This is a genomic window from Motiliproteus sp. MSK22-1 (genome assembly GCF_001968815.1).
Lineage (GTDB): Bacteria > Pseudomonadota > Gammaproteobacteria > Pseudomonadales > Balneatricaceae > Motiliproteus.
Window position 1 is genome coordinate 230,687 of record NZ_MIEQ01000096.1, and the last position, 115,343, is coordinate 346,029.

The following is a 115,343-nucleotide window of genomic DNA, read 5'->3' on the forward strand; positions in this document are numbered from 1 at the left end:
ACGCGTTCGGTTTCCCGCAGGTCAGGATGCTTGTCAGTGTACTTAAGCTTCAACTGATCAAGGTTCTCTTCAAGTTGTTCGATCCGAGAGTCATAGCTGGACGATAGTTTGCCTTCCGCCTGAGAGCCGGTTAAAGACTTGGCCGTGGCCGTCTCGCTATCCAGTTGGTTCTTAAGCGATTTGTATCGAATCTCTGCTTCTCGCAGTTCCAGTTCTACATTTCTGAGTTCCACTTTGGTGCGTTCCAGGCGAGTGTAATAACTGCCTTGTTCCCCTGGCATGAGGCCGATATTTCTTCTCTTAAACTCTTTGAGTTTACCTTCACTGTCAATAAGGCGTCGCTCATATTCTGCCAACTGCTGATCAAGAAACTCCTGAGCAGTGTCTGAATCTTCCCGCTTATCACCCAAAGTGTTTTCGACCAGGGTGCTGAGAGTGGCCTGTACGACATTTTTAGCCAGAATGGGATCACTGTTGCTGTATGAGATGGTGAACAGGTTTTGCGCGCCTCTTCTTCTTGTGCCTGCGCTTTTTATTGTTATGCTGGCTTTCAGGTTGTCAAGAAGTTCGTCAAACTCCTCTGGAGTCCGTGCTTTAAGGTCCAGATCAGTTAAACGCGCAATTTGCTCTACATTGGGTCGAGTTAAAAGAGTCTTGACCATCAGCGCAATTTGTTGACTGGGATCTTTTTGTAATGCAATACCTTTCAGCAGAGGTTTTAACAGCGAATCAGTATCTACATAGACTTGAGAGGTGGATTCATAGGTATCGGGCATCTTTAACACAATTGGCCAGCCGATGATGCAGACCAGCCAAGCGATTATCAGTACCAACCATTTTCTGACCCAAATCCCTCTGGCATAAGTCAGAATTTGTTCGATTATGTCTTGCATGAACTAAGGAACTCCTAAATATATAGCCCTGATGTATTAGAACCATGCTTCAGGAATTATGACGATATCGCCGGGCAGGATATCAGCATTGGCGCTAATGTCTCCCTTTTTGATCAAGTCTTCGATACGGACGCTGTACTGTTGTTGCTGGCCGTCGACAACGCGAATAACACTCGCTTGATTACCGTCGGCAAATTCAGTTAAGCCGCCAACGGCGATCATAATATCCAGCAAGCTCATGTCTTCACGGTAGGGAACCGCCTGTGGTTCACTTGCTTCTCCAATTACTCTGACTTGTTCAGAGTAAGGACCCTGAAACTCTGATACCAGAACGGTAACAATAGGTTCCTTGATAAAGACGCTGAGAGCTTCTTCAACTTTACGTGCTACTTCAGTCGGTGTCAGTCCGCTGACTTCCAGATCTTCAACCAGTGGGGTGGTGACCTTTCCATCAGGTCTGACAGTCACTGTCTCAGATACTTCCGGATTGCGCCAGACGAATATTTCAAGTTCATCGCCGGGGCCAACAAGATAATTGTATGCTGCTGCATCAGTGGTAACCGGCTGCTTCTGGTCTTTCTGTGGTAACGGCTGGTACTGGTTGTTTGAGCAGCCAACGGTACTGAGGACAAAAACGACACCCATTACGCTGCCGATCAGCCCCTTAATTTTGCTGTTCATCTTCATTGCTCTCCTGAATCAATGTGATGGCTTGTTAATAGTCATATTAAGCATAATTGAAAGCAAAAACTCAATTGATTATTAAGGATTCTTTTTGATATTTCTCTGTATTTAAACATGCTGTGTGAATTTAAATAGTTTTGGTCTGCTCAGTGCTTTGAGCTACTATCAATTTATTGGAGTTTAGAATGTTCTGCATTCGGGCGCTAAACCTTCAGAGTTGAGTGAAACTGGAAGTACCCTGATAAAGGTGACTATGCAGAAAAATGACTATGCAGAGACATGACTACGTTGAAGGCAGTGCTAAAGTTCAGATTGCAATGATATTGCTTCTGATGCTGGCTGTCGGGCTTTTTTTTCATCTGCAGTCGGTAATCGCCCAGGTGCTTGCTGACATACAGCTTCTGTCTGGCTCCAGGCCCGAGCTGGCGATTAAAATGGCGGGTCGTTTGCTGTTATGGCTGGTTATGCTTAGTGGAAGTATCGCGATTGCTATCAGCAGTTATCTGATCGTGCTTTCAAGTAGGGTTAAAAAATTCGGCCTGTATCCACCGCCGGGTATGCCTGTGGCATTTAAAACTCCAATTAAGAGTGAAGCTGCTGCCGCTAGAATGAGGCAAGCCTGTTTGTTTCTGGCTGTCTTGTTGTTTACACAGCCGGTGATTGGATTTTTTTTGTGGTATCGAATTACTGGCGGAGCCTGGTAGAAGTAATAAGAGCTAACCATAAGCCTGCCAATTGCTTACGGCCCTCACCACCAGGAAGGAGTTGGCGGTGAGGGATTGATTCATAGTCCCTTAGCTTGAGAAGGCGAGGTGAAACAGCTCTAGCGCACTCTCATCCCGGGCTTTGCTCCTTCATGAGGTTCCAGTATCCAGAGTTCGTCTCCTCCTGGGCCTGCTGCCAATACCATTCCTTCGGAAACGCCAAACTTCATTTTCCGCGGAGCCAGGTTGGCAACCATAACCGTGTGTTTGCCCTGCAATTGTTCAGGTTGGTAAGCTGATTTGATACCTGCAAATACTTGGCGCACTTCGCCTCCAAGATCTAACTCCAAACGAAGTAGTTTATCCGCCCCTTTGACAGCTTCCGCTTTGCTGATTAAGGCGATACGCAGATCCAGTTTGGCAAAATCGGCATAATCAATCTGCGCTTCGATTGGTTCGTCCTTGAGAGGGGAGTTGGAATCATGTGTCGCAGCCTGTTCTTGTGACTGTTCTTCCATGGAAGCTGTGACCATGGATTCAATGCTGGTTGCTTCAATTCGGGTCATCAAAGGTTTGAATTTTTTGATTTCATGATTTGTCAGAATGCTGTCAAGGGATGTCCAATCCAAACTATCATTAAGGAAGGTTTCCGCTTGTCTTGTTGTTTCCGGCAGAATAGGTTTCAGGTAAATCATAAGAATTCTAAACAGATTAATACCGACGGAGCATACATCCTGAACTTGCTGCTCCTGACCTTCCTGCTTAGCTAAGACCCAGGGCTCCATGTCGGCGATATACTGGTTGGCACGATCAGCGAGAACCATTATTTCTTTGACGGCCTTACCAAATTCACGCCCTTCGTAATATTCAGCGATTAAATTACTGGCAGCTACAAAGTCGGCAACTAACTGTGGTTCTGTGCAGTTACCGGAAAGAACACCATTGAATTTCTTTGTGATAAAGCCTGCGCTACGGCTGGCGATATTGACAACCTTGCCCACCAGGTCCGAGTTTACCCGCTGCGCAAAGTCCTCCAGATTCAGATCCAGATCCTCTACTCTATTGTTGAGTTTGGCTGCAAAATAGTAGCGAAGGTACTCCGGGTCCAAATGGTCCAGATAGGTTCTGGCTTTAATAAAGGTGCCGCGAGACTTCGACATTTTCTTGCCGTTTACGGTCAGGAATCCGTGAGCATGAACAGCGGTAGGGGTTCTGAAGTCAGAGCAGCTCAGCATGGCTGGCCAGAACAGGGCGTGGAAATTGATAATATCTTTGCCGATGAAATGGTACAGCTCGGTATCTGAGCCCTTGGCCCAGTAATCATCAAATTCCAGCCCGTCCGTGTTGTCACAGAGTTTCTTAAAGCTGGCCATGTAGCCAATAGGAGCATCCAGCCATACATAGAAATATTTTCCGGGTTCTTCTGGTATCTCAAAACCAAAATAAGGAGCATCGCGGCTGATATCCCACTCCTGCAAACCGGAGTCCAGCCATTCAGACAGCTTGTTTGCTATCTCATCTTGTAGAGTTCCGCTGCGTGTCCACTGCTTTAGCATCTCAGTAAAATCCGGAAGCTTAAAAAAGAAGTGGGTGGATTCTTTGTTAACGGGTATGGCGCCGGATATTGCAGAACGAGGGTTTATCAGTTCGGAGGCGCTGTAGGTGGCCCCGCAGGCTTCGCAGTTATCGCCGTATTGATCATCGGTTTTGCACTTTGGACAGGTCCCTTTGATAAATCGATCGGCCAGAAAGAGTTCTTTTTCCGGGTCAAAAGCCTGGGTGATTGTTCGTGTGGCAATATGCCCGGCTTTTTTGCAACGCCTGTAGATCAGTGCAGATAACTCGCGGTTTTCCTCTGAATGAGTGGAGTGGTAGTTATCGAAACCTACCCGAAAGTCTGCAAAGTCTGCTTGATGTTCCGCGCTGACCTGGGCAATAAGTTCTTCAGATGTTATGCCCATTTGCTCTGCCTTGAGCATGATAGCGGTCCCATGTGCATCATCGGCACATACGTAGTGACAGGTTTCCCCTCGCATCTTCTGAAAGCGAACCCATATGTCAGTTTGGATGTACTCAAGCATATGGCCGAGATGGATTGAGCCATTTGCATAGGGTAGGGCGCTGGTGACAAGAATTTTACGGGGTGCTTTCGACATGGGGTTTAAGATTCCAAAAATGCAGATCAAGTAAAATCAGTGCCTGCCTGGAGGCACTTGTATGTAGTTTTGTTTAGTGATGCTTTGGCTGTTGATCCTGGGCCAAAACATATCATTAAGTCTGGTTTTTTCGCAATGAGCTTGCAGCATGCACGACAGATCTTCAGTCGATTGTATACGTAACATGGCTAGTTACAAGGCGAAGTTGAGTGTTGCCTGGGGTTGGGGTGGGTTAGCGGGCGAAAAAAGGGGGCGAGAATCAAGAATTGGGCAGCGTTATCCGGGGTATCTGTTAGAATGCCTCGTTTTTGCAGGTCAGTAATCGGCGAATACGATGAATATGGGATCGGTTTATCCAGAACGTTATCAGCAATTGCTGAACGAGAAAGCAGACGAATTGAAGCAGTTGTTCCGCGAGTTTGATCCTCCTGAGCTCGAAGTGTTTTCCTCTCCTGAAGATCATTATCGGTTGAGAGCTGAGTTCAGGGTTTGGCATCAGGATCATGATATCTATTACGTGATGTTTGAGCGTGGAAGTAATCGTGTGCCGATTCGTATTGATCAATGCCCAATGGTGGCTGAACCAATCCATGACATTATGTTTGATTTGCTTGAGGAAATAAAAAAGATCCCAGAGCTTGGGCGGAAGCTATTTCAGATTGATTTTCTCAGCACGCTCAGTGGGGAGGTTCTGGTTACATTGCTTTATCACCGTGCGATCGATGAAAACTGGTATCAGCTGGCACGTCCTTTAAAAGACAAGTTCGGCATTGATCTTGTTGGCCGTAGTCGCAAAACCAAATTGCTGCTTGATCGTGATTTTGTGATTGAGAAAATGTCAGTAGGCAATGACACGCTGATTTACAAACAGGTGGAAAATAGTTTTACTCAGCCTAATGGTCGCGTCGCAGAGAAAATGCTGGACTGGGCAGTAGATGTCACTGCTGACCATACCGGTGATCTGCTGGAACTTTACTGCGGTAACGGAAACTTCACTATTGCGGTGGCGAAGAATTTTGATCGGGTGTTGGCGACAGAAATATCAAAGACCTCCGTTAATGCGGCGCAATTTAATATCCATGAAAACGGATTGGATAATATCAACATCATCCGTCTTTCCAGTGAAGAGTTTACCCAGGCAATGAATAAGGAGCGGGAGTTCCGTCGTTTGAAAGATATTGATCTGGATAGCTATGATTTCTCCACCGTGTTGGTTGACCCGCCTCGCTCCGGGTTGGATAAAGACACAGAAAATCTGGTGCAGAGCTATTCTAGAATTCTTTATATATCCTGTAATCCTAATACGCTCAAAGACAATCTTCTGGGACTTAGTGAAACCCATGCTATTGAACGTTTTGCTCTTTTCGATCAGTTCCCTTATACCGATCACAAAGAGTGTGGGGTCTGGTTGGTGAAGAAAGACAGCAAAGGATAGGTGTCTGGATAAATACTTGACATAAATAGTTGGTTTTATGCATTGTTGTCCCAATATAGTCATTAAATAGCTAACAATGGGTCAATAGAGGTCGTTTATTGTTAGGTGGCCTTGGTGGTCTAACTGCTTTATCAGGCTGGTAGACAGAATTCAATGTGATCCAATTCACTGGTTCAGGAGAGCCCTATGACAGGCAGTATTGAAAGCGCCGTTGAGCAGTTGCTGGGCGAATACGTTCCGCCCTATCTTGATCAGAATTTAAAACAATCACGAGCCGTGAAAAAGTTACTCGTTCGAGATGGTAACGTTGATGTCGACATTGAACTGGGATTTCCGGTAGCAACGGTTGCTGCAAGAGTAAAAACCGAACTGGCTGAGCGATTGTCGGCCTGTGAGGGTGTTAACAATATCAGTATCCAGGTTCGTTCAAAGATAGTTGCCCACCAGGCTCAAAAGAACATGAAGAGTATCGGCAACGTAAAAAATATCATTGCGGTGGCTTCAGCAAAGGGCGGGGTCGGCAAGTCCACAACTACCGTCAATTTGGCCTTGGCGCTGGCTGCTGAGGGAGCTAGCGTCGGGATTCTGGACGCAGATATTTATGGTCCCAGTCAAGGTGCGTTGCTTGGTATTAAGCCGGGCGAGCGGCCGGAGGCTGCAGAAAATGCGATGTATCCTATACGGGCTCATGGTATTCAGGCCATGTCTATGAGTTTTCTCGTGGATGAAGATCAGCCTATGGTCTGGAGAGGGCCTATGGTTAGCGGTGCGCTTCAGCAACTGCTGACGCAGACTCTTTGGGAAGATCTTGATTATCTTTTCATCGATATGCCGCCAGGCACGGGTGATATCCAGCTGACTCTTTCTCAGAAGGTTCCTGTTACGGGGGCAGTGATTGTGACCACGCCACAAGATATCGCTTTACTGGACGCCAAAAAGGGAATTGAGATGTTCCGTAAGGTTGAGATCCCGGTATTGGGTGTCGTAGAAAACATGAGCTTACATACCTGCAGCCAATGTGGACATAGTGAGCCTATTTTCGGAGAAGGGGGAGGCGCGCAAATAGCACAGCAGTATCAAACGGAATTGATTGGCCGTTTACCTCTGGTTATGGGGATTCGTCAGCAGGCTGACAAGGGTATCCCGATCGTTATTTCGGCTCCTGATTCCACAGAGGCGAAAGAATATAGAGATATCTCCCTTAAGATGGCTGCTTGCCTGGCTGCTAAAGCGAAAAACTATGCAAATGTTTTCCCGGAAATTGTTGTTCAGAACAATTGATCCTGTCTGGGGTGGTGCTTCGATCATGAGCCACATAAGGCCGCTCCAGTCACTTTTGCGAGCACTGTAAAAATAGAGTTTTTTTTTGTCTGTTCGGGTATGATTGCTGGTTTGCTTTTGGTGTCGTCTGAGAAGACGCATTTTCTAGGAATTGGTAAGGTTTATGGGCATCAAGTCTGATAGGTGGATTCGCCGCATGGCGGAAGGACACGAAATGATTTCGCCGTTTGAGGCTAATCAGGTTCGTACGGCGGGCGGGGAGCGGATAGTGTCGTATGGTACTTCGAGCTACGGCTACGATGTGCGATGTGCGAACGAGTTTAAGATATTCACTAATATTAATTCCTCGATGGTGGACCCCAAAGATTTTGATGAACAAAGCTTTGTTGACGTGGTTTCTGACGTTTGCATCATTCCGCCAAACTCTTTTGCGTTGGCGCGAACGGTTGAATATTTCAAGATACCAAGGGATGTGCTAACCATTTGTTTGGGGAAAAGCACTTACGCCCGCTGTGGAATTATCGTCAATGTCACGCCGCTGGAGCCTGAGTGGGAAGGTCATGTTACGCTCGAGTTTTCCAATACAACTCCGCTACCGGCGAAGATTCATGCTCATGAAGGTGTGGCTCAGATGTTGTTCCTTGGTGCTGATGAAGTTTGTGAAACTTCGTACAAGGACCGAAGCGGTAAGTATATGGGGCAAACGGGCGTCGTAGTCCCTAGAACATAACTTTTGAACAGGCAGAACTGTCCAGGCATAAATACTGACCATTCAGTGATTTCCTGTTGATTGCCCTGAGCGTAGCCGGATGTCGTAGTGATAACTCCGGCTAGTGCCTGCTGACCATGGCTGGACCCGTGTGGTTGACGTATGAAGCTGGTAATTGCATCAATCGTTAAACCTGAACGAGATAAGATATATAGGCTGCAAAGATAACGTGACCATTCCTGATTTTGAGAAGATAACGGCGTTTTGGTGCGAAGTGGTTAATACCATTGAGCATCTGTTAGATGAAACTGACGAGTTCAATGCTCGTGAAGTTATGACCCATTATGAAGATAGTCTTAGGATGATAGACCAAAACCTTACTTTTCATTTCGAGCGGGATGAGAAGGATGAGCGTATCGAGATGGTGTTTGGTTGTGATGGTTACGCTCAGTCGATTGCCTCAGTATTAAGTCTGGTGGACGCGGCGCCAACGATTGATGGTGTGCAGGTGATAGCATTCAACCACCGGCATGATCCGTTGCCAACGTCTATCAGGATCGGTGAGGATGAGTTTGAATTAGACGACTTCTGGTACTCCTTCCGTATTGAAAGTGGCGAATTCCATCTATCTGTTTTTGTGAAAAATTTAGACGATCAGGATCAGAATCCAGCCGTTGAAGCCGTTATGGTTTTTTTGGACGCGCTACTGGGTGAGTTTGATTTGATGACCAGAGTAGCCACACTCAATTGGTATCCGCAGCCCTCGGTGCCTGAAGATCACGGCTTGCGGCCGTTAGTCGAGCTGCGTGATCAATTTGATCAGTCCCGGGCAGATATTAGTTTGATTGGTGTTACCTTACATTGATGCGGCTGATCGGTTGCCTTGTGCTGCCGGGGCCATTCCCTTCAGAAAGTACAGATCCTACTGAGCCGCATATACCCTTATCGTTTTAGTTATTAGTCTGTATTTCGATTATTTGAACGAACGTACTCTTTCTCCTCGTCCTGATCTTCATAGTAATGCTGTTGTAGCATTTATACTCCCCCTTCGTTCTGGTTTTTGGCAGCCCTTGCCGAAATCCAAACCTCTATGGACAATTGCTTGCCTCAGATCAGTTGTCGGGCGCAGCTCATAATACTTTAGTTGTGGCTTTCGGGTAATTAAAGTATGTTACTCGGTGAGCCTGAAATATCCCTATATTTCAGGCTAGTAGGTGTCAGATGTGATATTCGGGTGGGCAACTATACTATATGCTGTAATAGCATGTAGTCAGGATCAGGATGTCGCTTCTAGATATGGACAGGCTCAACAGACTGGGGCGGTGCTATTGATTGCAGGCTCTGGTAGCCATTCGGTTTGATCATTTACTTTGATTAATGATGGTTTGTTCTGACAAAAGGCTATCGGTTTTAATAAGAATTCTCACGTGTTGTTTGGATTATTCAGGACAATAATTAGATGAGAGTCGATAATAAATTTTTGGAGAGCGGATAATGGTCCAGCGACTTGGTCAACTAAAAATAGGTCAGAAGTTGGTTCTTTGTTTTCTGGCGTTAGGTGTCCTTCCCGCATTGATCATCGGAATATCGAGCTTGAGGGAGGCCTCTCATGGCCTTGAATCTCTGGCATTTAATTCCCTTGAGGCAGTCAGGGAGATCAAGAAAGCGCAGTTGGAAAAGTATTTTGATGATCGCCAGAATGATATGGATGTGCTGGTAAAGGTGGGGGGAACCCTCCGTCAGCAGGCGCTGGAGAAGCTCACTGCCGTAAGGGAGGTTAAGAAAAAGGCAGTAGAGAACTATTTTCGAGTAATGAAGCGGCAGATACAGACGTTCTCTGAAAACCAGATGATTAAAGAATCTATGGTGAACTTTAATGATCGTCTCGAGACTTTTAGAGATTTTAATGACATTGATGACGAAGGGGTCAGGACTTTTAGGGAAAAACTTAAAACTTATTATCTTGAAGAGTTTGCCAACGAATATAAGTCAGCTAACAGTGGCAAAAGTCCGGCGGATATCGAGGCCAATATTGATAACCTGGATGATGACGCGGTTGCCCTGCAATATTACTACATAGCAGATAATCCTAACCCTCTCGGATCTAAAGAAGATTTGGATCGCGCAGCGGATCTATCCAGTTATACTCGTGCCCATAATTACGCCCATCCGACAATACGAAGCTTTCAACAGAAATTCGGTTTTTCAGATATCTATTTAATTGATGGCAATAGCGGTCGCATCAGCTACTCGGTGACTAAAGAGATTGACTTTGGAACCTCTCTTGTTGACGGACCCTATGCCAAGTCAGCGTTAGCAGGGGTTTACAATAAGGCTAAAAGTTCCTTCTTTAAGGATGCCGTGTTTATTTCCGATTTTGATACCTATTTCCCTTCTTATGAATCTCCATCCATGTTTGTCGCCTCTCCGATTGTTGATGGAGACGATGTGGTTGGTGTTGCTGTATTTCAGTTAAACATAGATCGAATCAATTTGATGATGGCTGAGCGCACCGGGTTGGGGAATACCGGGGAAACCTATCTCGTTGGTGGTGATTATCTGATGCGTTCCGACTCCAACTCGGATTTTGACCGGTCTGTGGAAGAGTCTCTAAAGAAGCCCGATGTTGGTCGTGCCGAGTCCAAGGCAATTAACCTGGCGCTGGCGGGGCAGTCCGGGTCCGGGGTGATTGTCAATTACCTGAATAAACCTGTTTTATCGGCCTGGGTTCCAGTGCGGGTGGGTAACTTCAGCTGGGCTTTGTTGGCTGAGATCGATGTTACCGAGGCTTTGAGTCCTGTTGATGAGAATGGTGTTCCTTTTTATGAAAAATATGCCAAGCAATATGGTTATGAAGATCTGTTGCTGATGAATCCGGATGGATATGTTTTTTATACCGTAAAAGGTGGAAAAGATTCTCGGATTAATATGCTGACAGGGGAGTTTAAGGATACTAACCTGGGGCAGTTGGTGAAGGAGGTGATAGCGGGAGGAAAGTTCGGCTTTGCTGACTTTAGCCCCTATGCTCCCAGCGATAATCAACCAGCAGCTTTTATTGCGCAGCCGTTGATCCACGAGGAAAAGGCGGAGTTGGTTATCGCATTACGGCTTCCGTTAGAGGGTATTAATGCGATTATGGCCATACGCGATGGTATGGGAAAGAGTGGAGAATCCTATCTGGTTGGGCCTGATCACCGCATGCGATCAGATTCTTTCCGAGATCTGGAGAATCGTTCGGTGGCTGCATCCTTTGCGGGTAGCGTTGAGGCAAATGGTGTTAATTCATTGGCGGTTAATGAAGCGCTCAATGGTAGTAGTGGTACACAGGTTTCTACCAATTATAACGGTGAACTGGTGCTGTCAGCTTATGCGCCGCTTACCGTGGGTGGGAAAACCTGGGCAATGCTTGCAGAAATTGACGAATCTGAGGCGTTTGAGTCTCGTGAGTCGTTGCAGTGGATGACCATTGCAGTGTTGATTGTCAGCGTTGTTGTAATCATTTTCGTCGGGATATTCCTGGCTCGGCGTATTAGCGCTCCGCTGGCAAGGGCAGCTCAGGTTGCTGATTTGGTTTCTTCTGGCGATCTGACAACGGAAATTGAGGTTAAGAGTCAGGATGAAATCGGTAAGCTCCAGGGGGCTTTGAAGGAGATGACCGATGGTCTGAGGTCGATGGTTTCGCAGATCGGTTCATCGGCTGATCAGCAAGCTTCAGCCGCTGAAGAGCTGGCTTCAATTACGGATCAGACCCGGGACCATGTTCAGGAGCAGAATATGAGTACCGAGTTGGTTGCTACGGCCATAACGCAAATGAGCGCCACCGTTCAGGAGGTCTCCCGTAATACTACTGAGGCAGCCGAGGCGGCTACGGAGGCTAATAAGGAGGTCGCCCATGGTAATGCCGAGGTGACCAGCGCGATCGCAGCCATACATAGCTTTGCTGCTGAGGTGGATAGTATGGCCGGCACGTTGAAGAGCGTTGAGGAAGGGGCCGAAAATATCGGAGGTATTGTTGATGTGATCAACGGAATTGCCGATCAGACTAACCTGTTGGCGTTAAATGCAGCGATCGAGGCGGCCAGGGCGGGAGATCAAGGTCGTGGTTTTGCTGTGGTTGCCGATGAAGTTCGCTCGCTGGCACAGAGTACCCAGGACTCTACTAAGCAAATTGAACAGATGGTCAGCAAGCTACAGGAAGGTGCGAAGGCTTCTGCAGAGGCTATGGACCGGGGTAAGGAGCAAATGACTCAGGTCGTTCGTCAGGCAGAAAGTACCGGGGAGGCTCTGACTCGCATTAACGAGTCTGTAGATCGTATCAGTAGTATGAATATCCAGATTGCCAGTGCAGCGGAGCAGCAGAATGCGGTGGCGGAGGATATCAATAAAAACGTCAATCATATCAGCGAACTGTCACAGCAGACAGGCTCTGACGCAGAGCAGATATCAACCGCTAGTGAAGAGCTTGCTCGTTTGGCTGCCGATCTGCAAGCTCAGACGCGACGATTTAAAATGTAGTGGCAATGGTCAAAGGTTGCTGAGAGCAGTCTTTGATCCTGTCTTTGTACCAACCGGCTAGCTACGGTTTGCGATTGGTCGGTAGGCACACCGGATATGGAGAAGGTTGCTTGGGTTTCTTCATATCTGTAATCGCGGTGCGTATCGACCTGATGTTTTCGCTGAAATAGATCCTGGCTGAACTCTGGGGTGATTTATGCTTATAACAAGCATCGCAAAATACTTGTTTCTTTTGGCTCTTCTGTACCCGCATACGGTATTGGCAATCACCTCCGAACCAGATCCGGCCGAGTCTGCATCGCTTTATGAACAAGCGTTAATGAAGTTTCATAGCGGTGAGATTGATATTAGTGTTATCCACCTGAAAAACGCCCTGCAGGCTGATCCTTCTTTTCTTGCTGGTCATGTATTGCTGGGCCGTTCTTATCTCGAGCAGGGATATGCGTCCTTGGCGATCAAAGAGTTTAAATCGGCTTTAACGTTAGGGGCTGACAAGTCACTCCTTGTTGAGCACTTAGCTCGAGCCTATCAGTTGCAAAGAAATTTTAAGCAATTGCTGGCAGAGATCTATCCCGGTAATTATGGCAAGCGTTTAAATGCTTTCATTCTGGTAGCGCGTGGAGAAGCATATTTTCAGTTGGGGAGATTGGGTAAAGCCAGGTTGGAATTTGCTGATGCTGAAAAAGTTGATCCTGGAAATGTAGATGCTTTACTGGGAATCGCTACAGTATTGCTTCGACAGGCGCGCTTCAAGGAAAGTGATGAGTTAATAAACAGGGTGATTGCCCTTTCACCGGAAAACCCCGCAGTCTGGTATACAAAGGGTGCGTTGTATCACGCACTTTCAAAATTTGAAGAGAGCAGGAAGTTTTACTCGAAAGCGTTAGAGTTCTCGCCCGGGCATTATCAGGCAAAACTCGCTCGTGCTGGTGTTCTGATGGATGATGGTAACTATCAGCAAGCTGAGAAAGATCTCTATCTTCTGTATAAAAAATCTCCAGAAGACCCGCAAGTCGCCTATTTGCTTGCAACGACATTGAGACAGAATGGCTCCCGGAAGAAAGCTTCAGAGATAATGAAGGAAGCAAAACAGCATCTTGAAATACTCCCCCCGGAAATCATTAATGACCACGGCCCTACACTCTTTTTAGCAGGTCTGATCAGCTACGATCTGCAGGAGTATCAAAAGGCAAAGTCTTATCTGACGAGTTATGTGACTCGTTTTCCTCAAGAGGTACGACCTCGCATAGTTCTGGCAACGATCTATCTGCAAGAGCAGGCACTGACTAAGGCCTCCAAATTGTTAGAACCGGCTTTGGATGTGGCATCAAATGATATTCAGGTTCTCCTGCTGTTGGGAGACATCTATATGCGAAAACGGGAGTACTTCAAAGCTTCCGAGATGCTGGAAAGGGCCGCTCGAGTGTTGCCTGAAAATGTTGGCTTGATGACCAGCAGAGGTCTAAATGACATTATTCGTGGTTTGCATGATAAGGGATACCCTAAGTTAAAAGAGGCGTTGAAGCGTGACCCTCAGGCAGGGGCTGCAGGATTTATTTTGGTCACATCTCTGCTGAAAGAAGAACGATTTCAGGAGGCATTGGAAGTTGCCCGATTACTAAGGGGTAAATCTCCAGATAATCCTTTGGTGCTAAACCTGGTTGCAACAACTCAAGTGGAGGCAGGAATGCTTTCTGCTGCAAGGAATACCTACTTAAGAACGCTGCAGCTTGTTCCTGATTTTTATCCTGGACAGGTTAATCTGGCTAAGCTGGAGCTTGTTGAACGAAACCTGGATAAGGCCGAGGAGCAGTTTTTAACATTACTGGAACAGTGGCCAGATCGTCTGCATCTGATGGTTGAGTTGGCCAGAGTGAATGTGCTTCGAGGAAGCCTGGACAAGGCCATTAGGTGGCTGGAGAAAGCGTATCGGACTGACAGGCAGTTTTTTGGTGCGGGAGTGCGTCTTGTGGATCTGTATCTTCGTACTGGAAAAAATCTTGAGGCATTAAGGATTGCTCAAGAAATGAAATCCAACGGTGGTCGTGATACTCAGGGTAGTGATATTCAGGTTCTCACTGCTTTAGGGCGCGCTCAGCTGAGTACCGGTGATGCTCTCTCAGCCAGTATTACTTTTAAAAAAGCCTCTGAGCAAGCGAGCTTTCAATCCTTGTCCTCTCTGTCAGAGATTGCGGAACTCCAAAGCATAGCCGGCGATTTGGATGGTGCGATTTATTCCGTTGAGAAGTTTATTGCAGCCTATCCCGGAAAGGATGCTGCGTTGATTCAGTTAATCGGTCTTCAGCTGAAGAGAGGTCGGCTTGATCGTGCTGCCGTTGGTATCTCTCAGCTCGAGAAAGGCGGATCTACAGGTGTTACAGAACGGCTTAAGGGAGATCTGAAAGTTGCTGAGGGTGACCTGCAAGCCGCGCTTCAACACTACTTGCTTGTTCTAGAAGCGTCTCCCGTCAGTTCTGTTGCTGCACGTGTTTCTCAGGTTTATTTGATGCTGGGGAAAAAAGATGAGGCACTGGTGTTTGTTGAGGGTTGGGTGGAGCGGTTTCCGGATGATGATATGCTGAGGGAAATTCTGGCTCAGGGCTACCTGTCTCTGGGAAGACTGGATGACGCCAGGGTCCAGTTTGAGTCGTTGGTGGAAAGAGGGCGTGCTGGCGCTCTTGTGTATAATAATCTGGCAATTATTTATAACACTCAAAAAGATCTGCGGGCTGAAGATTTTGCTCGTAAAGCCTATGGGCTGGATCCTGATCGAGCCTCCATTTTAGATACCCTGGGGTGGGTGCTGGTTAAAAAAGGAGATTCGGAAGCAGGGTTAAGATTGCTGCGTAATGCGTTTGCGCGCGCTTCGACCAATCCCGAGATACGCTACCACATCGCTGTGGCTCTCAAGCAGCTGGGGCGCTATGAGGAGGCGAGGCTGGAGCTTGAAGCAGCTGTCAAGGAAGGGGTTGGCTTCTCTGAATTGGAAAATGCCAGATTTCTTCTGAAGGAGCTGGAGCAGCTTGGGGTTCAGAAACAATAATTTTATGTCAGAATATTTTACACTGTTGTTTTATTTGTTTTGATCATCATTTTTAACAATTTGTTTTTAAAGTCTAAATCTGTTTTGGTCTAATTCTTGAAGCATTTTTCGATAAACAGGTGTTTATTTGGAAGAGGGCTTTTGTGCACTCTTTCATAATCCCAGATTCTGGATTGTATAATTTATGAATTGTTAATTTGCCCTCTCAAGACTGCCAGTGTCTTTGCTACCAACAGGGTAGTTCAAGATGGGTCATTGAAGGGCAAGAGCAGGAGACAGACAAATGTCGATTCGACAGTTGATATGGATTCCAAGCGTTTTTTTATTCACAACTCTATTCATGGTCAATCAGATCCAGGCTGCAGCTGAAACCAAGATGTGGTCCTGGACGTTTAATAACTCAGGTGACTACGGTAGCAATAGTTGGAAGTACGACAACGAGGAGGGGGATGCTGCGGGACCCACTGTCACCAATAGTGCTTATGCCAACACCAATGATGTGAATGGAGAAGATCGATTGCAATCAGCCACGCCAACGCTCTGGAGTGGGGGGCTGGGAATAGATAATAATGATGATTCTTCAAGCTCTCCCTGGCATGCATTTAGTGGCCGTTACCAGTCAGGAGCCAGCGAATGGGATGATATGGATGCCATGCTGCTCTCCTTTGATCGGGATGTCACTTTAACCTCAGTTACGATGGGGTGGCACTATAAGGACTATGATTTTTCGTTGCTCGCATATACAGGGGCTGGTGCGCCTTCAATTCCGAATAACACAACCACGTACAGCGGTTTGCTAGGGGGTGGTAGTTGGGAGTTGGTTGGTAACTTTTATAACGATGGAACTGACGATGGTTCAGGTAGTGAGGGAGGGACTTCTACCGGAGCTGATAAAACGGTGGATATTAGTTCAGTTTCAACAACTCCCAGGAGCTATTATTTACTGTCTGTTCTAAATCCCTATCTTGGGGGGGATGCTAATAAGGCTGGGGATGATTTTTTCAAGCTGCTTGCTGTAGCAGGTAAGACTTCAGAGGGCGGTACAACAGTTCCTGTTCCTGCAACTGCCTTGCTTCTCCTTCTTGGTCTGCCTTGGTTACGCCGGTTCAGGGTGTAAGATTGTTTTAGCGCTGATAAGTTAAGTTTTATCAGCGCTACTGATGGGTTGCTTTGTCAGCAACAGTTAATTCTGCCAGGATTTTAGTAAAGTTTCTGCTTCTGATCGTTCTTCAAAGAATTTCTCGCTGTCCATTGCCTCCGCCAGGAACTTTTGTGCTTCTTTCCTTCGATCTATCTGATCCAGTGTCAGAGCAAGGTGATATTTGATTGCCGGTTGATCAAACTGTTGGAGCAGTGCTTCCCTGAACAGAGCTAATGCTTCATTATGCTGTCCCAAGCGGCTGTAGATCCAGGCGAGAGTATCCATGAGCTCCACGTTGGCTGGGGCGATTTTATGTGCTAGTTGGGCCCGTTCCAATGCTTTGTTTTTCTCTCCCATATCAAATAACAGGTTTGCTGAGTTATTCAGCAAAACAGCCATATTGCCATGTTCAGCTATAAGCTTTTCATAGATGTCTAAAGCTTTTTTGAGCTGATTCTGGTTATGGTGGGTATCAGCCAAAGCGATCTGACCTAACAGATCATCTGGGTGGACAGAAAGCCACTCTGTCATTAACTTTTCAGACTTCTTCAACTTATTTGTAGTTTTGTAGAGCCTGTATAAATTGAATACCGGTCTTGGGTTACCAGAAAGTTTTTTGGCTTCAAGAAAAGATTTCTCAGCTAAATCGAATTTGCCTAACTTGAAATAGAGTTCGCCACTTAAGTTCTCCGAAGTACCTGATTTTGGTGTCAGTTCCTTTATTTGGGCGATAAGTATATTTGCATATTCCTGATCCCGGTCCTTTATAGCAAGATCGGCTAAACTCAGATAAGCGGGCAGGAATCTGTTGTCCCAGATAATGGCCTTTTTATAGGTGGACATGGCGTCCTTTATCAGGCCTGCTTTTTGCTGCATTCGCGCAAGGTTGAGTAGTTCAATGCTTTGGTTGGGAGAAAACTTTGTCGAAAGTCGGTAGGATTTGATTGCCATTTCGTTGTCATGAGTGGCTTCATAGAGTTCGCCGATAAGTCGGTAAGGCTCAGGTTTACCGCCGTTTTTGTTTATAAAATCTCTCAGTAGTCCAATAGCCTTCTGGTAGTCGTTCAGCTGTACATAGGAATTGACGATTTTTCTGAGTGTCGGGAAGTTGTTCTGGTCTTGTGCATATGCTTTTTGATACCAGGTTAACGCCGTTTCATATTCGCGGTTATTTGATCGAATGTTACCCATTTCCAGTAACAGGGTGCGGTTGTCCTTTAGTTCTTTCAGTTTAGATTCTATCCGTGAAATGGCCTTGGCTCGATCACCACTAACCTCATCCATACGGGAAAGGTGAATTATAGATGGGATATGATTTTCATTAACAGACAGGGCTTTTTCAAAGCTTAATCTGGCTTCGTCAATCTGGTTATTCATACCCTGTGCTATCCCCTGTTTTTGCCAGAAGTCAGGGTTTTCTGGAAACTGTCGAACCAGCTCTGATGTAATATTCAGCGCTAACGCTGTCTGATTGGACTTGAAGTAGACGTCCAGTAGCAGCAGTTTGGTTTCCAACGGATCCAGGCCTGCCAGTTGGGCCTGCTTAAATAAATCGATACTTTGTTGATACTCTCCGGCCCTGAGTTTTGTTCTTGCCTTGTTGACAAGTCCTACAGGCGAGTCTGGTGCTATTCGGATGACTTCATCAAAATAAAAATATGCGCTTTCGAAATCGTTAAGTTGTGAGTTCATCAGGCCTAATAGATTGAGCAAATTCGGTGTGCCAGGGTATGCCAGGTTTGCTTTAGTCAGTATCGGTTTAGCTGCCAGAGGATCGTTATTCTTAAGATGAATGGTCGCCAGCATTTCAACCGCGTGACGATTGTTTGGGTCTATTCTCAGGTACTTCGTCAGGGATTTTTCTGCATCACCGTAGTTACCAATCTTAAAATTCGTTAAACCGGAAAGGTAGTAATAGATCGGATTGTTATTTTTGTCTTCATCCGGAACCGCCTTAAAGAGGGATATGATTTCCTTGGTATCTTCCAATGCATCGTTTAATCGACCAAGAGCCGCATTGACAACTGATTTCAGATACTTGGCTTTAGGCTCATTTGGGATTTCTTCCAGGATAAAGTCCAGATCAGGCTCTGCTTCTACAAACCTGCCCTGCTCAACAAAGTACAGCGCCCGTGTAAGCCTTGCCTGAACATTGCCGTCATCGCTGGCAATGGCAGAGTTAATAAACCTGAAGGCTTCGTCAAAATCCCCGGCTAGTCGGGACAGTGTGGATTTGATAATTAATGCATTGCTTGATGGTTGATGGCGATCCAGGGCCTTGTCGACAAACTCTGTTGCTTTGTCATAGTCCCGATTCTGCATTGCTATCTGGGCTCTGCCAAGCCAGGCTTTCTCATGCTTGGGGTTGTAATTAAGTGCTTCGATGTATGAAATATCTGATTCTCTTAATCTTCGAAGTTTTAGCTGGGCCTGTCCCCTCAAAAAATGTATCTGCCCTTCAATGGACTTGCTGCGTATTCCCGGCGTTACTACCTCTAATAGCTCCTTGTATTTGTCCTGCAGAAGATAAGCCTCGCCATATAGGGTAATAAGCTGATTGAGGTCGACACCCTGAGCTTTGGCGAAATCAATGTGAAGTTCTGCGTCGCTGCCATTACCCATGGCGATAAGGGTTTTAGCCATTAGTACTCTGGAGGGCAGATGGCCCTCGTTTTGTCCCAGCGCATTTTTCAGATGAATTATTGCGGTCTGGTAATCGTCATTTCCATAACTTCTCAGCGCGTCTTCATAATATTGATCATCAGTGTCTGAATAAGCATTTCCTGGCCCTAATATTAATGACACTGATATTAAAAGAACGGTGGTGAGCTTGATGATAGATGGCAGAAAAGGTGTACGAATCGACAGGTGTAGGGTTTGCATAATATCCATTTTTTGATTCGTTGCTACCGACCAGGATCGGTCGCGTAGGATAGGGACAAAGGAGGTTGGTATTCTATCTGAACTCTGTTGCATTTCAAACAAAGGGCTGGTTTATTGAGAGGTTACCATGATCGGTCGCTATATTGCGTTAAGTCAATGTATAGTAGTTGGGTGCTGCTTGTTTGTTCTCGTTAATAGGTACAACGCTGTCTTGATGATATACTTCGTCGTTGTTGAGCAGGATCGTTGGATTAACAGTTAACCACAGAAAGACCTGTGTTTTGTCAGATAATTTTACACCAGCTGAATTAATCTGTTGACGGTTGTTTTTAAAGTGTTGATTTTTAATAATATTTTATTATTGGCATAGGTTTTGTATAAGAGATCTTCAATGATCAAAACGCCCGTTTGGGTTTGGCTACACTAGCTACGTACCAATATGGATTTGGATGGATATGAAAAACGCTAAACAACTTATCGCACTAACGGCAATGTTACTTTGTGGTACTTCTGCTACCTATGCTGGAAGTGTTTCACCTACTGCGACCATTGCGGACAACTATATCGGTGCCAGGTACTACGACTATAGCGGTAATGGGGTCAAAGACAGTACTCGGGATGTTGCTGGCGGGTCTGACTATCAGATTCACTCGATGGACGTCACTCGATCAGTAAATGCGGGTAGAACTTACCTCGATGTGCAGGTAAACACCAACTTTGCGGGTAAGGCCGGTGCTTTTCATTATGGTGATCTGTTTCTGACAGATGTTGCTAACTATGACCCTTATGTCGGCTATCTTGACTCCGGTATTTCTAATGGCTATTCCGCTGATAGTCGTTTTGGCACGGCGGATATGGGTCAAAATACTCGCTGGCTTTACGCATTTGATGTGGACTATGGCAGCAGCTCCAGAGCAGATAATACTTCTGGCGTGAACCATACTGGTGCGTTGGTTGAGATCGATCAGAATCGATATAGTCAAGACACAACTACCGCTCGAGAGTATCCTTCAGACTCCGGCAGCGGTTATAGACCTGACCAGATTGTAATGGCCAATAAGGAAGGAACTGAGAACGGGTATTGGTCTGTTACACATGGAGATTACGTAAGTTTCCATATTGATATTTCCGGTACAAGCCTGGCCAGTGCTGGCCAGATTGCGCTACGTTGGGCAATGACTTGTGGTAACGACATTATTGAAGGTATTGCCAGCTTCCCGAATGGTGGAGCTACGGTTCCAGAACCTGCTGCGTACATGTTGATGCTGGCTGGTCTGGCGGGCTTAGGCTACTCACGTCGGAGAAGGTCTGCCAGAGTTATGACCGCTTAGATAATTGTTTGTTGTAGAAAGGCTCCCTCGGGAGCCTTTTTTATTGCCTGAAATTTCTATTTCATGTCAGGTGGCAAATGATGTTAGCTGCAGCTCTTTAAGTGCTGGGTTGATTGTCCAGATTAGAGTTAGCCTTCAGAAAGATAAGTTTGGATACTGTCAGCAACAACCTGATGACCATAGGTTGTGAGGTGTCCTTCGTTAGGATGAAACAGTAGACCCTTGAGCGCTTTGGCTGATTTTAATTCAGACATCCGGGAGGCCATGTCTATGATATCCATGTTATTAACGGCTGCTTGTTCAGCAACTGTTTTGCGCACAAATTCCTGAAATGTAGCAGCATAAGAGTGGGGGGATGCTACATAAGATTGGCCAGGAAGTAGTGCTACCGTGAATTTGTAGCCTTTGCTTACCGCATCCTTCTTCAGGTTTTTGAACAGTGCTTTGAGTAGATCTTTCTGTTGTTGGAGTCTGGAGTTCAGTACGTTAAAGGCCTCTTCCTGTTGTTCGTCTGTTAAGCCTGGGGAACCAAATATCCTAGGTAATATTACGCTGCTGGATATCAATTGTTGCATAACTCCCCTGGTTGGTAGCTCATTGCCATAGGCTATTGAAGAAAGTGATTTCGTTTTTTCTTCTGCTGGTTTTGCTGCTTTCGGTACCGGATAGTTGTGAGGCTCAAGCTGATTGTTTGAGTTAAGCACAAAGTAAGGTTTTGCTTGCTCGGCCTGCAATGGATAGCTCAGAGCGTTATCTAAAAAATCGTTGCCAAGATAGAACATTAAAATGTAATGATCTGCTTTTAGGCGAGAATGGCGATACTTCAGCAGCAGATATTGTTGATCGGTGCTGTAACCCGGTATGCCAAGGTTTATATATTCCCTGCTGGAGTCTGCCTGGTTTAATTTGCTGGTAAATGTTTCTGGATCATTTACGCCTATTCCAAAGGTAAAGCTGTCACCGATTAAGGCGACGGTAGAGCTTATCTTGCTTTTATCAGGTGTTTGAATATGTCGATAACCGTCAGCGTTAGTCTTGTAGTTAACCTTAAAGTCATGATGTTGATGCTCTCCTTGCCAGTTTTTACTCAGTACCCAGCCGAACTGACTGTGGTACTGTAAAAATCCGGGAGTCATGGCGGAGTCTGTATTGATCTTCTTCTGGTAATGGGAGAGAAAAGACTCTGAAATCGCCCATCCTGTTACTGTTGTTGCTACTGTAATGGTGATAGCAAAGAGTCTTTTTTTGTTTTTGCTGGGGTGGGGCATCTAGTCTCCCAATTGTTGAGGGTCGCTGTTAAAAGGCAGGCTCTTATACTAGAACAGGGTATAAATAAATGGGCTGATGACTGAACTTTCGGTAAATAATATAAGGCCGCCCACCAGCATTAGCATCAAAATAATGGGTATTACCCAGAACTTCTTGTGTTTTCTGGCAAATAGCCAAAGATCGAGAAAAAACTCAAACACTAGAATGGGTTCTCCATGTCTTCAGGGTATATGGGATCACTATGGTTACGATAGCTGTCTGAACTTATTGTACCGTGGTCTGGATGACTTCCGACTTCGTCCTTGTTAAGAGCTCTTTTTACCAGACTGAGAGGGGTAATAACAGCGTAGAAAATAAATATCAGTAATGCGCTGATAAGATATCTGTTGATGAGGTGTGCCACCTGTGTCCAGCGCTGATAAGGTCCAGACAATACTTCAGGTCGGATCAACGCGAGCATAAACAGTATCATCGCCAGAATATATGCGCTACCCGGTAGCAGTGCCAGAAGGCCGGAGTGGCGAAAAAGCACAGTAATCCATATGCAGATGACAATCGAAAGAAGAATACCGAATAATCTTAGTTGCTGTTTACTTGTCAGTTGCATCATTAATCCAGCTCAAAGTAGCGTTCCGTGTTTTGAGGTGCCAATTGCTTTTTCTTCTCTAATACATAGTTACCAAGTACCAGATAATCCATATGTGTATTGATGAAGCAATCAAAGGCATCGTTTAGAGAGCAAACAATAGGTTCGCCTCTGACATTAAAGGATGTGTTTATCATCGCGGCGCAACCGGTTAAGTTGTTAAACGCTGTGAGCAACTGATGAAAGCGTGGGTTTGTTTTTTTATTGACTGTTTGTATGCGTGCAGTCATATCCACATGGGTTGTTGCAGGAAGTCTGGATCTTGTGACGGATAGTTTTTCCAGGCCGTCAAGTTGTTCCATTTCAGCAATACCTTCAGGAGATATGATGTTTTCGCTGACTGGAGCAGTAAACAGCATATACGGACTGCTCTGCTGCTGCTCAAAATACTCCTGGGCTTTCTCACTGAGAACTGCTGGTGCGAATGGCCGAAAGGATTCCCGAAATTTTATTTTAAGGTTGAGTTTGGATTGCATCTCGGAATTTCTGGCGTCAGCTAGAATTGATCGATTACCGAGGGCTCTGGGTCCAAACTCCATACGACCCTGAAACCAGCCTACAACGTTGCCAGAGGCAATAACACCAGCTACCTCGTCGAAAAGTAAGCTGTCATCATAGAGCGTATAGGGTATGTTTTTATCGTCGAGAAACGCCTGTATTTCCCTGTTGCTAAAGTCTGGTCCCAGATATGCGCCCTGCATTGAATCGTCTTTGGTGTTGCCGTTCCCATTGAGGGACGGGGTGCTGCTATCGGTTGTTACGTTTGTTTGAGTTGTTGATCTATCTTCCTGATAATATTGAAAACTTGCAGCAAAAGCTGATCCTACTGCACCGCCTGCGTCCCCGGCTGCAGGCTGAACCCAAATTTCGTCAAATAGACCGGAGCGCAGTAGTTTGCCATTGGCAGTACAGTTGAGTGCGACACCGCCGGCAAGGCATAAATTCCTGGCCTGAGTTTCATCTCTCAAAGTCTTTGCCAGTTTTAGAATGATCTCTTCGGTAACTGCTTGAACTGATGCCGCAAGATCCAGCTCCCGCTGGGTAATAGGAGATTCAGGAACCCTTGGAGGTCCATCAAATAACAAAGAGAAGGACTCATTGGTCATCTTGCTTCCGACACAGAAGTCAAAGTAGTCCAGATTTAACTGAAAACTGCCATCCGCCTTAACGGTGATCACTTTATCAAGAATCAATTTTCTGTAGCGAGGGATACCATAGGGTGCTAACCCCATCAGCTTATATTCACCTGAATTAACCCGAAATCCGCAGAAATAGGTGAAAGCAGAATAGAGCAAACCCAGAGAGTGGGGGAAATTGATTTGCCAAAGGGGAGTTAAGGCTTTTCCATCCCCCATCCAGGCACTGGTTGTAGCCCATTCTCCAACACCGTCAAGACAGAGTACTGCTGCTTTTTCATAGGGGCTTGGATAGAAAGCAGAAGCGGCATGAGACTGGTGGTGTTCAGTGAAGAGAAGCTTTGGTAACTGTTTTTCCTTGCATTTTGCCAATCTTGCCAAATGTTTTTTAAGCAGGATTTTTAAGGTCAGTTTTTCTTTTAACCAGATCGGCATTGAGCGCAAAAATGATCTGATCCCCAGAGGAGCATAGCTTAAGTAGGTTTCCAGTATTCGGTCAAAGGTCAGGAAAGGTTTGTCATAAAAAACAATTGCATCGAGATCGGTGATTTTGATATCAGCCTGGTTCAAGCATGAAATAATCGATTGCTCTGGAAAAGCTGCATCATGCCTGATTCTGGAAAAACGCTCTTCTTGAGCGGCTGCAATAAGTTCTCCTGATTGGACCAGAGCTGCTGCACTGTCGTGGTAAAATGCTGAAATACCGAGTATTTGCTTCCCGATCATGAGCTGCCTATGTTTTGAATGTGTCTGCAATGGCTGGAAGAATAAGGAGCCTTTAGCGCGGAGTCCATAGTTATTCTTGATAGTTACTGTTGATAACGACTTTCTTTACTATCGCTGTTTCAGAGGGGCGCTCTTGATAGTTTCATTCAATGGTAAGTTTCAGTGGTTAAAAATTGCCAGCAGGAGTCTGCTTCTTGTTATATGTTGCTGGATAGCTGGTTAAATATACAGTATTCTAACCACTATCTGATTTATTCTGAATATGAAAAGAATGTAGTTTTGCGCAGGTCCGTAGCAGATAGAAATGCCTGATCAAAGAAAAATCATACATTGTGATTGTGACTGTTTTTACGCAGCTGTTGAAATGCGTGACAATCCATCATATAGGGGAATACCCATTGCTGTTGGTGGAGATCCAGGCAAGCGGGGGGTTATTTCTACCTGTAACTACGAGGCCCGGCAGTATGGGGTCCGTTCTGCGATGCCGTCAGCCCAGGCAAAGAAGCTGTGCCCAAAACTGCTGATTATTCCGGGGCGGATGGAAGCTTATCGGCAAGCCTCTGGCCAAATTCATGATATCTTCCAGAGCTACACTGATCTGATAGAGCCCTTGTCTCTTGATGAAGCTTACCTGGATGTTTCCTCTTCAACTGCCTGTCGTGGAAGCGCCACCATGATTGCAGAAGAAATCAGACAACGGGTTAAGGCTGAGGTCGGTATCACCATTTCAGCAGGAGTGGCGCCAAACAAGTTTATCGCCAAGATTGCCAGTGATTGGAAAAAACCTGATGGCCTGTTTGTGGTCTTGCCTGATGAAGTAGAAAGTTTTGTTGAGAAACTGCCGGTAGAAAAACTGTTTGGTGTAGGGCCTGCCACTGCGACTAAGCTGAATCGGTTGGGCGTGTTAACCTGCGGAGATTTGCGCGCTTTCAATAAGATTGAGCTGGTTGAGCATATGGGAAGTTTCGGCGAACGGCTGTACCAACTGAGCCGGGGGATTGATGAGCGTCCTATTCGAACCAGCTGGCGACGTAAGTCCTTGAGTATTGAGCACACCTACACCCAGGATTTGGCCAGTTATGAAGCCTGTTTGGAAAAGTTGCCGTCTTTAATGGAAGAGTTGAACCGCCGTCTTTCAAGGTTGGACGATGGCTATCGAGTAACGGGTGGGGTCGTAAAGGTAAAGTTTGATAATTTTGTCCAAACAACAGTGGAGCATCGAATTTCTGAGCCTACTAAAGAGGCTTATACTGCTTTGCTGAAGGAGGGTTATGCACGGGCAAATCGATCAGTTCGCTTGTTGGGGGTTGGTGTACGTCTGGAAGACAAGAGCAGCGATGAGGTTTTCAGGCAATTAAACCTGTTTGAAGGTTATTGACCAGACCTTCACCATCGCTCAGCCATTATCGGTTTACTCTGTTTAGTTATATTTCTGCTTCTAGTTGCTCTTCTGCTTTTTTTTGCGCATTTTTAAATTCGCCTATACCCAGCATCATCTTAGTGTTTTCCAGCATATAGAGCACAGAAGGGACCAGTAACAGTATTAGCAGGGTGCCATAAGCCAGGCCAAAGACAATTGCTGTTGCCATGGGAATAAGAAACTGTGCTTGCAGGGATGTTTCAAACAAAATAGGGCTCAGGCCTGCAATGGTCGTGAGAGATGTCAGCAAGACTGCTCGCAGACGCTGACAGGCAGCTTCAACAATTGCCTGTTCAACTGGCATACCCCGTTCCCGCAGCTTGCGGTAAAACGTGATCAAGACGATGGAGTCGTTAATCACGATTCCTGACAGCCCAAAGAGTCCGAAAAGTGACAGGATAGTCAAAGCCTGTCCCATAAACAGGTGGCCAATGATCGCACCGGTCAGACCCAGCGGGATGGCAGCCATAACGGTAATCGGCCATAAATAGGAGGAAAACACCCAGGCCAGAATTATGAAGATAAGGAGGAGGGCGATGAGCCCCCCTGTTTTCATGTCCGAAAGGGTTTCATTCTCGTCTGCTTTTTTCCCTTCAAAGCTGTAGCGAATGCCATAGCGAGAAGTCAGTTCTGACAGAGGACCGGATTCCAGCGCCTCAATAATTTCATTAGCATTGGCACTTTTGTCATCTACATCAGCTGTGACCATCAGGGCTAATTGGCCATCGACTCTATTAAGTGTGTCCAGTCCACGCTTAGCCCTGAACTGAACAATATTGGAAAGCGGTGCTGATTCTCCGTTGGGTAATAAAACAGGCAGTTTTTCCAACGTACTTAAACGATCACGCTCATTATCAGGGAGAACAACTCTGACTTCTATTTCATCATCATTTTCATGATAAATCTGTACTAATGCGCCATCTAAAGCCGCTCTTAGGTGTCTGCCAACCGTTTCCAGATTTAATCCAAGCCCTTTGGCTGTGCTTGTCAGTTCGTAGATCCACTGTTCTTTACCATAAGGGAGGTCATCATCGACATTACTGACCCCGGTATAACTTTTCAGAGACTCCTGTAGCTCTAAAGAAGCTTGCTTCAAAATACCCACCTGGCTGCCAGTCAGTTTGATTTCAATGGGTTTACCAGGAGGGCCACCCGTTCGTTGAGAGATATTGACGCGCTCTATTCCTGCTGGTTGGATGACTTTATCGCGCCATTTTTGCAGAAAGAGTTCATTGGGAGTATCACGATTTTCGCCATTAACCAGCTGTACGTAAAGAGCGCCGAACTCGTCACCAATAGACCCCAGAGCGTTATTTTGACTAAACAGGGCCTGGCGCTTGTACTGAACTACCGCTTCTATCAGATTTCCGCCGAGTTCTGTTTCCGTTTCCCTTAACGTCCGTTCCAGATGATTGACAAAGCTGTCGACCTGCTCAGGTCTTGTTCCGGCTGTAAACTGGACACTGGCGGTAAATTCGTCACCGTCCACGATTGGGAAAAAAGTAAACTTTATTCGCCCACCTGCCACCAGCCCTACAGCAATAATCAGGAAGGCGAGAGAGCAGCTAAGTGTGATCCAGCGAAACCGAACGGCCAGGATGACTAACCGTCGAAACTGATGATCTCTAAAATGGTCGAACCAACCATCCAGCTTCGCTCGAAGCTTACCCGGTTGAATACGATCGTGACGCTTTAGACTGTGATGTAGATGGCCAGGAAGTATCAGAAAACACTCAACTAAAGATGCAATGATTACACAGATGACTACCGTTGGAATATCAATAAGGATGTTACCGATGTAGCCACCGATAATGATAAGAGGAATAAAGGCTGAAATAGTCGTTAGCGATGAAGCTATGACCGGTGCCAACATCCGGTTTGCCCCTCCGATTGAAGCTGTAGCCCCGGGTTCTCCCTGCTGAAAATGGGTAAGTGCATCTTCTCCAACGACTATGGCGTCATCTACGATGATGCCTAGCGCCATGATCATCCCGAACAGGCTGATCATGTTAATGCTGCCGCCGATCAACTGCATGATTGCCAATGTGGCCAGGAATGAAATTGGGATTCCAGCAGTGACCCAGAAGGCTACTTTTACGTTAAGGAACAGAAATAACATGGCAATCACCAAGATGAGCCCGCCAAGACCGTTACGCAAGAGCAAGCTGATGCGATCCTCAAGAAATTGCCAGCGTTCATTGTAAACTATTAATTCAACACCCTTGGGAAGGGTTGGTCGCACATCTGACAACCAGGCATTTAACGTTGCAGCTGCCGTTAGGGTGTCGTCATTTTCCGTGCGTTTTAAAGCTAAAGCTATTGCGGGCCTTCCCTCGAAGGCCAGATAGGTTTGATTGTCTTGTGGGCGTTCCTCTATGTTGGCGATATCTCCCAGCCGCACCAGCCGACCATCCTGTTGGGTGATAAGGGGGAGTTGCTCAAAACCATCCACATCCCTTTGTTGGCTAAGACTTCGGATTTGGCGTGAGCCGTCACTCCTTCCCGCCGTTCCGGCAGGCAGATCCCGGCTGCGTTGTGCGACGGTGGAAGATATCTCATTCAGAGTCATTCCCAGATCATGCAGGGCTTGTATCGGTACCTGGATAGCGACTTCCTTTTCCGGCATACCGGTGATGTCTATCTTTCGAATGCCCTTTTCTAACAACTCACGTTCGAATCTGCGTACCAGAGGGCGTATTTCCTCTAGATCTCCGTCGCTGCTGACCAAAATCCGTGCAATCTCCTCGTAACGGATCACTTCCTGGATGATTGGTTCTTCCGCATCGGTAGGTAGATTTCTTATTCCATCTATTTTTTGCTTTACGTCATCGACAAGTTTTCCGACATCAGCTCCTTCCTCCACCACAATGCGAATGGAGGCCATGCCCTGGTTCGAGGTGGATAGCAACTCATCTATGTTGTTGGTGCCTTTAAGTTCCTGTTCGATCGGGATAGTGATATTTCGTTCGACGTCTTCAGCTGCGGCACCGCTCCAGTTCACCTGGATATTGATAACGTCCAACTCAAAGGTTGGAAAGAACTGGGTATTAAGCTTTTTTATACCCCATAGCCCGGCAATGATCATTAGGAACATCAACAAGTTGGATGCCACTTTGTGGATGGCAAATGTACGGATAATTGCACTGCCATTGGTCGATGTTGATTTCATCTCAACCACCTGCAATCTTAACTTTCAATCCCGTAATGGCATTGGGTAGCTGTGTGAAGACGATCTGATCGCCGGGTTTTATGTTGTTGCTTGTTACCAGTATTTTAGGCTCTCCGTCCTGATCAATTTCACCAATTCTTTCTATTTTAAGAGCTTTGAGATGGTCGTTTTCGACTATATAAATTCGATCAGTACCGTAAAGTGCTTGTGGAGGGAGTGATAAAAGATTGTCTATGACAGGTAAGGTTAAACTAAGCTCCAGGGAGCGCCCCAGTTCCAGGTTTTGAGTTTCCGAGGTGATTCTAAGCAGCGAGTCGACTCCCGCTCGACCGGTTCCTACTTCGCCGGATATGCGTAGCAGCTGGAGTTTCAATTGTTGTCCATCCAGTTCAGCAGTGGCCGTTAGGGGTTGGTTCTTCTCTAAAGCATTTCTAATTCGATTCAGGTAGCGGGAAGGGATCTGGGCTCTAACCTCCAGAGCTTCTGTGTCGTACATCATCAGCAGTTTGTCGCCGCTCCTGACTCTATCCCCAGGGGCGACAGAAACACGGGCGATGCGACCGCTGAAGGGGGCAATTATTTTTGTCCTCTCCAGATCTAACTGTGCGGATTCTAACTGTACTTGAGCCTGACTTTGTAAGGCCTTAAGTTGGCTCAATCGGTTTTCATGATCGTTAATTTCTCTTTGTCGGTTATTTAAAGAAAGTGCTTGTTGCTGGTAGTTGCGCTGGGCATCGTCCAGCTGAGTTTCAGTGCCGACTTTGCGACCTTTTAATGCTTTGAATCTCTCTACTGAGCGCTTAGCCAAATTGAGCAGCTCTTTTTCGATCTGTAAAGCTTTCAGGTCAGATTGGTAACGGTTGATTTCTGTTTTGATACGAGCATTGATATCTTCCAGTTCCGCGGTGCGTTTTCTGACAACCAGTTCCGCATCTCTGGAGTCCAGTGTCAGCAGGATTTCTCCGGCGTTGATGTGGCTACCCTCATCGACATGAAGGCTGTTGACGTATGCCGTCACTGCCGCAGATAGTTCGCTGCTGCGGGGGGATTCTATTCGGCCATACAATGTGATGTTGGGAGCAATGGGCTCCGGCCTGGCGCTCAGGGTTTGTACAGTCCAGGTCTTTTCCTGGATTGGTTTCTCCGGTGCCTGAGGTTTACTGGCGACCAGCTGTTTGAAAATCACAATTGATAGAAACAGGACTATCGCTGCTACTACAAAAGGTATTATCTTTCGACCAAGAGGCGTCTGTTTGGAGGTCATATTTGTCCGTAATTATCCAGTTCTGATCTTCTTAAATCCCAGTCAGTTATAACCCATCCGTTATGAGAGGGGGGCTCTATTTAGAAATGGTACCCGGTTGAACGGCAGAGCTTACCGAATAAGTCAGATAAAATCCGCGAATTTACAGTTCTTTACGTATTGTATTGAAGGGACTACTGTCATTTAAGATCGTCGGCAATCGTCTGTTGAGTAAATGCGGATATGCTACCCTATAAAAACTGATCGAACATCAAACTGTTATGATTATCGATAGCTATTGTCTGAGTCTAGTGGGAGATATGAAAGAGTAAAACAGCTTATGAGAACGGAATCATTTAAAGCCCTGAACTCAAAGGGGTTTCATAAAATTGTTTATCGCGAGTGGGGAGCCGCAGAGAATCAGCGGGTGTTGGTCTGTGTACATGGGTTAGTAAGAAATAGCCGTGATTTTGATGAGATAGCCCAATCTCTGGCGAGAAATTATCGGGTTGTATGCCCGGATATTGTCGGTCGAGGTGAAAGCGACTGGCTGCCGGAGGGCGTTGCTTATGATATCAGCCAATACCTGAATGACATGGTGGCATTAATCGCTCGACTGAACGTAAAGCAAGTTGATTGGCTGGGTACTTCGATGGGCGGGCTGATTGGAATCTGTTTAGCGTCCCTTCCAGGAAGTCCTGTTCGGAATCTCATACTTAACGACATTGGTCCCTTTATCAGTAAAGAGTCGTTGCAACGTATTGGCGCTTACGTAGGGCAGGAGTGCCGATTTTGGAGCCATCAGGAAGTTGAGGATTACTACCGTTCCATTTACCCTGCATATCACGGAATTTCAGATGAGCAGTGGCATCGTTTGGCTGTATGTGGCTGTAGAGAGCATCCATTGGAGGGTTTTGTTCTTCATTATGATCCGAAAATAGGTGAATATGCCCGTGCATTGAGTGATCAGGATATTGACCTTTGGGATTTATGGAACAATATACAGTGTCCGCAGATGTTGGTGTGGGGCGAGGATTCTGATGTTTTAAGCGCAGATACGGTGACTGCCATGAAGGCAGCTAAGCCAGAGATGAATGTGGTTAGCTGGGCCGGGGTCAGTCATGCGCCGTCTTTGATGGTCCCAAGCCAGATACAGAAAGTTGTTGATTGGCTAAGAGCACAGCAAATGCGCTGATAAGTTCTGTTAAGTTTCTATCCTGGAATCAGGCGTTTTTTAACCCTGTAGCTGGAGTATTAATGAGTATTTTGACCGCCTGGCCTGCTGAATACCTTTGTTTGACTGAGCAAGAGCGTAAGCAGGCTACTGCCCGTATTGAAGCGGAGTTCTCTTCTACCCTTAAATCTCTGAAAGTCGATATCGGTTTGGTAGAAATGCTGGAAGCGATCTATGTGCCTCTCGGGGCCTGGCTGTATGAAAGAAAAAAGCGAAGTGAGGGCCCCCTGGTCGTTGGAATCAACGGGGCGCAAGGGGCCGGTAAATCCACGCTTTTTACACTCTTGGAGGTGACTCTGGCTGAAGGATTTGGCCAAAAGGTCGTAGGGTTTTCTTTGGACGATATCTATAAGACTCGTGCTGATCGCCAGAAAATGGCTAACGAAGTTCATCCTTTGTTTTCTACACGTGGTGTGCCGGGCACTCATGATGTTTATCTTGGGTTTAATCTTCTACATGAACTGAAACAAGCACGTAAAGATAAAATCACCAAAATTCCTGTGTTTGATAAATCGATAGATGATCGTTGCCCGGAAGCTGTCTGGCAGGAATGGGTAGGACCTGCTGATATTGTGGTGATTGATGGTTGGTGCCTTGGTGCAACTCCACAGCCAGATGATGCGCTTATTGAGCCGATAAATGCTCTTGAGCGAGAAGAAGATCCTGAGGGTGTCTGGCGTAAATATGTTAATGAGCAGTTAAAGGGTAGCTATCGTCGGCTGTTTAATATGCTGGATGTCCTCCTGATGCTTAAGGTGCCGAGTATGGACAGTGTTTTTGAATGGCGTACATTGCAGGAAAAAAAGTTGGCTGAACGTGTCGAGCAGTTTGAATTGGATAAGGATGCTACGGAGCCCCTGAGAATTATGAGTCAATCTGAGATTAGACATTTCATCATGCATTATGAGAGATTGACGCGGCAAATGTTGGAGCAAATGCCAGACCGGGCGGATGTGACCTTGCATCTGAACGATAATCACAAAATAGACCGCATCCAGATCAATTAACCCAGTGTAGCAAATCACGAGGTTAACGAATGTATGGAGTGTCAGCGGATGCTGGCAGGGTCTTAAATTCCAATCGGCAGCAGCGCAGTTGTTGCCATACCGTGGACTACCGTGTTGATTGTACGATCATTTTTTCCAGAAACTATCTTTGCCATCATATCCTGAAGACCTATCATTTTGCCAAATAGACGCTCGTAGCTCAGGTTTGGAATGCCGTCCTGGTAGCCGTTGCTGAGCAGAAACAGAGTGCCATCTGCTTGGCGGAACGCTCTAAGTCTCCAGGCGATGATTTCAAGGTTGCGTGCACTGTTGTAGAGCTTCTGCTGATCAAGTTCATCAAGAAGGTAAAGTTCTGATTTTTGATTATAGGAAGCATGTAAGCTGCTTCTGATTCCAACCAGTAAGGCAAATACCCGATCCCCCTTAAAAGCCTCATCAAAAACCAGGTTGAGGGCATCATTGCCCACTTTATTGCCAAGCTCGGGAAAACGGAAAGAGGAGCGAGTGCGTCCCAATTGCTTCAATCTTTTATTAATGGTGTAGCCAGGGTTTTTGGTTAACTCACGTGGATTGCGCTTGTATAGCTTTGTCATCAGCTCCCGAGTATGGAAATATTGCTCACGGATATAAATATCAGTGACCATATCTATATCACTTTTAGCCAGGTTTTTAAGACTGAAACCGTTACCACCACAGCCCGTTAGAAACAGCGTGGAAACAGATACCAGCAATAACAGTGCGACCGAACTAAGTCGGGGGATGGATATAGTCATCCCCCGATTCTATCGATTGATCAGTTCGATTGGAAATAATATCAATAGTGGACGCTGATGCGGTACCGTTAGCCTAGTTCTTTTTCCAGATCATCAGCACCGCCGATATGAACACCATTAATAAAGATCTGTGGAACTGTTTGGCGACCCGTTACGGCTTTCAGACCACGGTGATTAACGTCTCTACCAAGTTGAATCTCTTCATAACGCAAACCTTTTTCATCCAGAAGTTGCTTGGCTCTTAAGCAGTGGCCGCAACCGGGGCGAGCGAACAAAGTAACAGGAGTTTCTTCTTTAGCTGCTGGGTTCAGGTGATTCAACATGGTGTCTGCATCGGAAACCTGAAACGGATCTCCAGGAATATCCTGTTCGATAAACATTTTTTCAATGATACCGTTCCGAACCAGCATTGAATATCTCCAGGAACGTTTGCCAAAGCCCAGTTCAGCTTTGTTAACCAGTTGCCCCATCGCTTCAGTAAAATCACCGTTGCCATCTGGTAAAAACATGATTTTATCTGCCTGTTGGTCTTCCTTCCAGGCGTTCATTACAAAAGCATCATTAACCGACACGCAGTAAATTGCGTCAACACCGTTGGCTCGAAACTGGTCTGCCAGCTCATTATAACGGGGGACATGGCTGGATGAGCAGGTCGGGGTAAAAGCCCCTGGTAGTGCAAATAAAACCACCGTTTTGTTTTGGAACAGTTCTTCTGAGTTATGGTCTACCCATTGGTCACCTTCACGACAATGAAAGGTGGTCTGTGGAATCTTTTGGTTTTCACGATTGTCTTGCATATGTTTCTCCGGGTTAAGTTGCTTGCTTGGACGGTACTTTAAGGTGGTTATTAAATTAAATATAATTAATCATATTTAACTGGGTGATAGCTATTTTCAATAGCTTGGTAATTGCCAGAGATAGAGAACCTTCGAATAAGTCCATTATGTTCTCAGCGAGCCCTCCGAGGCCCAAGGGACTTGTTCGAAGGCTCCTTAGCCTTAGGCCTCCATTTGGAAGATACAGCGATAATATATTGATAGCTCTATGGCTGGATTGACTAGGGGTTCCCTAAGCCTATGACTTTTAGCGGAACTAACACAGCTATACATCGAAACAGGAATAATATGACTACAGGTAAAGATCTGAAAGACATCCGCCGGGAGTATATCGCTGAACGGATTCACCGTGCGGACATGAAGGCAGACCCTTTCGATCAGTTCGGACTCTGGTACGATCAGGCAGCAAAGATCGACCCTTTGGATGCTTCATCGATGGCGCTGGCGACAGCAACGAGAGAAGGCTGTCCGTCAGTGCGAATAGTGTTACTTAAACATTATGATAAGAACGGATTTTGCTGGTACACAGACTATCGTAGCCATAAGGGGCAGGAGATAGCTGAGAACCCTCAGGCAGAGGTGCTTTTTTACTGGCGAGGTCTTGAGCGCCAGATCAGAATCTGGGGAAAAGTAGAACAACTACCACGGTCAGACGCAGAGTCTTACTTTGCTGAACGGCCGCTGGGAAGTCAATTAAGTGCTGCTGCCTCTGCACAAAGCTCAATGGTCGAGAGTCGTCAGCAATTGGAGGCAAGAGCAGATGCATTGGCTCAAAAATATGAAAACTGCCCAATACCTTGCCCTGAATCCTGGGGTGGCTACCGGCTGGTGCCGGAGCGGTTTGAGTTCTGGCAAGGGCGGGAGAATCGGCTACATGATCGATTGATTTACAGTCAGCAGCTGGATCAGTGGCAACTGGTCAGATTAGCGCCTTAATCTCTATCTTATAAAGGGAGCGTTTACTGATTGCTTAAACCCGGGGGAATGACGATCCTGGAGTGACTGTTCGATCAAACGGTGTTGACAGTGCTCTGGGTGTTCTTTCCAAGGTTGGTTTTTTACCAGTGATTCTTTTGATTAATAGTTATTTCAATGAATACTTGCGGACAACACCATGGCTGAAACAATTCCCTGTATCGAAGTTGAACCAAAGTCCACTGCTATCGCGTCAGTCATCTGGCTTCATGGCTTGGGTGCAGATGGCAATGACTTTGTACCGATTATTCCAGAGTTAGGATTGCCATCAGATTTACCCGTCAGGTTTATTTTTCCCCATGCTCCGGTTCGGCCGGTAACGGTAAATGGTGGTATGCCAATGAGAGCGTGGTATGACATTCTCAGTATGGGGCGGGCCAGAGACATTAATGATTCTCATCTTTATGAAGCCTGTGATCAGATTACTCAGCTAATTGGAAAAGAGGAGCAACGGGGAGTTTCCAGTGATCGGATTCTATTAGTTGGTTTTTCTCAAGGAGGAGCCGTGGCCTACCAGTCTGCCCTTAGGTATCCTCGATCGTTAGCCGGGTTGGCTGCACTCTCGACTTACAGGATAAAACCGGAGCTGCCTGAGCATCAGGCGACGACCGCAAATCATAATTTACCTGTTTTTGTGGCACACGGTGAACAGGATGGGGTTGTTCCTGTTGAGTTAGGCCGTCAGGGTTTTGAATCTCTTTGTCTGCAAGGGTTTGATCCTGTTTGGCAAACTTATCAGATGGGACACGAAGTCTGTTTTCAGGAAATTCAAACTCTTAGTCGCTGGATGCAGCAGGCTCTGACGGGAAAGTAATCTCGGGACCGGGCTGTTTCCTGAAGGATCAGTTAGCCAATAGTAGTTTTTCTTTTAGCAAAGGCTCAAGACCGCCACCGTTAAAAATATTGCTGTAGCCTGCTTGTCGCAGAGCGGCTTCAGCAACGCTGGCTCTGCGGCCACTGCGACAATAAAGGACTATTTGCCTGTCCTTACGGATTCCTTGATTGTTAAGTTGTGATGTTATTTGTTGATATGGGATATGAAGAGAATCAGCAAGGTGTCCCTGAGCATATTCTTCAGTTGTTCGTACGTCGATAACTAAAGAGCCGGTTTCTATAAGCTCCCAGGCCTTCGATTCTTGTTCACCAGCTTGAAGTTGAAGGCTGAATAGAGAGGCAGTGACTAAGATTAAGCTGCTTAAAATCTTCATTCTGGTCCTGTTATTAATTATCGGAAACACCTGTGTTTACTTAGGATGATCTGCGCCGTTTAAAGTGTACTCTAAGGACTGGGAGTCTTTTATATACAATGAGTTCCCATTGATTTTTGGTTTTATCATGCCACTTAAGATAGTAGAAATATCTTAATCAGATCTATTTTAAAGGGCCTGGCTTTGCAGTGGCAAATAGAGTTTGAGAGAAGGCTCAATAGAAAGAAACGTGGCTACAGCAGTGAGCGACAAGAACAGCTCCTCTGTAATAAGAAGGGTATTTACCTGAATCGGTTCAGTGTAGCGGTAAGACTTGAGCTACGACTTGAGTCGCCACTCAAGTCTTACGAAGGCTAGGCTGCGGCTACGTCTTCTGCCTGCAGTCCTTTTGGCGTTTGAGTAATTCCATACTCCACCTGCTGCCCTTCAGCTAGCGATTTGTGTCCTTCTCCTCGAATTTGGCGATAATGTACAAAGACATCTTCACCTCCGGTTCGTGTGATAAAACCAAATCCTTTTGCGTCATTAAACCACTTAACCGTTCCAGTTTCCCGTTCAGACATTGCTTACACCCTTTTTTTGTTATAAAAGCCCCGCAATAATAGAGGGTTTTTGTACGCAATCCTAGTTTTTTGAACAAAAATCAGTAAGTTTTTATATTTTTGTGTTGATATTTGTCAAATACTATGAATGCGGGGGTGAGTCAGGAAGGGTTTTATCCAGCAAGCAAAAAAAATCCCCGCCGAAGCGGGGGATCATAATAACAATGAAAAAGAAGGAGATAATCTAAAAAGCAAACTGGCTGGGTTTCGCTTCACAGACTCTGACTCAGTCTGTCAGTGAAAGTTCAACAGTGTTTTGTGTTTTTAGACTTTTTTACGATCACTTTTTTAGGCAAGCCACGTAGGAATCTGCAAGTTGTTGTAAAAACATAAAATAGCCATTTGCATGTAACGCTATTGATGTAGCCAAAGGGTCCAATTCCTGAGTATTGACTTTCAGTCCTTCGGTAATCGCTCGCACCATCGATGGTTTGAACTGAGGCTCAGTAAATACGCAACGTACATCACTGCTTTCCAGTTGTTCACGAATATTCTGCAATCGTTTTGCCCCCGGTTTGCGGTCGGGACTCAGGGTGAAAGCCCCCAGATGGTGGAGTCCATAATGTCTTTCGAAGTAGCCATATGCATCGTGAAATACGTAGTAGCCACTGTCTTTTATTTCGCTTAGTTGCTTTTTTAATGATAAGTCCTGTTTTTGCAGTTGCTTAAGAAATTCTGCCAGGTTATCGCTGTAGGTTTGAGTGGATTCCGGATCTGACTCGATAAGAGTCGCTGCAATTTTTCTGGCTATTATTCCCGCGTGTATCGGTGACAGCCAGATATGCGGGTCCATACCCTCATGGTTGTGATCCTGTTGATGTTCGGAGGCATGCTCCATTTCGTCGCTGTTCTCAGTGGTCTTGATCTGAGACTGTGTCGCTTCAGATTCAAATAGCGCTTGAAGCTCAATCCAGTTGGTGGACTCAGGACTGGTTTCCTGAACATTACTTAGAAAACGCTCGAGGCTGGGCCCTACCCAGAATACGAGGTCAGCCTTTTGTAATTTTTGCATATCAGAGGGACGCATCTGATAGTCATGAGGGGAGCTGTGTGCCGGTAACAGCATCTGTGGCTCCTTGGTTCCTTTGGTGATCGAAAGTGCGATCAGTTGGATCGGTTTGATAGTGGTGATAACTTCAATTGCCTGAACAGGCATTGTCATTAGCACCAGCGTGGCTAACAGACAGCTTTTTACCAGTCTGTAGTTATTGTTCAAGGAATTTGCCCGGAAAGTTTTTTTATATAGGGAGTTAATCAGCAAGGGAATCGCCACCAGATTCTATATTCAACAAATGTTATCCGCATTCAAATTCAGCGTATAACGCAGTAATGTTATAATATAACAAATTGCTTTGTGCTGGCAATTGAATCTACCGGGATAGACTCGAATTGGCGCTAGGTTTTAATGATCCGATAAAAGCCAACAAATGACCTTTTAACGGGAGGCACTTGGAGGCGCAAACCGTTATACTCGGCGTTTTATTTATTGCTCTCTTTAATCGGGCTACCTTTTTAACTTTTTACCGTGGCTTTTATCAAGAGCTGATTTTAAATTTTGGATAGATCAAAACCATGACTGTTCGTACACGCATCGCGCCTTCACCCACCGGTGATCCTCATGTAGGTACTGCCTATATTGCTCTGTTTAACCTTGCATTCGCTCGCCAGCATGGCGGTGATTTTATTTTGCGAATTGAGGATACCGATCAGACTCGAAGTACGCCGGAATCAGAGCAAGCAATATTGGATTCTTTGCGTTGGCTTGGCCTGGAATGGGATGAGGGCCCTGATGTTGGTGGTCCTCATGGACCGTACCGGCAGAGCGAACGAAAAGATAGCTATAAAGATTTCGCCATGAAACTGGTAGAGGAGGGTAAAGCCTTTTTGTGCTATCGAACGGCTGATGAACTTAATGAGCTTCGCGAAGCTCGCCGTGCTGCAGGAAAGCAAACAGCATTAAAACAGAGTGATTTAGGGCTGCCTGCTGATGAAGTTGACCGCAGAATGTCTGAAGGCGCCTCCTATGTTGTGCGTATGAAAGTACCGGAGGAAGGTACTTGCGTTATTGATGACATGTTACGTGGCACCATTGAAGTGGACTGGGCTCAGGTGGATTGCCAGATTCTGCTAAAATCTGATGGAATGCCCACCTATCATCTGGCGAATGTGGTCGACGATCACCTGATGAAAATTAGTCACGTGATTCGTGGTGAAGAATGGATTTCCTCGGCTCCAAAACATCATCTTCTGTATCAGTACTTTGGTTGGGAGATGCCTAAGCTTTGTCATATGCCATTGTTACGTAACCCGGATAAGTCGAAGCTCTCCAAACGCAAGAATCCGACGGGTATCAACTATTACGAGCGTATGGGGTATTTGCCGGAAGCGCTACTGAATTACCTTGCCCGGATGGGCTGGTCAATGCCGGATGAGAGTGAGAAATTCACCCGTCAGCAAATGTTTGATAACTTTGATATTCAGCGTGTTTCCCTGGGGGGGCCCATTTTTGATCAGGAGAAACTAAGCTGGTTGAATGGACTTTGGATTCGAGAAGAACTGGATTCTGAGGCATTCTCTCAGAAGTTCCAGCAATGGGCGTTGAATTCCGATTATCTGATGCCAATTATCCCATTGATCCAGCCTCGGGTAGACAAATTCAGCGACGTGGTTCCCTTGGCTGGATTTTTCATGTCTGGAATGCTTGATCTGGATGAAGCTGATTTTGAAAACAAGGCTCTCGATAAAGATCAGGTTCGACGTGTTCTTCAGTTTTCTCTTTGGCAGCTTGAGGCCGAGCGTTATTGGGAGAAAGATCGTATTTTTCAGGGGCTGAGTGGTCTCAGTAAAGCTATGGATTTTAAGATCAGAGATTTTCTTTTTCCTTTGTTCGTGGCAATTTCAGGTAGTGCTTCCTCTGTATCAGTTATCGAATCGATGCTTCTTCTGGGACCGGATATGAGTCGTGCGCGCTTGCGTCATGCCTTAAATCAATTGGGTGCCGCCTCAAAGAAAGAAGCCAAGAGATGGGATAAAGAGTTCAGGGCGCTTCAGGCTGTATTGGAAAGTCAGAGCTAACCAGGTCCCGTTGCCTATCAGTGCTGGTCATGAATCACTGCATTGGTCATGCAAGGCTACAGGGGCCTGGCTCTTGGTTCCTGAAAGAAGTGATGTGCTCTGATTACGATATTGCTATGTTGTCTGTTGCTGGTTTTGGTTAGAGGGGGCAGAGAAAGAACGCTGATAATCTGTGTGGGGAGAAAAGAGTTTCCTGCCTTATTATCGGCTTTCATCCTTTGTGTTCTGATCTCTGGCAATCGGTGTTTGTCAAAATAGTTGCCGCATCTCGCCATACTGGCCGATGGGCTCTGTTGTACTCCCTGATCTGGCTACTATACTCACTCAGGTAATTGGAATTACCGGCTACAGGTAAGCGTCCTGAGGAGTCTGCGAGCAGGGCCCTTGGCTTGCAATGAGTTCAAAGGCCTTAAATAGCAGGTTCCCTGATCTTTATTGAGTGGGGAGATATTGGCATGACTATAATAGAAGGGTTGCTCGCGGCGGAAGCGGAGAGCTTGCTTGGTCACCGCAGTGAAACTATTTCTCAAGAATTATTGTATCTGCCGGGGCCGGATTATATAGATAGGGTCGTGGCAGACAAGAGTTGTAATCCCCGAGTATTACGTAACTTTCAGACGCTGTTCAGTAGCGGGCGGCTGGCAAATACAGGGTATCTTTCACTTTTGCCGGTTGATCAGGGAGTGGAGCATTCGGGAGGTGCTTCGTTTGCTCCTAACCCCCTTTTCTTCGACCCTAAGAACATAGTTGAATTAGCTATTGAAGGTGGCTGTAACGCAGTAGCTTCGACCTTGGGGGTGCTTGCTTCCGTGTCCAGAAAGTATGCGCATAAAATCCCCTTCATCATGAAGATTAACCACAATGAGATGCTGAGCTATCCCAACATCTATGATCAGACCCTGTTTGCCAGTGTTGACCAGGCGCTTGATCTGGGAGCTGTGGCGGTAGGGGCGACCATTTATTTTGGCGCTCCTGAATGTCGCAGACAAATACAGGAAGTCAGTGCCGCGTTTGAATACGCGCATGAGCAGGGGCTGGTAACAATTCTTTGGGCTTATCTGCGCAATCCGGCGTTTAAAGGTGAGGGGATTGATTATCATACCGCCGCTGACCTTACTGGGCAGGCGAATCATTTGGCGGCAACGGTAAATGCCGACATCGTAAAGCAGAAGCAGGCTGAAGGAAATTTTGGTTATAACGCTATCAACTTTGGTAAAACTCATCCCAAGGTCTATTCTCAGTTGACCAGTGATCATCCAATCGACCTGGTGCGGTATCAGGTTGCCAATTGTTATATGGGGCGGGTAGGGATGATTAATTCTGGAGGAGCGTCTTCAGGCGAAGATGATTTAGCTCAGGCAGTCAGAACAGCCGTCATTAATAAGCGTGCTGGTGGTATGGGGCTGATTTCCGGTCGCAAAGCGTTCCAAAAACCGATGAAGGAAGGTATCGCACTGCTAAATGCGATCCAGGACGTGTACTTAGATAGAACAGTTACGATTGCTTGATTTTTCATGTGATTCTGCTTGTTCTGTGTTGATCCTGTCCCGTTGGTTGGAGCTGACGTCAATAGCTAAGCAATTTGTCCTGGCAGTAAGTTAGTCTCCAATCAGCCGATGTTTAAACGGGCTGAGCCGCCCCGGGGTTGGGTGTCACGTGCATGTCTTGATTTACTGATAAATATTGCCACGGTGCTTCAGCCATCCGTCGGTATGTTTTCCTCTTGGATCCTTGTGTGTCCAATGTACAACGCCTCCTTTTTTGTTCCACTCATACTCGCCAAAAAACTCGACATTATCACCGTTACTCAGGTCGGCTATTCTAGGAGCCAGATCAATGTTGTGGGCGATCAGTATAGTTTGTCCCGTTGATAGCTTCAGTATAAACCGCTGATGGCGGCTGCCTTTTAAATCATCTTCAAGAATTTTTATCGTGGTTCCAGTGCCCTGTACTTGAAGGTCACTCTGTTTGTTTTCGAAGGCAAACTGCAGCAGCTTTTCGGTATCAGAAGGGGCACTTGTATATTGGCTGATAAGGTCAGGGTTTCGGTCAATGACTGAATAACCAACAAAGCCCAGAATTAAAATAAGGAACAGTTTTTTCATGGATGCGTCAAGCTCTTGATGTTTGTTGATATGTTCAATGGCGAATGGCGAATGGCGAATGGCGAATGGCCAGATATCCGCCCACTGTAATCATTAAACTGCCGGCGCATCGATTCAGACCTTTTGTTGCTTTCTCTGAGTCAAAAAAGATGCCGTGCAGACGATGCGCTGTAGGCTATCAACATCGCAAATACAAAAAATAGCGGTAAAGAAGGTCAAACCGCTCTCCTGTGTCATATGGTTTCTCTGTTGGGGAGTGAATTATTGGCGATTATATCGGAAATAAGACAGATTGAGTCAATCTTGCATCTGTGGACCCGCTTTAAAAGGGGGGGGCTTGTAGACTGTACGTTCCGTTTCTCTGTATGGGAACAAATCCAAAAACGATCAAGGGATTACGTACTATTCATTCCTCTTGCTAATTTCAATTTTAACGCTTTGAATTTAAAAGATAACTGGGGCTGATCAGGTTAAGGTAGGCTGATTTATCTGACGCTTTTAAGGTTGCTTGTAAGAAAATCCAGAAAGATTTTTTAACACTTACGTAATAAAAGTACATAAATTCAAAATTCAGACTATTAAGTCAGAGTTATGTTTGTTAGTATGTAATTAAATTACATTTCTGTTATCGGTTCGTTGTTGTTGCTGATGGAAGTTGTCACGGTTGGCTTTGAGTCATGAGATTCAGCTGCAGCAGGCTGTTATCCCAGCGCGAAGATTGTCTTTAGTTTGATGGCAATCGATCAGTAGCCATCATAGGGCTGTTAGCAGAACTCAGAGCGCTCCGAAGAGTGGGCCTGAGATTGGAGAGAATATATGAACCCAACAGTTAAAGCAGTAACAGAGCGTATCATCGAGCGCAGTCGACAAAGCAGGCAAGACTATCTTGACCGCATGGCAAAGGCCAGATTGCAGAAGCCTCATCGTTCTACTTTGTCTTGCGGTAACCTGGCTCACGGGTTTGCTGCCTGCGGCGAGAAAGATAAGTCAGAGCTAAAGCTGATGAACAGTGCCAATATCGCTATTGTTTCGGCGTACAATGACATGCTTTCTGCTCATCAGCCTTTCGAGCGTTTTCCGGCACTGATAAAGGAAGCTGTACACAAGATGGGTTCTGTTGCTCAGTTTGCTGGTGGCGTTCCAGCAATGTGTGATGGTGTTACCCAGGGCCAGCCCGGTATGGAGTTGAGTCTGTTTAGTCGCGATACTATTGCTATGTCTACCGCCGTAGGCTTGTCACATAACATGTTTGACGGCGTGCTCTGTCTCGGAGTTTGCGACAAAATCGTCCCTGGATTGTTGTTGGGTGCGCTAAGTTTTGGTCACCTTCCAACTATTTTTGTTCCTGCAGGACCAATGCCTTCAGGTCTGTCAAATCCAGAGAAAGCACGAATTCGTCAGCTCTATGCCGAGGGTAAAGCAACTCGGGATGACCTTCTTGAGTGTGAATCCCAATCCTATCATGGTGCGGGTACCTGCACTTTCTATGGAACCGCGAACAGTAATCAGTTGTTAATGGAGGCCATGGGACTGCACCTTCCAGGAGCTTCTTTTGTTAATCCCAATACCGATTTAAGAGATGCTCTGACAAAAGCAGCAGCAGAACAGGTTTGTCGCATAACAGAATTGGGTAATAGTTATCGTCCATTGGCCGAAGTCCTGGATGAAAAAGCCATCGTCAATGGGTTGGTTGCCCTTATTTCGACCGGCGGATCGACCAATCACACCATGCACTTAATTGCGATAGCACGTGCCGCGGGAGTTATCATTAATTGGGATGACTTTTCGGATTTATCAGACGTCGTACCCTTACTGACTAATATTTACCCCAACGGCAGTGCTGATATCAATCATTTCCATGCGGCCGGGGGGATGGCGTTGCTGTTCCGTCATTTACTGTCCTCTGAGATGTTGCATGATGATGTGCTGACAGTTACTGGACGAGGTCTATCTCAGTATACCGAAGAGCCTTTCATCGATCCTGAACCGAATGGTGGACAAACGCTGGTATGGCGAAAGAGTCCGGAAGTCTCCTTGGATAAAGATGTAATCGCTTCTCCAGAAGCCCCCTTTGCCTCGGATGGAGGTCTTAAGCTGGTTCAGGGTAATCTTGGACGTGGTGTCATCAAAACATCAGCAGTTAAGGATCAACACCGTATCGTCGAAGCGCCAGTCGTTATATTGCATGACCAGAATGATCTTGAGCCCATGTTTAGCCGGGGGGAATTGGATCGGGATTTTGTTCTGGTGCTCCGCTTTCAGGGCCCGCGAGCCAACGGTATGCCTGAACTGCATAAGTTAACGCCTTTTCTGGGTGTGTTGCAGGACAGGGGCTACAAGGTCGCTCTGGTGACGGATGGTCGGATGTCCGGTGCGTCAGGCAAGGTACCTGCAGCAATACATGTTTGGCCTGAAGCAAGCCTGGGAGGCCCCTTGGCCAGACTTCAGGAAGGTGATGTTATTCGTCTTGACTCTGTTAATGGTGAACTCAAAGTCTTACTGAGTGATGAGGAGTTAAAGAGTCGGGAAAATATTTCAGCTGACTTATCCGCAAATCAGTTTGGTATGGGGCGTGAATTATTTGCCGTGATGCGCCAGCAAGTAGGGGTTTCAGAGCAAGGAGCAAGTGTGCTTTTTTCTGCCGTTGAAGATCAAAATATTGATAATCAGGCTGTGCTATGACTACTTCGGTTCTCGCTGATCAGTCAACATATTCTCTGATTGCAGATATTGGTGGCACAAATGCGCGTTTTGCCGTGGTTAAAGAGGGCGGCTTCCTGCCACTGCACATTCGTAATCTTAAAGTTTCTGACTATCCGGATATCGAAACGGCTATCCAGAGCTACCTTCAGGCTGAGCCTGAGCTAGGGCAGCGCACCCCCGCAAGGGCTTGTTTGGCTATCGCATGTCCAGTCACCCGAGATGTCGTGGATATGACTAACAGCGGGTGGGTATTTTCCAAAAGCGCGTTGAAAGAATCATTGGGATTGGAGCAGCTTGAGATCATCAATGACTATGCTGCACTTTCCTATGCTGCTTCTCAACTGAGTGCCGATGCTCTGTATCAGGTTGGAAGTGGGAGTGCGTTGGCTGGACAGCCGTTGGCTCTGCTTGGACCTGGAACGGGGCTTGGTGTTGGTGGCCTGATTCGTCACGGGGGGAGGTTGGTTCCGGTTGTGACCGAAGGTGGTCATGTGGACTTTGCCCCCAGTAATGAGTTGGAAGTTGAGATTCTCAGATACCTGTGGACCCGGTATTCCCACGTATCAGTGGAAAGATTGCTGTCAGGTATGGGATTAAGCAACCTGTTTGCAGCGCTATCTTCAATTAAAGGACAACACCCGGATCAGCAGTCCAGTCCTATAGAGCCTGCAGAAATCACCCGTCGTGCACTAGATCAAAAGGATCCTCTTTGCCTGGAAGTGCTTGAGTGTTTTTGCTCAATTCTAGGGAGTGTTGCTGGCAGTATGGCTCTTAATTTAGGTGCGCAGGGCGGGGTTTATATTACCGGCGGAATTATACCTCGGATGTTGGAGTTTTTCTCCGCAAGTGGGTTTCGACAACGTTTTGAAGACAAGGGCCGGTTTAAAGCTTATATGACCGCTATTCCAACCTATGTCGTTACAGCGGAGCAACCTGGATTAACAGGAGCTGCTGTAGCGTTGAGCGAACTAAATGGTTAACGGCTATAGAGAAGCAGTTGTTGAAAGAATTGAAGAAGTGCGAGGAAAAAACATGAGCAACACAGTTAATGAAATACTTGAAACCTCGCCGGTCATGCCGGTACTGGTGATTGATGAGGTTGAAGATGCAGTACCCTTAGCCAAAGCACTGGTCTCTGGTGGTTTAAAAGTACTTGAAATTACCTTGAGAACAGAAGCTGCTCTTGATGCTATCCGCGCTATTAGCCAGGATGTCGAGGGGGCTCTTATTGGTGCAGGAACCATTACTACTCCTGCGCAGCTTCAACAGGTCAGAGACGCTGGCTGCGTCTTTGCTATCAGCCCAGGGGCTACGCCGGCCTTACTGAAAGCGGGGAAAGAAATTGATATTCATTACATTCCGGCAATTAGTACTGCATCTGAGCTAATGGTAGGTATGGAAGCCGGATACACTGCATTTAAATTTTTCCCGGCGGAGAGTAGTGGTGGTGTTGGTGCGCTTCGCTCCTTTGCCGGTCCTATGCCGGAGGTTACCTTTTGCCCTACCGGTGGTATAGGTCCGGACAATTTTTGTGATTACCTCTCATTGTCAAATGTTGCCTGTGTTGGTGGCTCTTGGGTTGTGCCTTCTGAGCTGGTTAAGAAAAAAGACTGGGAGGGGATTAAGGCATTAGCAGCAGGGGTTGTGCAGCAAGCAGCCAGGATCAGATAGAAACGTCGCAAGCTTATATTTTTATTGGAATTCAGGTTCTTCATGGCATTCCCGTGCTCTGAACCGTTCGCTGGTGCATTTTTTCAGGTCTATGCCCAGTGAATGACATGCAGTGTAAATGGTGATTGCACTGTTTTTTGGCCGCCCTCAACATTGTTGGGGCGGCCTTTTTTTTAAACGGGAATGAACCTCATAGTTAAACAAGTTGGCTGAAAGGCTTGTATTGAAGATTGTTCATATTTACTCGAAGGCGGATGTTGAATGAAAGAGTATAGTATTTCTGGTGTCGACCAGGCTGTCTCCTGTATCGGTTATGGTTGCATGCAGATCGGTGGGAGCTGGGATCGATCAGCCCTTACAGCTGAGCGGGTCAGAACCGCGGACCTCTTGGTTAATGCTGCTTTGGAACAGGGAATAAACCTGTTTGATCATGCTGATATCTACTGCGTTGGTAAGTCGGAAAAAGTATTTGGAGAGCTGCTTAAGAGCAGTCCTTCGCTACGCAGTCAAATCACAATACAGAGTAAATGCGGAATTCGTTTTAAAGATGATCCGGATCCAGGTCTGCCTGCTCGTTATGATCTCAGTTATGAGCATATTGTTCAGTCTACCGAACAGTCTCTGCATAGGTTGAATTCAGATTACCTGGATTTGATGTTATTGCATCGACCAGATCCATTGATGGAGCCTGAGCAAGTAGCGGCGGCATTTGATCATCTTCACAGTAGTGGCAAAGTGCGAGCGTTTGGCGTCAGCAATCACTCTGCGGCGCAGATAGCGTTGCTGCAGTCTTATCTGGATCAACCGATAGTTGTTAACCAATTGGAGCTGAGTCTTCTAAGTCATGATCTAATCAGTGATGGTATGTTAGTCAACACTGGAGTTCCGGCGACTGCTGCGGTTACTGGCATTTTGGATTATTGCCGGTTGCATGAAATCCGTGTTCAGGCCTGGTCGCCTCTAGCCGGCGGCAAGCTTTTTGGGAATCAGCATTCGGCTGGAACTTACATAAAGTCTTTAGCTAATGAGAAAAGCACCAGTCCAGAGGCCATCGTTTTATCCTGGTTATTACGACATCCGGCGGGGATACAGCCGATAGTCGGAACAACCCAGACTCAGCGGCTGGCTGCAGCCTGTGAGAGTGATCAAGTTGAACTGAGTCCAGAGCAATGGTATCAGCTTCTGGAAGTTGTCAGGGGAGTTCCGGTGCCCTAGGTTATCTGACCCTTCACCATTACCTATCTATACTTAAAGCGGTTTGTTGTTTTCATTTGTGCAGCCAGTGGCTGTACCAGTGGAATAACAATGGATTTTTAGGGGGTGGCGTTGAGCGTTACGAGAAGCTGGTTTCGGTTTAAAAGCCTCAGAACAGAGATAGCTTTGGGTTTTACTGCGCTACTGCTACTGACGGCCTCAGTTGCGCTGATTGGCTGGATCAGCCTGGATCGGTTCGCCCGGGGAGTATCCCAGAGTGAATCAATCAATCTATGGGTTAATTCTTTGCTTCAGCTACGTCGCTATGAGCGAGAATACAAGTTAACTGGAGACCCAGCTCAGTTACAATCACTGTCCTCTGCCATTGAACGCCTCCAGACTCAGATAAAAGACACTGGCAGTCAGTTTGACAAGGCTGATGAGGGAGTATTTCTGCGCGATATTCTTGCTGTGACAGACTTATACCGGCAAAGCTTTGAAGCCTATGTGGCACAGCAAACAGTAATGGATGAAGAGCTGGGTAATTCACAAAGAATTATGCAGCGTTTGGAGTCCATAACAGACGAATTTGCCAACCATAGCGCCGGTCAATACCATTTTAAGAAGCAGCATCTGGAGGAACTCTGGTCACTGTTTTTGAGAGATATGGACGAAATCGAGTTAATACGTTCATTTGAAGAAACAGCCAGTCGTATTGAGCGACGTTTAACTCAGCCATCCAAGGTAACGAATGCTCAGCAGGCTTCTAATGCTGAGTTGAGTGCGCATATGGCCGGGATAGCAGAAACATTGGTTGACACTGCAAATAAGGCTTCTGTTGAACGCATCTATAGGCAGTTCCAGGACTTGACTCATGATCAGCAGCGAATGTTGCAGGCCGTGAATCAAACCTCTTCAGACAACATTACCGGTTGGATACATCACTTTACTGGACTCAGTAGTCTTATCCAGCAACGAATGTCCAACCTGGAAAGGCAAGCCATTACTCACCGACTTCGGTACGACGTGGCCCAAGGGCAGCTGAGTCGCGCAAAAATTATGACAGAAGCGGCCAGACAGCTTCAGATCTGGCTTGGCAAATTGCGTGAGCAAGAAAAACAGTTTCTGCTATTGTCTTCAAATGACAACGCAGCCTTAGTGAGAAACCGTGTATTTCAGATGGAGCTTTCTGCTCAGGATATCTATTCTCAGCTTATAGACAAGACGGACAGAGGAGCGCTTGAGGAAATCGCGGGTTTATTGACAGAATACGGGCGACTGTTTGACGAAATAGTTTTTATTCAGGAGAAGTTACGGCTCTCAGATCAGGATATGAGCGGTGCTATCAATGAATTGCAATCGATCAGCTCTGTGGCTGCCAAAAAGCGGATTGAGGAGCTAAAAATCTGGCAACTTAAAGCAAACCAGCAGATGGTAGTAGGCTCCCTGATTGCAATAGCAACGGCTGTGCTACTGGCTTTGCTGATTGGGCGAAGGCTGAGCCTGCCGATTACCAATATTACCCAAACAATCTCTAGAGTAGCTGAAGGCGAGCATGAAGTTCAGACTCCAGGATTAGATCGGTCAGACGAAATAGGCAAAATGGCTGCAGCGGTAGAGGTTTTTAAACAAACCCTGGTCAGAGCCATTCAGCTTCAGGCGCAACAGGCAGAGGAAAATAAAGGACGACGTAAAGCTGAGGCTGAAGTTCGTGAGCTTAATACTGATTTGGAGAACAGGGTGGCTCATCGTACTCAGCAACTGGAAAAGGCAAACTTAGAACTTGAGAAAGCTTTAGATACTTTAACCAAAGCTCAGGAGCAGCTTGTTGAGTCAGAGAAAATGGCCTCGTTAGCAGGCCTGGTTGCGGGTGTTTCTCATGAGTTAAATACTCCAGTGGGGAATTGTATTACAGCAAACTCTCTGATGAATGATCAGCTACGGGAATTAAAACGAGCCTACGATGACGGAGTTCTTTCCAGGGACCATATTGTTGGTTTTATTGACAACGGAATGGAGGTTGGAGGGCTGATTAGTGAAAACCTGACGCGAACAGCGTCTCTTGTCGCTATGTTCAAAAAGCTGGCGATGGAGTCGAATCAGGACGAATCCTGTCGATATCAGTTGGCAGAAGTTTTTGAAAACTGCCTGCTCAGCCTGAATCATAGTATTGAGTCTGCAGGGCTGCATATGGATATGCACTGTGATCCCGGAATCATACTGGAAGGTTATCCCAGTGACTTATTTCATATAATAAGTAATCTGGTTAATAACTCCATCACCCATGCCTACTCTGGGCGGAGCGACGGAGTTCTGAAATTGAAATCTGAGTTAACAAAAGCTGAAGTGGTTATTCGGTATTCTGATGACGGTGCTGGTATGACTAAGGATCAGCAGGAAAAAATATTTGAGCCGTTCTATACAACTCGCAGAGGATCTGGAGGGACCGGGCTTGGGATGCATCTGGTTTATAATCTGGTCAGTCAACGACTAAAAGGGCAGATCAGGTGTTGCAGTGAACCTGGCAAGGGAACTGAATTTGTGATCAAAGTGCCGGTCAGTTAAACGGGATATGCAAACTGCCAAATTCGTGCTTATACTTGCATCAAGAGCATAATTACGTAGAATCGGGATGGTGAATCTAAGTTCATCCCTCCTTTGTTGTAGGTGCAAATGTTGTCGGTGCAAAAGGCTGCAACTACAACAACCTGTAATTGCAGTGATTTGTAATTACATACGTCGTGATTACATGCATTGTAATTGTATAGATTGTGATTATACAGCAGTAGCCGCGACTAGTGATGTAGGTAACTAGCAGGAATATAGCTGGTTCTATAGAAATCTGTGTTTTATATATCTGTCTTTTATATATAAGTGTTGTAATAGCTATGCCCGCCACTATTAAATTATTATTGCAAGAAGACGCCTTACAGCAGGCCTGTAAAGATCTTTCAGTTTCTGAGCTGGAATCAATTTATCAGCACCTGCAAGAGCTTATCACAGAACGCCAGGAAGCCGACTCTGCCGCAGAACTCAAGCGTAAGGGCGAGCGTACTCTGGATGATATGCGTGGATTGATGGCGAAGGCCGGAATATCCATGCAGGAATTTCAAGCAGCGTTGGATGGTAACTAGTTTTGTATTGCTTCGTTATTTTGATTCGGAGCTTTTAGGCTAACACGCTTTCCAGACTCACTGTTGAGAATTGCCAGTTCGATTATTTTTATTTCTGTAAGAGCATCATCGGCTGAAACGGGATTTCTTCCACCGTTTCTGATTGCCTCGTGTATTGCTAAGAAGTGTTCTTGGCAGCATCCGTTACAGGTGGGGATTGCTTCGTTCCCGCTCGGGTCATAAAGGATAGATGAAATGTTTCGCTACCGTTTGCACACGACTGCCTTGGTAAGGTTGTATCAATCAGCACGGGATTGAAGTCTTCGTGATTATGTTTGGCTTAAAGAGTCGCTTCGTATCACGCAGCCCATTTGATGTTCTGTTCCCGGAGCTATGGTTACTTTGTTAGTTAGAGCGTTACTGGTTTCCAGGCAAAGCATATGCTTGTATCCGGAGCCTTCAAAATCACTCATTGCTTGCGCTTTCTCTTTGCCGGGATTCCAGATAACTGTTGATAGACTTCCTGATTTGGAAATAGAGATATTGCGACGGTTGGCAGTGTCTGAGATGCGAGTTGTTTTATCGGTGTTAATATAAACCCTGTCTGTTTCTCCTTTCACATGGATTTCGCCTGTTTGATTTTTGTTCTTTAGGTCGTCAACTTTATCAAAATAGGACTGATCTTCCAGACCCGTCACGGCTGTTTGATCGATATCTCCAACTGCAAAATAACTGTGCAATGCTTCTGTAATGGCCAGATTTGATGTGCCGGTATTTCGAGTAGTCAGTTTGAGGCTTAACTGATGGTTGAGGCAGACTTCGAGTTCAAGAGAAAAAGAGTAGGGCCATAGTGTCCGGGTTTGCTGATTATCGGTCAGTGCAAGCCTTAATATTGTTTCATCTTTATTTCCATGACTGTCTGAAACGGTCCACTGACTGGTGCGAGCAAAGCCATGGGCTGGCAGGGAGGTGTTGTCTGGATGATCACCGAACCATGGCCAGCAGATAGGGATTCCTCCCCTTATTGGTTTACCCTGCTGGTAATTGCTTTTTTGGCTTAGCCAAAGCACTTTTTTTTGCCCGCTTGGGTTGTACTCCAATACCTGGGCTCCCTGTAAGCTTAGTGAAAGGTTTCCATGATCATTATTCATTCGGATCATGATTAAGTTGTCGGGACCACGGAAAAAATTGATGTGGCTGTGGATACCGAACTCTTGGTTCATACGGGTAATGTCGTTCATAGCCAGGGAAGCCTTCAGGGTGGGCGCAATAGTAATGGCAGTGCGTTACTGCAAAATTTGTAATTAAATTACATTGTAAGTCGAGCTGTATCAAGGCAATTTTTACCTGTTTGTTCCCTTGATTGTTTCTGTTGTTCATCGTCAGAATTACTTAATTCATAGACAAGATACTGATATAAAGGGAATAATTTGCTTGTTTGACTGTGGTTTCTAGTTTTCTTCCACGTGCTGCTTTCCTGCGGTGAGTGGTTTGGGGTTGCTGAGGTCTCTTTTCATGCAATCAGGATAATATGTTTGTTAAAATTACAGTTTGTGATTTACATTTTGCGATTTACACCATTATAATGGTGAAATACGTCATAAAATTACATTTTGATCGTTCTTCCGACGGCATATATTTCATAAAGCTTGTTGTTCGAAAGAAACTAAGTAAGCCTTGTTTGCCGATTAAGTGTTGTCTGCCAGAATTATTGTAGTACATGCACGCGTCGTATCGTGCTTATTAAGACTCGTAAAAATTAAGAATCACCGTCCGCTCGAAAGAACAGGAGCCCTATAATGACTACACACATTCCAGATTGCCCGAGTGACTTTTTACTGTTCGGCGCGAAGGGCGACTTGTCTATGCGTAAGTTGTTTCCAGCTTTATATCATCTTCACAAAGAAGGGTTGCTGGATCCTGCCACTCGAATTACCGGGGTTGCGCGAGTGGAAGAGTCATCAGAGCAGTTTATTGCATCAGTAAAGGCTAGCGTGAAGCAGTTTGTTCCAGAGAACCAGTTTAACGAAAAAACCTGGGGAGCATTCAGCGAAAGACTGCATTATCTCAAGGTTGATTTTTCCAAGGCGAAGGATTTCTCCGTGATCAGTGATTTTGTTGATCATGAATCGCGAGTCATGGTCAACTATTTGGCGACACCGCCGGCAGTCTACGGTGATATCTGCAAACACCTTAAGGCTGCCAATGCCCTTGCTGAAAGTACTCGTATTATCTTGGAAAAGCCTATCGGCCATGATCTGGAAAGTTCTAAGGTCATCAATGATACGGTGAGTCAGTACTTTGCAGAAGAACGTATTTATCGAATTGATCACTACCTGGGTAAGGAAACGGTACAAAACCTGATAGCACTGCGTTTTGCCAACAATCTGTTCGGGGCTCAATGGAATCAGAACTTTATTGATCATGTGCAGATCACCGTTGCGGAAACCGTTGGCATCGAAGGGCGTTGGAGCTACTACGACAAAGTGGGTCAGATGCGGGACATGGTGCAAAATCATCTGCTGCAATTACTGTGCATGGTTGCGATGGACCCTCCCAGCCAGCTGACAGCCGATGGCATACGAGATGAAAAGCTCAAGGTGCTCCGGGCTTTACGCCCTATAACCCAAGAGAAACTGGCTAAAAATGCGGTACGAGGTCAATACACAGCCGGAGCAGTGAGGGGAACTTCCTGTCCGGGGTATCTGGATGAGGATGGTGGTAAAGGCGGCAGTAATACCGAAACCTTTGTCGCCTTGCGCACCAAGATTGATAATTGGCGTTGGGCCGGAGTACCGTTTTACCTGCGTACCGGCAAGCGTATGCCACAGAAAATGTCAGAGATTGTGATTTTCTACCGTAATCAGCCTCACTATATTTTCGACCCGAAGCAGAAAGCAATGGTACACAATAAACTGGTGATTCGATTGCAACCGGATGAAGGCATTAAGCTTCAGGTGGTTACTAAAGAACAGAGTCTTGATCGTGGCATGGCTCTGCAGTCTCGTGCACTGAATCTGAACTTTTCGGACGATGATAAGGATCGTCGCATACCTGATGCCTATGAGAGACTGCTGTTAGAGGCATTGAAAGGCAACCAGTCGCTTTTCGTTCGTCGGGATGAGATTGAAGCCTCCTGGACCTGGTGTGACAAACTGATGCAAGCCTGGGATGAGTCTCATGATGAGGTAAAGGGATACTCTGCAGGTACCTGGGGGCCGATAGGTTCTATCGCTTTGATTGAACGGGATGGTCGTTCCTGGCACGAGTAAGAAAAGGACAGATAGGTGAATAAGATAATTTCCAAACAAACCTTTGTTAAGACAAACGAGTTAATGCCCATCGTTGTTAGATTCGGAAACCGAGCGATGCTGGAAGAGCATCTGTGCCAGCAGATTGTTGGATTGCTACGCAGCAGTATTGATACAAAGGGTGAAGCATCTCTGGCTGTCTCCGGTGGACGCACGCCGACAGCTCTGTTTCAACAGTTATCCGAACAGTCTCTGGATTGGAGTAAAGTAACTATTGTTTTGGTAGATGAGCGCTGGGTTGATGCTGATCATGAAGACAGCAATGAGCGTCTGGTGCGCTTAAATCTGTTACAGAACCAGGCGGTAAAGGCGCGATTGATTGGCCTGAAAACCGCTGCATCAGGTGCGCTGGAAGGAATGGATGAATTAACGGAAAAACTGGCCTCGCTTCCCCCTGTGCTTGATGCTGTGATTTTGGGTATGGGGGAAGACGGACACACTGCATCTTTCTTTCCGAAGGCACAGGAATTGAGTCAGGCTCTGGATCTTCAAAGCACTCGATCATGCCAATCCGTTACGCCGGTTGATGCTCCCCATCAGCGTATGACATTAACGTTACCACGCTTGCTGGCGAGTCAGCGGATATTCTTACACTTATGCGGCGAAGGAAAGTTGCCGGTTCTGGAAAAGGCGATGAAAGCAGGTGAGGTGGAAGATATGCCTGTCCGTTCCGTTTTACGTCAAAAGAATACCCCTGTAGAAATTTGTTGGGCGCCATGATCTAAGATGAAAAATAACGACTCTAAGGCGACAGACTTAAGGTCGAGAGTGGTGGCTCCGGATCAATATAGATTCTTCGATGAATAGAATGGGGCTGGAGCCACTGAAAAAAGTCTGAGAAAATGCCAGTACCGGAGGTAACCGTTAACCAGGTACTTGAAAACAGCAGATCCAAGCGGCTTGTGTTGAGGGGATCTTTAATTATTTTCCTGACTCTATAGCAGTAAAAAATTGTATAGAATAGGTCGCTTAAGTAGATCTGACTGTTGTTCGAAGGTTGTTGCTGTACGCGGCTTTCCGAACTTAGTTAGAATAATCAACAACGGTAACTGTCTTAGCTGCTGCTTAGGAATACTGTATGACCCTGTCAGAGCAGAGTAAGCGTATTCTGGTTGTCGATGACGACCAGCAGATCCGGGAGCTGTTACAGTCCTATCTTGAAAAAAATAACTTTGGCGTTATCGCTCTGGAAGATGGTTCTCAGTTAATGGAGCACCTTCGAAGCCAACCATTTGATCTGGTTATTCTGGATATTATGATGCCTGGAGACGATGGTTTTAGTCTCTGCCGTAAAATCAGGGCGGAGCTTGAAGTCCCTATCATCATGCTTACTGCCTCTGCTGAAGAAACAGATCGTATCATTGGTTTGGAACTGGGGGCGGATGATTATGTTGCCAAACCTTTTAATCCTCGTGAGCTCTTGGCTCGCATAAAAGCAGTGTTGCGTCGTACTCGTGTCCCCAATGCAGAAGCTAAGGGACGCTTTCTGTGTTTTGCTGAATGGCGACTGGATACCGTAAACCGGGATCTTATCAGCAAGGAAGGGTTGGTTCTGCCGCTGAGCGGAGCTGACTACAATTTATTGCTGTTGTTTTTGGAACATCCCAATCAAGTTTTAAGTCGAGATGATCTGTTGAGCTTGACGCGGGGTAGAGAAGCTAACCCCTACGACCGCAGTATTGATGTTCAGTTGAGTCGATTGCGTCAGCGATTGGGAGAAGATGCCAAGACACCTCATATAATCAAAACCGTTCGCGGTGCTGGATACGTTCTGGCAGTGGAAGTGGAGCGGAGCGTTGATTAATCGGATTGATGTCAAGTCCGATAATAAACTGGAAAGCCCCTATCAGACAGTAGATAGGAAATAGTAGATAGAAAATAGGTCCTTATGAACCAGCTCTATCGTTTAATTCCAAAATCGTTAATTGGTCGAATGATGGCCGTGATGGTTTTAGGAGTGTTACTGGCCCAATTGTTCAGTAATGTTATCTGGGTCCAACAACTGGATCGTGAAAAAGAACAGGTCGCTGAGCGAAGTGCATTGGATCTTGCCGAAAGTGTTGCTTCCACAGTGACTTTTTTTAAGGCCCTTCCCAGCGAATACCGTCATATTGTTTTGTCCCAGCTCCGTGATATGGGGGGAACTCGTTTTTTTGTCTCTCTTAATAAAGAGTTGTTGTATATCGAAGACATTGAAGATTCCAAGCTGAAGCAGATAGTGTTGGATAACTTTATCTCGGGATTAAGGAAGCGGCTCGGAAGTCAGGTGGAATTCCAGGTAAGGTTTTCCAAGCCCGAAACGCTCCATGTCTTTAACAACAAAACACTTTTACTTGATCTTCCTCCGCGCTGGGCACAACACAGTTTAATTTATGATCCCCAATCACCACCGATCCTGGTGGCTCAAATTAAAATGGGCGAAAAGGAATGGTTTTATTTGGCTGCACTGTTACCAAAGCCTGATTTGTTGTTGGAGTCAGAGTATTTGCCCGCTAATAGACTACTTTTTTTAGCCTTATTAGTGGTGATTCTGTTGTTGCTGGCAACGTTGGTGGTGCGCTGGCTGAATCGTCCCTTGGCGAAACTGGCTCAGGCAGCAGAGCGATTGGGGCAGGATATTGATCGCCCACCCTTAAAAGAACAGGGCCCGTTGGAAGTTCAGGCTACAGCGAGAGCCTTTAACCGTATGCAAGAACGATTACAGCGCTTTATTGAAGATCGCGAGCGTTTGTTTTCGGCCATTTCTCATGATCTTAAAACTCCTATTACCCGGTTGCGGTTACGGGCGGAAATGCTTGAAGACGATGATCAGCGAGGGAGTTTCAGTCGGGATCTTGAAGATTTGGATCGAATGGTTTCCGGGGCTCTGGAATGTGCCCGGGGGACTGATATTCATGAACCGGTTCAGCCTATTCATATCATGGCACTGCTGGAATCATTGCAGGATGATGCTCAGGTACTGGGACATCGCGTGAAGGTGCTGGGTGAAGTCGGGCCACCCTATTGGGCCAAACCGATGGCGCTTAAACGTTGCCTCAGCAATCTTGTTGATAATGCCATATTCTATGGTCAGGAAGCGGAAGTCGAGGTAAAAAACAGCCCGGAAGTATTGGAGTTTTTTATCAGGGATCAGGGGCCGGGTATACCGGATGGAGCTTTGGAGCAAGTCTTTGAGCCCTACTATAGAGTAGAAGAATCACGTAACCGAAACACTGGTGGTACTGGCCTGGGCTTGAGCATTGCCCGAAATATCGTTCATGCGCATGGTGGCGATCTGGTATTGCATAATCGTGAAAACGGAGGCTTGGAAGTTCATATCACTCTTCCCAGGCATTGATCCGGGTATGAATGTTGCGTTCCAGAATCATAGCTGTTGCTGCTTTCTACTGATCATTCCTCGTCGTTATTGATCCCCCCGTTGTTATTGACTTTCGTGCCACCAATTATTCTTTCTGGGACTACAGCTGTTGTTATAGAAAGTTGAATATTGGATTTATCCTCTTTCACATTTAACGTCAATTGTTTCTCTCTACCTGTCGAGCTATTGATCAGGGTTATACCTTAGTCTCATGCTGCCACAAGTCTAAAAATAATGACAGGAAGAAACCATGCTGAATATAGTGCTAGCTCCAGCCATCGGCTTGATGAATAAGTTAACTTATTCAAGGAAGTTTACCCTGATAAGCCTTATCTACATTATTCCGTTAGCGGGTCTTGCTTATCTGCAATTGGACGCAGTGCTTACTGATAAACAATTGACTGAGCAGGAATTGAAGGGGTTAAAGCAACTGCGAGTATCCTTTGAGATCAGTAAATTGGCTACTGAATATCGGGATCTAAAAATTATCGCTGGTTCCCAGCTACCCGCCAACAGCCCCCTCGTAAATCGTCTTACTGATGTCAGACAACAGTTGAATGCGTTGTTAAGCGTGCTTGAGCGTCAAAATGTTAGTGCCCAGGTTAAGGATCGGCTGGATCGGATTCATCAGGAGATGTCCAAGCAGATTGTTGGTTCAGTAACAGATCTTGATGCAAAATTTCAGATAAATCATAAAGTTGTTCAAGAAAGTTGGAATCTGACTCGTCTAATCAGTGATCAGACTAACCTTTCCCGGGACAGGGATAGCCATAATTTCATGCTGATGCAGGTGATTTTAGGGGAGTTTGAGACTTTGCTTGAACATCAGGGACAACTGCGCAGCTTTGGTTCCATGGCGTTCAGGCAAGGCGTTGTGAGCGGGATGCTTGAATCCACGCTCAATCGTTTGACTGATGCGTTGGAAAAGGATCAAAACCGTCTGGAATTGGCGCTGATGCCATTTGATTCCTTCAACAACACTGACTTTATTGCTGTGGTCGAGGCCACCAATAACCAAATGAAGCAGAGCATATTGCTATTGGATGAAGAATTAATGATGGCAGATGAGCTTAGTAAACCCTGGGAAACGTTCTATAGCCAGGCATCCACTACAGAACATACCGTTTATCGTTTTATCGACAGTTCACTTGATCTTATAAAACAGCAGTTGCTTAAGCGAAGCGAGCTTCAACAAAGGCAGTTCAGCTGGCTTTTGGCTGGAGCCCTTATTGTTTTTCTGGTCTCCAGTTATTTGATGATGGGCTTTGTTATGTCTGTTCGCCAGAGCATTCAAGCTATTCTGAATTCGGCCCATTCATTGTCGCAGGGGGATCTGACCACCCAGGTTTATCTGGAAAATACTGATGAATTAGGGCAGCTTGCATCTGCTTTTAATCAGATGTCTGCTCGAATTCATGATTTGATAGGTGAGGTCAGTGCCACGACGGCTTCTGTCAGCAACCAGGCAGATGGTGTCGGTTTGATTGCACAACAGAGCAGTAATGTGGTGGAGTCTCAGCGACGCGATACGGAGCAGGTAGCCACGGCGATTACTGAAATGGTCGCCAGTGTCGAGAATGTTGCACGCAATACTCAGGATGCATCTGAGCAATCTGGTCGAGTGGATGAAGAAGTGGTTCGGGGGCAACAACTGGTCAACAACACGTTAAATGATATTCAATGCCTTTCCCAGGACATAGACCACTCTATGGAGGTAATCAATCGACTGGCCAAAGACAGTGACAGTATCAGTCAGGTTCTGAACGTGATCAAGAGTGTTGCTGAACAGACCAATCTGCTGGCGCTTAATGCGGCCATAGAAGCCGCTCGTGCCGGAGAGCAGGGGCGGGGATTTGCCGTGGTTGCTGATGAGGTGCGGACGTTGGCGCAGCGCACTCAGGAGTCTACCGCTGAAATTGAGAGCATGATTACCAGCCTGCAAACAGGTGTGAAGGATGCTGTGAATGCGATGCGAGTCAGTCACGAAAATGTGGGTAGAACAGTGACTCAATCGGCTCAGGTCGGCGAGTCGTTGGGACAGGTGACAGAGGCTATCGCTTCCATCGTTGAGATCAACACCCGAATTGCAAGTGCCGCAGAGCAGCAAGCTGTTGTTGCAAATGAGATTGATCGTAAGATAGTGGCGATCAATTCAGTCGGAGATCGGACAGCAGCGGATGCCCGCAGCACAGTTGATGCCTGCCAAAGTATGTCTGCACAGACCGAGCGGTTAAAAGGGGTGATGTCGACGTTCAGGGTTTAGGTCGTATAGAGCGGTAAATAGGGTTATCAGGTATTTCCAGAATAAGTTAACTCTACCTGTTTACGATATTCACTGGGAGAGCTGTAATTCCAACGGCGAAAAGCCCGGGTAAAGCTACCTACTTTGGTGAATCCCAGCCGGTAGCTTATTTCACTAATCGATAGATGGGATTGTTGCAGATACTGGCATGCCAGTTCTTGACGAAGTTGATCGAGAATCTCCTGGTAACTGGTGCCTGCCTGTTGCAGTTTTCGTTGTAAGTTGCGCTGACTGAGGTGCAATTCAGTAGCTATCTGTGCCTGATCCGGGATTTTATGTCCCAGGGTTTCCAGTAATCTAAGATAGACCCGGTTGACGATATCATGTCGATCCAGACGAGCCAGATATTCCTGTATCAAACGGTCATTGAGCATCGCCAGTTCGGCGTTGGCCGTTAATAGAGGTGTCAGCAGGGTGTTTTTATCGAGTATAAGCTGATTGTCTTCGGCGCCGAACTCCACCGCGCTGCGGAACAGGCGTTCAAAGCCCTCTGGGTTTTTTGGCTTTGATCGGCACAAGCGAACCTGTTTGGGTTGAAAATTACCATCTGATAAATGACGACAAGTGAGAACGGTTGTTGCTGCGATAGCATCCATATCTGTGTCACAGAATAAGGGGCGGTAGGCTTCGGGAAAACGCATGGCAACAATGATCAGGTCAGCTTGCTCCTGCATTTCGATTTCCCAGGCAGTATGGAACATACGGTGATAGCGAATTAAGCGTTCAAAACTTTCCTTCATGCACCCGCTGGCCCAAATCGAAATTCCCAAGGCATGCCAGGAGGTAGGGCGCACGTACTTGGAAACCGTGAGCCCAAAGTTTTCATCGCCACTGGCCTCAACTGCCAGTCGTAAAACACGACTTATTCTGGTGACCGGAAATCGGCTGTTAGTATCCAACGCTTTTGACAAGCTAATGCCACATCTCTTAAACAGCGCCTCACTGTCAAGGTCGTAGTGCTCCAGAGCGCGGGAGATGGCCACCGCCCAACCTCCGATAACTGTTCCTTCTTGCCACTGAATCTGCATCTTTTCACCGTTTATCAACCGTTTCACAACCAGAAACTTACCCATATACGCCATATGCTTCACTTTAAGCGAAAGCTGCTTGATACGGGTAAACCCTAATAGCATGCTCTCGATATAGCAAGAAAACAACTCTGGATAAAAAAACAGCCTGAAGATAAGGCAGCCATAAAATAGGCTGGCCGCGCAACTATAAGTGGCAAAAGCAGGTGAATGACTTAAACCCAAGTGGATGACTTAAAAACCACACCCCAGCGGGCAATAAACGAATATGGCTAGGGCAATTCAACGAATTAGTCCTTGATCGAGACTGAATTATCTGGAGATCAGCAAATGATTTATGTTGGAAAAACACTAACTCTGAGTAAAGACAATCTCGGCATTGCTGAATTGATCTTTGACCGAAAGGATAGCTCAGTCAATAAACTTGATAGCTTAACACTGCATGAGCTTCATGACGCGGTAGGAAACCTGCAGCAGGAGCAGGGGGTGAGAGGTTTGCTGCTTCGTAGCGCTAAACCTTCTTTTATTGTTGGCGCGGATGTGACCGAATTTCCCGATATCTTTAAGCTGGATAGCTATGCCCTCAAAGCGTGGTTACGTCAGACCCATCGGACACTAAATGCTATTGAGCAGTTACCCTATCCCACTGTGGCTGCGATAAGCGGTATGGCTCTGGGGGGAGGGTTCGAAGTAACGCTGAGCTGTGATTACCGTTTGATCACCGAGGAAGGCTGTGTTGGATTACCGGAACTCAACTTTGGAATCTACCCGGCCTGGGGCGGTTCGGTGAGACTTTCCCGGTTAGTGGGAATAAAAAACAGCCTGGACTGGATTGTTAATGCCCGCCCTGAAAAAGCACAAACTGCACTCGAAGTGGGTGCGGTGGATCGGGTCGTTAGTGCAAAGGACCTTGTGGTGCAAGCCAGGCATTTTTTAATCGATATGATTGAAAATGATCGTGATTACCTGCCTATGCGAACCCGGAAACAGTTAGCCGTGTCTCAACAGGAAAACCCGCAAGAGCTGTTCGACAGGCTATCCAAGATGAGTGAGCATAAATATGGTCGCCATTACCCCGCACCCAAGGTCATTATCGAACTGATTCGTAGCCATTCATCTCTGGACTTTTGTAAGGCTCTTGAGCTGGAAATCGATTCGTTTCCAGCGTTGGCCAATGATTCTGTGGCTCAGAGTTTGATAGGACTTTTTCTTAACGATCAATTGCTGAAACGCCAGGCGCGGAAATATGTTTTCGATGCCGTTCCGGTGAAAAAATCGGCGCTGCTTGGTGCAGGTATTATGGGAGGTGGTATTGCTTTCCAGTCCGCCAGTACCGGTACGCCGATTCTGATGAAGGACATCAATGGCAAGGCACTGGAAATGGGATTGCAACAAGCTGATAACCTGCTTTCCAGGCTGGTTGATAAAGGCCGTATAAGTGCAGAAGCGAAAGCGCAAGCTCTGTCTTCTATTGACCTGACTCTGGACTATGAGGACTTTGTCGATATTGACCTGGTTGCCGAAGCCGTGGTGGAAAGTGCGGAAACTAAGGCTTCTGTACTGGCAGAAACAGAGCAGCAGGTATCCGCTGAAGCTGTGCTGACGTCCAATACCTCCACAATATCTATCGATCATCTGGCTACATTTCTCCAGCGACCTCAAAACTTTTGTGGGATGCACTTTTTTAACCCTGTCTCACGGATGCCTTTAGTGGAAATTGTTCGTGGAGCCCAGAGTTCTGATCGGACCATTGCAACAACGGTGGCCTATGCCTGCTCATTAGGAAAAACGCCGATTGTAGTCAATGACTGTCCGGGATTCTTGGTTAATCGAATTCTGTTTCCCTACTTCAATGGTTTTAATCGGTTGTTGATGGACGGGGTGGATTTTCAGCGTATTGACCGGGTGATGGAAAGCTTCGGCTGGCCAATGGGACCGGCACATTTACTGGATGTGGTGGGTATTGATACCGCCGTTCATGCTGATGGTGTCATGGCATCAGGGTTCCCGAAGCGAATGGGCCATCAACATAGAACAGTGATTGAGGCGTTGCTGACAGAAAATCGCCTTGGACAAAAAAACCGACAAGGCTTCTATAACTACGAAGTTGATAAACAGGGAAATCGCACAAAAACTGCTGAAGATCGAGTCTATGAAATGATTGAAAGCATGATTACAAGCGCACCCGATTTTGATAGTCAATCCTTTGCTGACAACGAAATCAGCGACGCAGAGATTGTTGATCGGTTGATGATACCTATGTGTCTTGAAGCAGTGCGATGTCTGGAAGAAGGGATCGCAGAGACTGCCGCCGAAGTCGATATGGGACTCGTACTGGGTCTCGGTTTTCCTCGTTTCCACGGTGGCCCACTACGTTACATAGATAACCAGGGGATGCAGGCATTTTGTGCCTTGGTAGAAAAATACCAGCATCATGGGCCGCTTTATCAGTTAACCCCGGGGATGAACATTGATCCTCAGCGACAATTTTTTGATTGATAGCAACAACGGCCCTTTAACATGGACTGCTAAGCCTGTATTTGGATAACGACTAAGTATTTGAGATATCAACAAAATAAGAGATAGATAGTATGCCTGAATATAATGCTCCCCTGCGAGACATTCGTTTTGCGCTGAATGAGTTGCTGGACTTTGAAAATCACTATGCAAGCCTTTCTGGCTGCGAAGAGGTTAGCCCGGATTTGGTCGATGCTATCCTCGAGGAAGGTGCCAAATTCAGCACTCAGGTGTTATCTCCTCTCAATCAATCCGGTGACCTGCAGGGCTGTCAACTCAGCAACGGCTCTGTGATCACGCCAGATGGTTTTAAAGAGGCCTATCAGCAATATAGAGAAGGGGGTTGGCCTTCGTTAGCTCAGACTCCGGAGTTTGGCGGACAAGGGCTGCCTGAATCCCTGGGGGCTGTTATCTCTGAATTGAATGGCAGTGCCAACTGGTCATGGACTATGTACCCAGGGCTGAGCCATGGCGCGATGGCTACCCTGGAAGCCCATGGTACTGCAGAACAGCAGGCGATGTTTCTACCCAAACTTATTGAAGGGGCCTGGACAGGGACCATGTGCCTAACTGAACCTCATTGTGGTTCTGATCTGTCGTTACTGCGAACCAAGGCTGAGCCCAATGAAGACGGCAGTTACAGTATTTCCGGTACCAAGATCTTTATCTCGGCAGGTGATCAGGATCTGTCAGAAAATATTGTTCATATTGTTCTTGCTCGGTTGCCTGATGCACCGGCCGGTAATAAGGGGATATCGCTGTTTCTGGTACCTAAGTTCAATATTGATACTGAAGGCAACCTGCTGGAGCGCAATTCTGTTGAGTGTGGTTCTTTGGAGCACAAAATGGGCATTCACGGTAATGTTACCTGTGTCATGAACTTTGATTCAGCTAAAGGGTATCTGATCGGTCCTGCCAATAAGGGCTTGCGCTGCATGTTTACCTTTATGAACAATGCCCGGTTATTTATTGCTCAGCAAGGAGTCTGTCATGCAGAACTTTCCTACCAGGGAGCGTTGAATTACGCCAGAGAGCGCCTGCAAATGCGTTCCTTGAGCGGACCGAAAATGCCGGAAAAGAAAGCAGATCCGATTATTGTTCATCCTGACGTTCGGCGAATGTTACTTACTCAGAAAGCCTTTGCTGAAGGCGGGCGGGCACTAACGTATTTTTGTGCCAAGCAGGTTGATCGTTCCCATAAGGCGGCAGATCTGGCAGATCGTCAGGATGCTGAACAATTGCTGGCGTTATTGATTCCCATTGCCAAAGGTTTTCTGACTGAGGTGGGGGTAGAAGCATCCAGTCTTGGAATTCAGGTCTATGGGGGGCATGGTTTTATCAGAGAATGGGGCATGGAACAGATTATGCGTGACGCCCGCATTGCCCCAATATATGAGGGGACTAATGGGATTCAGGCGTTAGATTTATTGGGACGTAAAGTGCTGGTCTCCAAGGGGGCATTGTTAGAGCGCTTTAGCAGTCAGATCCACGACTATATCGCGGTTCAGAGAGATAAAGGGTCACAGCATCAACAAGCTATGGAGGAATTTCTGGAGCCGTTGTCTGCCAATGTGACGCGATGGCAAAGTCTTAGTCGGGATATTGCTGGCCGGACTGAACGTAATGCAGACGAGATGGGCGCTGCCTGCTTTGACTACCTGATGTATTCTGGTTATACCGTACTGGCCTATTTCTGGGCTCAAGCAGCGACTGTCGCTCATACAGCGCTAGCGGCGGGTAGTGATGATCGGGATTTTTACCAAGCCAAACTGAATACTGCACGCTTTTATTTTCGTCGTATTTTGCCTCGAAATGAGAGTCTGGCGAGGACTCTGGAGGATAGTTCTGAATCATTAATGGCAATGGACGAAGCACAGTTTTAGCTTTTCTGAAACGTTCGCTATGATCCTGACGAAGGAGGCCATCGGCCTCCTTATCACCACCTGACATTTTGCTCATCTTCAGTTGCCCAAGGTATATCCGGTTGATTGTTGAGAAGTGTTTGCCTGGCTGTCTGTCAGACTGCGGTTGGCTTAAGTGGGAACAGTTGGTCGTACGTCCAGTTGTACCCCAAGGCATAAAAAAGGAAGAACAGCATAAAGCCCAGGTCCATCAAGAATGCTTTCCACAGTGACATATTCAGCCCCCAGGCGATAACCACTACACCGACCAGCAGTAGCACCAGCTCAAATCCCAATGCATGTGCCAGGCGTACGCTTAATGGACGTGGGCGAGGCCAGTTCTGAGCATGCTCAACATGATCAAAAATCCAGTTGTAGAGGTAGTTCCAGCCCATCGCTATCAAGCTCAATATCAGGGTTAGCCCACCGATGGATGCTATTGACTGACCTGTTATCCAATGAGCAATCGGTGCGGCAATCAAAACAGCCAAAAATTCGAATAGCAGAGTGTGGCGTAAGCGATCGAGTGGTGTTCTCACAATCCTGTTCCTTGTCTGTAAATTGACCGTCATTTTGCGCTAATATCAGATGAGTTAAAGTTAGTTTCTATCTGATTTGGAGATAGGTATGAGATTTAGTCTGGATCAGCTGCAGGCTTTTGTCGCTGCTTGTGAACAAGGGTCTTTTTCTGCCGCAGCCCGGCAACTTGGTAAGGTACAGTCAGCGGTCAGTACTGCGGTGGCAAATCTGGAGCTGGACTTGGGCCTTGCACTATTTGATCGGTCACGTCGTGAACCTCAAATGACGCCAGCAGCGCAGGCACTATTGCCCCAAGTGCGTGCTTTGTTAGAGCAGGCTAGCGGGTTGCAGGGACATGCAGATGCGATGGTTCTGGGTGAGGAGGGACGGTTGACCCTGGCCGTTGAGGAGTCTCTTATCGGTCCTGAATTGGAATGGATGCTGGTTGAGTTTGAACAGGCCTTCCCGCAACTGGAGCTGGAGCTACTTAACCCTGCTCGAATGGATATTGTCGAGTTGGTAAAGCAGGGGCGTGTGGATATGGGATTACTGGTTTCAACACTGGAGCCGCCGGAAGGATTTCATTTACGTTTAATGGGGGAAATGACGCTGATCGCTGTTGCTGGGCCCAAGCATCCTTTGTCTTCTCGCAAGTCGTTGTTGCTTGAAGACCTACGACCTCATCGTCAATTGGTATTGACGTCGCGTGGCGCGCAAACAAGGGTCAGTGAGCAGGTAGGTCGGCAAGTTTGGCGAATAGAAAGCCAATACGGGCTGTTGGATCTGATAAAGAGGGGTGTCGGATGGGCCTGGGTGCCCCAGCATATGGTTTCGGAAGATATTGTTGCTGGGCGCCTTAGCCGATTAAACTGTGATATGGGGGCAGATCGCTATCATATTCCTGTCGATCTGCTGCTGGCATTTACTTATCTCGAGGGGAAAGCCGGGCAATGGCTGTATCAGAAAATAGGTCAGCTATCGTTTCTTGAGAGTAAGCCGAACTGATTATCCTGTTCGATGATCAGTTAAAGGCTGCTGGTTTGGCACAGCTGATATCAGGTCCGAAAAAATGGCGGCTACAAGGGAGATCAAAACAGCCTAAATAGAGGGTCGTTGTGTGATGCAGGCAGTCCTTTGCCTTTGTTTAAGAAGGCGGTGACTACTGCTGGCGTCTTTTAAGGAAAAACTGTCCAGCCATCTGCTGAAGGCTGGTGGATAGCCCATTGACGGTTTCTCCAACTGAACTGTTGTTTTGTGTCAGTCGGGATAGTTCTTCGGTCAGTTGCGATACTGAGCTGATATTTTGATTGATATCCTCTGCAACGGCACTTTGCTCTTCGACGGCAGCAGCAATCTGCTGGTTCATGTCGGTAATGGTGCCAATAGAGTAGGCTATTTTCTCAATTGACGCCGCAGCCCTCTCAGCGCGTTCTACGCTCTGATCCGTTTGTCCCTGAGCTTCTTTCATGCTGGTTACTGCGGCTCGGGCACCAACTTGCAGCTTCTCTATCATATCCGCTATTTCTGCAGTTGATTTATGCGTACGGTTTGCAAGAGTCCGTACCTCATCGGCCACTACTGCGAATCCACGACCTTGTTCTCCAGCCCGTGCCGCTTCGATAGCAGCATTAAGAGCCAACAGGTTTGTTTGTTCTGCAACCGAACGAATGACATCAACAACAGTGTTGATGGCGTCACTATCCTGTTCCAGTTGCTCAATCACCTTGGAGGATTTATTTACCTCGCCAGCAAGCGCATTGATAGATTCGGTTGTCTGTCTGACCAGTCGGCTACTTTCTCCTGCCTCATCTCGGGCTTCGTTTGCTGCCATTGCTGCTGAACTTGCATTACTGGCGACCTCTTGCACAGTAGCGCTCATTTGGTTGATTGCCGTAGCGACCTGGTCTGTTTGCTGATGCATGGTGACGACATGGTTGCTACTTTGTTCGACTGAATTCAATAACTCGTTGCTTTGAACTGAAAGCTGGTTGGAGTCATCGGAAATACGTCCTACCAGGCCACCGGTTTCAGCACTAAGCATTTTTAAAGCCAGGAGGATTTGTCCTGCTTCATCATTTCGACCTGTGTAAACATGCATAGCTAAAGGATCATCAGAAACGGCTTTCGCTTCATTCAATGCGTGCTGCATGGGCTTCCAGAGCCACCAAAATGCCCCTTGTACAATGACTGCAACAATGATTGGTGCTATAGCCGAAGATATTGGGCTTCCCAGCAGCCAGGAAATGACGAACGCCAGTAGAGCTGACAGCCAAATGGCCGCAGAAACTTTCATCAACAAAGATAGAGGTTTTTTACTGATGAAGCTGGGAATCGACCCCTTTTTCAAGCGAGCATATAATTTTTCAGCACGGTCAACACAGTCCCGGTGGGGCTTGACCCTGACGGACTGGAATTCAACATTTTTTCCATCTTTCTGGATTGGTGTCGCATAAGCGTCAACCCAATAGTGATCACCGTTCTTGCATCTGTTTTTTACCAACCCCATCCAGGATCGTCCTGATTTTAAGCATTGCCAAAGCATCTCGAATGCGGCCGGTGGCATGTCAGGATGACGAACGATATTGTGAGGTTGTCCCTTCATTTCTTCCAGATTGAACCCAGCGGCATCTGAAAAATCGGCGTTTGCGTATTTAATCTTGCCCTTGAGATCAGTGGTTGAAAGTAAATTGGCGTTGTTGTCGTAGAGGTGTTCCTTACCAGTGACTGGGGAATTATCGCGCATAAAAGAGATACTCCAAGGGTTAGGCAGGACGTATCCGTCGTCTAATAAATTCGCATGTACATCCTTACTTTGCGACTTGGACAGATTATTAATTATAATAGTAAAAATGAAAAAAGTGAAAAAAACGATTCGATTAGCAAGTGATGATAAGTATAGACCAAAGAAAGCAAATTAGAAGTGTCTATAAGTCAAAGATTATTATAGGAATGTTTATCTCTCGCTATACCGTTGGGAGTGATAATTGCCAGGAGTCAATCATGTGGGTGATATTTGCAAATAGTTATCATCAGACGCCAATTAACGACCCTTTGGCGCTCAGTGGTTGCCAGCACTATTGAAGATGCTGCATATTAATACATGGGATTAAGAACAAGAATGAATTAGAGGGAACAGCCATGGTGAATACTAAAATCCTTGAGCCTGCTCAGGGGGCTTATGACTACCCGCTGCTTATTAAGAATCTTCTGTTATCTGGCCGGCGGTACGAACCAGGGCGTGAAATTGTCTATGCTGACAAGCTTCGCTACGATTATGTAACGCTTAATCAGCGAATCTGTCGTTTGGCTAATACGCTCAGTGCTGCCGGAATCAAAGCGGGTGACACCGTTGCTGTATTGGACTGGGATAGCCATCGGTACCTGGAGTGTTTCTTCGCTGTGCCTATGCTTGGAGCGGTACTGCACACGGTGAATATTCGCCTTTCTCCAGATCAAATTATTTACACCATGAATCACGCTGAAGATGATCTGGTAATGGTTCATGATGATTTTCTACCTTTAATGGAACAGGTGCATTCGGAGTTGGAGACCGTGAAAAACTATATCCAACTGACTGATCACCAAGCAACTTCCACGCAGTTACCGACAGTTGGGGAATACGAATCGCTGCTGAGCGCCTGTTCGACAGACTGTGAATTTCCTGATTTTGATGAAAATTCGGTGGCGACTACTTTTTATACCACCGGGACTACCGGTAATCCGAAAGGTGTTTACTTCAGTCATCGGCAATTGGTACTTCACACACTCAACATGGTGGGTTCCCTTGGGGTCTATGAAGGAATGCCTTTACTGCGTTCTGAAGATGTTTATATGCCGATTACACCGATGTTTCACGTTCATGCCTGGGGAGTACCTTATGCGGCAACGTTGATGGGTGTTAAACAGGTCTATCCTGGACGATATGAACCTAATCTACTGGCTCAGTTGATCAACAAGGAAAAGGTTACCTTTTCCCATTGTGTACCGACCATCCTGCAAATGCTCCTGGGGTGTGATGAAGCCAAAAATACCGATTTTAAAGGCTGGAAGCTGCTTCTGGGGGGAAGTGCCTTAACTCAGGGGCTGGCCAGCGCTGCAGCTGAATCAGGCATTGAGGTTTACTCCGCTTATGGTATGTCTGAGACCTGTCCGCTGCTCACTGTATCCTATCTGAGAGAAGAAGATCGGGCATTACCTATGATGGAGCAGATGTCTGAACGTACCAAGACTGGTACTGCTGTACCCATGGTTGATCTTCGAATAGTCGATCCTGATGGAAATCCGATGCCACATGATGGTGAGGCGGTTGGAGAAATTGTAGTGCGTACTCCCTGGTTAACGCAGAGCTATCTAAAGGAACCCGACAAGGGGGCGGAATTATGGAAAGGGGGCTGGTTGCACACGGGAGATGTTGCATCTATTGATGAACGTGGTGTGGTCGAAATTAAAGATCGAATAAAAGATGTAATCAAGACTGGCGGGGAATGGCTTTCGTCCCTGGAACTGGAGAATTTGATCAGTCAGCATCCGGCCGTGGCGGCTGTAGCGGTTGTGGGCATTGAAGACGAACAATGGGGGGAGCGTCCGATGGCTATGATTGTGCTGAGAGAGGAGGTGGTGGAGCTGGATGAGTTATCCCTTCAGACTCACATGATGCGATATGTAGAAGAGGGACGCATCAACAAGTGGGCTATTCCGAAGCAGATAGAGGTGGTGACTGATATCCCTAAAACAAGTGTTGGAAAAATTGACAAAAAGTTAATTCGGAAGATGTTGAGTTAGAAAGACTCCGTATTTGATTTCTATCTTTCAGATTTTAAAATAATTATGTCGATAATCAGCCAAAGCGCCGGTAGTTTCTGGAACGCTTTGGCTGACCCCTGTACAGGTTTTGTGGGGCCTGCAGACAGGTTTGTGTGATTGGATTTGTCCGGGCTGAAACGGGTGCTTACCAAAATAATTCGGAATGCTCAGGTATTAATGAAGCTGGTCATCAATCAGGCTTTCTTCGTTCATCAGCATGACCCCATAGGTGTGGTCGAGGTACATCTGTAGTTCCCACAAGGTTTCGAAGTCTTTGGATTCACCGTTGTAGATTACTTTCAGCGTATCACAATCCCACCCCAGTACATTTTCATTCAAATTGAGTGTTTGCATTTTTCCCTCCTCGTCGGTGACGGACAGCTAATCAACATCACTCTATAGATATAAAGATAGACCAATTGATGTGAGGTCATCAGCAAGAATACTTGAATCTGATGCTCGCAGATGTGTATGTCATTGATATGTATTCCAAGAAAATTTTTTGTCGAGCAATGCCGACCCGTACAAGAGTTTCAACAAGCGTAGCTCGTTTTACACTGAAGTTTCGCCAGACGGCGAGCTTTGAAATCAAGCGGTGATAGTGCCCTATCGGTATTTTTTTACAGAGTAAAAATCAAAATTCGATCACTAGTTTAAAACAGTTGTTTACATTGTTGGCGCAATAATTGATAATTGCTTGCGAAATTTGTTATTAGACAACACAAAGGAATCCAATAGTGCTCAGAATTATATTGCCGACAATTGCCCTATTTTTTGCACTAGTCAGTGCAAACGTAAGCGCTTCATTGATCACCATTGAAGCAAGAGAGATTACTAACACTGTAGATAATACAAATTTCATAACTTCTTGGAGTAGCCAGTCGTCTACTGTAACGACAAACTCTCTCAGCGAATTTGAGCTTTATCAGTCGGGTGGTAACTCTATTAGTCGCCTTACTGTTGACTTCGCTACAGGAGAAAATGGCTCCTGGGGATTTGAGGCAGGCTTAGATGCGGGTTATGGTGCCGCATTTTATTTGGATGGTGTACTCATCGGAAATAGGACTGATAACTTATGGTGGTCCACTGACTGGAGCCATCCTGATGTACTGAGCGTACTTGGAAATAACCTGAACTCTGGTCCTCACAGACTTGAACTTTATTGGGCGGAGAACTGCTGCAATGGTCCGAGTAGTGTACGATTTACTTCAGACGGCACGAGCTGGAATCCCTTATCTATCTCAGGTATTGAGGCTGTAACAACGGTCCCTGAGCCATCTATGGCATGGTTATTAGGTTTGGGTTTAGTAGGCCTTGCCGTTAATCGCCGTAAACAGAAATGAGTTTTAGTCATCAAGTTGCCGCCGAATGTGGTTCTGATGCAAAGCTCTCGGCTCCCTATCGACGTGACAGTACCCCTTTAGGTGTTGCAATAATTATCTGAAATTGCGCTGGTTTTTTAAACTTTCTTTAAGATCAGTGCATTATGTTTTTTTTCAAAAAAGGCGTCTTAAAGCTATCTATCCATAGATGGCAAATAGATGTGAATTTACTTGAACCTAAACCTTTTCCTGAGGGGCGTTGAGCCAACAGAATGCACCAGTTGGAATTGGTTTCCAGTATAACAGGTCCGTCTTTCGACAAGCCTATATCCCAACCGAGAAAGACATAATCTGCAACCTGCTGGTGTGCACGTTTTATTAATGCAACTGTTTCCTGCCAGTACGGCAGCTTTCTTCCGATGATCGGTGCTCCTGTATCTGGGTGCTGACAATAACTGTCGCCGAGGCATTTTTTGGCTACAGCCATTCCCAGTTCACCTGTTTCCAGATCGATTGGGCTCGCGATTCCTCCCGCAGCAAAATTATCGGCCACACCTTCGCCAACAGGCATTTTGAATGCTGCTCCTATCAGTTCAACGGTTCCGGTCGGGGTAATTCCGGTGATAATACGGCAGGTACCAAAACCTTTGTTAGTCAAGTCGGCGATCTGAGGGTGGTTAACTAGCCGGGGCTGCACCAGATAAGAATCCTTAAGTGATAATTCTCTCAGGTAATGGTTTAGCCTTTTTTTGTCATAGTGGAGTCCGTCAGAGCAAAAGTATTGATTGTTTCCCAACCATTCAAAGCGAAGTACCCCCTGGCCCTGGTAACCTGTATTGGGTTTTACAACAAAATCAGCCTCGGGAAGTGGAATCTCAGCCCCCTTTAAATCGGTGATTTTTCCGTCAGTAATGACTGCAGTATCGTCAACCATGGGGAAATTATGATTGCGCATTCGGCTGCTAAATTGAAGTTTGTCTTCCAGTTCTTCGGAGTTTCTGTACTGGTTGATAAAATTCAGCAGGGCGGAGGATGTATTGCCAAGTAAAAATGATTTCGCTTGTGTCAGTCTGCTGTCGTTGAACAGTTCAAATAGGTAATAAACTTGAGGATTGTTGCAATATAAAAAGGCAATCTTTAACTGATCGATCAGTTGTCTGTAGTAACTAATATGATGATTGACTTTGGTTTTTACTGCATAGCGTTTCATCCCTAGACTGATGATTATCAGTGCCCGTATTGGCCAGATTAGTAGCATGTAAAAGTACATGGCTTGCGATACGTATCGAGCTTTACCCTGGCTCCAGTTCGGATAAAAATACTTTGATGCAATCTGCAACAGTGCATCAAGATCATTTTTCGGTTTGCGCCATAGCCACAAAACAGGTGTACGCCCCCAGGCTATCAAAAAAGGAGAGGTTATTTTGCGAAGAATGTTGATCATCATTAATCTCCCTGACAGACCTGTCGGTCATCGCCAGAAAGCTGATTCTGAGTACCTTTCGCTTAAGCTGTTGTTAAGGCTGACTTCAACTTTCTGGCCAAACCACCGAGTAGCAATCTATCGATATCCTTACTAAGTTGTTTGATTTCAAAACGCCGTACACATCGTTGAACTGCGCTGTGGAGCGCGTTATCGTTGGCGGTTATTGCTGCTTGCTCTATTTGCTTTAGAAAAGACACATCCGCCGGGTCATATAGGCGTTGTTGGGCAAGGGTTGTTAATAGCTTAGCATCCAATGGGGGAAAATTTGGGCTGCTGAGTTTCAGGGCTCGAAGGCCAGCCATTGTTCGTATGCATTTTTCACAGGCACCACAGTTATAGCCTTTGTCTTGCCAGCAAACTCTAAGTATTTCCAGTGCCCCGGAATGTTTTGATAGAAATGTAAGCTTCTCCAGGCGAGTAGCGTCTGCTCCATGATGAATAACGGTGGTGTGAGCGTTACTAAATAAATGATCGGTGATATAGGAAGTCCCTTCAGGTATTAGTTCGGCGTAACTCAATCCCGAAGCGATGTAACATTGGCGGTAACCTCCGGCCATCGCGATGCTTGCAAGTCCTGCTCCATTCCAACTGTTCCAGCCAATCTTATGATGGTGGCCCAAAAAGCGGACATTGGATTCCACAGCAACTAAACTAGCCCCCTGCTGTGCTAAAAAATGGCTATTTGCAGCGTAAGCTTCTGTGTAAAGCTGCTCATTGTCGAGTTGCATATCAATACCTTTTACGAAAAGCAGCTCGTCAATATTGTTTTTTGCTTTGAGAAAAGTATAGGTCCCATCAACACCACCAGAAAAAAATGAGGCTGTTCTTTGGCTACCAACCGGATTACTCAGATTACCGCCGGAGATTTGGATGGGCTTAAGAGATATCCCAAAATGTGGAGCCCAGCATAAAAATATATGCTGGGCTTTTGCCAGATTTTCTAGCAATACCGGGCAAACAGGAACATCTCCAGCTATTTCAATATCTTCCCCTAAAGACATGGCTGGAATAAGTGCAGCGGTAATAAAAGGATCAGCCCTGAGCTCAACAGGTTGTTCTGGAGGGAATTGATACCAAACTTCAAAATCTCCGCAGAATGCAGAGAGGCGTTGTCCCTTATCGGTGTTGCTGGCAGTGAAGCGACTTATCTTCATAAGTAGGTACGTCGTTTTAATTCCAACAGGGTAATCAGCTTAAGCAGCGATATAATTGGTACTCTGATAACAAAGCTTGAGCTTGTCTGATGTTACCACCGTATAGCTAAGGCTCTTTTTAAAACAAGGCCCTTCTTAAAAAATGCTAATGAGCGAAGGGGCAGTCTTTTTTGTGAACTCTGAACATTCTGTCCCTCTAATCGTTATTGTAGGCTACTGTTAGAAAATTGTGATTTGGTTTGCTGTAATAGTTCTGGTTTACGTCCTGATACACTATTGGGTAAAAGGGGCTGATATGGAGAAATTTTTGCTATGAGTCAGTCTGTTGTTCTAGGGGTTATGTCCCTTTATTTGTCAGCTTTTTCCTTTTCTGTCGCCGACGGACCCTTTGTTTTTGAGGAGGTAACCGATCAGGTTGTTGACTTGAATCCGCCTGGGATCGGTAACGTCTTTGATTATGCCTTTATGGATATCAATGATGATAATCGGCTGGATATCGTTTTGAATAATCATCATCGAAACAACCCGACCCCGATCTACTTGGGGACATCAGATAATAAGTTTAAATTCTGGAAAAATTTTCCGGAAGAGAATGCTGCCCATGCGGGGTTCTGGCTGGGAGAAGTTGATCTGAATGGTGATGGAAAAACAGATCTTGTACATACCGGCAACGAGGGCGGGGTTGTCATAAATATTAATACGGCTGAGAAAGGGGCGTATGAGCCGCAGTATATGCCGATTAACCTTAAGCCCCCGTCACCCTATGCTGCGTTTATTGATTTTAATGGCGATGGAGTTCTGGAAACTCTTACTAAACCGGGGCTGATTTACCAGGACGTCACGAAGAAAGCTGATCAAGAAGGCATTTTCCATGGGCTCTTTGTGATTAGTGACTTCAATAACGATGGCTGGCCGGATTTATTTTCTCCCGGAAATCGGGGGCGACATGCCCGGTGGAATGGACCCAGAAGACTGTACCAGAACAATCAAGGTGTTCTTGAACAGATAGATGGTGGGAGGTCGTTGATGAAGGGGTATCTTGGTGGTTTTGCTCGAACTGCCGATTTCAACAACGATGGAAACATGGATATTTATATATTTGCAAGCAAGAAAATGACACCAGAAGGGGAGGTGCTTAACAAAAAGATCTTTCCCATGAAGCTGTTTTTGGGTGATGGTCAATTTGGATTTACGGACGTGTCTGAACAGGCTGGGATAGCAAAATCGACACAAAGAAGCGGTTATAGCCAAGTCTATCTTGCAGACTTAGACAATGATAGTTTTGTTGATATCGTCAATCAGGGTAATTATGGGACGGTTTGTTGGCGTAATAATGGAGACGGCAGCTTTTCTGAAGTACCGGTGGCGTCAACGCCCTGGGCGATTAATAAGCACCTTCGCTTTGATGATTATGATATGGATGGACGATTGGATGTAGTTACCGGTGGTCCTGGGGCAAGTTGGAAAAGTCGTAAAACTTCTGTTTCAGTATTTCGCAATGTAACGGACAATAAAAATCGTTGGCTAAAACTTCAGGTTCGTCAATCAGATAAAAATACCATGGGAATTGGTGCGGTCATCACTATTTATCGGGCCGGGACAGCAAAGATTATTGGCAAACAGTTGATGCTGTCTGATACTGCTGGTCGCAATCCCCGTATGCACTTTGGCCTGGGTCAAATCGACAAAGTAGATATTGAGGTTATTTTTCCAACAACAAAAAAGAAAACACGTTTTAATGATGTTGAGGCTAATCGGTATGTTGTGCTACAACCGGATGGCAGTGTTACAGATGTGGTGTTTGGCAAAGAATAGTTCAAGTCTGATTAAATTCCTTGGTTTAGGAACATATTCTGAATAGCCTCTGTTTTTCTTTGTATCTAATCATATATAAATCAAATTGTTACAAGATTTACTTTAAAAATAGGACTTTTTCTTATGCCCATAACAGGCTTATATGACTAGGCTGTAGTAGCCAGTTGTTTACAAATCATGGACGAGCATTTCGAAAGAGAAATCCCAGAACGTCGGTTGTACACTGGTTCGTGGGCGGGGGATTCATACGCGACATGAAACTTTACCCGCCCTTTCACCCCTTTATGCTATACGCCTCATCTTGCGCCACTTTCAAAGAGAGACTCGCTAGAGTACTGTACTGGCTATGGCATACAGGGTTAAACGAATATTCTTTTCTGCCAAGATGAGCAAAAATGGTAGATTCTCGTTGTGTTTTCTATTAGTTTTCTTAACAAGCTCGTTTGAATTGCGCCAATCAGGTCTGGAACAAGCTAATAGGTATGATTATGAGTGATAAGAAAGAAAGGGATGTAGAGAAGCACTACTCAACTTCTGAGTTTGTCGCTAAGTTGCGACGTTTGGCTGATTCTCTGGAGAACGGTGAGAAATTCGAAATACAGATAGCTGGTGAGAGAATATATGTCCCTGTAAGAGCTTCTTATAGCATTGAGCATGAACGTGAAAACTCAGAAGAAGAAATTGAATTCCAGATAAAATGGTCAAACGAATAAAAGTTCACATAAGCTTCCGATTGCTTAAGTTAGACGTATACAGAGGTCATTGAGTGAGATAACTCTGTGAGGTCGAACCTGTTATTGGGGCGTCATGGGGTTTAGTCCTTCAGAACAATGGGTAATTCCTGCAAAGTAGGGTGCTGGAAGGAAAACCATAGGCTAAAATAGGACTGGTAAACCCCTCCAAAGCTGAGTTTGGAAGGAGATAGATAAACATTAATTGAAAAAACGGGATTCGTTATGCCAGAAAAGCAGGTCATTGAGCGATTAGAAGCACTTGTCCAGGTCGATAAAAGAGTTAACCATGCACTCGCTGAATTGGATAAAGGTCGGGATGATCTTCGAGAAGTTAAATCACAGCTCAAAGCCTTGAAGTCTTTGGACCCTGAGCGTCTGAAGAAAAATCTGGCTGAATCAAAAAAGAAAATTGCCACTAAAAATGACGAGATTAAGCTACAGAAAAAGGAGTTAGCAAAACTTCGTAAAGAACTGAGAGAAGTTAAAGCAGAACTCAGTGCCTCAAGCGGTGAAACTAACGCCTTTTACACCAGTTCATGTAAACAATGGGAGTTATTCACGACTGGCTTTAAGTTTTCTACTGAGAAAGCCACTTCTAATACTTCCCGTGTACGTTGTTTAAACAGAGAAACTGGCACAAGCGTCATTGCTAGCGCCCTCAATGAGGGTAAAGTCAGTTGGAGTGATGATATTGGCGTTCCAAATGAGGTTTCAGAAAAAGCTGCTGAGTATATAGCAGAGAATGGTCTGTCCACATCCCGCAGCTAAGTTGATGCGTTAATGGAATCAGGTGGTTTCTGCCTGGTTCTGTTTTAGGGGAGGATTACATCGGTACTGGTTCTATTGCTGGTAGTGTCCCCTTTGGATTGCTCTTTAAACAAGGGGCGCAAATGGCCGCCTAAGAGATCAATCACGCTGAAATTTGAGAATAAACCCTTTGAACGGTAGCTCAAGATAGTTGGTATGTGTCGGTTTTATGTGGGCATTACTATACCCGTACTTTTCCATTTGAAGGCTGAATTTATTTTTTCGTCCTCGCCCCGGATCTACCAGAATTACTTCACAGGCTGGATTGGCGTGATTTTCTATAAAATCAGCTAATAGCTGTATATGCTGATCTTCATACAGGAGGTCGCTGCCAACTATTAAGTCAAAGCGACCAAGTTTATCGGTTTTATCTGCCCAATCAACGCGTTCAAACTCAATAACTTTACCGTTGTTGAGTTTGGTGTTTCGCTGTAAGAAAAAACCTACCTCTGGATGGTAATCAGTGGCGGTGATATCCGCATTTTGCTTGTTGAGCAGTAAACTGGATAAGGCCATTCCACATCCAATCTCAAGTATTCTTTTGCGATCAGTTTGATAGTCTGAAAGGTAATGGGCAAGAACGAAGCCTGATGGCCAGATGACGCCAAAAAGGGGCCAGGTTGCAGAAGATATACCAAGGTTTTGAGCGATACCGTCAGGGTCGCTGAATTGTTGGTTATCCCGTAAAGTACAGAGATGAATATCGGTGCTACCAAACTCAACGGTCTGGTAGCGAACACGAACAGGTAATGTCATTATCTATCCCAATGGGTGAATGAGGCTAAGCCAGCTATCTTAAATAAATGACAAAACATGAGTTAGTTCAGGGTATAGCAATCTGAGGTAAGTGCAAGGCATTTAAACATGGTAAGGAAGGGGGCATCTGTTGATTGTCCTTCTATCGATCCTGGTCATTTGGTAATCCACCCGAAGAATGTTGGCATTATTTTTGACCCTTCAGGGACGGCTATTTGGATAGTGATCCAGCTGGATGAGTGCAATATACTTATTGAGGTCAAAACGAAATAAAGGAGAGTGAACTATGGCCGGTGGTTGGGCCCGTGATGGTGCCGTACAGGATCAAATCGATGCAAGTGTTGAAGATGCGGTTAAACTGGCAAGAAGTCGGTTATCTGCTGGCGAAAGCTTAACTAATTGTGAGGAGTGCGATACTGTCATTCCAGATGCTCGTCGAAAAGCAATCCCGGGAATTCGCTTTTGTGTTGCCTGCCAGTCTGCGCTTGAAGAGCGGCAAACTAAGTCGAATGGAATAAATCGCCGAGGCAGTAAAGACAGTCAGTTAAGGTAATTTGATCGTTGGTGTTTAATTGTTACCTTCTAATTGTTTGCTGGTTATACGTTCATAAGGATCTATACATACAGGGTCGTACAAATGTCCAAAAGCATTGATTACTATACCAAAAAGACTATCTCGTCATGGGATGAAGTTGCTCCCAGACATGCATCGACCAATGCTACGCTGTTTGTTGATGTTGCTGATAACCGTTTTAATAACCTCAATCCAGACTTTGATGCTCTTATAGATGGCTACGGAGTATTACATAAATCAGTTGTTCAAGTTTGTTGTAACAACGGGGTTGATCTGATTTCAATAAAAAATAAGGGGGCTGGTCGCTGCTTAGGTATCGATGGTTCCAGAGCTTTTGTTGATCAAGCTATTCAACTGGCGCAGTCATCTGGACATTCGGGCCTGGAATTTTGTCATTCAGACATTTATAGATTGCCCGACCTGTATCGGAACTCATTCGATATCGCGATGATTACTGTCGGTGTCTTTAACTGGATGCCTGATCTATTCAAGTTCATGGAAATTTGCGCGTCACTGATAAAGCCAGGCGGGGTACTTCTGGTCGAAGAAATTCATCCTATCCTTGGTATGTATGAGCAGGGAGAGCCTTCTTTTATAGATGCTTCATACTTTAATACGCAGCCGTTTAAGGACACCAGCGGTCTTGATTACTTTACAAATGAAAAGTATGAGGGCAAAGAGAATTTTTGGTTTCATCACTCACTAACCGATGTTTTTATGGCTGCAATTGCCAGCAATTTGCAGTTAGAGCATATTAAAGAATTGGATTACAACATCGGTAATTATTGCGCTGATCTGGAGTTTGTTGAAAACAATCCCCCACTTGGAATAAATTTAGCCTGGCGAAAATAGCATCAGTCAAATACCCAAGAGAGAGCTTTTCAGAAAGATAGATAGGATAGGGCGATTCATGATGAATGGTCAATCTTCTTAATAACGTCTATCCAGTTATCAACGTTCTTGCAAAACGATAACTGGAATCAACGTGCTACTATTCAGCACGTTTTTTTAATTCCATTTGAATCTCATTCTTGAGTCAGGGTTCCAGTAATGATGACTATGCGCTTGCTGAAATGTTGCTGTGGGGTCTTTAGGTCGGCTATTCGTGGCGGGAAGCCCAAAGACCTGTGGCATGGAGGCTATCGGGTTGACTATACCTTGATCTTGAGGTCTGGAGTAGTCACCGACCAAATAGGGTGTGTAGGGGGTAACGTAGTCGGTATCTCGCAAGTGACGGTTTGAATGCTTTCAGTCGGCTGGATATCACTCAGGTGGTTTAGAGAAGAGACAACTGTAGGTTTTTCACACATCAAGGCAGTAGCCATGTAAAGTTCCTTTTAAGTAGATTCCAATGAGCGGCGTGATGTTACAGGATGCTGTCATTGAAGTCTTGCGATTTTACAGTTAGCTAGAACTTCAATAGGCTGTAATCTATTTTGTCGATATTGACTTTCCGCTCAGCAATGAACGCATCATAATGTAGCCCATAGCTATCACTTGCTGCCGGTTCATTTCGGCTTTTCCAGCCACCAATTAGCTCTGCGTTCTCCTTGGATATACCGTATGCGTTAGCGGGAAGTGTGACGGAATAGCGCTCTTAATGCTCTTATAGTTCGTCCCTTAGTAAAGTCTGATGAAAATCCCGGAATTATTTTGCTGTTATAGCTGTTATAGCCGTTTTACCATAGCGATTTTGTAACCATAGCCCTCCTGAATCGTATATAAACCGTTGACAGTGTGTAAATTGCATTTTGTTCATAACGATGTAACATATTGTTAATTAACGGGTAATTATATAAAATATCAAGTCGTTACAGTTTGTTACACTTCCTTTCTCTACTTAACCCCATCTTAAAGTCGACAGTGATTTAATAAAACTACCTTAAGTCTATGGCTTAGGTTCACAACAACCGTGATAAAAAATATAACTAAAGGTAAAGGTCGATGAAACTAGCAAAGAAATCCGTATTGGGTATCGCATTGTCAGGTCTGATTAGCATGGGCGCTCAGGCTGGCAGCGTAGAAGTACTGCATTACTGGACTTCCGGCGGCGAAGCCAAGTCTGCCAGCGTATTGAAAAATCTGCTAGAGAAAGAAGGGCACCAGTGGGAAGATTTTGCGGTTGCTGGGGGCGGTGGTGAAAGTGCCATGACCGTTCTGAAATCTCGTGCTGTTTCCGGCAATCCACCAAGTGCTGCCCAGATCAAAGGTCTGGATATTCAGGAGTGGGCAGAGTTAGGGTTTCTAACCAATCTCGATAAAGTTGCCAAGAAAGCCAAGTGGGATGATCTGCTTCCTGAAGTAGTCAGTGACGTCATGAAGTACGAAGGGCACTATGTTGCCGTTCCTGTTAATGTTCACCGCGTAAACTGGTTGTGGGCTAACCCTGAAATTTTCAAAAAGGCAGGTGTTGAAATTCCTAAAACCTGGAGTGAATTCATTCAGGTTGCCGATAAAATCAAAGCGGCCGGATATACTCCTTTAGCTCACGGTGGCCAGGCTTGGCAGGATGCCACTCTATTTGAGGCCGTTGCACTGGGCGAAGGTGGTCCTGAGTTTTACGGTAAAGCCTTTGTCCAACATGATCAGGCCACTCTAACCAGTCAGAAAATGACAGATATTCTGGCTACCTTCAAAAAGCTGAAGTCCTATATTGATAGCGATTCCGCGGGTCGTGACTGGAATATAGCCACAGCAATGGTTATTAACGGTAAGGCTGCGATGCAAATTATGGGCGACTGGGCCAAGGGCGAGTTTACCGCTGCAGGCAAGAAGCCAGGTACTGATTATGTGTGTGTGGCTGCTCCGGGTACTGCTGATGCCTTCACTTTTAATATTGATAGTTTTGCTATGTTCGATGTTAAGGGTAGTGACAGCAAAACAGCTCAGGCAGATTTGGCACGACTGATTATGGAGCCTAGTTTCCAGGAAACGTTTAATCTGAATAAAGGATCTATTCCGGCGCGTTTAGGCATGGCTCGTGATAAGTTTGACAGCTGTGCTCACACTTCCATGGATGACTTCGTGTCTACCGCTGGTAATGGCGGTTTAGTACCTAGTATGGCCCATGGTATGTCAACCACGTCTGCTGTTCAGGGCGCAATCTATGACGTAGTAACCAACTACTTCAACAGCGACTCCATCACCGCCGAACAGGCGACTGAAAAGCTGGCACGTGCTATTCGAGCGGCTATCTAGCAGGGTTCTTCGCTCCTTTTCGGAGGAGCGTTTTTTTATCCAATCATTGTTAATGCAGTAAGGTGCCGTCTGACTCCTGCGGAGTTTTGATGGCACCAGTCTCCAAACTCGCATATAGGCTTCTGACGATGAATACAAGCAACGTTGTCAAACAGAATTCTGCTTCTGCAGTTTCTGACAGCCCTCAGGTTTCCACGGGAGGGTCTTTCGACTTTCTACAGCGTTGGTTGCCGAAACTGGTTCTGGGCCCAACCATTATTACAACACTGGTTTTTGTTTACGGCTATGTCATTTGGACTGGCGTATTATCAATGACCAAGTCACGTTTTTTACCCAACTACAATTTTGTTGGTTTCCTTCAGTATGAAAAGTTGATGGATAATGACCGCTGGTCCGTTGCATCGCTCAATATTCTTATCTTTGGAGGTCTCTTTATTCTGATCTGCTTGGTCATTGGTGTCTTAATGGCTATTTTGCTGGATCAGAAAATTCGGGCAGAAGGATCGATACGCACGGTTTTCCTTTATCCCATGGCCCTGTCGTTTATTGTCACCGGTACAGCCTGGAAATGGATTCTGAACCCCGGACTGGGTTTAGAGAAGCTGGTCCGTGATATGGGGTTTGAAAATTTTACTTTCGATTGGCTGGTCGACACTGAGATGGCGATTTATACCCTGGTTATCGCTGCTGTCTGGCAGTCTTCCGGTTTTGTTATGGCGCTGTTCCTAGCCGGATTAAGGGGCGTTGATAATTCTATTGTAAAGGCTGCTGAACTGGATGGTGCAAGCATGCCTACCATCTACAGACGTATTATATTGCCTCATCTGCGACCCGTGTTCTTTAGTGCTTTTATCATACTGTCCCACATTGCCATTAAGAGCTTTGACCTTGTTATGGCTTTGACTGGCGGCGGCCCTGGATACTCTACTGATTTGCCTGCCACCTTTATGTATGTCACTTCATTTAGCCGAGGGCAGATAGGTTTAGGTTCTGCCAGTGCAATGATGATGCTTGCTGTAGTTCTGGCAATTCTGATTCCGTACCTGTACTCCGAACTGCGAGGTAAGAACAATGCCTAATACCACTGCATCCAGTTCCTCCATGAACCGTTCCGTTACCCTGAGTCGAGTGGTGCTTTACGCCATTCTTTTAATAGCGGTAGTGTTTTATCTAATGCCTCTGGTGGTTATGCTGCTGACGTCTTTCAAGAGCATGGCTGATATTCGCGGCGGTAATCTGGTTTCAATTCCACAGGAATTTATTATTGCTGCCTGGGATAAAGCCTGGTCCAGTGCTTGTACTGGGGTTGAATGCGCGGGCGTAGCCCCGTTTTTCTGGAATTCGTTTCAGATCACGGTTCCTGCAGTGCTGATATCAACCTTTTTAGGCGCGCTGAATGGCTATGTGTTGACCAAGTGGAAGTTCAGAGGCAGTGATATCTTCTTTGGTCTGATGCTGTTTGGCTGTTTTATCCCTTTCCAGGTCGTTATTCTGCCAATGGCTCAGACTCTTGGTTGGTTAGGGCTGGCCAATACAACGACCGGATTAGTCTTCGTCCATATTGTCTACGGTATGTCGTTCACCACTTTGTTCTTCCGTAATTTTTATGTGTCAGTTCCCACCGAGTTGGTCAGTGCTGCGAAGATTGATGGGGCCGGTTTCTTCACTATATTCCGTCGCATTATTTTGCCGATATCAGGTCCGATTTTCGTAGTCTGCATCATTTGGCAGTTTACCCAAGTGTGGAACGACTTTCTGTTTGGTGTGGTTTTCTCCGGTGGGGATACTCAACCAATCACTGTTGCCCTCAATAACCTGGTGAATACCTCCCACGGCGTCAAAGAATATAACGTGGACATGGCGGCGGCCATGATCGCCGCGCTGCCAACGCTGTTGGTGTATGTTCTGGCTGGCAAATATTTTGTTCGTGGTCTGACAGCAGGGTCGGTTAAGGGATAGAAGGGGTGGTGATAAACAACACCTGGTAGACCGGATAGAAGCCAGTGCTGAATAGACGGCACTTGGTAGACAACGATTAACGAGCCTGACAGGTTCAAAGAATAAAAACGGGTATTCAAAATGGCTGCATTAGAAATCCAAAATGTTAAAAAGACTTTCGGTACCGTTGATGTTCTGAAAGGCATCGATCTTAGTATCAGTGATGGGGAATTTCTGATTTTGGTGGGGCCTTCTGGCTGCGGCAAATCAACGCTGATGAACACTATTGCCGGACTGGAAGACGTTACCTCTGGCGATATTTCAATCGGTGGTAATCATGTCACAGGGCTGGCGCCAAAAGATCGTGATATAGCGATGGTGTTTCAGTCCTATGCTCTTTACCCCAGTATGACGGTCCGGGGTAATATTTCCTTTGCACTTGAGATTCGTAAGGTGCCTAAGGCGGAGCGGGAAAAAGAAGTGGAAAGGGTTGCTGATCTGTTGCAAATAGGCCATTTGCTGGATCGAAAGCCATCACAGCTATCAGGTGGTCAGCGCCAGCGTGTTGCCATGGGAAGGGCTTTGGCACGACACCCAAAGATTTACCTGTTTGATGAGCCTCTGAGCAATCTTGATGCAAAACTTCGGGTTGAGATGCGAACGGAAATCAAGAAACTTCACCAGCGTCTGGGCACAACTATTGTTTATGTGACTCATGACCAGATTGAAGCGATGACTTTAGCGGATCGTATTGCTGTGATGAAGGATGGGGAAGTACAGCAGTTTGGAACACCCCAGCAAATTTATGATGATCCAGCGAATATGTTTGTGGCAGGTTTTATGGGATCTCCCGCAATGAACTTTTTACGCTGTGAAGTTGAGCACACCGAACAGGGTTATGCCGTGGGTGTCCGTACAGGAGGGGGGGATCTGCACCATTTGCCTTTGGTTCATGCTGACAGCTCTTTGCAGAGCTGGATCGGTAAAGAGGTGATTTTGGGACTGAGACCTGAGCAGATTACTCATGTAATTCCACACAAGACCGATGAATCCCATGTGGCTCGCTTTTCTGCAAAAGTTGAGGTAGCCGAGCCCACCGGGCCGGATACGTTGATATTGATTGACTTGAATGGGCAAGAAGTGGACTGTCGGGTAAACCCTACGGAAGAAAAACCCGTGGGTAGCCTGATGGAGTTTATGGTTGATATGTCCAAGGCTGTTTTGTTTAACCCGGAAACTGAAGCTCGGCTGTTATAATCGGCGCGGGTAAAGAATCGGCAGCTGTGCATAGGCCTGAATACTTAAGGGGTCTGATCAGATGTGTATGTAAGTTAAGCCGATTTTGCTGCAGCTTTGCCCAAGAAGCAGGGTAAAGCTGCCTGGCGAACAGATCCCTTTAGCAAAGCCTTAGTGGGTCCGGTAAGTTATTTGATGTAGCACCAGTGATAATAACCCGAGTTACCAGGGGACTGTTTGTTTTTTACAAACAGTAATTCTATTACGGCCCTCTTCCTTGGATTGATACAATGCTGTATCAGCTCTCTTCAGCAGACTCTTATCGTCATCTCCACTGACGTAGCGGGCAATGCCTGCGCTGCAGGTCACTTTGACTTCTTCATGGTTATCAGTGCAGAACACGGCTTTCTCAAGGCTTGTTCGTATCCGTTCTGCGGCTACGGAGCCATCTGGAGTAAAAGGCATTAAAATGACAAACTCCTCTCCACCGTAGCGAAATGCGCTGTCTGTGGTTCTGAGGTGTCGTTTAATAAGGCCTCCAAATCCTTCCAGTACCTTATCACCGAATACATGGCCATAACTGTCATTGACGGGTTTGAACAGATCAAGATCAAACATACAAACGGAAAGGTCGTGATTATGCCTTTCACAGCGTTTTATCTCTCGTTCTATCTCCTGAATAAAAAAACGGGTGTTGTATAGCTTGGTGAGTTCGTCGGTAATGCTCAGTTCTCTGTAAAGTTGCTCGCTTCGAATAAGCTCCAGCTCTGCCTTTTTTCTGTCACTGACATTGACCAGTGTTTCGATAGCGCCAATGATAACGCCAGATTCGTCTTGAACAGGTGATGCGGTAAATGACAACCATTCACCTTCGTCTCCCATTTCCGGGAAAAAATCTTCTGCAGCATAGGCCCCTTCCAGCACATCACAGGGACGGCATTTATTTCGATAAAACTGGTCGACTGTTTGGCTGTGATTGCCTTCCAATATGAGATCAGCCATCGTTGGACGCGAAGTTGTATAAAAGGGGCGCCATTGATTGCGAGTACCAATCATTTCGTCACAGGTCAGCCCTGTAAGTTGAGTGAGAGCCTTATTCCAATGGGTGATCACCCGGTCTTTATTAATTACAAAAGTCGGAATAGCAATTTTGTCGATCAATTGAGTCATAATTACCCTTTCAAAATATGGAATCTGAAAGCCGCACAGTTGATCAGATGGGGAACGGGATTGCCTGAAAAGCTGTTGTGATATTTGTGTAAACTGAGTATTGGTGCCTCATCCACAAAAGTGCTTCAGACTTTGTGACAACCAGATCCTTCGTAACAACTACACAATATTTGACAAGTCCTACTGATACTTCAGACCCGCTGCTTTGTGTTCTTTGTTTTCTCTGAGATACGAACAAAACAACGGCTGGACCAATAAGCTGTCTATTTTTAGACTAGACCCTTTAGCTGCAATTTTGTAGTTATCGCTGAATGAACCGACTACTCTTTCGTCTTTTAGGGGCATCTCAAAGCGAGGTGGTTAAAAAGATAGCCAGAAGAAATTTATCTTAACCGATTGCCACTGAAACGGTTGTGGGACCTGTTTTTGTTTTCCTTGAGACTGTTTAACAAAGCCTGAAGCAGATGGTGAGCTTATAAATGGGAAATTTACTCGATGCTGAATCTGTTTTAATTTTTAACTAAAACAGTCGCTTACCAATCATACTTAATATTAAGCAGAAATTAAGAAACCTTCAGCATTGCTGGGATTCCTTAAATTAGTAAGATTTGTACTGCTATCTTAATCGTTTTAGATGATCTTCGATTTCAGAGAATATCTAAACTAATAAAAACAAAACAAGAGTGTTGGTCGATGAAACTGAAAGCATTAAGCCAAGTTGCTTCTCTCGCTGTATTTTCAAGCCTTTCAATAAGTCAGGTTCAGGCTGCGACTATAACCATTTCCTGTGGTGCAGTGGGTGCAGAGTTTGAACTCTGTCAGGAAGGTACCAAGGCATGGTCAAAAAAGTCTGGGCATGAAGTTCAGCTGGTATCTACACCTAATTCATCAACCGAAAGACTTTCGCTCTATCAACAGATTCTTTCCGCCGGTGCTAAAGATATTGATGTGTTTCAGATTGACGTTGTCTGGCCCGGTATGTTGCAGAATCATCTGTTGGATTTAAAGCCGTACACCAATGGGAATGAAGAGCAGCATTTTCCATCATTAATCAAAAACAATACCGTGGAGGGACGCTTGGTTGCTATGCCCTGGTTCACTGATGCGGGTGTACTTTATTACCGAAAAGATCTGCTGGAAAAATATAACCAGGAGATTCCGATAACATGGTCACAGTTGACTGAGGTTGCAACCAGAATTCAGGCATCCGAACGAGCAGCAGGTCAGGAAAAAATGTGGGGCTTTGTCTGGCAGGGACGGGCTTATGAAGGACTGACCTGTGATGCCCTGGAGTGGATATATAGCCACAATGGGGGCACCATTATTTCAGCTACGGGAAAGATCGACATCTACAACGAACAGTCTGTGCAGGCTCTGAATACTGCACGTGACTGGGTGGGAAGTATTTCTCCTAAAGGAGTGCTGAATTACGCAGAAGAGGAGGCTCGGGGGGTGTTTCAGGGAGGTAATGCCGTGTTCATGCGTAATTGGCCATATGCCTGGTCCTTGGCTCAGGCAGACAACAGTTTGATCAAAGATAAAGTGGGAGTGACTGCCCTTCCTAAAGGCAGCTCTGATGGCAATCATGCCGGTACACTGGGAGGCTGGCAGCTCGCGGTGTCCAAGTACAGCGCTCATGCTGATTTAGCCGCGGATCTGGTGATGTATCTGACCAGTTACACCGAGCAGAAACGACGTGCTATCAAGGGGTCTTACAATCCCACAATTGATGCGCTGTATAAAGATGAAGAGGTGCTGGCGAAAGCACCGTTCTTTGGTGATCTTTATTCTTCCTTTGTCAATGGTGTACCTCGCCCATCTACGGTGACTGGTAAGCATTACAGCCGCGTGAGCTCTGCCTTCTTTAACGCGACTCACAACGTCTTGTCAGGAAAAGCAAGCGCCAAGAAAGCGCTGAAAAAGCTGGAAAAGAAGCTAAAACGCATTGGCAAGGGAGCCTGGACTCTCTGACAGTCCCTGATGAATTGTGATGAACGCGATTCTCCTTTGATTTGCGACTCCCTCATTTGTTGATTCAAGCAGGGAGGGTACACCCTGATCAATAGGGTACGAGCGAAGGTCGCGTTCAGAGCTGACTGATGAATCTGTGATTTAGTAACGATTGGCTGAGGCCCAGTGGGCTTGTTCGACGGTTCCCTTACTAACCACAGGTTTTTCCATGAACACTATTCTGAGAGAGGAGTCCGGGTTATGCCTGAGTATTCTCTATCCAACCAATCCGAAGATGGGGCGATGAATGATGAAGATGGCTCGATGAGTAATATAGCGGCAGTTGCTCATCATAATCGCCTGACGCGTCAGCGGATACGTTCCGCCTGGCTGTTTCTGGCACCTATACTGGTGCTATTAGCATTAGTTGCCGGGTGGCCACTACTGCGCACCATCTGGTTCAGTTTCACCGATGCCAGTTTTGCTGATCTTACGGTCTATTCATTTATTGGGTTTGAAAACTATCTCAGCTATGAGGATGGTGAGTGGTACGGTGTTCTGGCTGATCAGGAGTGGTGGGGCTCGGTCTGGAACACCCTGTTCTTTACTGTAGTGTCAGTTTCGGCCGAACTGGTGTTGGGAACGATTGTCGCTTTGACGTTGAATGCAAAGTTTCCTGGCAGAGGGTTAGTTCGAGCAGCAATTCTGATCCCTTGGGCTATCCCAACCATTGTTTCGGCGAAAATGTGGGGCTGGATGCTGCATGATCAGTTCGGCATTCTGAACCATATGCTACAAGGCATTGGATTGATCAGTGAACCCCTGGCCTGGACCGCTAATGCAGATCTTGCTCTTTGGGCCGTGATCATGGTGGACATCTGGAAGACAACTCCTTTCATGGCTCTGTTAATACTGGCATCGCTGCAGATGTTGCCTTCTGATTGCTATGAAGCTGCCAAGGTGGATGGTATTCACCCTGTTCGGGTATTTTTCAAAGTAACTGTTCCCCTCATTATGCCGGCTGTTATGGTCGCCGTGACGTTCAGGGCATTGGATGCGCTGCGGGTATTTGACCTGATTTACGTACTTACTTCTAACAGCGCAGAAACCATGTCTATGTCTGTTTATGCCCGGCAACAACTGGTGTCCTTTCAGGATGTTGGCATGGGTTCTGCGGCCTCGACCTTACTGTTTTTTATGATTGCCTTGATCACCATTGGCTACCTGTGTCTAGGGCGTCGACAAATGGCGGGAGATAACTGATGACTCGATCAGCGTTACGTAATCCTCATCGCAGATATTCTTTTCTAAGCACTAGAATACTAAAAAAGCGCGCCTTGCAAGCTGGTTTCCTACTGTTGATCAGTGCCATAGTGCTGTTCTCGGTATTTCCTTTCTATTATGCAATATTGACTTCATTGAAGAGCGGGCCGGGTCTTTTTGAGGTCAGCTATTGGATTGAAAGCTTTGATCTTGGCAATTACCAGGCCGTGGTTTCTCGTGATTCTTTTGTCCAGAGTCTGTTTAACTCGGTACTGGTTTCGACACTGGTTGTTGCCGTCTCCTTGTTGTTTGGGCTTACCGCAGCTTATGCACTGGGGCGCATACATTTTCGTGGGCGAGGCGCTGTGTTGATTATCGTGTTGTCCGTTTCGATGTTCCCTCAGGTCGCCGTACTGTCCGGGCTGTTTGAAGTTATTCGCACCCTGAACCTGTATAACAATCCCTTTGGTTTAGTGTTTTCCTACACCATATTCACGTTGCCGTTTACGGTTTGGGTGCTGACTACCTTTATGAAGCAGTTGCCAAAAGAGTTGGAAGAGGCTGCTATCGTCGATGGTGCAACTCCTTGGATTACGCTGACTAAAGTAATGATGCCGCTGATGTGGCCAGCCATGGCGACAACGGGGTTATTGGCCTTTATTGCAGCCTGGAACGAATTTCTCTTTGCACTGACTTTCACCCTTACTGACGCCCAACGAACGGTGCCAGTGGCTATTGCACTGATCAGTGGCAACTCCCAGTACGAACTTCCCTGGGGAATCATCATGGCGGCTTCGGTGATTGTCACGGTTCCGCTGGTGTTACTGGTACTGGCGTTTCAGCGCCGTATTGTTTCTGGTCTTACTGCTGGTGCAGTAAAGGGTTAAAAAACTATCTTCTTTAAAGATTTAATGAGTTGAGCACAGTTATGAAAAATGCGTTGAACTGGTGGAAAGGCGGCATTATTTATCAGATCTATCCGCGTAGTTTTATGGATTCCAACGGTGATGGAATTGGTGATTTGCCCGGTATTACCGGAAAACTGGATTATGTTGCAGATCTGGGAGTTGATGGAATTTGGATTTCCCCTTTTTTTACCTCGCCGATGAAAGACTTTGGATACGATATTTCAGACTACCGTGATGTTGATCCGATTTTTGGTACTCTGGATGATTTTAAGGCGTTGCTAATCAAGGCTCATGATTTAGGTTTAAAGGTCATGGTTGACCTTGTTTTAAGCCATACTTCTGATCAACACCCTTGGTTCCGGGAGAGTCGGCAAAATAAGCATAATGTTAAATCAGACTGGTTTGTTTGGGCCGATGCACAACCCGATGGCACTCCACCAAATAACTGGTTGTCGCTGTTCGGAGGAAGTGCCTGGACCTGGGACTCGCGGCGGATGCAGTATTATCTGCATAACTTTCTCGACAGTCAGCCCGATCTTAACTTCCATAATTCAGAAGTGCGAGAAGCACAGCTTGAAAACGCCAGATTCTGGTTGGATTTAGGTGTGGATGGGTTTCGTCTGGATACTGTGAATTTTTACTATCACAGTCAGGGATTGGAAAACAATCCGCCAGTGCCTGGTGGTGTGCCGAAAACTCTGGGGGTTAAGCACGATAATCCTTATGCATTTCAGCTTCACCAATACGATATCAGCCGTCCTGAAAATCTGGATTTCTTACGCCAGTTAAGAGCGGTCATGGATCAATATCCAGGAACAACGACGGTAGGCGAAATAGGTGCAGACGAGCCTTTGCAGATCATGGCAGATTACACAGCCCACGATGATAAATTGCACATGGCCTATACATTTGATCTGCTTAATGAACCTCACAGTGCCGAGTACATTCGAGGGGTCATTGAAAAACTGGAAGCGAAAATTGGTGATGGTTGGCCTTGCTGGGCATTAAGTAACCATGATGTGGTTCGCAGTGTAAGCCGCTGGGGAGAAGGACAGGATCCACAGGCATTTCCACGGATAGCCTTAGCGATGCTGATGTCTCTGCGGGGTAGTGTTTGTCTGTACCAGGGGGAAGAGCTTGGTCTGCCGGAGGCTAAGGTGCCTTTCGAACGTATACAGGACCCTTTTGGCCTGCCTTTCTGGCCAGAATACAAAGGAAGGGATGGTTGCCGAACTCCTATGGTCTGGGAGCAGAAAAAAGGGGGAGGGTTTTCTTCCTGCCAGTCTTCAATCGAGAGTTGGTTGCCGGTAGATGAAGAACAGCTGCCTTTAGCTGTACATAACCAGCTGGCTCAACCTGAGAGCAATTTACTGGCGCTAAGACAATGGATTGGTTGGCGCCAGCAGCAGCCTGCGTTGATTGAAGGGGATATTGAAATTATCCCGGACAGCGGGAATATGCTGTGCTGGCTGCGCCGCTGTAGCGAGCAGCAACTGCTGGTTGCCCTGAATATGACTGCTGAAACGTTGAGATCCCAAATTACCGTTAATATTCAGGAAGTGTTATCAGGCCATGGCTTTACCGGGCGTGTTGAAAACCAGGAAATAGTTTTGGAGCCCTATCAGGCATTGTTTGCCCGGATATAAGGCTTAGTGCTGTTAACTGGCTTTTTAAACAAATTTACGATTGAAGCAACAATGATAAAGACAGGAATCGTTCAGTGGAGTTGTTCCTTTAGGAGGCAGAAATGTCCGGATTAGTGCTTAACAAGATTAATAAAGCCTTTGGTAATGTTCGTATTATTCGTGATCTGGATCTGCAGATAGCTGACGGAGAGTTTGTCGTATTTGTGGGTCCTTCCGGTTGTGGTAAATCAACTCTTTTGCGCCTGATTGCAGGGTTGGAAGAGGCCAGTGGTGGTGAAATCTTTATCGATAACAATCTGGTCAATGATTTGGCTCCCAAGGAACGGGGGATAGGAATGGTTTTTCAGTCCTATGCGCTTTATCCCCATATGACTGTATACGAGAATATCGCCTTCGGTCTGAAATTATCCAAAAACAATAAGGACGATACTGACCAGCGGGTGAAAAGAACCGCTGAAGTTCTGCAATTGGATTCACTGGTGAACAGAAAGCCCAAAAACCTGTCAGGTGGTCAGCGCCAGCGTGTTGCCATTGGTCGAGCCATGGCCAGAGAGCCAAAAATCATGCTATTCGATGAGCCGCTCTCGAATCTTGACGCAGCATTGCGCGTCCAGATGCGTGCGGAAATTGGCAAGCTCCATGAGCGGCTGGGATCTACCATGATCTATGTTACCCACGATCAGGTTGAAGCGATGACGCTGGCCGATAAAATCGTTGTCCTTAATGCAGGCCGGATTGAGCAGGTCGGAACGCCGCAGCAGCTATACGATCATCCTGAAACCGTATTTGTCGCATCTTTTATCGGTTCACCGAAGATGAATCTGCTAAGAGGTGTTATTGCCAAACCAGACAGCAGGCATACGGAAGTGGAAATACCATTGCTCGGAACATGCAGGGCAGCGGTAAATTCCGAGTCGGCTAAACAGGGAGAAAAAGTACTATTTGGAATCCGGCCCGAACATGTATTGGTCCGCCATGCAGCGGAAGCTGAGCCTGGGCTGGACGTGGTTAACCAGGAGTATCTGGGAAATGAGTCCTTTATTTATCTTCAGCATCCAACGGATGATGAGATGTTTCTGATCAGAGTGGCTGGGCGAACAGATGCTAAGGTAGGACATCGTTTAGCGTTGCAAATGGACGCGGATCATTGTCATCTGTTTGGCTCCGATGATCGGGCGTTTCCGAGAGCAGAGGTGAGAGAAGCAAAGCAGCTTAACCAGGCGGTGTGAATGTAAAGGCTTGCGTGGGAACAAACTTCTGCGGGAATAATATTTTGCAGAATAGTCAGGGGAGCTTGTAATGGCAGCACCGAACAGTCGAAAGCTTACTCTTAAAGATGTAGCGAAGGTACTAAAGGTCTCTACGGCAACAATTTCCAATGCCTTTAACCGGCCTGATCAACTGTCAGAGCAGTTGCGTGAACGTATCCTGGCGCAATGCAGCGAGCTGGGATATTTTGGACCCAATGCAGCAGCTCGAAGCCTGAGGACAGGTCGCTCAGGTATTATAGGGGTTATGCTGTATGACAACCTGAGCTACAACTTTATCGACCCCGTGGCACAGCAGTTCCTGCAGGGGTTGGCAGAAGTTTTTGATGAGAGTCAGCATAGTATGCTGCTGTTGCCGTCTCAGGACCGGATAGAGCAAGCCAGAGGGCTTGAAGCCTTTGTTGATGGCTTTATTATTTATGGTCCTCCTTTGCAGCAGAAGCTGGATCGCTTGCTACGTCAACAGCGACTCGAACAACTCAGGCATCAGTCAAAACCGCTGATTACCGTTGATTTCAATTTGGAAAATCACCTTTCGGTGAATATCGACAACTATCTGGGAGCACGAAAAAGCACAGAATATGCTATCGATCGCTCCCAGAGTCCAGGGAATATCGGCATCGCTATTCTAGGCCTGCGGCTGGTGGATACCAATCGTGTCTGCCGGGTCAGAGAGGATGAGCTGTTTGATGAGTATTATTCTGTCTCTGCTCGAAGGCTGCATGGTTATCAGGATGCCATTCGAGATGCAGGGTTGACTATACCTGCTGAGATGATCTGGAACGTACCCGATAACAATCATGGCTCTGGCTATCAGGCTGCTCGTGAAGCCCTGGGCTGTTCTTCACGTCCAAATCTGCTCTTATGTTCTAGCGATCGTATCGCCCTGGCGGCCATTCAAGCGGCTCGGCATCTGAATCTTAAGGTTCCTGAGGATGTACGAATAGTTGGCTTTGATGATATTCCTGAGGCTGCAACTCACCACCCGACGCTCACGACGGTGCATCAGCAGACGGTGGAAAAAGGGCGTGTAGCTGCTGAGATATTTCTGGGTCGCCGTGCAGCTGAAAGCGTAGTGTTACCGACGGAGCTTGTCGTGCGGGAAAGCTGTCCGTAGCTTAACTGCAGTTTTCCTCGGTGTTATAGATTCATGCTGTCGTGCCTGCCACTACAGCAGCGCAATACTTTTGACCTGGGCATAGACTGCTTTGCCGGGCTTTAGGTCTAACATTGCTGCTGACTTGCGTGTAATACGGGACAGAATCGGAGCACCACCGATATCCAGACGCACCGTTATTTGCGCGACATTTTCCTCAGCTAGTTCCTGAACAGTAGCGGGGAATATATTAAGAATACTGGTGCCGGACTGAGGTTCCAGAGTCAGGCTGACGTCTCGCGCCAGAATTCGTAACCGTACTGGATTTTCCGGATTCGAAGGTTTTTGGGTGACCGTAAAACGGCCACCGGCAAAATCCAGTTGAGTCAGGTGGTATTCTTTGTCGTAGCCACAGACTCTGGCTTCAATCACTGCGGCGGCATCTGCTTCGTGGGACAGTGGTAGATCTGCACGAGTCAGCATTTGCGATATTGGTCCAGAGGCGCTGACGGATCCCTTGTCCAGCAATACCAGATGGTCAGCCAGGCGTGCAATCTCGTCGGGAGCATGACTGACGTAAAAAATTGGAATTTCCAGTTCCTCATGCAGCCGTTCCAGATAGGGCAAAATCTCCGCCTTACTGTTTAAGTCTAAAGCGGCCAAAGGTTCATCCATTAATAACAAACGGGGGCTGGTCAACAGTGCTCGGGCAATTGCTACCCGTTGGCGTTCCCCACCAGAAAGTCCCGAGGTTGTTCGGTTTAATAAGTGGGTGATACCCAGAAGAGAGATAGCTTGGTCAAGAGAAACTTTGCGTTCGTGACTCTGTATTCTCCTGTAGCCGTACTCCAGATTTTTTTGCACACTCAGGTGGGGAAATAAACTGGCTTCCTGGAACACGTATCCGAGCGAGCGCTGATGGGGCGGGACAAAAATATTCCCTTGCTGCCATACCCTGTCTCCGATTTTAAGGTAACCGCCGGGGCACTTTTCCAAGCCAGCAATCGCCCGAAGCAATGTCGTTTTACCGCAACCGGAAGGTCCAAACAGGGCGGTTATACCCTGGGCAGGTACGCTCAACTCTGCATCCAGTTTGAAGTCTTCACGGTTGAGGATAAAGCGAGCGTCGATAGTCATTGTTTTTTCTGTAGTGGGTACATCGTTGATCATCATGAGGTCACCGCCGAGAATCGACGATTTACACCATAGACAGTCAGCAGCATCAAAAAGGAAAGAATCAACAGACCGCCGGATAACCAATGAGCCTGGGTGTATTCGAGGGCTTCTACATGGTCATAAATAGCGATTGATAACACCTGAGTTTCATCAGGGATATTGCCACCGATCATCAACACCACACCAAATTCTCCCACAGTATGGGCAAATCCGAGAACTGCGGCGGTTAGAAAACCGGGTCGGGCAAGTGGCACAATAATGGAGAAAAAACGATCCAAAGGTGCGGCTCGCAATGTTGCTGCGACTTCCAGAGGGCGGCGCCCGATAGCAGCGAACGCATGTTGTAAGGGTTGTACTACAAAAGGGAGTGAATAGAACACGGAGCCTATAACCAGTCCGGCAAAAGTGAAGGCAAGAGGACGTCCCGTGATAAGTTGCGAAAAAGCACCTATGGGTCCATGGGCGCCCAGCGCTATTAATAAATAGAAGCCCAGAACCGTTGGGGGTAATACCAGCGGTAAAGCAACGATAGCTTCCACCAAAAATTTAAAACGCCATGTCGAGCGGGCCAGCCACCAGGCCAATGGTGTCCCAACAACCAGCAGGATGAGGGTGGTAATACTGGCGAGTTGCAGGGTTATAAGCAGGGCGCTTAGATCTGATTCCGTTAACATCTTTACTGAATGACCTCGTTCGGGGTCGCTGGAATGTCCTTTGTTGTCGCCGGGATTCCATATCCATAGCTTCTGATAATATCCAGGCTTTGATCGGAACGGACAAAATTATAAAAGTCACGAGCCCTTTCTGAGTCCGTGATTAACACTGCCTGTTGTTCAATAGGGGAGTGTAAACTTTCAGGAATTAACCAAAACGAACCTGATGTCTTTTTTTCGGGGTGTGTTATCTGAGAAAAAGACACAAATCCGAGCTCGACATTTCCACTCTGAATAAACTGAAAGGCCTGACCGATATTTTCGCCCCGGACCAGCCGCCGTTGGAGCTTATTCCAGAGGTTACGGGATTGTAGAATTTCTTGAGCGGCTTTTCCGTAAGGAGCTAGTTTTGGGTTGGCGATAGCAATATGACTGTAGTTTCCCTGCTCCAATATTTTACCACCTGTTTGCACCAGTAATTTATCGGGACTCCAAAGCGCTAATCGTCCCAGTGCATAGGTGTAACGGCTGCCCGGAACAGACTTTCCTGAAGATTCCAATAACCGGGGGCGACGAGCGTCCGCAGCAAAAAATAAATCAAAGGGCGCTCCATTATGAATTTGCGCAAAATGTTTACCGGTGGAGCCAAAGATCAGCTTCACTTTATGGCCGGATTGTTGTTCGTAGCGTTGAGTGATAACGCGCATGGTTTCACTAAAGTTTGATGCCACCGCTACCCTGATTGTTTGGTTATCTGCTTGTGCTACGGCTGTTAGTCCGCATAACGTCTGGATGCTGACTAGCAACAGTATCCCAAACGCAGTCTGTAGCATCGGTCTGTAAAGAGGGACGGTCAGATATTTGTTCATAAGAGTTCCAGTTGCTTTTCCCGCTGAGCCAGAAAGGCTTTGTAGTCGCGATAAGCGGACCAGAATGTTGCGATTGCTTGTTTTCCTGCCTCTGTCAGTCGAGCACCGCCGCCACCTTTGCCACCGGTGCTTTTTTCTACGACAGGGGTATTGCTTTGCTGATTCATGGAATCAACAAGCTTCCAGGCGTGCCGGTAAGACATTTCCATTGACCGGGCCGCTGCACTGATAGAGCCATGTTCACCGATACGTTCCAACAGTACCACCCGACCGTAACCCAGGAAGGTTCCTTCACTGCCTTCTATCCAAAGGCGTCCTTTTAAACGATACGTTTCGGTGGATGTCTGTGTCATTAATTACCTCATAAAATCTCATCCGTAATATACCGATGGGAATAACGATGTGCAATACGTAATATCTGACCAAACATAACGAGGAGGTTACGGCTGAATGTTACTACTGATATTTACCGATATTTGTGATTTTCGCTATCAGCGAATAATAACTGCTCGCGAATACCGGTGAAGGCGACCACTAACGCCGCTGGTTGTTGGGCAGAATGCTCTCAGGCGTCAAGATGTTCACCTGTACCAACCTGATAAGGAACACCTATTAGATAAGGACGGTAGGGTTTCCCGGTGATCGCTTTGGCGAGGCCGATCATACCGACCATCACAAAAGTTGTGTGGAAGACTATCAGGTACATCAGAAGCATCGTCCAGTGCTCAGGACTGTTGTCTCCCAGTAGCCAGAAAATCAACACCCCCCCAAAAAAGACCAAAAAAAACCATATGGTTGAAGCAACAACCTGGCGCACATGGCATACCGTTAACAGGTCCTGGCTATACCAGTACTTTTTGCACAGATAGGCCATCGGTATCAGTGCAATGCCTGGCAGTGCCAGCAGATTGATCAGGTAGAGGCCGTGTAAGATAACGGTAATATGTTTTTGAATAGAAACGGTTTGCATCTTGATCACCTCCTGTTTCTGGCTGCTCATCATACTGCTGACTGAATAATTGAGCAAATTACTCAGTCTTTTATCTATTTGACTTTAATCAAGGTTCTGGCGTCAACCTGGAGCGACAATTTCCCTGCACAATCAACATTAACTGCAAGGTCCATAGGATTTTGTCCTCTAAGCCTTTCCAAATACGTTTGGAGACTCTTTATGAGTGAAACATTTACCAAGACCATGGCACGGAACATCTTCTATGGAGGCAGCCTGTTCTTCATTTTAGTGTTCCTTGGCCTATCGTTTCATACTACCCGGGTTTTGCCTGAACGGGATCATCGTGAGAATATCAACGAAGATGTTATTCTCGGCAAAAAGCTGTGGGAAGATAACAACTGCATCGGTTGCCACACCTTAATGGGTGAGGGTGCCTATTTTGCTCCGGAGCTTGCCAACGTTTACGATCGTTTTGGTAAGAACAAGGAGGCAATCAAAGCTTTCATCAAGTCTCGTCCCGCTAACGGTATTCCAGGTCGTCGTAGCATGCCCCAGTTTAACTTCTCTGAAGAAGAGCTGGAAGCACTGGCAGAGTTCCTGAAGTGGACTTCTGAAATTGACGATGGCAACTGGCCACCGAATATTCAAGGCTAATAGGAGAGGCTAATATGAAGTTTCAATCTCAAGCTGTAGCTATGCCCTATTTTATAGCAGCTATAGGGCTGTTTCTGGGCCAAATCCTATTCGGTCTGATAATGGGTCTGCAGTATGTAATGGGTGATTTCCTGTTTCCGGAAATTCCGTTCAACGTTGCGCGAATGGTCCACACCAATCTGTTGATTGTTTGGGTACTGTTCGGATTTATGGGATCTGCATACTACCTGATTCCTGAAGAGTCTCAGACAGAGCTGTTCTCGCCCAAACTGGCGTTGGCGCTGTTCTGGATCTTTCTGGTAGCTGGTGCGCTGACTATCGTTGGTTACCTGGCTGTTCCTTATGCCACGTTGGCCGAGATTACAGGTAATGACCTGCTGCCGACCATGGGCCGAGAGTTCTTAGAACAACCGACAATAACCAAAATAGGAATTGTCATTGTTGCCTTGGGCTTTCTGTTTAACCTGGGCATGACTGTACTGAAAGGCCGTAAGACTGTTATCAGCATGGTACTGATGATTGGTCTGGTAGGACTTGCAGTAATGTTCCTGTTCTCTTTCTATAACCCTCACAACCTTGTTCTTGACAAGATGTTCTGGTGGTACACCGTCCACCTATGGGTTGAGGGAGTCTGGGAACTGATTCTGGGTGCTATTCTTGCCTTTGTTCTGATCAAGATCACTGGTGTCGACCGTGAAGTCATCGAAAAGTGGCTGTACATGATTATCGCAATGGCGTTGATCACCGGTATTCTCGGAACTGGACACCACTACTTCTGGATCGGTACTCCCGATTACTGGCAGCTACTGGGTTCTGTGTTCTCTGCTTTAGAGCCAATTCCGTTCTTTATGATGACACTCTTTGCATTCAACATGATCAATAAGCGTCGTCGTGAGCATCCTAATAAGGCTGCAGCCCTTTGGGCAATGGGTACTGGTGTTATGGCATTCCTGGGTGCTGGTGTATGGGGCTTCCTGCACACCTTGTCTCCTGTTAACTACTACACACACGGTACTCAGATTACTGCGGCACACGGTCATATGGCCTTCTACGGTGCTTATGCAATGATCGTAATGACTATGATCTCTTATGCAATGCCAAACATCCGTGGCCGTATTGCAAATAGCCGTCAGGCGCAAGTAATTGAAATGTGGGGATTCTGGTTGATGACTGTATCCATGGTCTTCATTACTCTGTTCCTGACCGGTGCAGGTATCCTGCAGGTTTGGTTACAGCGTTTCTCAGATAATCCGCAAGGCTTCATGGCTGTGCAATCACAGATCGAAGTATTCTACTGGATGCGCGAACTATCCGGTGTGATCTTCCTGATCGGTCTGGCTGTTTACATCTACAGCTTCTTCGCCAAAGGTGATGAGGTGACAGTAGACAACGCAGCAACTGCTTCAGCGTAATAAGCGTTATTATCCACTCAGGAACTCATACTCGAGTTTCTGGGTGGATTCATTCCCTGGATGTACCCTTATTTTTTCCTGATTTCGTTATTACCCGTATCTTGAAACCTACGAGTAAGTTCATTGGGCTTAAGGCCTTCAGAAACCAAGGCCGTTGCTTTTTCCTGTAATATTTCGTTTTATCAATGTTTGGAGGACAGTTTGTGAACCAGACTCTGTCGTCATCCACACCTACGTCTTTATCTCCAGAGAGCACTCGTCTGGATACAGAGGCTCAGTCCTCAATCGGAAACTCAATGGATACTGAAACAGACAGTATTACAGCAAGTGAAACAAGCGTAAGTAAAGGGTCGCGTTCTGGTCGATTGCCCGGCGATCTGGCCATGTGGATCTTTATTCTTGCTGAATTAACGGCCTTTGCGCTGTTGTTCAGTATTTATGCTGTTAACCGGGCCCTATATCCGGATATTTTTGCCGAGGGGCAGGCCGGTTTGGATATTACCTCTGGTTTAGCCAATACTCTGGCGTTGTTGAGCAGTAGTTATTTTGTTGCCCGTGCGGTGACTTCGGTGGAGCATGGGAACAACCGCAAAGGTTTCTATGAATTACTGGCTGCGATTGGTATGGGCGCAGTCTATCTGGTTATAAAAATACTGGAATACAAACACAGCATTGAATTGGGTTATGACATCACCACCAATGTGTTTTACCAGTATTACTATTTGCTGACAGCTTTCCATTTTCTGCATGTCATTCTTGGCATGATTATCCTTGCATTTGTTGCCATCAAAACGCGAAAGAAAGCCTATACGCCCGATTCAATCATGGGGTTGGAAAGTGGTGCCTGTTATTGGCATATGGTTGATTTACTTTGGTTGATCCTGTTCCCTCTGGTTTATGTACTGCACTGAGTACCCCAGGTGACAACAGTCATTTTGGTCAAATCCGGGTCTTAGTCAGGTACCGGCCTTGGTTCAAATATTAGTTAAAAACCGCAATAGTTGAGAATTGTCATGCATCAAAGCGGTGTTAGATAAGTTTAGGTATAAATGTACTCTGAAAACAGCTGGTGAGTGAGACAGGTTCCTTAACAGAAAAAAACACTAGTAGAAAAATAGTAGTAGAGAAATAGTAGTAGAAAAACCTTGGCTAGCAGGTCAAAGACCGAAGCCATATCAGAGAAAAAAGTGTCCCTGTAGCGGAAGTTCAAATGGATAACAGTAATCTAAATCACGCCGAAATTGAGCCAGCAAATTCTCGTTCTGCAAAGACGTTAATGCCAAGCTATAAAGTCAGCACCATTCTTTGGTTGCTGATGCTCGCTTTAACCTGTGCATCGGCCTATTTCGCAGAACAACCCAGTCTCACCATGAATCTGGTTATGGCGGTGTTACTGATCACCGCTATAAAAGCGGCGATGATCGTTGATTATTTTATGAACTTGCGGGGAGCACCCCGTTTTTGGCGAATATTGCTGATGACCTATGTCCCGGCTGTTTCTTTAGTCATTACGGCAACTTTTGCAATCGATTTAAGTTAGGAGTGCATGATGAGCACTGTATCGTCCCTTAATACCGCTGATACAAGTCCTGCCGATATGAGTAGCGATGATTTATCCTACTATCAGCCTCAGGCAAATGAAGTAGAGCTGTTTGAACATGCTTTTCAGCACCAGCTTCCGGTTCTGATCAAAGGGCCAACCGGCTGTGGTAAAACACGCTTTATTACCCATATGGCGGAACGGCTGAACCTGCCTCTGTACACGGTTTCCTGCCACGATGACCTTAGTGCTTCTGATTTAGTGGGGCGTCACCTGATTGGGGACAACCAGACGGTCTGGAGTGATGGTCCGTTAACTCGCGCTGTTCGTGAGGGAGGGATTTGCTATCTGGATGAAGTGGTTGAAGCACGTAAAGATACCACAGTCGTTATTCATCCTTTAACGGATGATCGTCGTATATTACCCATAGATCGTACCGGTGAAATCCTGCACGCGCCGAAAAACTTCATGCTGGTGGTTTCTTATAATCCCGGCTATCAGAATTTACTCAAGGGGATGAAGCCGAGTACACGTCAGCGTTTTCTCTCCATGAGCTTTGGTTACTTGCCAGCGAGAACTGAAGTTAAGGTGATCATGCAAGAAACAGGAATCGATCAACTGTTGGCAAAACGATTAGTGAGCTTGGCTAATGCACTGCGGGCTTTGAAAGATCAGGATATTGAAGAAGGTGCCAGCACGCGATTGCTGGTATACACCGCGACCCTGATTAAATCAGGCTTTGATCCGGTACAGGCATGCCTGGCAGGAATGATCGAACCTCTCAGCGATGAGCCTGATACGATTCAGGGACTAATGGAATTGGTTCAGGCGGCGTTTGGCGACCAGTAGTCAATTGGGTAGCCATTAATAAAGTATGTATTTGTAGAGTACGTATTAATAAAGTACGTAATAACAGAGGCAGTAGAATGGAAGAGCAGGTCGGCCAGTACTGGGATCGCTTTATCACCAAAATCGCCTATGACGGGTTTCCGGAACAAGCCGTGGAGTTAAAGGAGCTTTCCGGTTCGCTGGGGATTTTCTTCCGTGCCTTGGGAGGCGATGGGGCGCTGACCATTACTGCCACCACTGCGACAAATCATCAGGCTCGTCGTAGCTGGCTACATCGTGTTGCCGGTACGGGGCGTAAGGTTGAGTTGGCATGGCGTGATGAAGAGCGCCTGTACCTGCCTCAGAAACTTGATATTTATCCTCAGAAATCCTTGAATCGAGAATTGTATTTCTGGCTGGCGGCTCTCGCCGGAACTCCTGCAGACACAACCGGTATCTGGTTGCTGGATAATCAAAGTAGAACCGTTGCAACGCTGGCCCAATATCCAGGGTTAAGCAGTCGTTATCAGCGTTTGGTTGAAGCTCTGTTGCCATTGCGCCCCTCTCTGGAGAAACTTTCTGCGGGTGAAAGAGATCAGGAAAGAGCGATTCAGCAAGCTTTAATAAATCCCGGTTCGGTTTCCGAATTGCCGGAGTCTCAATATGCACCTTCTCCTGTGTCTTTGTGGCTGCATCCATCTCCGCCTTACACAGATTCATCCAACGGTCGTGACAGCACACCCCAGAAGGGGCGTAAGGGGGATGGGGCCAGTAAGGAAGCAGAAAAAAAACGCAGGCAGGCTGAAAGAGCTGAGCAGCCCGACAATAAAGAGGGCGCCCCCATGAGTGTGCGCCATGAAACCAGTCTTTTTACTTTTGCTGAATATGTTAAGTTGGACCGCTCTTCAGAAGAAGATGAAGACTTGGAACAGGCAGAAAATATCGCTGATGAACTTGATAACATTTCTGTCACTCAGGATGAAGAGACGACTGTAAGCAGCATAAAGTTTGATTTGGATTTACCCTCAGCTGCGGAGGATGATATCCCTCTGAGCGAAGGTATTTTATTTCCCGAATGGGACTTTAAAAAGCAGTGCCTGCTGGAAGACTTTACCCGAATTGTTCCGATGATTAGCCGTAATGCGACTCCTCAAGCGTTGCCTGATCATCTGACCAAAACTGCACGTCGCTTGAAAAGGCAGTTCGAAAGCCTTTCAGCCCAGCCTGCCTGGGTGCGAGGACAATACGAAGGGGACCGTCTCGATCTTGATGCATACATGGACTACCGTGGAGAAAAAGCGGGATCAATAAACACTGGTGATCCGCGACTGTTCTGCCAAAAACGTCCTCTGGTCCGTGACCTGGCCTGCTTGCTGTTGGCCGATCTTTCTTTATCAACTGATTCCTGGATTAACAACGATCATCAGATAATCGATGTCATCAGGGATAGCCTTTATCTATTTGCTGAAAGCTTATCAGCCAGTGGAGATCGGTTCGCTATTCACGGATTCTCTTCCCGTAAGCGTCAGCACGTGCGTTTTAACCAGATCAAAAGCTTTGACGAAGCTTATCAGGCTACCGTCCGAGGCAGAATTGAGGATATTAAACCCGGGTTCTATACTCGTATGGGAGCCGCGATTCGTCAGTCAACGGAGTTGTTGAGCAGCCAACCGGGACAAAAGAAACTGCTGATGATCCTAACTGATGGAAAACCCAACGACCTTGACCGGTACGAAGGGCGCTACGGAATTGAAGATACTCGCATGGCGATCATCGAAGCTCGCCAGCAGGGATTAGTTCCGTTTTGCATTACCATCGACGAAGAAGCCAATCAGTATCTGCCATACCTGTTTGGGCGTCAGGGGTATACGCTTATTCGGAAAGCTGAACAACTCCCCCAGAAGCTGCCACAACTGTATATTACTCTGACAGAAAAATTAGGAGGCTGAGAAGGAGCCTGCTGTCGGAAGTTAATCATTGATTGTTTTTGATCTGTCTGATTGCAATTATCTGAAGTTGCTGTTTAAGATAGCGAGATACAGAGACAGTGCCTGGTAGATTTCAGGCTATTCGGACTTAACTAGTTTATATATTCAAGGAAGGGGATTTTACCCAGCGACAATTAAAGCTGAGTAAAATCAGTACAGGGAAATCGATGAGAGATATTCGTCCTAAAAAGCGCGCTGAGAATTTTTGGCGGTGCTTCAGCTATTCATTCCGCCGTACCAACCATCAAGCTTTTGGCGACCATTTGGGTACCATAGCCCGTTCAGCAACAGCAGCATCTTTAACCCCTGCTGCTCCAATCACAGTAACATTTCCAACCAGGGTTGCCGCGGCACTACGCACAATTGTCGTGCTGATGTTTTTGCTTCTGTCAGCGGGTTGCAGCTCTCGTTTTATTTATAACAATCTGGACTGGCTGGCGTACTGGTTCGTTGATGACTATGTTGACTTTCATCTTGAACAAAAAGAGCTGTTCAGTCCAAAGATAGAGCAATTGCTGGTATGGCACAGAGCGAAAGCCTTACCCGAATACCTTCAGTTATTGACCGAGATTCAGGCGTCGGTAGCAGAGCGTAACCTGCAATCAGAGCAGCTGGCTCAATGGCTGGAGCAGGCCAAAACGTTCTGGCAGGAGATGATCCTGCAAAGCGAACCTTTGATATTGACAGCGGCAGAGAGCGCTGATGAAAAACAGATAGCACAATTGCTGAGAAACTTACGAACTGAACTGGAGGAAAAGCAACAGGAAGCCGAAAAGGATCTGCGGGATAAGAATCAATCTCGCCGTCAAAAGAAACTCGAAAGATCCTATGAAAAGTGGTTAGGGCCTCTATCCGATTCACAAAAAGGGCAGATTCAGGAACTTATTAAACACACCAGGGCCTCCCGGCAGCAATGGTTGGAGTATCGCCGACGTTGGGTTGATGAATTGGAGATAGCATTAAACTCTGCCAAAGAAGAGGGGGAATTCCAGAGTCGGTTAAAGCAGCTGATTCGTAACCCTTACGAATTACGCAGTAGCGAATACAAAGCGAACCTGGAAGCCGATAGATTGCTCTGGATTGAACGGCTGCCCGCACTTATTAATCAGGTATCAGATAAACAACATGCTCATTTACTGGGTGAGCTGGATGAGCTTAGCGCCGATATCCGCCATCTGATTGAACAAGGCGGGTAGGGTTGGCAAGCTGCTTTTTCTCCTTCTTTTTTAATCGAAGAAGCAAGCGTCAGCTGTTTAAAAGATGTCACTTTATTGCTGCAAGGGGCAAGGAAAACAGAATTATTTACAGAGCCGATCCCACTTGGTATTACGACGTTTTCCATTCCTTATATCGATTGTCCAGCAGTTCAAGAATATTTTTATAATGGTTTTCTGTTTGAGGGATATCTGAAAATTTTTTTGCGGCAGGATATAGAATATCCAGATCTTCGTAGTAATGATATTTCCAATGCCTGGAAAAAGAGAGGTAGTCGACGGCAAAGTCCTTGGATTTTTCATTGTAAAAACTGGCTGTAAGATCATATCCAACAGTGTTTTTCATAAATTCGACGAGTTTTTTATGGCTGAGAGGAACCATATTTGGTAAGTATATTTCCACAAGTTTTTGAACTTTTTCATTCAAAAATCTGTTTTGACTGGACCAATACAAAAAAAGCCCCGCTTCAAACCCATTGTAAGGATCCAGGTCGCTTGGCATATCATCTATGATACCTAGTGGAATATCGTACTTGTTGTCGTCCCATCGACTGAGTAGATCTACGATGATTGGATCGGATGAATCTCTAGTCATGACTCTTCTCAGCTATTTTGTGTTTAAAATAGTTATAAAAATACATGTGGGGTTGCTCCTCGTGATAATCTGTTTCTTCAATCTCATGAACAAGCTTTTTCATTCTATTAATATCCAAGTTGTTATCTATAAAGATGAACACATTGGACTCCAGGTCCTGCAGACTCAACGTTCCACCAGGCCAATCTAACAACGAGACTGCATCTGCGAGTTCTGAATCAGAATAAGTACTGATAGTCTGAAAAACTGCCTCATAGTAAAGAACATAATCCATAGCTCCTAGAATATTGATTGCCGCTTGGTCAATACCTTCTATTTCTATTTTAAGGCACTTAAATAATGCTCTTGCAGTTCTTATATCATCATAGCGGTCTACCCTTTCCAGTAGTGCATATATCTTCTCGTCATCTTCTTCAGAATCCGCATTTTGATAAAGCGAAACCAGCTCGTTTTCCCATTCGCGGCTATATGTAAAGCCCATCTTTCTTCCTCGTTATAAATACCCCATACACTTTGCCCAAGCTGCTGCTTCAGCAATAGCCGTATCGTATTTGTCACCATTCTGTATTCGAATATCAAAAACATCCAACGCAAATGCTTCACCGAACATTCCTGCTCTGATCAGCTTGTTTTGTATATTTCGATATATTTTGGCTGTTTTGCCACTGCCGTTGCTGATAGTGCCTTTATGGTCAGATCTATCCATTTGAATTGCTGGCAAATTATCATCATTGGATATACCACCGTTGATGTTTCTTCTGTTTTTTCTCCCCGGGTATGATGCCTTGCCTGGAATATGGTGGGAATCTCTATTACAGGCATTTCCGCCTTTATAAATCGTCCCATGTCGGCCACCCCTGTACTCTCCAGGCCTGCATTTTTGTTCTTCTCCCTGAAGAGGGGCGCATTTTTCCCTGTTTTTTGAACCTTTTACCGCTCCACCATTATCTGCGTTTTTTCTGTCTTCGTTTTCCTTGCACTCGATCATCTCATCCAGGATATCATCCATTTCCTCGATCATGGTCTCAAGATCGCTTGCGACGCTGTAGATTTCCCAGGCATCCCAGACGAGTATTCCTGCCGCTATCACCTCACCGATTGGTAAGGGACCATCAGCCAAAGCAGCTGCGAGTGCAGCCCCCTTCTTGGCAGCACTCTTTAGTGCTAGATTTTTTGCGACCCGTCGAGTATCAAAGAGTCTGTTTTTGACTTTTGTGTATTTGTCCTTTCGATTCTTTTTAGCCTTATCGCTGCAATTAGCGGACTTGAAACCCAGTGGATCAATAAGGTTGTTTGGGTTGTTTTCGACATATCGGTAAAAGTTGCAATCACCGCTTTCGAACCCGATCGGGTCTCTGCTGATAAAACGCTGTATCGTTGGGTCATAATAACGTGCACGGTAATAGTACAGATCAGATGCATCGGTCTCTCTACCCGTAAACCCGTATGGGTTATAGGTTTCAATCTGTTTGCTGTAACCGTGTAATACTCCGTAACTATTGTCATAGTCTAGCTTTTCAACGATTTCGCCCGCCTCATTGGTAAGGGCTATAATGCTACCTTGGTGGTCTCGATGGTAGTAAAAAGTACCGTTGTGACTGCTAATACAAAGGGGAGTATCAGTTTTATCGTCATGGGTGATGCTCACTAAATGAGGCTTTTCTGATGCTTTGTGGATCAGAATGGCAATAATATTTAGTCGGTCATAGATATATTCGTAGCGAGTTCTGCCTATGAGCTTTTCAATTCGTCGCCCTAGAGGATCGTAACGATAGGATATCTCAAATTTTATCCAGCGTTGTTTAATCGCATCATAGCGTTGTCCATGAAAACGGACTAGCTGGTTTTTGGCGTTGTACTTATAATGCTGTTCATCACCACTCACTTTGCTTGTCTTCTTAATCAGATTACCGCGCTGATCATAACTAAAGCGATGGGTTGGGTTCTCTAGTAGTTGATTGCTCCCCGGTTGGTAGTGCCAAATTTCCTCTTGCGAAATATTACTCTGATCATTCAGGCGAAGCTGGGTTAGATTCCCCATGCTGTCATACTTATAGTGGGTTTTTCCTGAGCAAATTAATCGACCTGATGTATCATACTGGTAATGATGATCGTTCTTCTGTTTAATTAGTCCGCTTTTATCTCTGACGTACTTCAGGGTATGACTACCCGTTGTAATATCAGTTAGTTCCCCTGCTGTATCATAGCTACGTTGTTCCCGTTGATGATTGGGGTAATCTCGGACGGTTAATTGGCCTGCTGTATTGTGCTGCTGGGTGATGAATATCTTGTCATTCAAGCGAATACCCGTTAGCTGGCCAATATCGTCTCGCTGGTAGTTAACTTGCTGCTCGAAATAATTTAAATGTATACGTTTTCCGTTCGCGTACGAATAGCCGATTATGTGTTCATTTTGCTGCTCCTGAACAATAGAACCGGAACGATCATAAGAGAACTTTAGAGAGCTTTCGCCACATCGGGCGTGAATCAGTCTCCCTACGCTGTCAAAGTGATAGTGGGTTTCCAATTCACCGACACGCTCAATATAGCTGTCTGTTTGGTAATCATAGTGAACTGTGCTGTTATCTTCACGACGGATCTGAACCAGATTACCGTCATTATCATAGTCGTAGGCTTTGAGTTTGCCATTGGTACTCTTTACTTCTAGAACCCGGCCTTGGGAGTCGTAATGATAATGTGTTTTGTAACCACTAGGGTCAGATATTGATGATAATTGCCCCTCAACATCATAATTTACAAAAATTCTGCCGCTATCATCACTAATCTCTGCAATTGAATCGTCACTATTATAGGTAAAGCGCACGGTGCGCTGTTCCTGGTCGGATATTTGCTGTACACGCCCCAGGCAGTCGTATTGGGCCGTGATTCTATTTCCCTCAGCTCCAACCTTAGCGATAGGTTGATCCATATTGTTGAATATTGTCTGGGTTATTTGACCGTTAGCATCGATAGTCTGCGTGCAATTACCGCGTGTATCATACTGGAAATTTTCCTTAAGTCCTTGTGCGTTGGTTAGGCTTAGTAAGTTTCCTCTACTATCATGGCTTTGGATGATGTTTCCTTGACTAGTTTCAATTTTATATGCGTTAACTTGTTGATCTATATATGAATATAGGGTCGTGTTTTTTAAGTCTGTTTTTTCTAATAAGCGAAGGCGATGATCATAACGAAAAGTTCCGGTTAAGCCTCTACAGTCTCCCTTAATGGCTGTTTTGTCGGCTGCTTGCCACTGTAGGTATTGTGTGAATCCATTAGCGAAGCGAATACGATCAATTAAGCCATAGGAATCCCAATGGTAATAGGTTTTCGGCTCTTCTTGGATGTTTACAATTATTGAAGACTTATCGAGATCATATCTGTAGTTCTTACTGACTAGCTTTTCAGTCAGTTTTTCACTGACCGAAGAGACTTGTCCGTTGTCATGATATAGCACTTCCAATAACGCTTGATTCAGGCTGTTATGAACACTTTTTAGTAACCCGGTTGATTGAGTTACCTGGTTGTTGGATTGGCTGTGCGAACTGGTTTGGCTGTCGTCAGTTTTATACTGATAGAGCCGCTTGCCACCGCTAGGCAAAACAACTTCCTTCAGCAAGCCTGTTGAACCATATTTAAATAACCAAGCACGCTCACCATGATCGCTAACGGCTTCGATCTGACCCTCATGGTTATAGCGCAAACTCAAGCTGGAACCGGAGCTGTTCTGAACACCGATCAGTTGCTGCTGGTCATTGTAATTCAGCCGTATGTAATTACCGTTACGGTCTTTTTCGGCCTGCAGATGCCCGTCTTGATAAAAAGCGGTATGGCCATCAGGATAGCTGACCTTAAATACTTTATGATCCCAGCTGATTTCAATACCTTGCTGGCTGTCATCAACCAGGGAGTGGGTCTGGGCATCATAATGAAAATCAAATCGTTGACCATTGCTCAGGCTGAGTCGGTAGGGTTGCTGAGCCAGGGTTGCATATTGACTAAATCTGGACTCATAGTGAAAGCGCCAGTGAGGGCCTAAGTGGCCGGAGTAGGGGTCTTCGGACAAGTAGTGTAATTTAAGCTGAATGGGCATATTGCCGGCAAGAGTTATCAGACTCTCTTCGTAGTATAATTGCCCGGTTTGAAGGATGACGTTACCTTCCATCCGGGAACCCAGCATCCCGGGTGTTTTGCTGGCCAAGGGATGAACCCGGTGACCTGCTGTCAGCAATGTGGAGCGCTCGCGGGAAGAGGAGCCGGTGTTGTTTATGTACTCAGGTTCACCGGCATCCATCCATGCCTGTAATTCTTCAAACAAGGCGTTTTTAGGTTCATTTTTTGATTTTTGATCAGGCTTCGATACGCTATTAGACATCAATTTCACCTGTGTCGGTGATTGCACCCTGCTGTGGAGCAGGGGCAAAGACAACAGTCCCAATGGTGTTTTTTTTGTTCATATGCACCTTGTCACCAACCCTGACTAACCAACTACCTTCTATTTTCACTGACTTGCTGTGCTCCAGCGGTTCTGCTTTGCTACCGACGCTACCTGATTTGACTCCCTTGGCTACTCCGGCCTGGTCGCCGGTGACTTTGGTGGTGTGACTTTTAAGCAGGACGGCCCAGTTACCATTAAAACGTGTGGTTTTTGACAGCTTGGTCGTATTATCAAGCGTTTCTGTGACTGGAAAGGGGACAGGACCCACATTCGGCACTTTGCAGACGTCTGGAGTCGAGCAGATGACCAGGTATTTTCCATCAGCGCGGGCGGCAAATTCATCTGCCATAAGAAATCTCCTGTAAAGCGGCTTTTTGAGATTGTTCTGTTTGAGATTGCTCGGTTCTGGGCGGTTTTGTTTTAGATCGGTTGATCCATTCGACGGGCAAATACTTAAAGTTCAGGGCTTGTATCGGGTCGTTTATAACCTGGTAGTGGCGGTAAGAAACGTATACAGCCCAGTCCTCTGACTGATCCGATTCAATATCAATCAATACGGTGTCTATTTTCATACGCGTACGAGACTGATTGCCTTGTTTGTCGGTTGTTTCAACAAAGCAGTGAAGTTCGGGCAGGTGAAAGGATACCCTGGGGGCTCTGGGGAGCAGGTTTTCCAGTTCAAAGCGACTATTTACTTCAATATGTCGGTCCAGGATTAGTTCAGGGTTGGCTGCCTGGTGGTGAAAAACATTAAAATCCTTGGGTGGATAAGGATGCTGGTTATCCAGCCATTGCTGATCATAGGTACCGGCATAGCCTGTTCTGATGGGCCAGGCCCGATTAATAAAACCAAAACCGGGCGGGTATGATTTAGGTGTTAATTGAGGAGTAGCCCATTCGACCTGATGAACTGGAAAACTATTGGGCAGCATTTTGCGGTGCCTGATTCCGGTGCCGGATGGATTTATAGCGTTGTACGCCAGGTAAGTGGGTATTTCTTCTTCCTCTTTTCGGGGGTCATAGAGACTGCCCCCTTGGGCCTTATCGTAGGAGAGTCTGACCCGTTTAACGGCTTCCAAGGGGCTTTTTGCCCAGCCTATGGGCATCTTGACCCATTGGCGTGCGCCACGGACATTTAATATAAGATGCTTTAATATTTTGCCTGAGGGAGTCAGCACTTTGATGCCACAATTCCAGTGCATCTTTGGCGTACCATCGGGACTATGAGCGATGGCGTTGAGCACAATGTCAGTACGAGACTTATAGGTTATAAAGTCAGATTCGTAACGGACGGGGCGAGTAATGTCGTCACCGTAGTATTGATCGCCGCCAAAAAGTTCTCCCTGATCGGGAGTCAAGCGCAACGACCAATAGGATGAGTAGTAATCAGGAGGAGGCTGTAACCGGTATTTAACCCGCGTCAGGCAGGTCAGGTGCTGGCATCGTGAAGCATCAGCATTTTCCCAGGCAACCGAAGGAAAGGGGGTGTGATTTTCAACTTTCATTGAAGGTACTCTAACATTGTCATTTTTCAATACTCCGCATTACGACCAGGCGATGCAGTGGATTCAAAGCTTTGCAGCGTTAGGGAAATCCTTAGTTGATGTCGACTAGTTCACTGAGCACCTCTACATGTTTACTTCCTTCCATTTTGATTTGTGTTCCCTTCAAGAGAATGGTGCCGTCTGCATTGAGAATCAGGGAGCTGCTGCCGACCACCAGTTCGAAGCGCTTCCCTGCAATAATATGTTTCGACAATCCTACTTGTTCTGAGGAACTTAAGCCTACTGACTCGTTCTTAGCGGCTCCCACACTAACTTGATAGGCTGCGCCTATTGTCAGGGCTTTTGCTGCGCCAATCGTTTCGGTACTGGCCGCAACAATGGTTTCCGTTTTATTGGCACCCACAGTAATGGTTTGGTTGATGCCAATACCGACGGTTTCGTTACCACCCACCGTTTCATCGCGGTTAACGCCGATATTGATTGTTTCGTTATTAGCAACGGTTTCTGTACGGTCATTACCAATACTGATGGTTTCGTTATGACCGACGGTCTCTGTTCGATCATTGTTGATGTCGATGGTCTGATCGCCAGGTTCCTTTTTCGAAAAGCCGACTTTGAGGGTGTCATTGTTTTCAACCACGCGATTAAAGTCTTTTTCCGCATGGAAGTAGATCTCTTCAACACCTTTTTTATCTTCAAAGCGCAGTTCATTGAAGTTATCCCCTGAGCCGCCCTTGCTGCTACGGGATTTGATCCCCGATTGGGTTTTGTTGGCCGGTAAGCCATAGGGAGTGGGGTTGTCACCGTTGTAGACGCGGCCGGTGATGATCGGACGGTCTGGATCACCTTCCAGAAAATCAACAATGACTTCCTGACCGATACGGGGGAGGAATACCGCTCCCCATTGTTTGCCAGCCCAGTTCTGTGAGACGCGGATCCAGCAGGAACTATTCTCATCGGATGTGCCGTAGCGATCCCAATGGAACTGGACTTTGACCCGACCGTGTTCGTCGGTGTAAATCTCCTCACCTGCAGGGCCAACGACGATGGCCGTTTGTGGTCCCTCAACGCGGGTTTTACGGGTGACAGATTCCGAACGGAACGGGATCGTCTGTTTAAGTGCTTTGAATTGACAGCGATAAACGTCTTTTACCGGATCATCGATAGATGTCTCAGCCACCGTGTTTGCTTCCGAAGGAACCGGAGAATGGCTGCTGGAGGCTGACTGAGAAATATAATCATCGGAACAGATTTCCAGCTCTGTTTCAGTCACCAGATATTCAATGTTCTGGTCAATCCGTGGGTAGTTGCTCAGCTCGAAGAGTTTTCCGGTGGTTATTTTTGATGTGTTACCGCGACCGTCACCCTGCTCAGCGACAGCTTGAATTTCTTCCAGACGAATTCGGGTCAGGCTGTCGCCTGGGCCTTTTTCGTAGTATTTGCCGGGGTAATCGAAGATTTCATCATCCGAATGGTCATAGCTGCCGGGTGATGATGAACGTGATTCCAGGCTTTTTTTTGGCTTGATGAAGTCAAAATCAGTCGCTACATACTTACCTGACTTGACTTTGGTATGGGTTTGCCAGTAATCCACATGCTGCTCATCCCGACGATCTTGCTCGGGCGGGTAGTAGAGTATAGTCCCAGAGCTTTCGTGACTGCTGATATCGTCGGTCAGAACCAATATATGTTTTCCGGCCTGGTGTCTGAAGTAGTAATAAATACCTTCTTCCTCCAGCAGGCGGCTGATAAAAGAAAAGTCTGTTTCACGATACTGCACACAGTATTTGCGGGTGACACAGGTGCGACTGACAGCCAACTCAAAATCAGAGAAACCGTTGTCGCGTAATACCGCTTGCACAATGGCTGTAACATCCTGATCCTGAAAAATCCGACAATCGGCAGTTCGTGTCAAAAACCAAAGCCAGGGTTTGATTGTTGCTTTGTAAACAGCATATCGATCTGATGTGCCGGTGTAATCAAACTGGCTGACGAAACCGTTAAAATAGCGGATGCCTCCGTCTTCTGCTTCCAGTATGACAGTGAGGTTCTGGCCAAGGATATCGGTGTACCGAATATTGCTGTCTTCGCTTAGCATCTCGAGGTTGTACTCGAACAGCTTACCCAGGCTCTCGTGCCCGGTCATTCTACGAAAAACAAGAACATCAGCGCCCAGAGGCGATTCGATGGAAATGATTCTGTCAGATTGCGTTATCGACATTGCAGAATGCTTCCTTGCGCATTAGTTTAAAAGTGCGAAATCCTACTGGAATTTTAATTGGATTGCACCTGGCTCTTAGTTCTTTTTGTTTTTACAGGTTTTTTTATTAGTACGGTTCTCTTTGCGATTAAAAGTGATGAGGCTGAACGACTGTATCTTTTCGTTTCTTGGAACAGAGCAAACATCCATAAGGAGTCTTGGTTGGGAGGTGCTGAACCCCGTTACGTGCTGTAGTCAAAGTCAGTTTGGTGGATTAAAAATTTAGTTCTTATCAGAAGAAAACGGAGTGGATGTTTCTGACAAAGTAATAATCTCCGTCTATTCTCGCTTCACTTTTGTCAGGTTTAAATCTAGGGTAAGC

At 46.2% G+C, this 115,343-nt stretch carries 90 protein-coding genes (1 of these 90 cut by a window edge); 54 read left to right on the forward strand and 36 right to left on the reverse strand.

All coding sequences use genetic code 11. The annotated features are described in order from the left end of the window. Both BGP75_RS24715 and BGP75_RS24720 read right to left on the reverse strand, forming a co-directional pair. A protein-coding gene (locus BGP75_RS24715) for an XrtA system polysaccharide chain length determinant (RefSeq protein ID WP_076721571.1) crosses the window boundary here: on the reverse strand, positions 1-893 show its 5' portion. 754 nt of this gene lie to the left of the window's left edge; the window shows 893 of its 1,647 coding nt (coding positions 1-893); the start codon lies at positions 891-893; the stop codon falls past the left edge of the window. A 36-nt stretch (positions 894-929) separates the two neighbouring features. Continuing rightward, positions 930-1,574, reverse strand: coding sequence for an XrtA/PEP-CTERM system exopolysaccharide export protein (locus BGP75_RS24720; protein WP_233153021.1), 645 nt, complete (start codon positions 1,572-1,574; stop codon positions 930-932). Positions 1,575-1,840: 266 nt separating this feature from the next. Here BGP75_RS24720 and BGP75_RS24725 point away from each other — a divergent pair, with 266 nt between their 5' ends. Then, positions 1,841-2,281 carry a hypothetical protein gene (locus BGP75_RS24725; RefSeq protein WP_143821180.1) on the forward strand — a complete coding sequence of 147 codons (441 nt, stop codon included), beginning with the start codon at positions 1,841-1,843 and terminating at the stop codon, positions 2,279-2,281. 119 nt (positions 2,282-2,400) lie between these two features. Here BGP75_RS24725 and metG read toward each other — a convergent pair whose 3' ends face one another. Beyond that, positions 2,401-4,437 carry a methionine--tRNA ligase gene (gene metG, locus BGP75_RS24730; RefSeq protein WP_076721574.1) on the reverse strand — a complete coding sequence of 679 codons (2,037 nt, stop codon included), beginning with the start codon at positions 4,435-4,437 and terminating at the stop codon, positions 2,401-2,403. A 334-nt stretch (positions 4,438-4,771) separates the two neighbouring features. Here metG and trmA point away from each other — a divergent pair, with 334 nt between their 5' ends. The 7 genes from trmA (at position 4,772) to xdp1 (ending at position 16,537) form a co-directional block, all read left to right on the forward strand. After that, positions 4,772-5,872: a tRNA (uridine(54)-C5)-methyltransferase TrmA gene (gene trmA / locus BGP75_RS24735; RefSeq protein ID WP_076721575.1), complete on the forward strand. Its 1,101-nt coding sequence runs from the start codon at positions 4,772-4,774 to the stop codon at positions 5,870-5,872. A 186-nt stretch (positions 5,873-6,058) separates the two neighbouring features. Next, the gene (gene apbC, locus BGP75_RS24740) at positions 6,059-7,153 is read left to right on the forward strand and encodes an iron-sulfur cluster carrier protein ApbC (protein ID WP_076721576.1); all 1,095 of its coding nucleotides are present in this window, start codon (positions 6,059-6,061) and stop codon (positions 7,151-7,153) included. A gap of 163 nt (positions 7,154-7,316) precedes the next feature. Beyond that, positions 7,317-7,883, forward strand: coding sequence for a dCTP deaminase (gene dcd / locus BGP75_RS24745; protein ID WP_076721577.1), 567 nt, complete (start codon positions 7,317-7,319; stop codon positions 7,881-7,883). Between the two features lie 208 nt (positions 7,884-8,091). Further along, positions 8,092-8,727, forward strand: coding sequence for a hypothetical protein (locus BGP75_RS24750; protein ID WP_233153022.1), 636 nt, complete (start codon positions 8,092-8,094; stop codon positions 8,725-8,727). Between the two features lie 629 nt (positions 8,728-9,356). Next, positions 9,357-12,377: a methyl-accepting chemotaxis protein gene (locus BGP75_RS27120; RefSeq protein ID WP_076721578.1), complete on the forward strand. Its 3,021-nt coding sequence runs from the start codon at positions 9,357-9,359 to the stop codon at positions 12,375-12,377. 196 nt (positions 12,378-12,573) lie between these two features. After that, positions 12,574-15,420 (forward strand): XrtA/PEP-CTERM system TPR-repeat protein PrsT, encoded by a 2,847-nt coding sequence (prsT, locus tag BGP75_RS24760; RefSeq protein ID WP_076721579.1) that lies wholly within the window; start codon positions 12,574-12,576, stop codon positions 15,418-15,420. 283 nt (positions 15,421-15,703) lie between these two features. Continuing rightward, positions 15,704-16,537 (forward strand): exosortase-dependent surface protein XDP1, encoded by an 834-nt coding sequence (gene xdp1, locus BGP75_RS24765; protein ID WP_076721580.1) that lies wholly within the window; start codon positions 15,704-15,706, stop codon positions 16,535-16,537. Between the two features lie 66 nt (positions 16,538-16,603). Here the strand turns inward: xdp1 and prsT (BGP75_RS24770) are convergent, their stop codons facing one another. Beyond that, positions 16,604-19,444 carry an XrtA/PEP-CTERM system TPR-repeat protein PrsT gene (gene prsT, locus BGP75_RS24770; RefSeq protein WP_233153023.1) on the reverse strand — a complete coding sequence of 947 codons (2,841 nt, stop codon included), beginning with the start codon at positions 19,442-19,444 and terminating at the stop codon, positions 16,604-16,606. A 455-nt stretch (positions 19,445-19,899) separates the two neighbouring features. On the opposite strand from prsT (BGP75_RS24770), the gene BGP75_RS24775 reads away from it, so the two are divergent. Beyond that, positions 19,900-20,775 carry a PEP-CTERM sorting domain-containing protein gene (locus BGP75_RS24775; RefSeq protein ID WP_158070174.1) on the forward strand — a complete coding sequence of 292 codons (876 nt, stop codon included), beginning with the start codon at positions 19,900-19,902 and terminating at the stop codon, positions 20,773-20,775. Between the two features lie 128 nt (positions 20,776-20,903). Here the strand turns inward: BGP75_RS24775 and BGP75_RS24780 are convergent, their stop codons facing one another. Genes BGP75_RS24780 through BGP75_RS24790 form a run of 4 tightly spaced genes read right to left on the reverse strand, consistent with a single transcriptional unit; the run spans position 20,904 to position 24,552 of the window. Then, on the reverse strand, positions 20,904-22,043 hold the full coding sequence (locus BGP75_RS24780) for an SGNH/GDSL hydrolase family protein (RefSeq protein WP_076721583.1): 1,140 nt from the start codon (positions 22,041-22,043) through the stop codon (positions 20,904-20,906). A 48-nt stretch (positions 22,044-22,091) separates the two neighbouring features. Continuing rightward, a complete protein-coding gene (locus tag BGP75_RS27535; protein WP_233153024.1) occupies positions 22,092-22,244 on the reverse strand; it encodes a DUF5989 family protein in 153 nt (50 codons plus the stop codon). After that, positions 22,244-22,654 (reverse strand): hypothetical protein, encoded by a 411-nt coding sequence (locus BGP75_RS24785; RefSeq protein WP_143821181.1) that lies wholly within the window; start codon positions 22,652-22,654, stop codon positions 22,244-22,246. Before BGP75_RS24785 ends, BGP75_RS27535 begins: the two co-directional genes overlap by 1 nt. Next, a complete protein-coding gene (locus tag BGP75_RS24790) occupies positions 22,654-24,552 on the reverse strand; it encodes a carbamoyltransferase (RefSeq protein ID WP_076721585.1) in 1,899 nt (632 codons plus the stop codon). Before BGP75_RS24790 ends, BGP75_RS24785 begins: the two co-directional genes overlap by 1 nt. Positions 24,553-24,856: 304 nt before the next feature. On the opposite strand from BGP75_RS24790, the gene dinB reads away from it, so the two are divergent. Further along, positions 24,857-25,930, forward strand: coding sequence for a DNA polymerase IV (dinB, locus tag BGP75_RS24795; RefSeq protein WP_076721586.1), 1,074 nt, complete (start codon positions 24,857-24,859; stop codon positions 25,928-25,930). 46 nt (positions 25,931-25,976) lie between these two features. On the opposite strand, the gene BGP75_RS24800 is transcribed toward dinB, so the two are convergent. Both BGP75_RS24800 and BGP75_RS24805 read right to left on the reverse strand, forming a co-directional pair. Next, a complete protein-coding gene (locus BGP75_RS24800; RefSeq protein WP_076721587.1) occupies positions 25,977-29,141 on the reverse strand; it encodes an efflux RND transporter permease subunit in 3,165 nt (1,054 codons plus the stop codon). A 1-nt stretch (position 29,142) separates the two neighbouring features. After that, positions 29,143-30,405 (reverse strand): efflux RND transporter periplasmic adaptor subunit, encoded by a 1,263-nt coding sequence (locus tag BGP75_RS24805; protein WP_076721588.1) that lies wholly within the window; start codon positions 30,403-30,405, stop codon positions 29,143-29,145. Between the two features lie 319 nt (positions 30,406-30,724). Between BGP75_RS24805 and BGP75_RS24810 the strand changes: the two genes are divergently transcribed. Next, positions 30,725-31,579 carry an alpha/beta fold hydrolase gene (locus BGP75_RS24810; protein WP_076721589.1) on the forward strand — a complete coding sequence of 285 codons (855 nt, stop codon included), beginning with the start codon at positions 30,725-30,727 and terminating at the stop codon, positions 31,577-31,579. A gap of 62 nt (positions 31,580-31,641) precedes the next feature. After that, positions 31,642-32,625 carry a hypothetical protein gene (locus BGP75_RS24815; RefSeq protein WP_076721590.1) on the forward strand — a complete coding sequence of 328 codons (984 nt, stop codon included), beginning with the start codon at positions 31,642-31,644 and terminating at the stop codon, positions 32,623-32,625. 62 nt (positions 32,626-32,687) lie between these two features. On the opposite strand, the gene BGP75_RS24820 is transcribed toward BGP75_RS24815, so the two are convergent. Further along, entirely contained in the window at positions 32,688-33,398 is a 711-nt protein-coding gene (locus tag BGP75_RS24820) for a hypothetical protein (RefSeq protein WP_198939533.1), read from the reverse strand. Between the two features lie 68 nt (positions 33,399-33,466). After that, positions 33,467-34,195 (reverse strand): glutathione peroxidase, encoded by a 729-nt coding sequence (locus BGP75_RS24825; protein ID WP_076721591.1) that lies wholly within the window; start codon positions 34,193-34,195, stop codon positions 33,467-33,469. 327 nt (positions 34,196-34,522) lie between these two features. Between BGP75_RS24825 and pdxH the strand changes: the two genes are divergently transcribed. Together pdxH and BGP75_RS24835 are read left to right on the forward strand one after the other, a co-directional pair. Further along, positions 34,523-35,170: a pyridoxamine 5'-phosphate oxidase gene (pdxH, locus tag BGP75_RS24830; protein ID WP_076721592.1), complete on the forward strand. Its 648-nt coding sequence runs from the start codon at positions 34,523-34,525 to the stop codon at positions 35,168-35,170. A gap of 178 nt (positions 35,171-35,348) precedes the next feature. Beyond that, positions 35,349-36,023 (forward strand): alpha/beta hydrolase, encoded by a 675-nt coding sequence (locus BGP75_RS24835; RefSeq protein ID WP_076721593.1) that lies wholly within the window; start codon positions 35,349-35,351, stop codon positions 36,021-36,023. Between the two features lie 28 nt (positions 36,024-36,051). On the opposite strand, the gene BGP75_RS24840 is transcribed toward BGP75_RS24835, so the two are convergent. The 3 genes from BGP75_RS24840 to znuA form a co-directional block, all read right to left on the reverse strand. Beyond that, positions 36,052-36,417: a rhodanese-like domain-containing protein gene (locus BGP75_RS24840; protein WP_076721594.1), complete on the reverse strand. Its 366-nt coding sequence runs from the start codon at positions 36,415-36,417 to the stop codon at positions 36,052-36,054. A 353-nt stretch (positions 36,418-36,770) separates the two neighbouring features. After that, complete coding sequence (locus tag BGP75_RS24845) at positions 36,771-36,980, reverse strand: cold-shock protein (protein ID WP_076721595.1); 210 nt, start codon at positions 36,978-36,980, stop codon at positions 36,771-36,773. 319 nt (positions 36,981-37,299) lie between these two features. Further along, positions 37,300-38,235, reverse strand: coding sequence for a zinc ABC transporter substrate-binding protein ZnuA (znuA, locus tag BGP75_RS24850; RefSeq protein WP_143821182.1), 936 nt, complete (start codon positions 38,233-38,235; stop codon positions 37,300-37,302). A gap of 356 nt (positions 38,236-38,591) precedes the next feature. Between znuA and gltX the strand changes: the two genes are divergently transcribed. Both gltX and BGP75_RS24860 read left to right on the forward strand, forming a co-directional pair. Continuing rightward, the gene (gene gltX / locus BGP75_RS24855) at positions 38,592-40,094 is read left to right on the forward strand and encodes a glutamate--tRNA ligase (RefSeq protein WP_076721596.1); all 1,503 of its coding nucleotides are present in this window, start codon (positions 38,592-38,594) and stop codon (positions 40,092-40,094) included. A 455-nt stretch (positions 40,095-40,549) separates the two neighbouring features. Then, on the forward strand, positions 40,550-41,602 hold the full coding sequence (locus BGP75_RS24860) for a class I fructose-bisphosphate aldolase (RefSeq protein WP_076721597.1): 1,053 nt from the start codon (positions 40,550-40,552) through the stop codon (positions 41,600-41,602). A 162-nt stretch (positions 41,603-41,764) separates the two neighbouring features. Here the strand turns inward: BGP75_RS24860 and BGP75_RS24865 are convergent, their stop codons facing one another. Further along, positions 41,765-42,199 (reverse strand): DUF3465 domain-containing protein, encoded by a 435-nt coding sequence (locus BGP75_RS24865; RefSeq protein ID WP_076721598.1) that lies wholly within the window; start codon positions 42,197-42,199, stop codon positions 41,765-41,767. 816 nt (positions 42,200-43,015) lie between these two features. Between BGP75_RS24865 and edd the strand changes: the two genes are divergently transcribed. From edd to BGP75_RS24895, 6 genes are all read left to right on the forward strand, one after another. Beyond that, positions 43,016-44,881, forward strand: coding sequence for a phosphogluconate dehydratase (gene edd, locus BGP75_RS24870; protein ID WP_076721599.1), 1,866 nt, complete (start codon positions 43,016-43,018; stop codon positions 44,879-44,881). Then, positions 44,878-45,882 carry a glucokinase gene (locus BGP75_RS24875; RefSeq protein ID WP_076721600.1) on the forward strand — a complete coding sequence of 335 codons (1,005 nt, stop codon included), beginning with the start codon at positions 44,878-44,880 and terminating at the stop codon, positions 45,880-45,882. Before edd ends, BGP75_RS24875 begins: the two co-directional genes overlap by 4 nt. A gap of 52 nt (positions 45,883-45,934) precedes the next feature. Next, positions 45,935-46,573: a bifunctional 4-hydroxy-2-oxoglutarate aldolase/2-dehydro-3-deoxy-phosphogluconate aldolase gene (locus tag BGP75_RS24880; RefSeq protein ID WP_076721841.1), complete on the forward strand. Its 639-nt coding sequence runs from the start codon at positions 45,935-45,937 to the stop codon at positions 46,571-46,573. 261 nt (positions 46,574-46,834) lie between these two features. After that, positions 46,835-47,788, forward strand: coding sequence for an aldo/keto reductase family oxidoreductase (locus tag BGP75_RS24885; RefSeq protein ID WP_076721601.1), 954 nt, complete (start codon positions 46,835-46,837; stop codon positions 47,786-47,788). A 111-nt stretch (positions 47,789-47,899) separates the two neighbouring features. Then, positions 47,900-50,332, forward strand: a complete 2,433-nt coding sequence (locus tag BGP75_RS24890; protein ID WP_143821184.1) for an ATP-binding protein — start codon at positions 47,900-47,902, stop codon at positions 50,330-50,332. 323 nt (positions 50,333-50,655) lie between these two features. Further along, positions 50,656-50,901, forward strand: coding sequence for a hypothetical protein (locus BGP75_RS24895; RefSeq protein ID WP_076721603.1), 246 nt, complete (start codon positions 50,656-50,658; stop codon positions 50,899-50,901). Between the two features lie 308 nt (positions 50,902-51,209). Here BGP75_RS24895 and BGP75_RS24900 read toward each other — a convergent pair whose 3' ends face one another. Continuing rightward, on the reverse strand, positions 51,210-52,121 hold the full coding sequence (locus BGP75_RS24900; protein WP_076721604.1) for a D-hexose-6-phosphate mutarotase: 912 nt from the start codon (positions 52,119-52,121) through the stop codon (positions 51,210-51,212). 558 nt (positions 52,122-52,679) lie between these two features. On the opposite strand from BGP75_RS24900, the gene zwf reads away from it, so the two are divergent. From zwf to BGP75_RS24925, 5 genes are all read left to right on the forward strand, one after another. Continuing rightward, positions 52,680-54,152, forward strand: coding sequence for a glucose-6-phosphate dehydrogenase (gene zwf / locus BGP75_RS24905; protein WP_076721605.1), 1,473 nt, complete (start codon positions 52,680-52,682; stop codon positions 54,150-54,152). A gap of 15 nt (positions 54,153-54,167) precedes the next feature. Further along, positions 54,168-54,911: a 6-phosphogluconolactonase gene (gene pgl / locus BGP75_RS24910; RefSeq protein ID WP_198939534.1), complete on the forward strand. Its 744-nt coding sequence runs from the start codon at positions 54,168-54,170 to the stop codon at positions 54,909-54,911. 358 nt (positions 54,912-55,269) lie between these two features. After that, a complete protein-coding gene (locus BGP75_RS24915) occupies positions 55,270-55,995 on the forward strand; it encodes a response regulator (RefSeq protein ID WP_076721606.1) in 726 nt (241 codons plus the stop codon). Positions 55,996-56,079: 84 nt separating this feature from the next. Then, positions 56,080-57,528, forward strand: a complete 1,449-nt coding sequence (locus tag BGP75_RS24920; protein WP_076721607.1) for an ATP-binding protein — start codon at positions 56,080-56,082, stop codon at positions 57,526-57,528. Positions 57,529-57,799: 271 nt separating this feature from the next. Then, complete coding sequence (locus BGP75_RS24925; protein WP_076721608.1) at positions 57,800-59,812, forward strand: methyl-accepting chemotaxis protein; 2,013 nt, start codon at positions 57,800-57,802, stop codon at positions 59,810-59,812. Between the two features lie 26 nt (positions 59,813-59,838). On the opposite strand, the gene BGP75_RS24930 is transcribed toward BGP75_RS24925, so the two are convergent. Then, positions 59,839-60,933, reverse strand: coding sequence for an AraC family transcriptional regulator (locus BGP75_RS24930; RefSeq protein ID WP_158070175.1), 1,095 nt, complete (start codon positions 60,931-60,933; stop codon positions 59,839-59,841). 276 nt (positions 60,934-61,209) lie between these two features. On the opposite strand from BGP75_RS24930, the gene fadB reads away from it, so the two are divergent. Continuing rightward, the gene (fadB, locus tag BGP75_RS24935) at positions 61,210-63,378 is read left to right on the forward strand and encodes a fatty acid oxidation complex subunit alpha FadB (RefSeq protein ID WP_076721609.1); all 2,169 of its coding nucleotides are present in this window, start codon (positions 61,210-61,212) and stop codon (positions 63,376-63,378) included. Between the two features lie 92 nt (positions 63,379-63,470). Then, positions 63,471-65,279: an acyl-CoA dehydrogenase C-terminal domain-containing protein gene (locus BGP75_RS24940; RefSeq protein WP_076721610.1), complete on the forward strand. Its 1,809-nt coding sequence runs from the start codon at positions 63,471-63,473 to the stop codon at positions 65,277-65,279. A gap of 134 nt (positions 65,280-65,413) precedes the next feature. On the opposite strand, the gene BGP75_RS24945 is transcribed toward BGP75_RS24940, so the two are convergent. Then, the gene (locus tag BGP75_RS24945; RefSeq protein WP_076721611.1) at positions 65,414-65,836 is read right to left on the reverse strand and encodes a PACE efflux transporter; all 423 of its coding nucleotides are present in this window, start codon (positions 65,834-65,836) and stop codon (positions 65,414-65,416) included. A gap of 88 nt (positions 65,837-65,924) precedes the next feature. On the opposite strand from BGP75_RS24945, the gene BGP75_RS24950 reads away from it, so the two are divergent. Then, entirely contained in the window at positions 65,925-66,821 is an 897-nt protein-coding gene (locus tag BGP75_RS24950) for a LysR family transcriptional regulator (RefSeq protein ID WP_076721612.1), read from the forward strand. A gap of 154 nt (positions 66,822-66,975) precedes the next feature. Here BGP75_RS24950 and BGP75_RS24955 read toward each other — a convergent pair whose 3' ends face one another. Continuing rightward, entirely contained in the window at positions 66,976-68,559 is a 1,584-nt protein-coding gene (locus BGP75_RS24955) for a PAS domain-containing methyl-accepting chemotaxis protein (protein WP_076721613.1), read from the reverse strand. Between the two features lie 395 nt (positions 68,560-68,954). Here BGP75_RS24955 and BGP75_RS24960 point away from each other — a divergent pair, with 395 nt between their 5' ends. Next, positions 68,955-70,598: a fatty acid--CoA ligase gene (locus BGP75_RS24960; RefSeq protein WP_076721614.1), complete on the forward strand. Its 1,644-nt coding sequence runs from the start codon at positions 68,955-68,957 to the stop codon at positions 70,596-70,598. 195 nt (positions 70,599-70,793) lie between these two features. On the opposite strand, the gene BGP75_RS24965 is transcribed toward BGP75_RS24960, so the two are convergent. After that, positions 70,794-70,973, reverse strand: coding sequence for a hypothetical protein (locus BGP75_RS24965; protein ID WP_076721615.1), 180 nt, complete (start codon positions 70,971-70,973; stop codon positions 70,794-70,796). A gap of 383 nt (positions 70,974-71,356) precedes the next feature. Here BGP75_RS24965 and BGP75_RS24970 point away from each other — a divergent pair, with 383 nt between their 5' ends. Then, entirely contained in the window at positions 71,357-71,962 is a 606-nt protein-coding gene (locus tag BGP75_RS24970; protein WP_076721616.1) for a CCXG family PEP-CTERM protein, read from the forward strand. Between the two features lie 133 nt (positions 71,963-72,095). Here the strand turns inward: BGP75_RS24970 and BGP75_RS24975 are convergent, their stop codons facing one another. Both BGP75_RS24975 and BGP75_RS24980 read right to left on the reverse strand, forming a co-directional pair. Then, positions 72,096-73,388, reverse strand: a complete 1,293-nt coding sequence (locus tag BGP75_RS24975) for a sugar-transfer associated ATP-grasp domain-containing protein (protein ID WP_076721617.1) — start codon at positions 73,386-73,388, stop codon at positions 72,096-72,098. Between the two features lie 59 nt (positions 73,389-73,447). Continuing rightward, positions 73,448-74,581, reverse strand: coding sequence for a hypothetical protein (locus BGP75_RS24980; RefSeq protein ID WP_076721618.1), 1,134 nt, complete (start codon positions 74,579-74,581; stop codon positions 73,448-73,450). Between the two features lie 312 nt (positions 74,582-74,893). Between BGP75_RS24980 and BGP75_RS24985 the strand changes: the two genes are divergently transcribed. From BGP75_RS24985 to BGP75_RS24995, 3 genes are all read left to right on the forward strand, one after another. Then, positions 74,894-76,396 (forward strand): CRTAC1 family protein, encoded by a 1,503-nt coding sequence (locus tag BGP75_RS24985; protein WP_076721619.1) that lies wholly within the window; start codon positions 74,894-74,896, stop codon positions 76,394-76,396. A 488-nt stretch (positions 76,397-76,884) separates the two neighbouring features. Then, on the forward strand, positions 76,885-77,109 hold the full coding sequence (locus BGP75_RS24990; RefSeq protein ID WP_076721844.1) for an amphi-Trp domain-containing protein: 225 nt from the start codon (positions 76,885-76,887) through the stop codon (positions 77,107-77,109). A 243-nt stretch (positions 77,110-77,352) separates the two neighbouring features. Then, the gene (locus BGP75_RS24995; protein WP_076721620.1) at positions 77,353-77,898 is read left to right on the forward strand and encodes a hypothetical protein; all 546 of its coding nucleotides are present in this window, start codon (positions 77,353-77,355) and stop codon (positions 77,896-77,898) included. A 138-nt stretch (positions 77,899-78,036) separates the two neighbouring features. Here the strand turns inward: BGP75_RS24995 and BGP75_RS25000 are convergent, their stop codons facing one another. After that, a complete protein-coding gene (locus tag BGP75_RS25000) occupies positions 78,037-78,693 on the reverse strand; it encodes a methyltransferase (protein WP_076721621.1) in 657 nt (218 codons plus the stop codon). 286 nt (positions 78,694-78,979) lie between these two features. Here BGP75_RS25000 and BGP75_RS25005 point away from each other — a divergent pair, with 286 nt between their 5' ends. From BGP75_RS25005 to BGP75_RS25030, 6 genes are all read left to right on the forward strand, one after another. Further along, a complete protein-coding gene (locus tag BGP75_RS25005) occupies positions 78,980-79,246 on the forward strand; it encodes a DksA/TraR family C4-type zinc finger protein (RefSeq protein ID WP_076721622.1) in 267 nt (88 codons plus the stop codon). A gap of 84 nt (positions 79,247-79,330) precedes the next feature. Continuing rightward, positions 79,331-80,119 carry a bifunctional 2-polyprenyl-6-hydroxyphenol methylase/3-demethylubiquinol 3-O-methyltransferase UbiG gene (locus tag BGP75_RS25010; RefSeq protein ID WP_076721623.1) on the forward strand — a complete coding sequence of 263 codons (789 nt, stop codon included), beginning with the start codon at positions 79,331-79,333 and terminating at the stop codon, positions 80,117-80,119. Between the two features lie 1,092 nt (positions 80,120-81,211). Continuing rightward, the gene (locus BGP75_RS25015; protein ID WP_076721624.1) at positions 81,212-82,465 is read left to right on the forward strand and encodes an ABC transporter substrate-binding protein; all 1,254 of its coding nucleotides are present in this window, start codon (positions 81,212-81,214) and stop codon (positions 82,463-82,465) included. Between the two features lie 128 nt (positions 82,466-82,593). Further along, the gene (locus tag BGP75_RS25020; protein WP_076721625.1) at positions 82,594-83,544 is read left to right on the forward strand and encodes a carbohydrate ABC transporter permease; all 951 of its coding nucleotides are present in this window, start codon (positions 82,594-82,596) and stop codon (positions 83,542-83,544) included. Next, a complete protein-coding gene (locus tag BGP75_RS25025; protein ID WP_198939535.1) occupies positions 83,537-84,424 on the forward strand; it encodes a carbohydrate ABC transporter permease in 888 nt (295 codons plus the stop codon). Before BGP75_RS25020 ends, BGP75_RS25025 begins: the two co-directional genes overlap by 8 nt. A gap of 120 nt (positions 84,425-84,544) precedes the next feature. Next, complete coding sequence (locus BGP75_RS25030; protein WP_076721626.1) at positions 84,545-85,660, forward strand: ABC transporter ATP-binding protein; 1,116 nt, start codon at positions 84,545-84,547, stop codon at positions 85,658-85,660. 201 nt (positions 85,661-85,861) lie between these two features. Here BGP75_RS25030 and BGP75_RS25035 read toward each other — a convergent pair whose 3' ends face one another. Beyond that, entirely contained in the window at positions 85,862-86,809 is a 948-nt protein-coding gene (locus BGP75_RS25035) for a sensor domain-containing diguanylate cyclase (RefSeq protein WP_076721627.1), read from the reverse strand. Between the two features lie 693 nt (positions 86,810-87,502). Here BGP75_RS25035 and BGP75_RS25040 point away from each other — a divergent pair. From BGP75_RS25040 to BGP75_RS25065, 6 genes are all read left to right on the forward strand, one after another. Then, positions 87,503-88,780, forward strand: a complete 1,278-nt coding sequence (locus BGP75_RS25040; RefSeq protein ID WP_076721628.1) for an ABC transporter substrate-binding protein — start codon at positions 87,503-87,505, stop codon at positions 88,778-88,780. A 303-nt stretch (positions 88,781-89,083) separates the two neighbouring features. Beyond that, on the forward strand, positions 89,084-90,022 hold the full coding sequence (locus tag BGP75_RS25045; RefSeq protein ID WP_233153031.1) for a carbohydrate ABC transporter permease: 939 nt from the start codon (positions 89,084-89,086) through the stop codon (positions 90,020-90,022). After that, the gene (locus tag BGP75_RS25050) at positions 90,022-90,909 is read left to right on the forward strand and encodes a carbohydrate ABC transporter permease (RefSeq protein WP_076721629.1); all 888 of its coding nucleotides are present in this window, start codon (positions 90,022-90,024) and stop codon (positions 90,907-90,909) included. Before BGP75_RS25045 ends, BGP75_RS25050 begins: the two co-directional genes overlap by 1 nt. 41 nt (positions 90,910-90,950) lie before the next feature. Next, positions 90,951-92,576 carry an alpha-amylase family glycosyl hydrolase gene (locus BGP75_RS25055; protein ID WP_076721630.1) on the forward strand — a complete coding sequence of 542 codons (1,626 nt, stop codon included), beginning with the start codon at positions 90,951-90,953 and terminating at the stop codon, positions 92,574-92,576. A 101-nt stretch (positions 92,577-92,677) separates the two neighbouring features. After that, positions 92,678-93,805 (forward strand): ABC transporter ATP-binding protein, encoded by a 1,128-nt coding sequence (locus tag BGP75_RS25060; RefSeq protein ID WP_076721631.1) that lies wholly within the window; start codon positions 92,678-92,680, stop codon positions 93,803-93,805. A 70-nt stretch (positions 93,806-93,875) separates the two neighbouring features. Then, positions 93,876-94,961 (forward strand): LacI family DNA-binding transcriptional regulator, encoded by a 1,086-nt coding sequence (locus BGP75_RS25065; RefSeq protein WP_076721632.1) that lies wholly within the window; start codon positions 93,876-93,878, stop codon positions 94,959-94,961. A gap of 51 nt (positions 94,962-95,012) precedes the next feature. On the opposite strand, the gene modC is transcribed toward BGP75_RS25065, so the two are convergent. The 5 genes from modC to BGP75_RS25090 all read right to left on the reverse strand — a co-directional run bounded on the left by modC (position 95,013) and on the right by BGP75_RS25090 (position 98,608). After that, positions 95,013-96,113 carry a molybdenum ABC transporter ATP-binding protein gene (gene modC, locus BGP75_RS25070; protein WP_233153026.1) on the reverse strand — a complete coding sequence of 367 codons (1,101 nt, stop codon included), beginning with the start codon at positions 96,111-96,113 and terminating at the stop codon, positions 95,013-95,015. Next, a complete protein-coding gene (modB, locus tag BGP75_RS25075) occupies positions 96,110-96,790 on the reverse strand; it encodes a molybdate ABC transporter permease subunit (protein ID WP_076721633.1) in 681 nt (226 codons plus the stop codon). Before modB ends, modC begins: the two co-directional genes overlap by 4 nt. 2 nt (positions 96,791-96,792) lie before the next feature. Next, the gene (gene modA, locus BGP75_RS25080; RefSeq protein ID WP_198939536.1) at positions 96,793-97,638 is read right to left on the reverse strand and encodes a molybdate ABC transporter substrate-binding protein; all 846 of its coding nucleotides are present in this window, start codon (positions 97,636-97,638) and stop codon (positions 96,793-96,795) included. After that, the gene (locus BGP75_RS25085; protein WP_076721634.1) at positions 97,635-97,991 is read right to left on the reverse strand and encodes a winged helix-turn-helix domain-containing protein; all 357 of its coding nucleotides are present in this window, start codon (positions 97,989-97,991) and stop codon (positions 97,635-97,637) included. The genes modA and BGP75_RS25085 overlap by 4 nt, the downstream gene beginning before the upstream one ends. Positions 97,992-98,203: 212 nt before the next feature. Next, positions 98,204-98,608: a hypothetical protein gene (locus BGP75_RS25090; protein ID WP_143821186.1), complete on the reverse strand. Its 405-nt coding sequence runs from the start codon at positions 98,606-98,608 to the stop codon at positions 98,204-98,206. Between the two features lie 201 nt (positions 98,609-98,809). Between BGP75_RS25090 and BGP75_RS25095 the strand changes: the two genes are divergently transcribed. The 7 genes from BGP75_RS25095 to BGP75_RS25125 all read left to right on the forward strand — a co-directional run bounded on the left by BGP75_RS25095 (position 98,810) and on the right by BGP75_RS25125 (position 106,208). Beyond that, a complete protein-coding gene (locus tag BGP75_RS25095) occupies positions 98,810-99,244 on the forward strand; it encodes a c-type cytochrome (protein WP_076721636.1) in 435 nt (144 codons plus the stop codon). Positions 99,245-99,258: 14 nt separating this feature from the next. Next, positions 99,259-100,656 (forward strand): cbb3-type cytochrome c oxidase subunit I, encoded by a 1,398-nt coding sequence (locus tag BGP75_RS25100; protein WP_076721637.1) that lies wholly within the window; start codon positions 99,259-99,261, stop codon positions 100,654-100,656. A gap of 203 nt (positions 100,657-100,859) precedes the next feature. After that, on the forward strand, positions 100,860-101,567 hold the full coding sequence (locus BGP75_RS25105; RefSeq protein WP_198939537.1) for a cytochrome c oxidase subunit 3 family protein: 708 nt from the start codon (positions 100,860-100,862) through the stop codon (positions 101,565-101,567). A gap of 299 nt (positions 101,568-101,866) precedes the next feature. Next, positions 101,867-102,196 (forward strand): cytochrome C oxidase subunit IV family protein, encoded by a 330-nt coding sequence (locus BGP75_RS25110; RefSeq protein ID WP_076721639.1) that lies wholly within the window; start codon positions 101,867-101,869, stop codon positions 102,194-102,196. Between the two features lie 6 nt (positions 102,197-102,202). Further along, complete coding sequence (locus BGP75_RS25115) at positions 102,203-103,045, forward strand: CbbQ/NirQ/NorQ/GpvN family protein (protein WP_369832160.1); 843 nt, start codon at positions 102,203-102,205, stop codon at positions 103,043-103,045. Positions 103,046-103,122: 77 nt separating this feature from the next. Beyond that, positions 103,123-104,973, forward strand: coding sequence for a nitric oxide reductase activation protein NorD (locus BGP75_RS25120; RefSeq protein ID WP_076721640.1), 1,851 nt, complete (start codon positions 103,123-103,125; stop codon positions 104,971-104,973). Positions 104,974-105,179: 206 nt separating this feature from the next. Beyond that, positions 105,180-106,208: a DUF6279 family lipoprotein gene (locus BGP75_RS25125; protein ID WP_076721641.1), complete on the forward strand. Its 1,029-nt coding sequence runs from the start codon at positions 105,180-105,182 to the stop codon at positions 106,206-106,208. A gap of 130 nt (positions 106,209-106,338) precedes the next feature. On the opposite strand, the gene BGP75_RS25130 is transcribed toward BGP75_RS25125, so the two are convergent. The 6 genes from BGP75_RS25130 to BGP75_RS25155 all read right to left on the reverse strand — a co-directional run bounded on the left by BGP75_RS25130 (position 106,339) and on the right by BGP75_RS25155 (position 114,982). After that, on the reverse strand, positions 106,339-106,821 hold the full coding sequence (locus BGP75_RS25130; protein WP_076721642.1) for a hypothetical protein: 483 nt from the start codon (positions 106,819-106,821) through the stop codon (positions 106,339-106,341). Further along, on the reverse strand, positions 106,814-107,302 hold the full coding sequence (locus BGP75_RS25135) for a hypothetical protein (protein ID WP_076721643.1): 489 nt from the start codon (positions 107,300-107,302) through the stop codon (positions 106,814-106,816). Before BGP75_RS25135 ends, BGP75_RS25130 begins: the two co-directional genes overlap by 8 nt. A 12-nt stretch (positions 107,303-107,314) precedes the next feature. After that, positions 107,315-111,193: an RHS repeat-associated core domain-containing protein gene (locus BGP75_RS25140; RefSeq protein ID WP_076721644.1), complete on the reverse strand. Its 3,879-nt coding sequence runs from the start codon at positions 111,191-111,193 to the stop codon at positions 107,315-107,317. After that, on the reverse strand, positions 111,186-111,605 hold the full coding sequence (locus BGP75_RS25145; RefSeq protein WP_076721645.1) for a DUF4150 domain-containing protein: 420 nt from the start codon (positions 111,603-111,605) through the stop codon (positions 111,186-111,188). Before BGP75_RS25145 ends, BGP75_RS25140 begins: the two co-directional genes overlap by 8 nt. After that, positions 111,595-112,761 (reverse strand): DUF2169 domain-containing protein, encoded by a 1,167-nt coding sequence (locus BGP75_RS25150; RefSeq protein WP_076721646.1) that lies wholly within the window; start codon positions 112,759-112,761, stop codon positions 111,595-111,597. The genes BGP75_RS25145 and BGP75_RS25150 overlap by 11 nt, the downstream gene beginning before the upstream one ends. A 91-nt stretch (positions 112,762-112,852) precedes the next feature. After that, entirely contained in the window at positions 112,853-114,982 is a 2,130-nt protein-coding gene (locus BGP75_RS25155; protein WP_076721647.1) for a type VI secretion system Vgr family protein, read from the reverse strand. Between the last annotated feature and the right edge of the window lie 361 nt (positions 114,983-115,343).

Coding starts and splice junctions, on each gene's coding strand:
- BGP75_RS24810 (WP_076721589.1), top strand. CDS start 30,725: ATGAGAACGGAATCATTTAAAGCCCTGAACTCAAAGGGGTTTCATAAA.
- BGP75_RS24785 (WP_143821181.1), bottom strand. CDS start 22,654: ATGATGCAACTGACAAGTAAACAGCAACTAAGATTATTCGGTATTCTT.
- BGP75_RS25030 (WP_076721626.1), top strand. CDS start 84,545: ATGGCTGCATTAGAAATCCAAAATGTTAAAAAGACTTTCGGTACCGTT.
- BGP75_RS24995 (WP_076721620.1), top strand. CDS start 77,353: ATGCCAGAAAAGCAGGTCATTGAGCGATTAGAAGCACTTGTCCAGGTC.
- BGP75_RS24975 (WP_076721617.1), bottom strand. CDS start 73,388: ATGATGATCAACATTCTTCGCAAAATAACCTCTCCTTTTTTGATAGCC.
- BGP75_RS25035 (WP_076721627.1), bottom strand. CDS start 86,809: ATGACTCAATTGATCGACAAAATTGCTATTCCGACTTTTGTAATTAAT.
- BGP75_RS24875 (WP_076721600.1), top strand. CDS start 44,878: ATGACTACTTCGGTTCTCGCTGATCAGTCAACATATTCTCTGATTGCA.
- BGP75_RS24805 (WP_076721588.1), bottom strand. CDS start 30,405: ATGACCTCCAAACAGACGCCTCTTGGTCGAAAGATAATACCTTTTGTA.
- dcd (WP_076721577.1), top strand. CDS start 7,317: ATGGGCATCAAGTCTGATAGGTGGATTCGCCGCATGGCGGAAGGACAC.
- BGP75_RS25055 (WP_076721630.1), top strand. CDS start 90,951: ATGAAAAATGCGTTGAACTGGTGGAAAGGCGGCATTATTTATCAGATC.
- BGP75_RS25000 (WP_076721621.1), bottom strand. CDS start 78,693: ATGACATTACCTGTTCGTGTTCGCTACCAGACCGTTGAGTTTGGTAGC.
- xdp1 (WP_076721580.1), top strand. CDS start 15,704: ATGTCGATTCGACAGTTGATATGGATTCCAAGCGTTTTTTTATTCACA.
- zwf (WP_076721605.1), top strand. CDS start 52,680: ATGACTACACACATTCCAGATTGCCCGAGTGACTTTTTACTGTTCGGC.
- BGP75_RS24820 (WP_198939533.1), bottom strand. CDS start 33,398: ATGACTATATCCATCCCCCGACTTAGTTCGGTCGCACTGTTATTGCTG.
- BGP75_RS25125 (WP_076721641.1), top strand. CDS start 105,180: ATGAGAGATATTCGTCCTAAAAAGCGCGCTGAGAATTTTTGGCGGTGC.
- BGP75_RS24885 (WP_076721601.1), top strand. CDS start 46,835: ATGAAAGAGTATAGTATTTCTGGTGTCGACCAGGCTGTCTCCTGTATC.
- metG (WP_076721574.1), bottom strand. CDS start 4,437: ATGTCGAAAGCACCCCGTAAAATTCTTGTCACCAGCGCCCTACCCTAT.
- BGP75_RS24940 (WP_076721610.1), top strand. CDS start 63,471: ATGCCTGAATATAATGCTCCCCTGCGAGACATTCGTTTTGCGCTGAAT.
- BGP75_RS25010 (WP_076721623.1), top strand. CDS start 79,331: ATGTCCAAAAGCATTGATTACTATACCAAAAAGACTATCTCGTCATGG.
- BGP75_RS24865 (WP_076721598.1), bottom strand. CDS start 42,199: ATGAAAAAACTGTTCCTTATTTTAATTCTGGGCTTTGTTGGTTATTCA.
- BGP75_RS24800 (WP_076721587.1), bottom strand. CDS start 29,141: ATGAAATCAACATCGACCAATGGCAGTGCAATTATCCGTACATTTGCC.
- BGP75_RS24845 (WP_076721595.1), bottom strand. CDS start 36,980: ATGTCTGAACGGGAAACTGGAACGGTTAAGTGGTTTAATGACGCAAAA.
- BGP75_RS25025 (WP_198939535.1), top strand. CDS start 83,537: ATGCCTAATACCACTGCATCCAGTTCCTCCATGAACCGTTCCGTTACC.
- BGP75_RS24790 (WP_076721585.1), bottom strand. CDS start 24,552: ATGATCGGGAAGCAAATACTCGGTATTTCAGCATTTTACCACGACAGT.
- BGP75_RS25130 (WP_076721642.1), bottom strand. CDS start 106,821: ATGACTAGAGATTCATCCGATCCAATCATCGTAGATCTACTCAGTCGA.
- BGP75_RS25085 (WP_076721634.1), bottom strand. CDS start 97,991: ATGACACAGACATCCACCGAAACGTATCGTTTAAAAGGACGCCTTTGG.
- BGP75_RS25110 (WP_076721639.1), top strand. CDS start 101,867: ATGGATAACAGTAATCTAAATCACGCCGAAATTGAGCCAGCAAATTCT.
- gltX (WP_076721596.1), top strand. CDS start 38,592: ATGACTGTTCGTACACGCATCGCGCCTTCACCCACCGGTGATCCTCAT.
- BGP75_RS25005 (WP_076721622.1), top strand. CDS start 78,980: ATGGCCGGTGGTTGGGCCCGTGATGGTGCCGTACAGGATCAAATCGAT.
- trmA (WP_076721575.1), top strand. CDS start 4,772: ATGAATATGGGATCGGTTTATCCAGAACGTTATCAGCAATTGCTGAAC.
- edd (WP_076721599.1), top strand. CDS start 43,016: ATGAACCCAACAGTTAAAGCAGTAACAGAGCGTATCATCGAGCGCAGT.
- BGP75_RS25040 (WP_076721628.1), top strand. CDS start 87,503: ATGAAACTGAAAGCATTAAGCCAAGTTGCTTCTCTCGCTGTATTTTCA.
- prsT (WP_076721579.1), top strand. CDS start 12,574: ATGCTTATAACAAGCATCGCAAAATACTTGTTTCTTTTGGCTCTTCTG.
- BGP75_RS25045 (WP_233153031.1), top strand. CDS start 89,084: ATGAGTAATATAGCGGCAGTTGCTCATCATAATCGCCTGACGCGTCAG.
- BGP75_RS24920 (WP_076721607.1), top strand. CDS start 56,080: ATGAACCAGCTCTATCGTTTAATTCCAAAATCGTTAATTGGTCGAATG.
- fadB (WP_076721609.1), top strand. CDS start 61,210: ATGATTTATGTTGGAAAAACACTAACTCTGAGTAAAGACAATCTCGGC.
- BGP75_RS24835 (WP_076721593.1), top strand. CDS start 35,349: ATGGCTGAAACAATTCCCTGTATCGAAGTTGAACCAAAGTCCACTGCT.
- BGP75_RS25140 (WP_076721644.1), bottom strand. CDS start 111,193: ATGTCTAATAGCGTATCGAAGCCTGATCAAAAATCAAAAAATGAACCT.
- BGP75_RS25090 (WP_143821186.1), bottom strand. CDS start 98,608: ATGCAAACCGTTTCTATTCAAAAACATATTACCGTTATCTTACACGGC.
- BGP75_RS24980 (WP_076721618.1), bottom strand. CDS start 74,581: ATGAAGATAAGTCGCTTCACTGCCAGCAACACCGATAAGGGACAACGC.
- BGP75_RS25020 (WP_076721625.1), top strand. CDS start 82,594: ATGAATACAAGCAACGTTGTCAAACAGAATTCTGCTTCTGCAGTTTCT.
- BGP75_RS24815 (WP_076721590.1), top strand. CDS start 31,642: ATGAGTATTTTGACCGCCTGGCCTGCTGAATACCTTTGTTTGACTGAG.
- BGP75_RS25060 (WP_076721631.1), top strand. CDS start 92,678: ATGTCCGGATTAGTGCTTAACAAGATTAATAAAGCCTTTGGTAATGTT.
- prsT (WP_233153023.1), bottom strand. CDS start 19,444: ATGCAAACCCTACACCTGTCGATTCGTACACCTTTTCTGCCATCTATC.
- BGP75_RS27120 (WP_076721578.1), top strand. CDS start 9,357: ATGGTCCAGCGACTTGGTCAACTAAAAATAGGTCAGAAGTTGGTTCTT.
- BGP75_RS24930 (WP_158070175.1), bottom strand. CDS start 60,933: ATGGCGTATATGGGTAAGTTTCTGGTTGTGAAACGGTTGATAAACGGT.
- BGP75_RS24915 (WP_076721606.1), top strand. CDS start 55,270: ATGACCCTGTCAGAGCAGAGTAAGCGTATTCTGGTTGTCGATGACGAC.
- apbC (WP_076721576.1), top strand. CDS start 6,059: ATGACAGGCAGTATTGAAAGCGCCGTTGAGCAGTTGCTGGGCGAATAC.
- BGP75_RS24895 (WP_076721603.1), top strand. CDS start 50,656: ATGCCCGCCACTATTAAATTATTATTGCAAGAAGACGCCTTACAGCAG.
- modB (WP_076721633.1), bottom strand. CDS start 96,790: ATGTTAACGGAATCAGATCTAAGCGCCCTGCTTATAACCCTGCAACTC.
- BGP75_RS24900 (WP_076721604.1), bottom strand. CDS start 52,121: ATGAACGACATTACCCGTATGAACCAAGAGTTCGGTATCCACAGCCAC.
- BGP75_RS25120 (WP_076721640.1), top strand. CDS start 103,123: ATGGAAGAGCAGGTCGGCCAGTACTGGGATCGCTTTATCACCAAAATC.
- dinB (WP_076721586.1), top strand. CDS start 24,857: ATGCCTGATCAAAGAAAAATCATACATTGTGATTGTGACTGTTTTTAC.
- BGP75_RS25100 (WP_076721637.1), top strand. CDS start 99,259: ATGAAGTTTCAATCTCAAGCTGTAGCTATGCCCTATTTTATAGCAGCT.
- BGP75_RS24860 (WP_076721597.1), top strand. CDS start 40,550: ATGACTATAATAGAAGGGTTGCTCGCGGCGGAAGCGGAGAGCTTGCTT.
- BGP75_RS25145 (WP_076721645.1), bottom strand. CDS start 111,605: ATGGCAGATGAATTTGCCGCCCGCGCTGATGGAAAATACCTGGTCATC.
- BGP75_RS24840 (WP_076721594.1), bottom strand. CDS start 36,417: ATGAAGATTTTAAGCAGCTTAATCTTAGTCACTGCCTCTCTATTCAGC.
- BGP75_RS24720 (WP_233153021.1), bottom strand. CDS start 1,574: ATGAACAGCAAAATTAAGGGGCTGATCGGCAGCGTAATGGGTGTCGTT.
- BGP75_RS25135 (WP_076721643.1), bottom strand. CDS start 107,302: ATGGGCTTTACATATAGCCGCGAATGGGAAAACGAGCTGGTTTCGCTT.
- pdxH (WP_076721592.1), top strand. CDS start 34,523: ATGACTACAGGTAAAGATCTGAAAGACATCCGCCGGGAGTATATCGCT.
- modA (WP_198939536.1), bottom strand. CDS start 97,638: ATGAACAAATATCTGACCGTCCCTCTTTACAGACCGATGCTACAGACT.
- BGP75_RS24955 (WP_076721613.1), bottom strand. CDS start 68,559: ATGCGCGATAATTCCCCAGTCACTGGTAAGGAACACCTCTACGACAAC.
- BGP75_RS24775 (WP_158070174.1), top strand. CDS start 19,900: ATGAAAAACGCTAAACAACTTATCGCACTAACGGCAATGTTACTTTGT.
- modC (WP_233153026.1), bottom strand. CDS start 96,113: ATGATGATCAACGATGTACCCACTACAGAAAAAACAATGACTATCGAC.
- BGP75_RS24780 (WP_076721583.1), bottom strand. CDS start 22,043: ATGCCCCACCCCAGCAAAAACAAAAAAAGACTCTTTGCTATCACCATT.
- BGP75_RS25015 (WP_076721624.1), top strand. CDS start 81,212: ATGAAACTAGCAAAGAAATCCGTATTGGGTATCGCATTGTCAGGTCTG.
- BGP75_RS24880 (WP_076721841.1), top strand. CDS start 45,935: ATGAGCAACACAGTTAATGAAATACTTGAAACCTCGCCGGTCATGCCG.
- BGP75_RS24950 (WP_076721612.1), top strand. CDS start 65,925: ATGAGATTTAGTCTGGATCAGCTGCAGGCTTTTGTCGCTGCTTGTGAA.
- BGP75_RS24925 (WP_076721608.1), top strand. CDS start 57,800: ATGCTGAATATAGTGCTAGCTCCAGCCATCGGCTTGATGAATAAGTTA.
- BGP75_RS24825 (WP_076721591.1), bottom strand. CDS start 34,195: ATGCAAGACAATCGTGAAAACCAAAAGATTCCACAGACCACCTTTCAT.
- BGP75_RS24965 (WP_076721615.1), bottom strand. CDS start 70,973: ATGCAAACACTCAATTTGAATGAAAATGTACTGGGGTGGGATTGTGAT.
- BGP75_RS25095 (WP_076721636.1), top strand. CDS start 98,810: ATGAGTGAAACATTTACCAAGACCATGGCACGGAACATCTTCTATGGA.
- BGP75_RS24985 (WP_076721619.1), top strand. CDS start 74,894: ATGAGTCAGTCTGTTGTTCTAGGGGTTATGTCCCTTTATTTGTCAGCT.
- BGP75_RS24990 (WP_076721844.1), top strand. CDS start 76,885: ATGAGTGATAAGAAAGAAAGGGATGTAGAGAAGCACTACTCAACTTCT.
- BGP75_RS24960 (WP_076721614.1), top strand. CDS start 68,955: ATGGTGAATACTAAAATCCTTGAGCCTGCTCAGGGGGCTTATGACTAC.
- BGP75_RS25115 (WP_369832160.1), top strand. CDS start 102,203: ATGATGAGCACTGTATCGTCCCTTAATACCGCTGATACAAGTCCTGCC.
- BGP75_RS25150 (WP_076721646.1), bottom strand. CDS start 112,761: ATGAAAGTTGAAAATCACACCCCCTTTCCTTCGGTTGCCTGGGAAAAT.
- BGP75_RS25050 (WP_076721629.1), top strand. CDS start 90,022: ATGACTCGATCAGCGTTACGTAATCCTCATCGCAGATATTCTTTTCTA.
- BGP75_RS24725 (WP_143821180.1), top strand. CDS start 1,841: ATGACTATGCAGAGACATGACTACGTTGAAGGCAGTGCTAAAGTTCAG.
- BGP75_RS25065 (WP_076721632.1), top strand. CDS start 93,876: ATGGCAGCACCGAACAGTCGAAAGCTTACTCTTAAAGATGTAGCGAAG.
- BGP75_RS25155 (WP_076721647.1), bottom strand. CDS start 114,982: ATGTCGATAACGCAATCTGACAGAATCATTTCCATCGAATCGCCTCTG.